Source organism: Prosthecodimorpha hirschii, assembly GCF_001305515.1.
Lineage (GTDB): Bacteria > Pseudomonadota > Alphaproteobacteria > Rhizobiales > Ancalomicrobiaceae > Prosthecodimorpha > Prosthecodimorpha hirschii.
This window is the reverse complement of record NZ_LJYW01000001.1, coordinates 3,050,750-3,136,667: the sequence shown is the minus strand read 5'-3', so window position 1 is coordinate 3,136,667 and position 85,918 is coordinate 3,050,750. Positions and strand designations below refer to the sequence as shown.

At 69.4% G+C, this 85,918-nt stretch carries 77 protein-coding genes and 1 pseudogene; 36 read left to right on the top strand and 42 right to left on the bottom strand.

All coding sequences use genetic code 11. The annotated features are described in order from the left end of the window. Positions 1–222: 222 nt before the first annotated feature. The 7 genes and pseudogenes from ABB55_RS28925 to ABB55_RS30355 form a co-directional block, all read left to right on the top strand. A pseudogene (locus ABB55_RS28925) lies at positions 223–489 on the top strand (DNA translocase FtsK); the annotation flags it as partial. 251 nt (positions 490–740) lie between these two features. Beyond that, positions 741–1,433 (top strand): outer-membrane lipoprotein carrier protein LolA, encoded by a 693-nt coding sequence (locus ABB55_RS13665; RefSeq protein ID WP_054359299.1) that lies wholly within the window; start codon positions 741–743, stop codon positions 1,431–1,433. A 171-nt stretch (positions 1,434–1,604) separates the two neighbouring features. After that, entirely contained in the window at positions 1,605–2,561 is a 957-nt protein-coding gene (locus ABB55_RS13660; protein WP_054359298.1) for a helix-turn-helix transcriptional regulator, read from the top strand. Positions 2,562–2,638: 77 nt separating this feature from the next. Next, positions 2,639–3,154: a hypothetical protein gene (locus ABB55_RS13655; RefSeq protein WP_152982042.1), complete on the top strand. Its 516-nt coding sequence runs from the start codon at positions 2,639–2,641 to the stop codon at positions 3,152–3,154. A gap of 209 nt (positions 3,155–3,363) precedes the next feature. Continuing rightward, positions 3,364–3,903: a hypothetical protein gene (locus ABB55_RS30365; RefSeq protein ID WP_160321233.1), complete on the top strand. Its 540-nt coding sequence runs from the start codon at positions 3,364–3,366 to the stop codon at positions 3,901–3,903. A gap of 19 nt (positions 3,904–3,922) precedes the next feature. Next, complete coding sequence (locus ABB55_RS30360; protein ID WP_054359295.1) at positions 3,923–4,186, top strand: hypothetical protein; 264 nt, start codon at positions 3,923–3,925, stop codon at positions 4,184–4,186. Between the two features lie 88 nt (positions 4,187–4,274). Continuing rightward, positions 4,275–5,723: a vWA domain-containing protein gene (locus ABB55_RS30355; RefSeq protein WP_054359294.1), complete on the top strand. Its 1,449-nt coding sequence runs from the start codon at positions 4,275–4,277 to the stop codon at positions 5,721–5,723. A 23-nt stretch (positions 5,724–5,746) separates the two neighbouring features. Here the strand turns inward: ABB55_RS30355 and ABB55_RS13635 are convergent, their stop codons facing one another. The 6 genes from ABB55_RS13635 to leuS form a co-directional block, all read right to left on the bottom strand. Then, positions 5,747–9,223, bottom strand: coding sequence for an error-prone DNA polymerase (locus ABB55_RS13635; RefSeq protein ID WP_054359293.1), 3,477 nt, complete (start codon positions 9,221–9,223; stop codon positions 5,747–5,749). After that, on the bottom strand, positions 9,220–11,700 hold the full coding sequence (locus tag ABB55_RS31280) for a Y-family DNA polymerase (protein ID WP_054359292.1): 2,481 nt from the start codon (positions 11,698–11,700) through the stop codon (positions 9,220–9,222). Before ABB55_RS31280 ends, ABB55_RS13635 begins: the two co-directional genes overlap by 4 nt. Further along, entirely contained in the window at positions 11,582–12,316 is a 735-nt protein-coding gene (locus tag ABB55_RS29765) for an ImuA family protein (protein WP_152982041.1), read from the bottom strand. The genes ABB55_RS31280 and ABB55_RS29765 overlap by 119 nt, the downstream gene beginning before the upstream one ends. A gap of 845 nt (positions 12,317–13,161) precedes the next feature. Then, the gene (gene holA, locus ABB55_RS13625) at positions 13,162–14,202 is read right to left on the bottom strand and encodes a DNA polymerase III subunit delta (RefSeq protein WP_054359291.1); all 1,041 of its coding nucleotides are present in this window, start codon (positions 14,200–14,202) and stop codon (positions 13,162–13,164) included. Between the two features lie 14 nt (positions 14,203–14,216). After that, positions 14,217–14,765, bottom strand: coding sequence for an LPS assembly lipoprotein LptE (lptE, locus tag ABB55_RS13620; protein ID WP_054359290.1), 549 nt, complete (start codon positions 14,763–14,765; stop codon positions 14,217–14,219). Continuing rightward, complete coding sequence (gene leuS, locus ABB55_RS13615; protein WP_054359289.1) at positions 14,752–17,385, bottom strand: leucine--tRNA ligase; 2,634 nt, start codon at positions 17,383–17,385, stop codon at positions 14,752–14,754. The genes lptE and leuS overlap by 14 nt, the downstream gene beginning before the upstream one ends. 204 nt (positions 17,386–17,589) lie before the next feature. Between leuS and ABB55_RS13610 the strand changes: the two genes are divergently transcribed. Next, positions 17,590–18,282, top strand: a complete 693-nt coding sequence (locus tag ABB55_RS13610; RefSeq protein ID WP_054359288.1) for a YggS family pyridoxal phosphate-dependent enzyme — start codon at positions 17,590–17,592, stop codon at positions 18,280–18,282. Positions 18,283–18,597: 315 nt separating this feature from the next. Here ABB55_RS13610 and ABB55_RS13605 read toward each other — a convergent pair whose 3' ends face one another. From ABB55_RS13605 to hemE, 11 genes are all read right to left on the bottom strand, one after another. Continuing rightward, complete coding sequence (locus tag ABB55_RS13605) at positions 18,598–19,014, bottom strand: metallopeptidase family protein (protein ID WP_054359287.1); 417 nt, start codon at positions 19,012–19,014, stop codon at positions 18,598–18,600. Further along, entirely contained in the window at positions 19,011–19,601 is a 591-nt protein-coding gene (locus tag ABB55_RS13600) for a DUF4893 domain-containing protein (protein WP_054359286.1), read from the bottom strand. Before ABB55_RS13600 ends, ABB55_RS13605 begins: the two co-directional genes overlap by 4 nt. 20 nt (positions 19,602–19,621) lie before the next feature. Then, the gene (locus ABB55_RS13595) at positions 19,622–19,882 is read right to left on the bottom strand and encodes a hypothetical protein (RefSeq protein ID WP_054359285.1); all 261 of its coding nucleotides are present in this window, start codon (positions 19,880–19,882) and stop codon (positions 19,622–19,624) included. A gap of 165 nt (positions 19,883–20,047) precedes the next feature. Further along, positions 20,048–20,920 carry a ParB/RepB/Spo0J family partition protein gene (locus ABB55_RS13590; RefSeq protein WP_054359284.1) on the bottom strand — a complete coding sequence of 291 codons (873 nt, stop codon included), beginning with the start codon at positions 20,918–20,920 and terminating at the stop codon, positions 20,048–20,050. A 34-nt stretch (positions 20,921–20,954) separates the two neighbouring features. Next, positions 20,955–21,776, bottom strand: coding sequence for a ParA family protein (locus ABB55_RS13585; RefSeq protein ID WP_054359283.1), 822 nt, complete (start codon positions 21,774–21,776; stop codon positions 20,955–20,957). Beyond that, positions 21,773–22,435 (bottom strand): 16S rRNA (guanine(527)-N(7))-methyltransferase RsmG, encoded by a 663-nt coding sequence (locus tag ABB55_RS13580; protein WP_083463601.1) that lies wholly within the window; start codon positions 22,433–22,435, stop codon positions 21,773–21,775. The genes ABB55_RS13585 and ABB55_RS13580 overlap by 4 nt, the downstream gene beginning before the upstream one ends. A gap of 34 nt (positions 22,436–22,469) precedes the next feature. Continuing rightward, complete coding sequence (mnmG, locus tag ABB55_RS13575; RefSeq protein WP_054359282.1) at positions 22,470–24,419, bottom strand: tRNA uridine-5-carboxymethylaminomethyl(34) synthesis enzyme MnmG; 1,950 nt, start codon at positions 24,417–24,419, stop codon at positions 22,470–22,472. Between the two features lie 243 nt (positions 24,420–24,662). Beyond that, positions 24,663–26,084 carry a tRNA uridine-5-carboxymethylaminomethyl(34) synthesis GTPase MnmE gene (gene mnmE, locus ABB55_RS13565; RefSeq protein ID WP_054362046.1) on the bottom strand — a complete coding sequence of 474 codons (1,422 nt, stop codon included), beginning with the start codon at positions 26,082–26,084 and terminating at the stop codon, positions 24,663–24,665. A 720-nt stretch (positions 26,085–26,804) separates the two neighbouring features. After that, entirely contained in the window at positions 26,805–28,070 is a 1,266-nt protein-coding gene (rho, locus tag ABB55_RS13555) for a transcription termination factor Rho (RefSeq protein WP_054362045.1), read from the bottom strand. A 347-nt stretch (positions 28,071–28,417) separates the two neighbouring features. Beyond that, positions 28,418–28,951 (bottom strand): protoporphyrinogen oxidase HemJ, encoded by a 534-nt coding sequence (hemJ, locus tag ABB55_RS13550; protein WP_054359279.1) that lies wholly within the window; start codon positions 28,949–28,951, stop codon positions 28,418–28,420. 4 nt (positions 28,952–28,955) lie between these two features. Further along, entirely contained in the window at positions 28,956–30,005 is a 1,050-nt protein-coding gene (hemE, locus tag ABB55_RS13545) for a uroporphyrinogen decarboxylase (RefSeq protein ID WP_054359278.1), read from the bottom strand. Between the two features lie 403 nt (positions 30,006–30,408). On the opposite strand from hemE, the gene ABB55_RS13540 reads away from it, so the two are divergent. Genes ABB55_RS13540 through dnaQ form a run of 5 tightly spaced genes read left to right on the top strand, consistent with a single transcriptional unit; the run spans position 30,409 to position 34,107 of the window. After that, positions 30,409–31,242: a pyruvate, water dikinase regulatory protein gene (locus ABB55_RS13540; protein ID WP_054359277.1), complete on the top strand. Its 834-nt coding sequence runs from the start codon at positions 30,409–30,411 to the stop codon at positions 31,240–31,242. 5 nt (positions 31,243–31,247) lie between these two features. Beyond that, a complete protein-coding gene (locus ABB55_RS13535; protein ID WP_054362044.1) occupies positions 31,248–31,841 on the top strand; it encodes a Maf family protein in 594 nt (197 codons plus the stop codon). 23 nt (positions 31,842–31,864) lie between these two features. After that, positions 31,865–32,716 carry a shikimate dehydrogenase gene (locus ABB55_RS13530; RefSeq protein WP_054359276.1) on the top strand — a complete coding sequence of 284 codons (852 nt, stop codon included), beginning with the start codon at positions 31,865–31,867 and terminating at the stop codon, positions 32,714–32,716. Beyond that, positions 32,713–33,345, top strand: coding sequence for a dephospho-CoA kinase (coaE, locus tag ABB55_RS13525; RefSeq protein WP_054359275.1), 633 nt, complete (start codon positions 32,713–32,715; stop codon positions 33,343–33,345). Before ABB55_RS13530 ends, coaE begins: the two co-directional genes overlap by 4 nt. A 36-nt stretch (positions 33,346–33,381) precedes the next feature. Next, entirely contained in the window at positions 33,382–34,107 is a 726-nt protein-coding gene (gene dnaQ / locus ABB55_RS13520; protein ID WP_054359274.1) for a DNA polymerase III subunit epsilon, read from the top strand. A gap of 84 nt (positions 34,108–34,191) precedes the next feature. On the opposite strand, the gene secB is transcribed toward dnaQ, so the two are convergent. Both secB and ABB55_RS13510 read right to left on the bottom strand, forming a co-directional pair. Next, positions 34,192–34,671: a protein-export chaperone SecB gene (gene secB / locus ABB55_RS13515; RefSeq protein ID WP_054359273.1), complete on the bottom strand. Its 480-nt coding sequence runs from the start codon at positions 34,669–34,671 to the stop codon at positions 34,192–34,194. Positions 34,672–34,814: 143 nt separating this feature from the next. Next, positions 34,815–35,330 (bottom strand): FxsA family protein, encoded by a 516-nt coding sequence (locus ABB55_RS13510; protein ID WP_054359272.1) that lies wholly within the window; start codon positions 35,328–35,330, stop codon positions 34,815–34,817. A 198-nt stretch (positions 35,331–35,528) separates the two neighbouring features. Here ABB55_RS13510 and ABB55_RS13505 point away from each other — a divergent pair, with 198 nt between their 5' ends. From ABB55_RS13505 to ABB55_RS13490, 4 genes are all read left to right on the top strand, one after another. Next, positions 35,529–36,260 (top strand): Tim44/TimA family putative adaptor protein, encoded by a 732-nt coding sequence (locus ABB55_RS13505; RefSeq protein WP_244472034.1) that lies wholly within the window; start codon positions 35,529–35,531, stop codon positions 36,258–36,260. Positions 36,261–36,359: 99 nt separating this feature from the next. Beyond that, positions 36,360–37,451 carry a murein transglycosylase A gene (gene mltA / locus ABB55_RS13500; protein ID WP_152982039.1) on the top strand — a complete coding sequence of 364 codons (1,092 nt, stop codon included), beginning with the start codon at positions 36,360–36,362 and terminating at the stop codon, positions 37,449–37,451. Positions 37,452–37,484: 33 nt separating this feature from the next. Further along, positions 37,485–38,096, top strand: coding sequence for a Smr/MutS family protein (locus ABB55_RS13495; RefSeq protein WP_420848230.1), 612 nt, complete (start codon positions 37,485–37,487; stop codon positions 38,094–38,096). After that, positions 38,093–38,464: a helix-turn-helix domain-containing protein gene (locus ABB55_RS13490; protein ID WP_054359269.1), complete on the top strand. Its 372-nt coding sequence runs from the start codon at positions 38,093–38,095 to the stop codon at positions 38,462–38,464. The genes ABB55_RS13495 and ABB55_RS13490 overlap by 4 nt, the downstream gene beginning before the upstream one ends. Before the next feature lie 253 nt (positions 38,465–38,717). Here ABB55_RS13490 and hslU read toward each other — a convergent pair whose 3' ends face one another. The 3 genes from hslU to hrcA form a co-directional block, all read right to left on the bottom strand. Further along, the gene (hslU, locus tag ABB55_RS13485; RefSeq protein WP_054359268.1) at positions 38,718–40,034 is read right to left on the bottom strand and encodes an ATP-dependent protease ATPase subunit HslU; all 1,317 of its coding nucleotides are present in this window, start codon (positions 40,032–40,034) and stop codon (positions 38,718–38,720) included. Positions 40,035–40,194: 160 nt separating this feature from the next. Beyond that, positions 40,195–40,758 (bottom strand): ATP-dependent protease subunit HslV, encoded by a 564-nt coding sequence (hslV, locus tag ABB55_RS13480; protein ID WP_054359267.1) that lies wholly within the window; start codon positions 40,756–40,758, stop codon positions 40,195–40,197. 165 nt (positions 40,759–40,923) lie between these two features. Then, a complete protein-coding gene (hrcA, locus tag ABB55_RS13475; protein ID WP_054359266.1) occupies positions 40,924–42,003 on the bottom strand; it encodes a heat-inducible transcriptional repressor HrcA in 1,080 nt (359 codons plus the stop codon). Between the two features lie 169 nt (positions 42,004–42,172). On the opposite strand from hrcA, the gene rph reads away from it, so the two are divergent. From rph to hemW, 3 genes are read left to right on the top strand one after another with little or no spacing between them, the layout of a single operon-like run. Continuing rightward, complete coding sequence (rph, locus tag ABB55_RS13470; protein WP_054359265.1) at positions 42,173–42,886, top strand: ribonuclease PH; 714 nt, start codon at positions 42,173–42,175, stop codon at positions 42,884–42,886. Continuing rightward, complete coding sequence (gene rdgB / locus ABB55_RS13465; protein WP_054359264.1) at positions 42,886–43,521, top strand: RdgB/HAM1 family non-canonical purine NTP pyrophosphatase; 636 nt, start codon at positions 42,886–42,888, stop codon at positions 43,519–43,521. Before rph ends, rdgB begins: the two co-directional genes overlap by 1 nt. Before the next feature lie 9 nt (positions 43,522–43,530). After that, a complete protein-coding gene (gene hemW / locus ABB55_RS13460; protein ID WP_054359263.1) occupies positions 43,531–44,685 on the top strand; it encodes a radical SAM family heme chaperone HemW in 1,155 nt (384 codons plus the stop codon). An 83-nt stretch (positions 44,686–44,768) separates the two neighbouring features. On the opposite strand, the gene ABB55_RS29760 is transcribed toward hemW, so the two are convergent. Both ABB55_RS29760 and ABB55_RS13450 read right to left on the bottom strand, forming a co-directional pair. Then, on the bottom strand, positions 44,769–45,464 hold the full coding sequence (locus ABB55_RS29760) for a hypothetical protein (protein WP_152982037.1): 696 nt from the start codon (positions 45,462–45,464) through the stop codon (positions 44,769–44,771). Positions 45,465–45,525: 61 nt separating this feature from the next. Then, a complete protein-coding gene (locus tag ABB55_RS13450) occupies positions 45,526–46,734 on the bottom strand; it encodes a penicillin-binding protein activator (RefSeq protein WP_054359261.1) in 1,209 nt (402 codons plus the stop codon). A 164-nt stretch (positions 46,735–46,898) separates the two neighbouring features. Between ABB55_RS13450 and rsmI the strand changes: the two genes are divergently transcribed. The 5 genes from rsmI to ABB55_RS13425 all read left to right on the top strand — a co-directional run bounded on the left by rsmI (position 46,899) and on the right by ABB55_RS13425 (position 51,911). Beyond that, positions 46,899–47,816, top strand: coding sequence for a 16S rRNA (cytidine(1402)-2'-O)-methyltransferase (gene rsmI, locus ABB55_RS13445; RefSeq protein WP_054359260.1), 918 nt, complete (start codon positions 46,899–46,901; stop codon positions 47,814–47,816). Then, complete coding sequence (locus ABB55_RS13440) at positions 47,813–48,193, top strand: YraN family protein (RefSeq protein WP_054359259.1); 381 nt, start codon at positions 47,813–47,815, stop codon at positions 48,191–48,193. The genes rsmI and ABB55_RS13440 overlap by 4 nt, the downstream gene beginning before the upstream one ends. Before the next feature lie 81 nt (positions 48,194–48,274). Continuing rightward, positions 48,275–49,225 (top strand): glutathione synthase, encoded by a 951-nt coding sequence (gene gshB / locus ABB55_RS13435; RefSeq protein WP_054359258.1) that lies wholly within the window; start codon positions 48,275–48,277, stop codon positions 49,223–49,225. A gap of 13 nt (positions 49,226–49,238) precedes the next feature. Next, complete coding sequence (locus ABB55_RS13430) at positions 49,239–50,180, top strand: substrate-binding domain-containing protein (protein ID WP_054359257.1); 942 nt, start codon at positions 49,239–49,241, stop codon at positions 50,178–50,180. 201 nt (positions 50,181–50,381) lie between these two features. Continuing rightward, positions 50,382–51,911, top strand: a complete 1,530-nt coding sequence (locus tag ABB55_RS13425) for a YifB family Mg chelatase-like AAA ATPase (protein ID WP_054359256.1) — start codon at positions 50,382–50,384, stop codon at positions 51,909–51,911. A 625-nt stretch (positions 51,912–52,536) separates the two neighbouring features. Here the strand turns inward: ABB55_RS13425 and ABB55_RS13420 are convergent. The 6 genes from ABB55_RS13420 to ABB55_RS13395 all read right to left on the bottom strand — a co-directional run bounded on the left by ABB55_RS13420 (position 52,537) and on the right by ABB55_RS13395 (position 58,674). Next, positions 52,537–53,241 (bottom strand): DUF1013 domain-containing protein, encoded by a 705-nt coding sequence (locus ABB55_RS13420; protein ID WP_054359255.1) that lies wholly within the window; start codon positions 53,239–53,241, stop codon positions 52,537–52,539. Between the two features lie 240 nt (positions 53,242–53,481). After that, positions 53,482–54,477, bottom strand: coding sequence for an NAD(P)H-quinone oxidoreductase (locus ABB55_RS13415; protein ID WP_054359254.1), 996 nt, complete (start codon positions 54,475–54,477; stop codon positions 53,482–53,484). Between the two features lie 305 nt (positions 54,478–54,782). Further along, the gene (locus ABB55_RS13410) at positions 54,783–55,313 is read right to left on the bottom strand and encodes a dihydrofolate reductase family protein (RefSeq protein WP_054359253.1); all 531 of its coding nucleotides are present in this window, start codon (positions 55,311–55,313) and stop codon (positions 54,783–54,785) included. A 164-nt stretch (positions 55,314–55,477) separates the two neighbouring features. Continuing rightward, complete coding sequence (locus tag ABB55_RS13405; RefSeq protein WP_054362042.1) at positions 55,478–57,037, bottom strand: ammonium transporter; 1,560 nt, start codon at positions 57,035–57,037, stop codon at positions 55,478–55,480. 34 nt (positions 57,038–57,071) lie between these two features. Continuing rightward, entirely contained in the window at positions 57,072–57,410 is a 339-nt protein-coding gene (locus ABB55_RS13400) for a P-II family nitrogen regulator (RefSeq protein WP_054359252.1), read from the bottom strand. A gap of 400 nt (positions 57,411–57,810) precedes the next feature. Further along, positions 57,811–58,674 (bottom strand): acyl-CoA thioesterase, encoded by an 864-nt coding sequence (locus ABB55_RS13395; RefSeq protein ID WP_054359251.1) that lies wholly within the window; start codon positions 58,672–58,674, stop codon positions 57,811–57,813. Between the two features lie 109 nt (positions 58,675–58,783). On the opposite strand from ABB55_RS13395, the gene ABB55_RS13390 reads away from it, so the two are divergent. After that, positions 58,784–60,058 (top strand): ubiquinone biosynthesis hydroxylase, encoded by a 1,275-nt coding sequence (locus ABB55_RS13390; RefSeq protein WP_276326422.1) that lies wholly within the window; start codon positions 58,784–58,786, stop codon positions 60,056–60,058. A 98-nt stretch (positions 60,059–60,156) separates the two neighbouring features. Next, on the top strand, positions 60,157–60,675 hold the full coding sequence (locus ABB55_RS13385; RefSeq protein WP_160321232.1) for an HPP family protein: 519 nt from the start codon (positions 60,157–60,159) through the stop codon (positions 60,673–60,675). Here ABB55_RS13385 and ABB55_RS13380 read toward each other — a convergent pair. Together ABB55_RS13380 and ABB55_RS13375 are read right to left on the bottom strand one after the other, a co-directional pair. Beyond that, a complete protein-coding gene (locus tag ABB55_RS13380) occupies positions 60,656–60,982 on the bottom strand; it encodes a c-type cytochrome (RefSeq protein ID WP_054359248.1) in 327 nt (108 codons plus the stop codon). The genes ABB55_RS13385 and ABB55_RS13380 overlap by 20 nt on opposite strands. A gap of 131 nt (positions 60,983–61,113) precedes the next feature. Next, positions 61,114–61,626, bottom strand: coding sequence for a L,D-transpeptidase (locus ABB55_RS13375; RefSeq protein ID WP_054359247.1), 513 nt, complete (start codon positions 61,624–61,626; stop codon positions 61,114–61,116). A gap of 310 nt (positions 61,627–61,936) precedes the next feature. Here ABB55_RS13375 and leuC point away from each other — a divergent pair, with 310 nt between their 5' ends. After that, entirely contained in the window at positions 61,937–63,343 is a 1,407-nt protein-coding gene (leuC, locus tag ABB55_RS13370) for a 3-isopropylmalate dehydratase large subunit (RefSeq protein ID WP_054359246.1), read from the top strand. 179 nt (positions 63,344–63,522) lie between these two features. Here leuC and ABB55_RS13365 read toward each other — a convergent pair whose 3' ends face one another. Then, the gene (locus tag ABB55_RS13365; RefSeq protein ID WP_200912097.1) at positions 63,523–63,909 is read right to left on the bottom strand and encodes a RidA family protein; all 387 of its coding nucleotides are present in this window, start codon (positions 63,907–63,909) and stop codon (positions 63,523–63,525) included. A gap of 339 nt (positions 63,910–64,248) precedes the next feature. Between ABB55_RS13365 and ABB55_RS30350 the strand changes: the two genes are divergently transcribed. The 3 genes from ABB55_RS30350 (at position 64,249) to ABB55_RS13350 (ending at position 66,775) form a co-directional block, all read left to right on the top strand. Continuing rightward, complete coding sequence (locus tag ABB55_RS30350; RefSeq protein WP_054359244.1) at positions 64,249–65,400, top strand: methyl-accepting chemotaxis protein; 1,152 nt, start codon at positions 64,249–64,251, stop codon at positions 65,398–65,400. A 132-nt stretch (positions 65,401–65,532) separates the two neighbouring features. Further along, entirely contained in the window at positions 65,533–66,423 is an 891-nt protein-coding gene (locus tag ABB55_RS13355) for an HpcH/HpaI aldolase/citrate lyase family protein (RefSeq protein WP_054362041.1), read from the top strand. Positions 66,424–66,568: 145 nt separating this feature from the next. After that, the gene (locus tag ABB55_RS13350; protein WP_054359243.1) at positions 66,569–66,775 is read left to right on the top strand and encodes a DUF1737 domain-containing protein; all 207 of its coding nucleotides are present in this window, start codon (positions 66,569–66,571) and stop codon (positions 66,773–66,775) included. A 79-nt stretch (positions 66,776–66,854) separates the two neighbouring features. Here the strand turns inward: ABB55_RS13350 and ABB55_RS13345 are convergent, their stop codons facing one another. Further along, positions 66,855–69,284, bottom strand: coding sequence for a transketolase (locus ABB55_RS13345; protein WP_054362040.1), 2,430 nt, complete (start codon positions 69,282–69,284; stop codon positions 66,855–66,857). A 123-nt stretch (positions 69,285–69,407) separates the two neighbouring features. Between ABB55_RS13345 and ABB55_RS13340 the strand changes: the two genes are divergently transcribed. Next, positions 69,408–69,899 carry an Lrp/AsnC family transcriptional regulator gene (locus ABB55_RS13340; protein ID WP_054359242.1) on the top strand — a complete coding sequence of 164 codons (492 nt, stop codon included), beginning with the start codon at positions 69,408–69,410 and terminating at the stop codon, positions 69,897–69,899. A gap of 222 nt (positions 69,900–70,121) precedes the next feature. Continuing rightward, positions 70,122–72,182: a sensor histidine kinase gene (locus ABB55_RS13335; RefSeq protein WP_054359241.1), complete on the top strand. Its 2,061-nt coding sequence runs from the start codon at positions 70,122–70,124 to the stop codon at positions 72,180–72,182. Positions 72,183–72,458: 276 nt separating this feature from the next. Here the strand turns inward: ABB55_RS13335 and ABB55_RS13330 are convergent, their stop codons facing one another. From ABB55_RS13330 to ABB55_RS13320, 4 genes are all read right to left on the bottom strand, one after another. Continuing rightward, positions 72,459–74,342 carry an ABC transporter ATP-binding protein gene (locus ABB55_RS13330; RefSeq protein ID WP_054359240.1) on the bottom strand — a complete coding sequence of 628 codons (1,884 nt, stop codon included), beginning with the start codon at positions 74,340–74,342 and terminating at the stop codon, positions 72,459–72,461. A 162-nt stretch (positions 74,343–74,504) separates the two neighbouring features. Next, positions 74,505–75,542, bottom strand: a complete 1,038-nt coding sequence (locus tag ABB55_RS13325) for an aspartate-semialdehyde dehydrogenase (RefSeq protein ID WP_054359239.1) — start codon at positions 75,540–75,542, stop codon at positions 74,505–74,507. A gap of 114 nt (positions 75,543–75,656) precedes the next feature. Further along, positions 75,657–75,785: a hypothetical protein gene (locus tag ABB55_RS31135; protein WP_276326402.1), complete on the bottom strand. Its 129-nt coding sequence runs from the start codon at positions 75,783–75,785 to the stop codon at positions 75,657–75,659. A gap of 71 nt (positions 75,786–75,856) precedes the next feature. After that, the gene (locus ABB55_RS13320) at positions 75,857–76,954 is read right to left on the bottom strand and encodes an acyltransferase family protein (RefSeq protein WP_276326401.1); all 1,098 of its coding nucleotides are present in this window, start codon (positions 76,952–76,954) and stop codon (positions 75,857–75,859) included. Positions 76,955–77,132: 178 nt separating this feature from the next. Between ABB55_RS13320 and ABB55_RS13315 the strand changes: the two genes are divergently transcribed. Continuing rightward, on the top strand, positions 77,133–79,415 hold the full coding sequence (locus ABB55_RS13315) for a heavy metal translocating P-type ATPase (protein ID WP_054362039.1): 2,283 nt from the start codon (positions 77,133–77,135) through the stop codon (positions 79,413–79,415). 1 nt (position 79,416) lies between these two features. On the opposite strand, the gene ABB55_RS31230 is transcribed toward ABB55_RS13315, so the two are convergent. Together ABB55_RS31230 and ABB55_RS28915 are read right to left on the bottom strand one after the other, a co-directional pair. Then, positions 79,417–80,589: an ImmA/IrrE family metallo-endopeptidase gene (locus tag ABB55_RS31230; protein WP_054359237.1), complete on the bottom strand. Its 1,173-nt coding sequence runs from the start codon at positions 80,587–80,589 to the stop codon at positions 79,417–79,419. Beyond that, positions 80,579–80,902: a type II toxin-antitoxin system HigB family toxin gene (locus tag ABB55_RS28915; RefSeq protein WP_083463595.1), complete on the bottom strand. Its 324-nt coding sequence runs from the start codon at positions 80,900–80,902 to the stop codon at positions 80,579–80,581. The genes ABB55_RS31230 and ABB55_RS28915 overlap by 11 nt, the downstream gene beginning before the upstream one ends. Positions 80,903–81,133: 231 nt before the next feature. On the opposite strand from ABB55_RS28915, the gene tam reads away from it, so the two are divergent. Both tam and ABB55_RS13300 read left to right on the top strand, forming a co-directional pair. Continuing rightward, a complete protein-coding gene (gene tam, locus ABB55_RS13305; protein WP_054359236.1) occupies positions 81,134–81,904 on the top strand; it encodes a trans-aconitate 2-methyltransferase in 771 nt (256 codons plus the stop codon). 158 nt (positions 81,905–82,062) lie between these two features. Continuing rightward, positions 82,063–82,485, top strand: coding sequence for a DUF6455 family protein (locus ABB55_RS13300; RefSeq protein WP_054359235.1), 423 nt, complete (start codon positions 82,063–82,065; stop codon positions 82,483–82,485). Here the strand turns inward: ABB55_RS13300 and ABB55_RS13295 are convergent. Beyond that, a complete protein-coding gene (locus ABB55_RS13295) occupies positions 82,475–84,679 on the bottom strand; it encodes a glycoside hydrolase family 3 N-terminal domain-containing protein (protein WP_054359234.1) in 2,205 nt (734 codons plus the stop codon). The two genes, ABB55_RS13300 and ABB55_RS13295, sit on opposite strands and share 11 nt — an antisense overlap. A 1,014-nt stretch (positions 84,680–85,693) precedes the next feature. Beyond that, positions 85,694–85,918 (bottom strand): transposase (locus tag ABB55_RS13290; protein WP_152982258.1); only part of this gene is annotated, 225 nt, incomplete at its 5' end.

Sequence of the window (85,918 nt, the reverse complement as noted above, 5' to 3'; positions counted from 1 at the left end):
CCGGGCAGCTATCTCGCCGCACCGGGCCGGGACGGAACCAATCCCGGCGCCGATTTCCTGCGCGTCGCTCTGGTGGACGACCTGCCGGCCACCGAGGACGGGCTCAGCCGTATTGCCGACATTCTGCATCCGGCCCTGAGGGGCCGAACGAGGGCTTGAGACCATGCGGTCATCGCGTACCGAAGCCTCCCTGCCGATGGATACCGACCTGCGCCAGATCGTGACGCGATCACGGCCGGCGACGACGATGCCGAGGACGAGGACGGCGGCGACGCCAGCGGGCTGGAGGAATCGGCCGATCTCTACGACCGCGCAGTGGCGGTGGTGATGAAGGACAAGAAGGCCTCCACCTCCTACGTGCAGCGCCGCCTCCAGATCGGCTACAATCGCGCCGCCTCGCTGATCGAACGGATGGAGAAGGAGGGCATCGTCGGCCCCGCCAACCATGCCGGCAAGCGTGAGATCCTGATCGGCAGCCACGACGACTGAGGCTTTCGGGGGCGATCCTCTTCGCCCCCGCCACCGCCCGCGCGCCCCGGCGCCGGGACGGCGCGCAACGGCCGCAGTCTTGCCATGCCGTCCGGTTAGTCGAGTAGCAGTGCCGTCCTGATCAGTGCCATTGTGATCAGTGCCATCATGATCAGCGTCTTCGTGACCCGCGTCTTCGTGAACTGACCGCCTCGGGCGAGGCGCACGGCCTTCCGTGCGACCACCCGGCGCCTATCGAGGGAACCCGATCCATGCGGAACATCCGCCCGTTTCTCGCCGCCGCAGCCGCCGGCCTCCTCCTCGGCGCCAGCACGCTCGCCGCCGTCGGCCAGCAGGCCAAGCCCGAGACGCCGTTCTCGATCTTCCCCTTCGGCAACTCGACGCCCGCCGTCCAGCCGGCCAAGCTCAATCAGGTGCAGAAGGACGCGGTCGGCCTGATCAACAAGTATTTCAACAACGTCAAGACCATGGCCGGCGCCTTCGTGCAGTTCGGGCCGGACGGCCAGCGCACCGAGGGCCAGTTCTTCCTGTCCAAGCCGGGCAAGATCAAGTTCCTCTACGCCAAGCCGTCGACGCTGGAGGTCACCGCGGACGGGACCGACGTGGTCGTGTTCGACCGGAAGAACCAGACCAAGGATCTCTACCCGCTCGGCAAGACGCCGCTGCGCTTCCTGCTCTCCGAACAGCTCGACCTGACCTCGGAAGCGACCGTCACCAAGGTGTCGGTCGAGCCGGACCTGGTCTCGGTGGTGCTGGAGCAGTCGACCGTGTTCGGCGACGGCCGCCTGACGCTGGTGTTCGACCGCAAGTCGAGCGAACTGAAGCAGTGGACCGTCACCGACGCGCAGGGCTACGACACCGCGGTGGCGATCTACAACACGGTCGCCAACCAGCCGGTCGACGAGAAGCTGTTCAAGATCGACCGGACCCGCATCCTGCAGTGATGCCGGGGCGGTCGGTCCCGGATCGCCCGCATGGGCGGGCGGTCCCGCCCGCCGCCGGGAGCGTTGCCCATACGATATGGTGCTGTAATCTGAGGAGACTTTGCGGAAGCGCGAGGCGCAGATTGCGGCGAGGTTTGCGTGTTTCGAGAGTTGCCACCGATTCGCGCCAGAATGGCGCATGCGACGGATTCCGGATGGCTGGTCGACTGGTGGCGGCGGTTCTGCCCAAGTTCCTGCCTGCGTCGGCCGAATGCGATCGCCGGGCTGCTCGCATCCGATACGATCAAGGCGGGCTGTACCGAAATCCTCGGCCCGGACGGCGTCTGGACACCGGTCGCCGCGGGGGTGTCGTGCTTTGCCGATCCGACGACGATCGACGCGTATCTGGCGGATCCGGTCCCCAATCTGGCGGCGCATCTGCTGGATCGGTTCCATGCCGGCGAACCCGGCATCCTGCTCGGTCCGCCTGAAATCGCCCGCGCCAATGCGGCGCGGCGGCTCAATCTCGTCACTCTGGTCTATCTCCAGTCGCCGACCGACCCGGCCGAGCGGCTTGCCGGGCTGATCGGCTCGAAATCGATGGAGCATTTCATCAGGACCCACCGCGGCTATGGCCTGGCGCGCATGCTGCGCGAGGACCCCGTCCTGTTCGAGGAGGGTCTTCGGCAATCCGGCATGCGCCGGCACGCGCATTTTCCCGCGGGCCACCCCTGCCGGCTGACCGGACAGGGTCTGCCGGTCGCCACCTCGGTGATGATCTACGAGCCGGAGCCCGAACAGGCCGTCCTGCAGGCCTCGGCCGCGTCCCTCCTGTTCGCCACCAAGCCGCCGCGCCTCGGGCTGACCCCGGCGCAGAGCCGCATGCTGGCCCTCGCGGCCGACGGGCTTGCCGACGAGGAGATCGCCGAGGTGCTCGGGATCGCCGTCGATACCGTGAAGAAGGGCTGGCGCGGCATCTTCGATCGCGCGGCAACGGCTCTGCCGGGCCTGTTCGGCAGCGCCGAGCTGCGCAGTGGCGTGCGCGGCGCCGGCAAGAGGCGGCGGATCATCGCCTATGTGCAGGATCAGCCTGAAGAGCTGCGACCCTACGCGTCCGGCGGCACGGAGGCGACGGCGGCACTCCCCTAATTGGGGAATTGCCGGTGTGCGCACGCCTGTCCGACACTGTCGGCAGCCTTCAGAGGGCAGCCTTCAGAGGATTGCCGATGCCGACGCCTTCGACATGCCGGTCGCGACGATACCTGTCGGCAGGCGCGACCCTGTTGCTGTCGGGCCTGCTTCTGTCACCCGCTGCCACCTCCGCGCAGACGGCCGGAAAGGCCCCGGCGGTGCTCGACCTGCCCGCACCGGCAGCCGTCAAGGGCCGCGCAGGGCGCTTCCAGATGGCGAACGGAACCAGCGCGGCCGCCCCGACCGTCTACCGGGTGCCGCGCGCCCAGATCCACGCCCCGGTCGCCGTCATCGTGGCGACCCGACGCCCCGAACGGCCGCTCGCGGTCGACATTCTGAAGTTCGAGAACGGCAAGGCCGACCAGACCGGCAGGACCGACGCCCGCGGCGTCGCGGTCTTCCGGTTTCGGACAGAGGGCGAGTTTCTGGTCCGCATCGCCGCGGCTGCACCGGGGGAACCGTTCGACCTGATGATCTGGCACGGCGAAGAGGCCGCGGTTCCGATCCCGCCGGCCTATCGGTTCGCGCCTCGGGAGGCGACCGCGAAATGAAGACCAATTCGTCTTCGTCGGTCCGACGCCTTAGCCGGGGGGCCGCTGTTCCGGCGCTCTTTTCGCTCGCCATGGCGGTGTCGGCCGCCGTCCCGGCCTTCGGTCAGAACCGTCTCGATACGATCGTCGAGAATTTTCTGAACACCAACGAGGCCGTACCCTGGGATCAGATCACCGGCAGCTTCGACACGGCGCGCGGATGGGGCGAGTTGCGCGACAGCATCCCGCCGCTGAACGCCGCCGACTCCGCTGCCGAACCGGACCTGTCGCCGGCCGGCATGCCGCAGGTGCCGCTCAGCTGTCCCATCGAGCCCGAGCCCGTCAACACGCCGCGGCAGCCGGACTCGGCGCGCGACGGCTGCGAGCCCTGCTTTCGCGAAGCCATCCGCAAGCTCGATTTCAATCGCCGCATTTTCGAACGGCTGCGCGCGATCGGCAGCTCGACCATCACCATGACCAAGAAGGCGATCGCTTTCGGCGATTCCTCCTCCGGCATCCACGCCGTCGTCGGTCTGGAATGGAGCACGGCCGTCAAGCCGAAGATCGAGCAGTCACAGCGGGAGTTCAAAAGCGCCTATTCGGCAAAGTACCGCGAATTGATGCACAGCCTCGAAGCGAACCTGCGCGATCTCGGGCGCTGCGAGGAACGCTATTTCAACAATCGGGACTGGTACGCGCGGCAGGGATACATGCTCTACAGCTTCATGGAGCATCGATACTCGCCGGATCTCGTCATCAACATCGACTAAGCAAGAGCGGAGACGGACCATGTCGTTTCGCCTGGGTGTCGCCGCCCTCCTGCTGGCCGCCGCCATCGCGGGTCCGGCCCGCGGGACGGAGGTTGAGGAAGAGGTCGCGCAGTGCCGCAAGACCTGCCTCCGGCAATGCGGCGTCCAGTTCCAGGGCTGTCTGCGCGCCGTCGCCGCGCCGGCGCCGGGGCAGCAGGCCGATCGCCCGGCCCGCCAGCAGGCGCAATGTGCCAAGGCGCGGGCGAGTTGCCAGAAGTCCTGCGACACGGACTGCAACACCTGAACCGGCGCCTCGCCCGGCGGTGCCCGAGCGCGCCGTCCGGCCTCCGCCCATCACCACCCTGTCCGTTTCCGCTTCGGAGAGCGATGCCATGTCCTGGTCGCCCTATTGCGTTGCCCTTTTCGCCGCCGTCCTGGCCGGAGCCGGTTGCGCCGTCGCACAAACCCCATCCGCCGCCCCGGCGGGCGGCAGCGCGGACACGGAGGCGGCCGTCATCCTGATCCTGGATGCGTCCGGGTCCATGAAGGGACGGGTACAAGGCCGAACCAAGTGGGACGTCGCCCGCGAGACGGTCGGCAAGGTCCTGAACGAGTTGCCGCCGGATCGCGAGATCGGCCTGATGGCCTACGGCCACAAGGGCGGCAAGTGCAACGACATCGAACTTCTGACGCCGCCCGCAAAGGGCGCCGGGCCGGCGATCATCCAACGGATCGGGTCGTTGCAGCCGCGCGGCGAAACGCCCCTGACGGAATCCGTGCGGCAGGCTGCCAAGGCTTTGAAGTATCAGGATAAGCCGGCCACCGTGGTGATCGTCACCGACGGCATCGAATCCTGCAAGGGCGACCCCTGTGCCCTGGCGCGGGACCTGGCGACGGACGGCATCGACTTCACCGCCCATGTGATCGGCTTCGGCCTGTCCGAGAAGGAGGGTGCGGCCGTCGCCTGCCTCGCGCAGAATACCGGAGGCCTCTATATCGCGGCGAACGATGCCGATCAGTTGAAGGACGCCTTGCAGAAGACCGTGGTCGAAGCGCCGGTGGACGTGCCGGATCCGCAACCGAAGCCGGCACCGCCTCCGGTCCCTGCTCCGGCCCCGGCTCCGGTGGTTGCTCCGCCGCCTTCGCCGCCGGCCGCCAAGCCGAGCCTGTTTTCGGCCGAGTTCAAGAATGGCGTCGACCTTTCGAAATGGGAGATCGTGAACGAAAACAAGAGCCGCTATGGGGTGATGGACGGTCGCTGGGTGGTCGCCGGGACCCGCAACGGCATGCTCGACAATCCGAAGAAGGAGAATCTGCTGCTCGCCAAGACGGAGGTGCCGCAAGGGGATTTCGATCTCGTCGCCGAGTTCACCGCCACGATGGGCGAGGGTACCTCGCATGTCTCGATCGGCATCTATCGGGACGAGAAGAATTTCGTCGAGGCCGGCTTCTGGCGCGATGCGACCTACAACACTCTCGATCTCGGCGTGCGGCGGCTGGCCGACGGTCAGGCGACCGAGCAGCGCAGCTCGGTCGGCGCGATCGGTCCCTGGCACCGCAAGGCGGATGCCGGCTCGCCGACCATGAAGCATATCGACGCTCAGGGCGTGCGCCTGACGCTGTCCAGACGCGGCATCAAGGTCTTCGCGGCGCTCGAATATCTCGGCAACCCGCCGCGCGACGGCGAGTACAAGGGGCCGGTCGTCTCCAAGGAGGTCTCGATCTTCGGTCTCGAGGGCCGTCTCGCCTTCAAGGCCGGCGTCTGGGGCTGCACCTTCGACTTCCAGCCCTGCGGCGAGAACATCGTCCGCCTCGACAAGGTCGAACTGCGCACACCGTGACGGCCCGGGCCCGGAAGCCCCCGTCACTGGAAGTTTCGCCCCTTGGGCATCACCTTGCGGGTGGCATCGGCCAGGGCGGCGAAATCCTCCTTCAGGGCCGGCACCTCGGCGACCAGGCGCTGCAGGCGGCTGGCCGGCTTGATCTTCTCGCGCATGTCGGCCTGCGGCCGCTTGACCTCGTCGGCATTGGCGAGCGCCTCCAGGTCGCCGGCATCGGCGGACAGCAGACCGAGCAGCGGCGTCAGGTCGAGGAGCCGTTCGGCGACGATGTGGATGACGCCGGATTGGCTCTGCAGCCGGCCGTCGACGGCGATGAGCCGGGCGCCGAGCACGGTCGGACGGTCGGTCTCGAAGACCTTCGGCCAGACGATCACATTGGCGACGCCGGCCTCGTCCTCGAGCGTCATGAAGATCACCCCCTTGGCCGAGCCGGGCCGCTGGCGCACCAGGACCAGCCCGGCGACGCGCAGCCGTGTGCCGTTGTGCGCGGCGTCTAGCCGGTCGGCGCGAGTGACGCGCAGCGCGTCGAGCCGCTGGCGCAGGAAGCTGAGCGGATGGGCCTTCAGGGAGAGCGACAGGAAGCGGTAGTCGTTGACCACCTGCTCGCCGGGCGGCATCGGCGGCAGGGCGACATCGGGCTCGCGCTCGCGCGCCGGGGTCGCGACGGCATCGAACAGCGGCAGGCGCGCCGCCTCGCCGCCGGCCTGCAGGCCGCGGGCGGCCCAGAGCGCGATGCGCCGGTCGAGCCCGAGCGAGCGGAACGCGTCGGCATCGGCCAGCCGCTCCAGGGCCGCGCGATCGAGCCCGGTGCGCAGCCAGAGATCGCGCACCGAATCGTAGCCCCGGCCGCGCCGCTCGACCAGCCGGCGCATGTCGGCCTCGGCGAGACCCTTCACCTGCCGGAAGCCGAGCCGGAGCGCATGGGTCGACCAGATGTGATCGACCATGGCGGCGTGGCGCGCATGCAGCCGCTCGGCGGCATGCGGCCCACGTTCCAGCTTGTTGTCCCAGTCGGACAGGTTGACGTCGACCGGCCGCACCTCGACGCCGTGCTCGCGGGCGTCGCGCACGATCTGGGCCGGGGCGTAGAAGCCCATCGGCTGGGCGTTGAGCAGCGCCGCCGCGAAGGCATCCGGATAGTGGCATTTGAGCCAGGCCGAGGCATAGACCAAGAGCGCGAAGCTGGCCGCATGGCTCTCCGGGAAGCCATATTCGCCGAAGCCCTCGATCTGGCGGAAGCAGCGTTCGGCGAAAGCCCGATCGTAGCCGCGGGCGGCCATGCCCTCGATCATCTTCTGCTGGAACGACCCGATCGTGCCGACCCGCCGGAAGGTCGCCATGGCGCGGCGCAGCTTGTCGGCCTCGGCAGGCGTGAAGCCGGCCGCCACGATGGCGATCTGCATCGCCTGCTCCTGGAACAGGGGCACGCCGAGCGTCTTGCCGAGCACCTTTTCGAGATCCTTAGACGGATAACGAACGGGCTCCAACTTCTGACGCCGGCGCAGATACGGATGCACCATGTCGCCCTGGATCGGCCCGGGCCGCACGATGGCGACCTCGATGACCAGGTCGTAGAAGGTCGCGGGCTTCAGCCGCGGCAGCATGGTCATCTGCGCGCGGCTCTCGATCTGGAACACGCCGATCGTGTCGGCGCGCTGGATCATCGCATAGGTCTCCGGATCCTCGGCCGGGATGCCGGCGATCGTGAGCGGGCGGCCGTAATGGCGGCGGACCAGCTCGAAGGCCTTGCCGATGCAGGTCAGCATGCCGAGCGCCAGGATGTCGATCTTGAGGATGCCGAGGGCGTCGAGATCGTCCTTGTCCCATTCGATGACGGTGCGATCCTCCATGGCGGCATTCTGGATCGGCACGACCTCGTCGAGCCGGCCGCGGGTGATGACGAAGCCGCCGACATGCTGCGACAGATGGCGCGGGAAGCCCGAGATCTCGGCCGTGATCGCGCGGATGTTGGCGATGGTGGTGTCGGCCGGATCGAGCCCGACGCGGGCGACCTCGCCGGCCTCGACCGGTTTCGACGACCAGCCCCAGATGGTGCCGGCGAGCTTGTCGACGGCATCCTCGGACAGCCCGAAGGCCTTGCCGACCTCGCGCACGGCCGAGCGCGCCCGGTAGGAGATCACCGTGGCGGCCAGCCCGGCGCGCTCGCGACCGTATTTGGCATAGATATACTGGATCACCTCCTCGCGCCGCTCGTGCTCGAAATCCACGTCGATGTCGGGCGGTTCGCGCCGCTCCGGGCTGACGAAGCGCTCGAACAGCAGGTCGGCGCGGTCGGGATCGACCTCGGTGATGCCGAGGCAGAAGCAGACCGCCGAATTGGCCGCCGAGCCGCGCCCCTGGGCGAGGATGCCGCGGCTGCGGGCGAAGCGGACGATGTCGTGGACGGTGAGGAAATAGGGCGCATAGCCGAGCGTGGCGATGATGCCGAATTCATGCTCGATGGCGCGGGCGACCTTCTCGGGAATGCCCTGCGGATAGCGCTGGGCGGCGCCCTCGCGGGTCAGGCGGACCAGCGCCTCCTGCGGGCTGGCATCGCCGCCGGTCGGCTCCTCCGGATATTCGTAGCGCAGTTCGCTCAACGAGAATCTCAACTGCTCGAACACCGCGGCGGTCTCGGCCACGGCCTGCGGGCAGTCGCGGAACAGCCGCGCCATGGCGGCCGCATCCTTCAGGTGGCGCTCGGCATTGACGGCGAGGCGGCGGCCGGCCGTGGCCAGATCGACATGCTCGCGGATGCAGGTGAGCACGTCGGCAAGCGGCCGGCGCTCCGGGACATGCTGGGTCACGTCGCCGATCGCCAGCAGCCGGATGCCGGCCTCCCGGCCGATCGCCATGGCGGCGGCGAGGCGGCGGCGATCGCCGGCGCCATACTGGAGCGCGACGGCGAGGCGGACGCGCTCGCGGCCGAACGCCGCCCGCAGCGCATCGAGCGTGGCGGCCAGGGCGCGGCCCTCCGGCCCGGCCAGCCGGCGGCCGGCGACGGGAGCGAGGATCAGGCCCTCGCCCCAGGCGAGCAGATCGTCGAGGGTCAGATGGCACTGTCCCTTCGGCGCGCGCCGGTTGCCGAGGGTGAGCAGGCGGCAGAGCCGGCCATAGGCGGCCCGGTCGGTCGGCCAGGCCAGGATGTCGGGCGTCCCGGCCGACCGGTCGGAAGCGGCCAGGATCGCGCTCCCACGCCCGCCCCGCCCCGGCCGGTCGCCGCCGCCCGCCTGTTCGCCATCGATCAAGCCCTCCCCGAAGACCAGGCGACAGCCGACGCGGAACGGCGTGCCGGTCTCCTGGGCGGCCATATGGGCGCGCACCACGCCGGCGAGCGAATTGCGGTCGGCGACCGCGAAGCCGGCGAGCCCGAGCGTCGCCGCCGCGACCGCCATCTCCTCCGGATGGCTCGCCCCGCGCAGGAAGGAGAAGTTGGTCGCGACCGCCAGCTCGGCATAGGCCGGCCCTGCCGGTCCGGTCGGACTCGACCGCGTCGTCATGCGAACAGACCCTGCAGATACCAGCGCGGCCGCGCCGTCTCGCGTTCGTAGAGACCCTCCCGGAAGACCCAGAAGCGCCGGCCGGACCGGTCCTCGACGCGGAAATAGTCGCGCGTCAGCCCGGGTGTGCCGGGCGGCAGGGCCTCAGGTATGTTCATGGATTGTTCTTGGTTTCGGCCGTTCGGACCGGCCCCCGCGGCGGCGGCCGCCACCCCATAACCCCGCGGCGGCTCCGGTGATCGCCCCCCAGCCGCGGCATGCCCTTCGGGCGACGACGCGGGGCGATCGCGCGGAGGCCCATCCGCGCGCGTGACCGCACGATCTACCGGACCCGTATCGCCACGCAGCACGGGTCGATCCACCGCGCCCGCATCGCCACGGGGCACGGGGCGATCGGTCGAGCGGGGGTCGCCGCGGGGGACGAGGCGCTCGGCGGCATGGAGTTCGCCCGAGGTGCGCGACGGCACCCGCTGGCGCGGCCCGACACCCGGTTGGCCCGCACCCGGTTGGCCCGCACCCGGCGGGGCGGCGGCCGGATGGGCGACACCGGCCGGGGGCGCGGCAGTGGCCTGTCCGGAGGCGCCGAGCCAAGGCCTGGCGCCGCCCGACGGAGCACCGGAATTGGCCTCTGCCGACGCGCCGGCCGAGGCGGCGGCCTCCGGGGCGGCAACGCCCTCCGGACCGGCCGGCGCCTCGTCCGGGCCGGCAGCCGCTTGCGCCAGCGGCAGGCGCCACCATTCGGCGGCGATGCGCTCGGGGCCCTCGTAGCGGGTGATGTCGTAGGTGGCCCGGCGCCAACGGAAGCGGATCGGCGGACCCTCCGGTACGGCGGCGACCGCCTCGATCGGCTCCGGCCGCTCGAACAGGCGCAGCGGCCGGTCGACCGCCTCCTCGGCCTCCGGGCGCGCTTCCGCCGTCCAGGCCGCATCGGCCTCCGCGCCGATCGCAGCCGCCGGGACCAGCGCGGCGGCGGCCTCCGGAATATGGGTCTCCTCCGGCACGGCCCGGCGCACCCGGCCGAGCCCGAGCCGGGCGCCGAGCCGGTCGACCAGATGGGCGAGATCGGCCGAGGCCTCGGCGCTGCCGGCGAGGTCGATCTGGGCCGGATCGTCCCGGTCGGAGGCCGTCACGGCGAGCCGCACCGTCTCGATGCCGAAGCCGAAATCGATCGTCTCGCCCATCCGCTTCAGCTTCTCGGCGAACAGGCCGAGCACCAGCGCGGGATCGCGCAACGGCCGGCTCGCCCCGACGCCCAGCCGGGTGACCTGGCCGTCGACCCGGAACAGCGCCAGTTCCAAAGCCCGCGCCCCCTCCTGGCGCGCCTCCAGCGGAGCGGCCAGATGGCCGGCGAGCGAACGGATCACCCGCGCCACGTCGTCGACGGCCAGGATCGGTTCGGCGAAACGGCGCTCGGCGGTCAGCGCCGGCACCGGCCGGCGCGGCACGATCGGCTCGTCGGCGCGGCCGAAGGCCTGGTCGAAGCGGCGCACCAGATCGATCCCGAAGCGGCGGGCGAGCGGCGCGCGCGGCAGGTCGGCGACCGCCCCGACGGTCTTCAGACCGAGCCGGTCGAGCGCCGCCACGGTCGCGGGCGGCAGGCGCAGGGCGGCGAGCGGCAGGGGTGCCAGCGCCGCGACTTCCGTGCCGGGCGCCAGGATGCGGATGGGCGCCCCGCCGAAGCGCGCCACCGCCCAGGCCGCCCCCGCCTGGGCCGCAATGCCGATGCGGACGGCGAAGCCCTGCGCGGCGAGCCTTGCAGCCAGATCGGCCGCGAGCGCCGCCTCGCCGCCGAAGAGATGCGCCGAGCCGCCGATCTCCAGGAAGAGCCCGTCCGGGCCGGCCATGCCGAAGGCGGCCGGATCGAGCGCGACGAGCGGGGTGTAGCGGTCGCACCAGTCGGCGATCCGCTCCAGGAGCGCCTGGTCGCCCGGCGGGTCGGCCTCGGCGACCATCAGATCCGGCACCATCGCGCGGGCATCGGCCAGCCCGAGCCCGGCGGCGAGCCCGCGCGCCTCGGCGACCTCGTCGACGGCGACGAGCCGCAGCGCGCTGCCCTGCCGGCCGACCACCGCCACCGGCGGACGGGCCGGATCGGGCCGCGCCGCGCGCCCGGCGGGAGCCGGCGGCATCCAGGTCGCCTGGCCGATCCGGCGGGCAAGCCGCGTCGCCCCGGAGGCGACCGCATCGGCGGTCTCGATCAGATGCCCATCCTCCTGACGGGGCGGCGCGCCCGCCATCTTGGCGGCTGTGCCGCTCTTGGCGGCGGCGCCGCAACCGGCGGCGGAGCCGCTCCCGCCGGCTGTGCCGCAATCGGCGGCCAGATCCGAAGCCGGGGGCGGGACCGGCGCGGCGGCCGGCTCACGAGGCGCGGCCGAACGCCACGACCTGCCCCGTTCGGCGCGAATCAGCCGGTCGGTCGGCAGCCGGGTCAGGACGAGCGACAGGATGCGGCGCGGGACGGGCGAAGCGGCGGTCATGATGGTCCCATTCCAGTTCGAAGCGGCCGAGATGGCCTTCGCGATTCTTGGTCAGGTCGAGGCGCCAGACCGGCCGGCCGACGCCCTCCGTGAAGCCGCCGAGCGTGCCGGCCGGACCGCTCGCGACCGACCAGCGGGTCGCGGCCGCGCTCGCTTCCGCGGCCGCGTCGACGCGCAGGATCAGGCCGAGCACCGGCCGGTCGCGCGCCCTGAGCGCCAGACGGCGCGTCGCGGTCAGGTCGAGCGCGCGCGGATTGCCGCGGATCTCGCCGAGAACGGCCGCGACCCCGCGCGCCGCCAGCGCCTCCTCCAGCACCCAGAGCACATCGGCCGGATCGGCCGCATCGACGAACAGCCCCCGCCCCGGATCGAGCCCGAGCGCATGCAGCCCGGGCGCATGCAGCCGGCCACCCTCGCGCGGGCTCTGCCGATCGGCCGCCCAGACCACCATGCCGGCCCGGAACGCCGCCTGACGGGCCGCCAGCGCCGCCGCGAAGCCGGCCAGCGCGCCGGTCTCGCGCGTCTCTTGCGCCGTCAGTTCGTGCAAGGCCCCGAGCGGCAGCCCGCCGGCCCGGAACAGCCGGTCGAGCCCCGGCACCTCGAAGGGCAGCGCCAACCGCGCGGCCGCGCTCCCGGCCGGCGATGCCGGTCGCGGCCCGGACGGCGACGGCCGCGCCTCTGCAGGCCGCCTCGTCCCTTCGGCCTCAGCGCCGCCCGGGTCGGCATCTCCCGCCCCGCGCCCGGCCCGATCCGGCCCGGTCCCCGATCCCACAGCCGGCCCGATCTGCAGCGCCGCCGCCTGCACAGGCCCTCCCCCTCCGGCCCCATCCCCGGCCTGAGCGGACCCGGATGCCGACCCGAACGCCAACCCGGCCTGCGGCGCCCCCGCCCGTACGCGTTCCTCCGGCCCGAACTGCGCCTGCGGCGACCCAGCCTGCGCAGGATCAAGCCGCATCCCCGCCTCCGGCCGCCCCTCCAGGGCGGCGATCCGGCGGCGCAGATCGGCAATGTCGGGCCGGGCCGGGAACGCGGGTTCCATGGCGGGGAGATCCTGTTCAGCTGATATGTTCTCTATATGTTCCTATGGATTCCAGAGCCGGACCGGAGAGTCAAGGCCGCTTGGACGCGGTCGTAGCGCCCGCGTCCGAACCCCCGCCTTGTCCTCTCGATCCCACCACCGGCCCGGCCTGCCGGCCCCTTCCCCTTCGCCCCTCCGGGGAGAAGGTGCCCGAAGGGCGGATGAGGGGTGGATTTGGAAACGATTGAAAGATCAGCGGTTTGAGGTCTGTCCGGGACCGGAAATTCAGGCGTCGACCGCGGCATCGACCCCCTCATCCGCCCTTCGGGCACCTTCTCCCCCCCTTGGGGGGCGAAGGGGAAGGGACCGCGGGATTGGGGGACAGGGGACAGGGATCGGGGGACGGGGCTTGCGGGATCGGGACCGGCTTGGGGCTGGCGGCGTCAGCGGCGCGCGGCGCGGGCGGCGCGGGCGATTTGGAGGAAGGTGTCGGACAGGGCGGCGCTGCCGAGGCCTGGGGGTTTCAGGCGGGATTGCAGCATGGCCTGGTCGAGCAGGCCGAGCGCGCGGTCGATGCGCGACTGGGTCCAGATGCCGAGCTGCCGGATGGTCGCGGGGCGGCGCTTGAAGAAGATCGGCGGGCGCTGGCCTTCCACGACGCTCTCGGTCCGCTGACCGGCATCGACCTCGGCGCGCATGCGGCTGAGCGCATGGAAATGGCGGATCACCATCAGGCCGGCGACATGGGCGGGCGTGCCGGATTTCTCCAGCTTCCACTGCACCATGTCGGCCGTGTCGAGATCACCGCCGGCGACCGCGTCGACCAGTTCGTCGACCGCGAAGGCCGAGGCGTCGCCGACGATCGCCGCCACGTCGTCGAGCGTGACCCGGCCGCGGCCATGGGCGTAGAGACAGAGCTTGGCGACCTCGCCGCGCGAGGCCATCCGGTCGGCGCCGAGCTGGGCTTCGAGCGCGTCGCGGGCGTCCGGGTCGATGGTCAGCCCGGCGCGCTTCAGCTCCTCCTCGATCAGCCGTTCCAGGGCCTGGGCATCGTCGGCGCGGCACTCGATCGCCACCGCGCGCGGATGCTCCTCGAACAGCTTGCGCAGCCCGGTGCCCTTCTTGATGTCGCCCGCCTCGACCACCACCAGCGACGGCAGGTCGGCCGCCTCGAACAGCGGCTCCAGCGCGCCGGCGACGTTGGCGCGGCCGGGCTCGCGCAGCCAGACGACGCGCCGGCCGCCGAACATGGGCATCGTGAAGGCTTCGTCGGCCAGCCGCGCCGCATCACCGACGAGATCCGACCCGGAAAGCTTGACCAGCAGGAAGGGATCGTCGACCCCGCCGGTGGCGGCCTTGACCAGCGCCCGGCCGCGCTCGGCGACGAGCCCGTCATCGGTGCCGAAGATCAGCACCAGGGCGGCGCCGGCCGGCGCCTTGCGCAGGAAGAGATCGATCTCGGAGGCGGATTTGAGGGCGACCATGCCGGGCCGCCCGGTCAGCCGTGGGTCGCGAAATAGGCCGCGATCTTGGTGCGGATGTCGACCGCGATCTGGTTGGCGGCGCGGTTCTCGGCATCGCGCTGGGCGCGCACGTTGGCGAAGCGCTGCTGCGAGAAGTCGTAGGAGACGTTGGCGAAGCTGGTGCCGGTCAGGATGGTCTTGTCGCTCGCCATGTCGACCAGCACGAAGCTGGCATTGAGCTGGACCAGATAGGCCGAGGGCGTCGTCTCCAGCCGCTCGATGCCGAGCGGCAGGGACGAATCGGTGATGCGCAGGTTCAGCCGGTAGGCCGGCTTCTCCGGCTCGCCGCCGCCATAGAAGGCGAAGATCAGCTCGTTGCGCACGCGCTGGCTGACCCGGCTGTCGGCCAGCGCCAGATCGATATGGGTCATCTTGGCCGCCGGCCCGCCGGTGCCGTCGAGCGAGCCGTAGAGCGGCCGCACATTGGAACAGGCGGCCAGCAGCGGCGCGGCGGCGCCGAGCCCGAGAAGGCCCAGCGCCCGCGTCAGCACGCGGCGGCGGTCGATCGGATCACGCGACGACATTCACGATCCTTTGCGGCACGACGATCACCTTGCGCGGCGCCTTGCCGTCGAGCGCCTTGACGACCGCCTCGTGCGCAAGCGTCGCCGCGGTCACCTCAGCCTCGCTCGCATCACGGCCGATCGTCAACTCCGCACGCTTCTTACCATTGATCTGGATCGGCAGCACGATGGTGTCGTCCACAATCAGCGCGCGGTCGGCAACCGGCCAGTCGGAGGTCGCGAGCAGGCCGTCGCGCTCCATGACCTGCCAGCACTCTTCGGCCAGATGCGGCATCATCGGCGCGATGATGCGCACCAGAATGTCGAAGGCCTCGTGCAGCGCCGCCGCGAGGCCCGCATCCGCCGCCGCGCCCTCGGCCGCCCTGGCGTCCAGCACGGCCTTCTGCAGCGTGTTGGCCAGTTCGTAGATGCGCGCCACGGCGCGGTTGAAGGCGAGCTTCTCGATGTCGTCCTCGACCGCCGCCAGCACCTTGTGGGCCGCCTTGCGCAAAGCCGTGGCGGCCGCCGAAAACTCCGCCGGGCGCGCCGGCGCCGGGCCGGAGACGAAGGGCAGCGCGTCGCCGACCATGCGCCAGATGCGCTGGACGAAGCGATGCGCGCCCTCCGCGCCGGCCTCCGTCCAGATCACGTCGCGCTCCGGCGGACTGTCGGAGAGCATGAACCAGCGCGCCGTATCGGCGCCCCAGCCGCCGATGATCTCGGTCGGGTCGACGGTGTTCTTCTTCGACTTCGACATCTTTTCGATGCCGCCGATCTCGACCGTCGCGCCGCCATCCTTCATCCGGGCGGTCCGCTTGCCGTCGATCTCGGTGATCTCGATCTCGGCCGGCGAGACCCAGCCCTCCGGCCCCTTGTAGGTCTCGTGCACCACCATGCCCTGCGTGAACAGGCCCGCGAAGGGCTCGTCCAGGCCGGCATGGCCGGTCGCCTTCATGGCGCGGGTGAAGAAGCGCGAGTAGAGCAGGTGCAGGATCGCATGCTCGATGCCGCCGATATACTGGTCGACCGGCAGCCAGGCATCGACCGCCGAGCGGGTGGTCGGCGCGGTCTCGTTCCACGGATCGGTGAAGCGGGCGAAGTACCAGGACGAATCCACGAAGGTGTCCATGGTGTCGGTCTCACGCCGCGCCGACCGGCCGCAGGACGGACAGGCGACGTGTTTCCAGGTCGGATGATGGTCGAGCGGGTTGCCGGGCCGATCGAAGGTGGCGTCGTCGGGCAGTTTCACGGGCAACTCGGCCGCCGGCACCGGCACCACCCCGCAGGCCTCGCAATGGACCATCGGGATCGGGCAGCCCCAATAGCGCTGACGCGAGATCAGCCAGTCGCGAAGGCGGAAATTCACCTGCCGGGTGCCCTGCGGGGCGCCGTCGACCTCCGTCGTCTCCAGCCGGCCGGCGACCGCATCCTTGGCGGCCTCGATCGACAGACCGTCCAGGAAGCCGGAATTGTAGAGCGTCCCCTCCCCGTCATAGGCGATGTCGCCGACCGTGAAGACGGCCGGATCGGCGCCCGGCGGCAGCACCACGGGCGTGACCGACAGGCCGTATTTGCGGGCGAAGTCGAGGTCGCGCTGGTCGTGCGCCGGGCAGCCGAAGATGGCGCCGGTGCCGTAGTCCATCAGGATGAAGTTGGCGACGAAGACCTTCAGCTCGACGCCGGGCAGGAAGGGATGCTTGACCCGCAGGCCGGTGTCGTAGCCTTCCTTCTCGGCCGTCTCCAAAACCGCCACGGAGGTGCCCATCTGGCGGCACTTCTCCTGGAAGGCGGCCAGATCCGGATCGGCCGCCCCGCAGGCCCGCGCGACCGGATGATCCGGCGCGATCGCCATGAAGGAGGCGCCGAACAGGGTGTCGGGTCGGGTGGTGAAGATCTCCAGCGTGCGGTCGCCGTTCGGCGCCGGCGCGGCGAATTCGAAGCGGACGCGCGCGCCCTCCGACTTGCCGATCCAGTTGCGCTGCATCAGGCGCACCTTGTCGGGCCAGCGGTCGAGCCCGTCCAGGGCCGCCAGCAGCTCCTCCGAATAGGCGGTGATGCGGAAGTTCCACTGCTCCAGCTCGCGCTGTTCGACCAGCGCGCCCGAACGCCAGCCGCGCCCGTCGACGACCTGCTCGTTGGCCAGCACGGTCATGTCGACCGGGTCCCAATTGACCTTCGACTTGCGCCGATAGACCAGCCCGGCCTTGAAGAAGTCGATGAACATCTTCTGCTGGTGCCGGTAGTATTCCGGCGAGCAGGTCGCGATCTCGCGCGCCCAATCGAGCGACAGGCCCATCGACTTCAGCTGCGCCCGCATGGTGGCGATATTCTCGTAGGTCCACTTGGCCGGGTGGACCTTGTTCTGCATGGCGGCATTCTCGGCCGGCAAGCCGAAGGCATCCCAGCCCATCGGGTGCAGCACGTTGAAGCCGCGGGCGCGCTTGTAGCGCGCGACCACGTCGCCCATCGTGTAGTTGCGCACATGACCCATGTGGATGCGCCCCGACGGATAGGGGAACATCTCAAGCACGTAGTAGCGCGGCCGCGGGTCTTCGTTGCGGGTGCGGAACACTTCGGCGGCGTCCCACGCCGCCTGCCATTTCGGTTCCGCTTCGCGGGGATTGTAGCGCTCGCTGGCCATGGGTTTTTTCGAAGTCCTGGACGCCTGGGACCCGCGCGGGCACGGCGCGGGATCAAGTCGAGAGACCCCGCGCGACGCGCGCGCGAGGGGGGAGGCGCGACCTTCACCAGAAACACCCGGTGAGGTCAACACCGAGAACGTCGCGTCGCGCCCGCGCTTCTGCTATGTCGGGCCGAATTCCTGCCATCGACCGCCGAGGACTGGATGAGCGCCGCCGACCGTCTCACCGAAATCCGCCACCGCATCCGCCGAGCCGAGCGGGCCACCGGCCGGCCGGAGGGCGCGGTGACGCTGGTCGCCGTCTCCAAGACCTTCCCGGCCGAGGAGATCGCCCCGGTGATCGCCGCCGGCCAGCGCGTCTTCGGCGAGAACCGCGTCCAGGAGGCCAAGGCGAAATGGCCCGGGCTCAAGGCGGCGACGCCGGAGATCGAACTGCACCTGATCGGCCCGCTGCAATCCAACAAGGCGCGCGAGGCGGTCGAACTGTTCGACGTGATCCACACCGTCGACCGCGACCGCATCGCCGAGGCGCTGGCCGCCGAGATGCGCCGGCAGGGCCGCACGCCGAAGCTGCTCGTCCAGGTCAATACCGGCCTCGAGCCGCAGAAGGCCGGCATCGACCCGCGCGAGACCGCTGCCTTCGTCGAGCGCTGCCGCAGCCAGCACGGCCTGACGATCGCCGGCCTGATGTGCATCCCCCCGGCGGAGGATGCGCCCGGCCCGCATTTCGCCCTGCTCGCCAAGCTCGGTCGGGAGTTGGCGCTGCCGCTCCTGTCGATGGGCATGTCGTCCGATTTCGAAACCGCCATCGGCCTCGGCGCGACCCATGTCCGCGTCGGCAGCGCCATCTTCGGTCACCGCGACTATGGCGCGCCCGCCGAGACATCTGCGGCCTGAACGGGAAATTCTTTCGTTTCGCCTCCGCAACGATCGACCGCCTGGGAAGGCTCAGGACGGCCCTTCGAGGGTCGATCCGACCCGAAATACCGGCCACCCGAAACGCCCGCCCAGGACTCCCGCAAGGGCCTTGCCGCGCCGGCGGGTCTCGACGCCCGTCCGCACCATCCCGATCGCGTCTCTATACACCCGGAACGCGGTGAAAGAGAGAATACCGCACCGAAACGGGTATCCGCTCCCGGAGCCGACCGGCCGTTCCAAAACCTGCCGGCCCGGAGGGCGTGATCGCCGCGGCGCCCCGAACGCCGGTCCGGCCTAACCGGCCACGCTGTCCTCGATCGCCGCCATGTCGTCGTCGGAGAGACCGAAGTGATGGCCGATCTCGTGGATCAGCACATGCGCGACGATATGGCCGAGCGTCTCCTCGTGCTCGGCCCAATAGTCGAGGATTGGGCGGCGGTAGAGCCAGACCTGGTTCGGCAGCTGGCCGGTGAAGGGGGTCGAGGACCCCTGCGCGAGGCCGACGCCCTGGAACAGGCCGAGCAGGTCGAAGGGCGATTCCAGATCGAGCGCGTCGAGCGCCTCGTCGTCGGGGAAATCGGCGATGCGGATCAGGATGTCGCCGGTCAGGCCGCGGAACTCTGCCGGCAGGCCGTCATAGGCCTGGCGTGCGAGCGCCTCGAAATCCTCCAGCGACGGCGCCGTCCGCTGCAGCCAGTCTGAAAGGCTCATCGGCGCCTCAACTCGATGATGTCGAACATCGATTCGTACTTCGGCGACGGCAGTTCCAGCCGCAGCCGGGTCGACGAGACCCGCACCAGCACGCCGACCTCGTCGCGATCGGGGTCGGTGCCGTAGGGCTTCGGCCCCTTCTCGTAGCCGTACCAGGACGCGCCGGCATAGCCGAGCCGGTCGCGGTCATACGGATAGAGCATGCCGGAGGTCCGCTGCGACCCGGTGATCTTCTCGAACTTCAATCCGCCGCCCGGCAGGGCCGTGATGCGGCATTCGAAATCCGGATAGACGACGAGCGGCAGGAGATCGCCCTGCGCGCCGATCTTGGCGGTCCGGCAGCGCCAGCGGCCGGGCAGGGTCTCGATCCCGATCGGGCCGGCATCGCCCTCCAGCACCTTGGCGAGTACCTCGCGATCGGCCGCCGCACCCCGCTCGGCATCCTGGATCGCCTCGGCACGCACCGCGTCGAAGCGGTCGAGCCTCGCGCGGTCGGCCTCGGTCAACTGCGCCGGGAAGCCGTCATAGGCCTGCGCCGCGGTCAAAGGCAGGAAGGCGAACAGGCCGGCAAGGACAAGACGGCGCATGGCTCTCCCCGTCAATATAATCACGACATCACATAGGTACGGACGAGGTGAATGAGAAGCACCACGAAGGCCACGACCGCCAGGCCGCGCCCGATCCGCCGGCCCCAGACCTCGACGCGGTCTTCTGCGGGTGCGTCGGTTCCGGCGAAATGACCCTTCAGCCGATCCGCCGCCGCCCCGATGGCGCTCTCGCCGACGGTCTCCGTTTCACGTGAGACACGCTTCAGCGTCGCCTCGGCCTCGCGCCGGCGTCTGGCTTCCTCCTGCTGGCGATGATCCATCGGCCTCCCCTTCGCGCGCCGGCCCGTCGGCGATCCCGCCCCACCCTGCCCGATCGTCCGGTGCGATCAAAGGGGTCATCGAACCGATGCCCAGCGCCGCCCGACGCGCGCGCTCGCGGCAATGGCGGCCGGCACCGCCCTGCCGACGGCAGGACGCGAACCCGATCAGCCGTTCTTCAGCCGCCGGCAGACTTCGTCCAGCTGCTCGACCGAGCGATACTTGATCTTCAGCGAGCCCGTGCCGTTGTCCTTGTGGTCGATCGCCACCGGCACGCCGAGCAGGTCGGTCAGGGTCTTCTCCAGCATCAGGGTATCGGCATCCTTGCCCGGCTTCAGCCCCTTCTGCTCGGGCGCCTCCGGCAGCTTGGGCGACTGCGCCAGGGCTTCCGCGTCACGGACCGTCAGACCCTTCTCGACGATCCGATCCGCCAGCCCGGCCGGGTCCTCGGCGCTGACCAGCGCGCGCGCATGGCCGGCCGTGAGACGCCCCTCGCGCAGATGGTCTTTGACCGATTCCGGCAGCTTCAGGAGCCGCAGCGTGTTGGCGACATGGCTGCGGCTCTTGCCGATCACCTGGCCGAGATCCTGCTGGGTATAGCCGAACTCGGCGATCAGCTGCTCGTAGCCGAAGGCCTCCTCGATCGCGTTCAGGTCGGCGCGCTGGACATTCTCGATGATGGCGAGTTCGAGCGCCTCCTTGTCGGAGACGTCCTGCACGATCACCGGGACCTCGTGCAGGCCGGCCTTCTGCGCCGCCCGCCAGCGCCGCTCGCCGGCGATGATCTCGAACGCGTTGGCCTGCGCCTTGACCGGACGCACCAGGATCGGCTGGACGATGCCCTTCTCCCGGACCGAGACCGCAAGATCGGCGAGTTCGGCCTCGGCGAAGGAGCGGCGCGGGTTGCGCGGATTGGGGCGCACGAACTCGATCGGCACCCGCCGCGAACCGCTGCGCTCGACCGGCGCCGCATCCGGCTCCGCGATATCGCCCAACAGGGCCGCGAGGCCGCGCCCGAGCCGCCGCTTCTCTTCCGCCATGATCCGTCTCCGCAGCCCGGTTCGAATTCCGCCGTCAGGCCGCTTCGGCGCGCAGGCGCCGTTCGCGCTGAATGATCTCGGAGGCCAGCCGCAGATAGGCCTGGCTGCCGGTGCATTTGAGGTCGTAGAGCAGCGCCGGCTTGCCGTAGGACGGCGCCTCGGAGACGCGCACATTGCGCGGGATCACCGTCTCGTAGACCGTCTCGCCCATATGCTGGCGCACGTCGGCGACGACCTGGCCGGAGAGATTGTTGCGCGCATCGAACATGGTCAGCACGATGCCGTGGATGGTCAGTTCCGGATTGAGCGAGGTCTTGACCTGCTCGACCGTGCTCAGGAGCTGCGACAGACCTTCGAGCGCGAAGAACTCGCACTGCAGCGGCACCAGCACCGAATGCGAGGCCGACATGGCGTTGATGGTCAGAAGGTTCAGCGACGGCGGACAATCGACCAGCACGTAGCTGAACTGCGGCAGGGCCTCGGTCGAGGCCGCATAGCGGGCAATGGCCTCGCGCAGGCGAAAAGCCCGGTTGGACGAGGCGGCGATTTCCAGCTCGACGCCGAGCAGGTCGAGCGTCGAGGGCGCCACCCAGAGCCGCGGCACGGCCGTCTCGACGACCACGTCGCCGAGCCCGGCCTCCCCGACCAGAACATCGTAGGTCGAGCGCTTGCGGCTGCGCCGGTCGATGCCGAGACCGGTCGAGGCGTTGCCCTGCGGATCGAGATCGACGATCAGCACATTCTCGCCGATCGCCGCCAGGGCGGTACCGAGATTGATCGCGGTCGTCGTCTTGCCGACGCCGCCCTTCTGGTTGGCGAGCGCGAGGACGCGGGGAGATTTCGTCAACATGGTCATCGGCCAGCTCCCGAGAGAGGCTTCGGCGACATCCCGCTGATCAGGATGAGTCGTCCCGCCGGATCGATCCGACTGGGCCGTTCTACCACGTCCAGATCCCAAGATTGAGTAGCGTCGGCCAGCTCGGACGCAAAATCTTGTCCCTTGTGGAAAAGCGCGCGCACTCCGGGCCGCATCAGCGGGTGCACCATGCGGCAGAGCTCGACGAGCGGGGCGAGCGCCCGGGCGGAGAGCCCCTCGACGGCCCCGGCGAGGCCCGGCAGGACCGTTTCGATGCGGTCGGCATGGACTTCAGCCGGCGCACCCGTCTCCCGCGCCACGGTGCGCAGGAAGGCCGCCTTGCCCTTGTTGCTCTCGACCAGATGTACGATCGCCCCCGGCCGCCCGGCCAAGCAGATCGCCGTGACCAAGCCCGGAAAGCCCGCGCCCGAGCCGATATCGGCCCAGCGCAACACGTCCGGCAGCGCGGCATGGACCTGCAGCGAATCCGCCACGTGGCGCGACCAGACCTTCGGCAGGGTCGCCGGGGCGACCAGATTCTGGCTCTTCTGCCACTTCGCCAACAGGGCGACATAGACCGCCAGCCGCTCGCATGTTTCACGTGGAACCGGCATCACGGCGTCCAGCGCCGCGTCCGTCTCCGGCAAGGTCGGGCTCATTTCGCTTCCGAATCGGTTGGTTCGCAGGATCAGTCTACGCCGCCGATCCCGCCGCCGCAGCCTTGCGGACATGCGCCAGAATGAGGGTCAGGGCTGCCGGCGTGACACCCTCGATACGAGCCGCCTGGGCGAGCGTCGTCGGACGGGCTTCGATCAGCCGCTGCCGGCACTCGTTGGAGAGCCCGGCGAGCCCCTCATAGGCGAAGCCGTCCGGGATGGCGACCGCCTCGTCGCGGCGCAGGGCCTCGATATCGGTGCGCTGGCGATCGAGATAGACCGCATAGGCGGCATCGATTTCGAGCTGTTCGGCGATCGACGGCGCGATTGAGCCGAATTCCGGCCAGACCACGGCGAGCCGCTCGACGGTCACATCCGGATAGGCGAGCAGGTCGAAGGCGCTACGCCGGACGCCGTCCTGGTTGACGGCGATGCCGTGACGGGCCGCTTCCGACGGGGTCAGCGTCAGGGCACGCGCCAGGCCGCGCGCCGCGTCGAGCGCCGCGAGCCGATCCCGGAACCGCGCCGCGCGCTCCGGGCCGACCAGCCCCCAGGCGAGACCGGCGGGCGTCAGCCGCTGGTCGGCATTGTCGGCCCGGAGCGTCAGCCGGTATTCGGCGCGCGAGGTGAACATCCGATAGGGCTCGGTGATGCCGCGCGTGACCAGATCGTCGATCATCACGCCGAGATAGCCCTCGTCGCGGCCGATGGTCTGCCCCTGCCCGCCCCCGGCGACCAGCGCCGCATTGAGGCCGGCCAGCAGGCCCTGCGCGCCGGCCTCCTCGTAGCCGGTCGTGCCGTTGATCTGGCCGGCCAGGAACAGGCCGAGCATGCGCTTGGTCTCCAGCGTCGGCCGCAACTCGCGCGGATCGACATGGTCATATTCGATCGCATAGCCCGGCCGTACCATCACGACCCGCTCCAGGCCCGGGATGGTCTTCAGGAGGGCCGCCTGGGCATCCTCGGGCAGGGAGGTCGAGATGCCGTTCGGATAGACGGTCGGGTCGTCGAGCCCCTCCGGCTCCAGGAAGATCTGATGGCCCTCGCGGTCGCCGAAGCGCACGATCTTGTCCTCGATCGAGGGACAGTAGCGCGGGCCGCGCCCCTGGATCTGGCCGCCGTAGAGCGCCGAGCGGGTCAGATTGGCCCGGATCACCGCATGGGTTTCCGGCGTGGTCCGGGTGATGCCGCACTCGACCTGCGCATTGGGCAGGCGATCGGTCAGCATCGAGAAGGGCTCGGGCGTCGCGTCGCCGGGCTGCATCTCGACCGCCGACCAGTCGATGGTGCGCCCATCGAGCCGCGCCGGGGTGCCTGTCTTCAGACGGCCGAGCGTGAAGCCGATCCGCTCGAAGGCCGCCGACAGGCCGAGCGCCGGCGCCTCGTCGACCCGGCCGGCCGGGACGCGCCGGTCGCCGATATGGATCATCCCGCGCAGGAAGGTTCCGGTGGTGACCACCGCCGCACCGCAGCCGATCAGGCGGCCGTCGGCCAGACGGACACCGGCCAGGCGGGCACCGGTCAGGCGGCCACCGGTCAGGCGAGGACTGGCCGGATCGTCACCGGCCAGATGGGCACCGGCGAGCCCGCCGGAGGCGATCGCTAGGTCGTCGGCCTCGCCCTCGACCACGGTCAGATTCGGCGTCGCCCGCACGGCCTCCTGGACCGCGGCGGCATAGAGCTTGCGGTCGGCCTGCGCCCGCGGCCCGCGCACGGCCGGGCCCTTGCGCCGGTTGAGGACCCGAAACTGGATGCCGCCGAGATCGGCCGCACGGCCCATGACGCCGTCGAGCGCATCGATCTCGCGCACCAGATGGCCCTTGCCGAGACCGCCGATGGCCGGATTGCACGACATGGCGCCGATCGTGGCGAAGCGATGCGTGACCAGGATGGTAGCGGCGCCCATGCGCGCGGCCGCGGTCGCCGCCTCGACGCCGGCATGGCCGCCGCCGATCACCACCACATCGCAGGTCAGGTCGCTGGTCATCGGTACATCCATCGGAGACAGTCGGCGGACAGGGTCAGGCCCCGGGGCGGTAGAAGCCCGCGAGATCCGGGCGCCGCGACGCGACGCCGCCGCACCGGTGCCGAAGCCCGGAGGTTCGGTGCGCCCGCCCGGCCATGCCATAGCGGATCCGGGGCGCGGGTTGAAGCGTCACGATCATCACGGAACCGATTCGGATCCGAATCGAGTGTTTCACGTGGAACATTCGTTTCGGATCGGGAACGATCACTTGCCAATGCAGAACTGGCCGAAGATCACGTCGAGCAGATCCTCGACGCCGACCCGCCCCGTGATGCGACCGATTGCATCGCCGGCCGCCCGCAGGTCCTCGGCACGCAGTTCCAGCGGCAGGGTATCGAAGCTCAAGGCCCGGCGAAGCCCGTCCGCCGCCGCCGTCAGCGCCTCGCGATGCCGGGCCCGCGTGATCAGGGGGTCCTCGCCGCGCCCGAGCGCGACGCCGGCGCGGGCAACGATCTCGGCGCGCAGCCGGTCGAGCCCCTCCCCCGTCGCCGCCGAGACGGGCAGGCCCATCCCGGCGCCGGCTCTGTCGCCGCCCCTGTCGCCGCCACCGGCCGGGCCCCAGCCAAGCGCGCCGCTGCCGTCGCCCTCCGCCGGCGGCACGCCGGCGGACCTGTCGTCAGGCCGACCGGCAGTCAGATCGCATTTGGTCCGCAGCACCAGGAGCGGCACGCCGGAGGCCGGGCGCTCCGGCTCGACCGGCGCATCGGCGGGCGACAGCCACAGCACCAGATCGGCCGCGGCCGCCCGCTCGCGGGCGCGCCGGATGCCCTCCTGCTCGACCCGACCCGCCGCATCGCGCAGGCCGGCGGAATCGACCAGGATCACCGGCAGGCCGTCGAGATCGAGCCGCACCTCGATCAGGTCGCGGGTCGTGCCGGGTTCCTCGGTGACGATCGCCGCATCGCGGCGGGCGAGCGCGTTGAGCAGGCTCGACTTGCCGGCATTGGGCGGACCGGTCAGCACCACCTCGTAGCCGCGTCGCAGCCGCTCGCCGCGACCGGCATCCGCCAGGGCGGTCTCGATCTCGGCCAGCAGCGCCGCCGCCTCCGACCAGACCGCATCGCTGACCGAGCCGGGCACATCGTCCTCGTCGGGAAAATCGAGCTCGGCCTCGATCAGCGCCCGCATCGTCACGATGCGGGTGCGCCAGGCCTCCGCCTGCCGCGACAGCGCCCCACCCGACTGCCGGATCGCCTGCCGCCGCTGGGCCTCTGTTTCCGCCGCGACCAGATCGGCAAGACCCTCCGCCTCGGCCAGATCGATCCGTCCGGCCAGAAAGGCCCGCCGGGTGAACTCGCCCGGTTCCGCAGCGCGCAACCGCGGCAGATCGGCCAGACGGGCCAAGAGCGCGGCGACCACGGCCGGGCCGCCATGGACCTGGAACTCGGCCATGTCCTCGCCGGTGAAACTCGCCGGGCCGGGCAGCCAGAGGACCAGACCGCGGTCGATCACCGACCCGTCCCCGGCGCGCAACGTCCTCAACGCCGCGCGGCGCGGCTCGGGCCATTGGCCGACCAGCGCCGTCACGGCCGCTCCACTCTCCGGTCCGCTTAGGCGCACGACCGCCACCCCGCTCGGCAGGGCACCGCTCGACAGCGCAAAGATGGTCTCGTCACGGCGGCTCACGGATGCCTGCTCCTTCCACGCGCGCACGCCCCGCCGGATCGGGCCATCGGCCAGGCCTGCCGCGACCGGCGATCCGCAGGACTGCACCCAAGCCTCCCCTGCCCTCCGCCATGCTGCAGACCCTACCCGGCGGTGATCCCGAAGCGCCGATATCCGACGACGCCTGCCACCGTGTCGGGTCGATCCCGCTTTCGATCGGCCGTGCCGGTTGCCACGATTGCCATACGGGGCACATGAGGCTCTTGGATGGCCCGGAGAGCACCACCGTGATGGCCCGTCCCTTCCCCGCCATCAAGACCGATCGCGACGGATGATCCGCCGTCGACATGCCCGCGGCCGCAACCGGCGCCGAGCGATCGGTCGAACCGCCGCCGACGGAACCTCCGGTACCGGCCTCGGCAGCCGATCCGTCCGGCAAGTGTCCCACCCTCTCGCAGTGTTGGCCCACCCGGCGACCTCTCGGCAGCAAGCCTCGAGGGCGCCTTCGTTGTCGAGGCAGATCGCCGACGCGACCGACCGGCGATCCGGGACCCCGGCCAGCAGAGGCCCCATCCGTTCCGGACCCGAAGACCTCGCGGGCGGCCAAGCAACGGGCTTCACCGCTCATGAAAACGCCGCCTCGGGAGACCCGGGCGGCATTCTCGTCCGTTGCGGCGCGGCGCTCGGGAGGCGCTGTGCCATGTGGTTCGGTCGACCTTGAACCCGGAGACGGCGAGACCGTCAGGTGTTCATCGAGTCGAAGAAGTCCGCATTGGTCTTGGTCTGGCGCAGCTTATCGAGCAGGAACTCGATCGCGTCGACGGTGCCCATCGGGGTCAGGATGCGCCGGAGCACGTAGGTCTTCTTGAGCACGTCGGCGGGAACCAGCAGTTCCTCCTTGCGGGTACCGGAGCGCGTGATGTCCATCGACGGGAAGGTGCGCTTGTCGGCAACCTTGCGGTCGAGGATCAGTTCCGAGTTGCCGGTGCCCTTGAACTCTTCGAAGATGACTTCGTCCATGCGGCTGCCGGTATCGATCAGGGCCGTCGCGATGATGGTCAGCGAGCCGCCCTCTTCGATGTTGCGCGCCGCACCGAAGAAGCGCTTCGGGCGCTGCAGCGCGTTGGCGTCGACGCCGCCGGTCAGCACCTTGCCGGAGGACGGCACCACGGTGTTGTAGGCGCGGCCGAGGCGGGTGATCGAATCCAGCAGGATGACCACGTCGCGGCCATGCTCGACCAGGCGCTTGGCCTTCTCGATGACCATCTCGGCGACCTGGACATGGCGCACGGCCGGCTCGTCGAAGGTCGAGGACACCACCTCGCCCTTCACGGTGCGCTGCATGTCGGTGACTTCCTCGGGCCGCTCGTCGATCAGCAGCACGATGAGGTAGCAGTCCGGATGATTGGTGGTGATCGACCGGGCGATGTTCTGCAGCAGCACCGTCTTGCCGGTGCGCGGCGGCGCGACGATCAGCGCGCGCTGGCCCTTGCCGAGCGGGGCGACGATGTCGATCACGCGGGACGACATGTCCTTGCCGACCGGCTCGTCCATCTCCATCCGGAAGCGCTCGTCGGGATAGAGCGGCGTCAGATTGTCGAAATGGACCTTGTGGCGCGCCTTGTCCGGATCCTCGAAATTGATCGAGTTGACCTTCAGCAGGGCGAAGTAGCGTTCGCCTTCCTTCGGGCTGCGGATGTGGCCCTCGACCGTGTCGCCGGTGCGCAGCGAGAAGCGGCGGATCTGCGACGGCGAGACATAGATGTCATCGGGACCCGGCAGATAGTTCGCATCGGGCGATCGCAGAAAGCCGAAGCCGTCCAGCAGGACTTCGACGACGCCTTCGCCGATGATTTCGACTTCCTGGGCGGCCAGTTGCTTCAGGATTGCGAACATCAGCTCCTGCTTGCGCATGGTGCTGGCGTTTTCGACTTCGAGCTCCTCGGCAAAGGCAAGAAGCTCGGTCGGCGACTTCGATTTAAGATCCTGAAGCTTCAACTGCTGCATCGGCGGGAGTCTTTCGGGGGCGGTGAGCATTGCGACCGATCGTTTCGGAAAGCAGGTCCGCTCGTCTGACGTTCCGGTCGGTGATGGGCGGACGCGGAAGCGGGACGAGTACGCGGATGCGGACGGGAAAAGGCGGGCGGGGCGATATCCGGTCGATGGACGACCCCGATCGGATGATGATCCTGAGGGGTCCGCCGGGGCGGCGCAAGGCGCGCCACGCTCCGTCCGCGTGGGCTGGGCGGAAGGAATTTAGTCCGGCGCGAGGATTCGAACAAGCCCCCTGCGCCGAGGAAAAGCATCCGGCCGGATCCGGACTCCGCGCCAGCGCTCCCGACGAACGGGCGGGCTCAGAACGGCTTGACGATGACCAGCACGACGATGCCGATCATCAGGAGCGCCGGCACCTCGTTGAGGACGCGCCAGGTCCTTTCGCTGTAGCGGTTGCGGTCCTCCGCGAAAGCCCGGACCGAGGCCGACAGATGGCCGTGCACGCCCGAAAGCAGCAGCACGAGGGCGAGCTTGCCGTGCAGCCAGCCGCCGCGAAAGCCGAACACCGACCAGGCCATCCACAATCCGGTCACCCAGGCGATGATCATCGCCGGATTGAGGATGATGCGCAGCAGGCGCTGCTCCATCCCCTTCAGCAGGACCGATTCCGGCGAGCCGACCGCGACGCTGCAATGGTTCACGAACAGGCGCGGCAGATAGAGCATGCCGGCCATCCAGGAGATGATCGCGACGACATGCAGCGACTTGATCCAAAGATAGCCCTGCGCCGGCGTCACCGCGATGATCACGGCCAGGATCGAGACGGTCACCCCGATGGCGATGGCGGCACGGACGGCCGGGGAGGCCCCACGCTGCCGATAGACAGAATTCATCGATTCACCTCCGCGCCGCCCGGACGCGCTCGACCAGCCGGCCGACCATGGCCGGATCGGCGTCCGGCGTGATGCCATGGCCGAGATTGAAGATCAGCCGCCCGCCACCCAGCGTTTCTAGGATCCGGTCGACGCCTTCGTCGAGTGTCTTGCCGCCCATGATGACCCTGAGCGGGTCGAGATTGCCCTGCACGGCGATGCGCGGCTGCAGCACGTCGCGGGCGTAGCCGAGCGGCACGGTCCAATCCAGCCCGACCGCGTTGACGCCGGTCCGCGCCGCGAAATCGGGCAGCGAGGCCGCTGCCCCCTTCGGGAAGCCGATCACCCTGGCACCCGGCACCAGCGCACGCAGCCCGGCGACGATGCGCCGGGTCGGCTCGATCACCCAGCGATCGAATTCCGCCTCGTCGAGCACCCCCGCCCAGGTGTCGAAGATCTGGACCGCATCGGCGCCGCTCGCCATCTGGCGCGCCAGATAGGCGATCGAGGCCTCGACCAGGATGTCGATCAGCCGGGCGAAGCCGTCCGGATCGCTCAGCGCGGCCCGGCGGGCGGGCGCCTGGTCGGGCGTGCCCCGCCCGGCGATCATGTAGGTGGCGACCGTCCAGGGGGCCCCGCAGAAGCCGAGCAACGTCGTCTCGCCCGGCAGGCCGGCCCGGATGCGCTCGACCGCCTCGAAGACCGGGGCCAGATGGTCGAGAACCCGGCTCGGATCGAGCCGACCGACCTCGCCGAGATCGAGCGGATCGAGCCGTGGCCCCTCGCCTTCCGCGAAGCGCACGGGCTGGCCGAGCGCATCCGGAATGACCAGGATGTCGGAGAACAGGATCGCCGCATCGAAGCCGTAGCGCCGGATCGGCTGCAGGGTCACCTCGGTCGCCATCTTCGGCGAATAGCAAAGGTCCAGGAAGCCGCCGGCCTCGGCTCGGGTCGCCCGGTACTCGGGCAGATACCGGCCTGCCTGCCGCATCACCCAGATCGGCGGGGGGAAGACGGTCTCGCCGTCGAGCACCCGTATCAGCTTGCGCTCTTTCCGGCTCGCGTCCTGATCCACAGCCTTCCCCTTCTACCCTTTGATTCACGAAGTGATTGTTTTGACTCTATGAAGGTGGATTACCGGGATCGGCCGTCCTCCACAATGACTCACGTGAAACGCCACAGGCCGTTGCCGCGGGGTGTTGCGGTGCGGTAGAATTATCCACGGCCTGCGCGTTAACCATTCGTTTACCGCGGTAAACAAGGGATTAACGATCGTTAGCGGAGGTCTCCCGCTGTGGATAGAGAGTCCATCATCGCAGCGGATCGGATCCCTTGCCCACCGATCGGCAAAAGCCGGCTTGGAAACACCTGCGGCCAAGGTCCCTGTTGATCGTTTCCGCCTGAGGGGTATGACTGGCCGGTCGAGACGCGATCCGGCGGGGTTTTCCACGGATCGGCCGCGGGCTGGGGAAAACTCCGTGCAGAAGGTCACCAACTACTTCCATCTCCACCTGGTTTCGGATTCCACGGGCGAGACTTTGATCACCGTCGCCCGGGCTGCGGCCGCCCAGTACGATTCCATCGAGGCGATCGAGCACGTCCATCCGTTGGTGCGCAACGACCGGCAGCTGGACCGTGCCCTGATCGAGATCGAGGCTTCGCCGGGCATCGTCCTCTACACGCTGGTCAATGCCGACCTCGCCCAACGCCTGGAGCGCTTCTGCCGCGATCAGGGCGCGCCCTGCGTGTCGGTGCTGTCGCCCGTCCATGACGTGTTCCGCACCTATCTGAACGTCGCCCAGACCTACAAGGCCGGTGCCCAGCATGAGCTCGACGCCTCCTATTTCCGGCGCATCGACGCGCTCAACTTCACCCTCGTCCATGACGACGGCCAGCTGGCCGAGGATGCCGACGATGCCGACGTGGTCGTGATCGGCGTCTCGCGCACCTCCAAGACGCCGACCTCGATCTATCTGGCCAATCGCGGCGTCAAGGTGGCCAACATCCCCTTCGTCCCCGGCGTTCCGATCCCGGAATCGGTCTTCGCCGCGACACGGCCGCTGATCGTCGGCCTGGTGGCGAGCCCCGAGCGGATCGCCCAGATCCGCGAGAACCGGGTCCTGTCGCTCGGCAGCCGGGCCTTCGACACCAGCTATGTCGACCGGCAGGCGATCGCCCAGGAAATCGCCCAGATGCGCCGGCTCTGCGCCGACAACGGCTGGCCGCTGATCGACGTGACCCGTCGCTCTATTGAAGAGACCGCGGCCGGCATCATCGCGCTGCAGCGCGACCGCAAGGGGCCGCTCGCGTGACCGGCATGCGTCTCGTCCTCGCCTCCAAGAGCGCAACCCGCATCGAGTTGCTGACCCGCGCCGGCGTCGCCTTCGATGTCGAAGGCGCCGGGATCGACGAACGGGATGTCGAAGCCCCACTTCGCAGCGGCGGGGCCAATCCGGCGACGATCGCCAGCCATCTTGCGGACGCCAAGGCGCTGGCCGTGTCGCGCCGCCGTCCGGCCGACCTGGTGCTCGGGGCCGACCAGACGCTCGGGCTCGGGCAGGAGCTCTTCGTCAAGGCCGACGACCGGGTTGCTGCCGAAGCCCAGATCGCGCGTCTCGCCGGGCGGACCCACCAGCTCCATGCCGCGCTGTCGCTCGCCGTCGGCGGCCATGTGGTCTGGCGGCACCTGTCCTCCGCCAGTCTGACCGTCCGGCCGCTGTCGCCGGCAGCGATCGGTCGCTATCTCGATACCGTCGGCGATGCCGTGCTGGGCAGCGTCGGCTGCTATCAGCTTGAGGGGCTCGGCATCCGGCTTTTCGACCGGATCGAAGGCGACTATTTCACCATCCTGGGGCTGCCGCTGCTGCCGCTCCTCGCCGAACTCAGAGCCCGGGGCCTGATCGATCCATGACCTCGTCTCCTGCGTCTCCGTCGATGTCTGACGGCAAGCCCGGCACCCGTGCCTGCGTCATCGGCTGGCCCGTCGATCACGCCCGCTCGCCGCTGATCCACGGCTATTGGCTCGACCGTTACGGTCTCGACGGCACCTACGAGCGGGTCGCGGTCGCGCCGGAGGAGATCGACGCCTTCTTCCGGCGCTTTCCCGACAGCGGCTATGCCGGCTGCAACGTGACCGTCCCGCACAAGGAGGCCGCCCTGGCCGCCTGTGCCGAGGTCGAACCCGTCGCGCGCGCCATCGGGGCTGTGAACACGCTGTGGATGGACGGTGGAAAGCTCTGCGGCACCAACACGGATGCCCTGGGCTTTCTGGCCAATCTCGACGAGACGGCCCCCGGCTGGGACAACGAGCCCGGTCCGGCCCTGGTGCTCGGCGCCGGCGGTGCCGCGCGGGCGGTCGTCTGGGCGCTGATCCAGCGCGGCTTCCAGCCGAAGATCGCCAACCGCAATGTCGCCCGCGCCGAGGATCTCGCCCATGCCTTCGGCGGCGGTACCGAGGCCTATCCCTGGGAGGCGCGCCAGGCCCTGCTCTGGGACGCCCGTCTGCTGGTCAACACCACGTCGCTCGGCATGAAGGGCGTCGGCGATATCGGCCTCGATCTGCGCGGCGCGCGCGGCGATGCGTTGGTCACCGATATCGTCTACGTGCCGCTGGTGACCGATCTCTTGGACCTGGCGACCTCCTACGGGCTCCGCACCGTCGACGGGCTCGGCATGCTGCTGCACCAGGCCGTGCCCGGCTTCGAGCGTTGGTTCGGGCTCCGGCCGACCGTCGATGCCGGCTTGAGGGCGCGGATCGTCGCCGATATCGAGGGGCGCGCACCATGATCATTCTCGGCCTGACCGGCTCCATCGGCATGGGCAAGTCGACGACGGCGGCCATGTTCATGGCCCGCGGGGTGCCGGTGCACGAGGCCGACGCGACGGTGCACCGGCTTTATCGCGGCGCGGCGGTCGCCCCGATCGAGGCCGCCTTCCCGGGCACGACCCGGGACGGCGTGGTCGATCGCGATCGGTTGTCCGCCTGCGTGCTCGGCCGTCCCGACGAGATCCGGCGGCTGGAGGCGATCGTGCATCCGCTGGTCCGGGCCGAGGAGACGGCCTTCCTGGACGCGGCGCGCCGGTCCGGTCGACCGGTCGTGGTGCTCGACGTGCCGCTCCTGTTCGAGACCGGCGGCGAGGCGCGGGTCCACGCCGTCGCGGTCGTCTCGGCGGACGCCGCCGTGCAACGCACCCGCGTGCTGGCTCGGCCGGGCATGACGGAGGCCAAGCTCGACGCCATCCTGGCCCGCCAGGTGCCGGATGCGGAAAAGCGGCGGCGGGCGCATTTCCTCATCGATACCGGCCGGGGTCTGGCCGCGGCGGAGGCGCAGGTCGACGGCATCCTGAAGGTCGTCGCGCAGATGTCGTCGGGGACAACCGCCCGGCGGCCCCTTGTCTCCCGGCGCCCCGGATGATTCGATTCGATCCGGTCTCGACCCGGGTGGCACAGCATGCGTGAAATCGTTCTCGATACGGAAACCACGGGGCTGGACCCGCGCACCGGCGACCGCGTCGTCGAGATCGGCGGCATCGAGCTGGTCAACCATATTCCGACCGGCCAGAGCTACCATGTCTATATCAACCCCGAGCGGTCGATGCCCAAGGCGGCCTTCGACGTGCACGGGCTGTCCGACGATTTCCTGAAGGACAAGCCGGTCTTCGCGGCCATCGCCGAGGATTTTGCGACCTTCATCCGCGATGCGCGGCTGGTCATCCACAATGCGTCCTTCGACGTGGGCTTCCTCAACGCCGAGTTCGCCCGGCTGCGCATGCCGCCGGTTCCGCCGGATCTGGTCGTCGATACGCTGGCGCTCGCCAAGCGCCGCCATCCGGCCGGGCCGAACTCGCTCGACGCGCTCTGCTCGCGCCACGGCATCGACAACAGCCGCCGCACCAAGCACGGCGCGCTGCTCGATTCCGAGCTGCTCGCCGAGGTCTATATCGAGCTGATCGGCGGCAAGCAGGCTGCCTTGGGGCTGGCGGCCTCCGACGGCAACAACAGTCGCGGCGGGCGCGTGTCCCGCCGACAGGTCGGGCCCCGCCCCGAACCGCTGCCGCCGCGCCTGACGGCCGAGGAACAGGCCGCCCACGAGGCCTTCGTCGCCAAGCTCGGCGAGAATTCGGTCTGGCGGAAATACCAGTCCGAAGACCCGGCCGCCGAAGCCGCCTCCCGGTGACGACGGCCCTGCCGTCTCGCCGGCACCAAACGAAAGGGCCGCCCCGAAGGACGGCCCTGTGCGATCCGGCCTGTCGGCGCGGGATCAGTTCGGCTGGCCGGCCTGGGCCTGCGCCAGATTCTGCTGGTAGAGCGCGACGAAATCGATCGGATCGATCATCAGCGGCGGGAAGCCGCCGTTGCGGGTCGCGTCCGCGACGATCTGGCGCGCGAACGGGAACAAGAGCCGCGGGCACTCGATCAGCACGAAGGGGTGCAGATGCTCCTCCGGCACGTTGGTGATGCGGAACAGGCCGGAATAGACCAGCTCGACCGCGAAGATCACTTCCGCGCCCTGGCCCGCGCGGGCCTGCAGCGACAGGTCGACTTCGAACTCGGTCGCCGAGAGCGGGCGGGCGCCGACATTCACGTTGATGTTGAGCTGCGGACCGGCTTCGCGCGGCTGCAGCGACTGGGGCGCGTTCGGATTCTCGAACGAGAAATCCTTCACATACTGGGCCAGCACGTTGACCGAGGGGGCGGCGCCTTCGCCGGGGCCCATGCTGGTGCCGTTGCCGTCGTCCATGCTCATGATGATCCGTGGTCCTCGATTGGTGGGCCGGACCGGCTGTCGACGGTCGCACGCTCCGAAAGGCGCAATTCCGCTAGCACGTTGCACCCGCCGTCACAAGGACGGGCCTTTGCGGGCCGGGCAGGAGGCCCATGCCGTTACGGCCGGCGCGCATCGTCGTCCGGCCCGGTGATGCGCGGCCGCGCGGTCGGGTCGGACCGCGACGGTGGCGGCGGGGTCGTCTCGTGCCATTCCTCCGGGTCGAGATCGACCACCGTGCGGCCGACGCCGGATCGGCGCCCGCGCACGACCACGATGGTGGCATTGCGGGCGAGCGCGGCCAGGATCAGGGAGCGGACCGGCGGCAGAAACAGGAGGATGCCGAAGATGTCGCTGACGAAGCCGGGCAGCAGCAGCAGGAGGCCGCCCAGCCCGATCAGCGCGGCATGACCGATCGCCTGCGGCGGCAGTTCGCCATGCCGCATTTCGCGCCGGATCGCCATCAGCGCGGCCATGCCCTGTTGCTTCAGGAGAACGGCGCCGAGAACCGAAGTGCCGACGACGGTCGCCAAAGTCGGCAGGATGCCGATCTCGCGCCCGATGACGATGAAGGCGGCGATCTCCAGAAACGGCCAGGCCAGGAAGGCCAGAAGCAGGATGAGCCCGGCGGGCATTGCGGCGGATCCTCTGTCATGTCCCGATGTCCGATACGGCATCCGTCGACGGCGGGCGCAGATCCACATGGGGATTGCGGCGCCATCAGGGAAGAGCCGTCGTCGGATGTGTTCGCCGGCGCGTCGATCCTGTTGCGCTTCCGTCTGGATCCCGCTTCGGGATAGACTACATAACAGACGACGCGACGCGACCGCTCCATGGTCGCCGCCGCGAGCGAGGTCCGGGAGACGATGGGTCAAATACTCGACTTCTACAACATCATTTTCCTCGTGCTCGCGGTGGTCGTATTTCTGCGGCTGAGGAGCGTGCTCGGCCGCAAGACAGGCAGCGAGCGCCCGCCGGTCGATCCCTATCAGGGCCGCGATCGGCCCGAAGCCGGCGACCGCGACAACGTCATCCCGATGCCCCCGCGCGGTGCCCCGGGTTCCGGGCCGGAGCCCGTCGGAGCGCCCGGCGAACCGGTGCCGGAAGGCAGTGCGATCGACCGCGCCCTGCGCGCCGTCATGGCCGCCGACCGCACCTTCGAGCCGAACCACTTCCTGGCCGGCGCCCGCGCCGCCTACGAGATGATCGTGACCGGATTTGCCGTCGGCGATCGCAAGGCCCTGCGCCCGCTCCTTTCCAAGGAGGTCTTCGACGGCTTCGTCGCCGCGATCCAGGATCGCGAATCCCGTGGCGAGAAGGTCGAGACCACCTTTGTCGGCATCGACAAGGCCGAGATCGTCGAGGCCGGCATGCGCGCCGGTTTCGTCCAGATCACCGTGCGCTTCGTCAGCCAGTTGATCACCGTCACCCGCAACGCCCAGGGCGACGTCATCGACGGCGATCCGTCCAAGGTCTCGGAACTGGTCGACATCTGGACCTTCGAACGCAATGCCGGGTCGTCCGATCCGAACTGGTACCTGGTCGCAACCAAGACGCCGGACTGACACGCCCGCCGAACGCCGCCGCGCCGATCGCGACCCGGCCCGGCGCCGGCGCTTCCGGTTCCTGGGCTCACCCCGACCCCGCCGAGCCCGATGCCCGACATGCCGACCGGTTTCCGCTTTCGCGATCTGCCCTTCGCCGCCCTCCCCGGCTGGCCCGAGGATCGCCACGGCGAAGCCATGGCGGCCTTCCTGCTTTCCGCCGCCCGGATGGCCGACGACCCGCCGCGCACCCGGACCCTCGGCGTCGACGGCGCGGCGCTCGCCCGCATCGCCGGGGCGGCCCTGGCGGCGGCGCCGTTCGACGACCGGTCCGCGCGCGCCTTCTTCGAAACCCGGTTCCGCCCGGTCGCGGTCGAGCCCGCCGAGGGCGCGCCCTTCCTGACCGGCTATTTCGAGCCGGAGGTCGAGGGCTCGCTCGTCCCCACGACGCGCTTCACGGTGCCGCTTCTGCGGCGCCCCGACGATCTCGTCGACATTCGCGACCACAACCGGCCGCCCGGCCTCGATCCGGCCTTCGCCTTCGCGCGGGCGAGTGCCGACGGGATCGTGCCCTATCACGACCGGGCGGCGATCGAGGACGGCGCGCTGGCCGGTCGCGGGCTGGAACTGGTCTATCTGGAAGACCCGGTCGAGGCCTATTTCATCCATGTCCAGGGCTCGGCCCGCATCCGCCTCGCCGGCGGCGGCACCCTGCGGGTGACCTATGACGGCAAGGCCGGCTGGCCCTACACCTCGATCGGCCGGCTCCTGGTCGAGCGCGGCGTCGCGCCGGCGGCCGAGATGACCGCCGACCGGCTGATCGCCTGGCTGAAGGCCGATCCGGTGCGCGGCCGGGCGCTGATGCGCGAGAACCGGTCCTACATCTTCTTCCGCGAGACGCCGGATCTCGATCCGACCCTCGGCGCGGTCGCGGCGGCCGGGGTGCAGATCACGCCCGGCCGGTCGCTGGCGGTGGACCGCCTGCTGCACACCTTCGGCACGCCGATCTTCCTCGATGCCGACCTGCCGCTCGGGCCGGACGGCGCGCGGATGCCGTTCCGCCGGCTGATGGTGGCGCAGGATACCGGATCGGCCATCGTCGGGCCGGCACGCGGCGATGTCTTCGTCGGCTGCGATGCGGAGGCGGGACGTCGCGCCGGCTTGATCCGGGACGTTCCCCGTGCCTTCGTGCTGCTCGTGCCGAAGGAGTAAGCGATGGGCGGCGGGCGGCGACGCAATCGTGGCTTGAGCGACGAGGAAAAGGCGCTCTGGGACAAGGTGGCCGAATCGGTCTCCCCGCTCCTCGCCCGCCGCCGGCGCCGCAAGGCCGCCGCTCCTGCGCCGGCCGAACCGCTGACCGAGCCGGTCCACGACGACGCGCCCGTCTCGGCCGCCTCCCCGACCGCCCATCCGCCGCCGCCGCGCCACCCGGCGCCCGAGGCGCCCGGCAAACCGAAGGCCAAGCCCTCGCCGACCCCGCTGGCCCCGATCGACACCCGCACCCGGCGCAAGCTGGTGCGCGGCACGATGGCGATCGAGGAGCGGCTCGACCTGCACGGCATGACGCAGCACGACGCCTATCGCGAACTGCGCCGCTTCCTGGCCGGCGCGCAGGCCCGTGGCACCCGCATGGTGATCGTGATCACCGGCAAGGGGCGCAGTTCGTCGGGACCCTATGCGCTCGGCGGCGAGGAGCGCGGCATCCTGCGCCGGGTGGTGCCGCAATGGCTTGCGATGCCGGACCTGCGCGACGTGGTGATCGGCTTCGACGAGGCCCATACCGCCCATGGCGGCGCCGGCGCGCTCTATGTCCGCCTGCGCCGGCCGCGCCACCTGACGATCGAGATCGATCCATGACCCCGTTCGGCGCCAAGCTGCGCGAATTGCGCCGCCAGCGCGGCGTCACGCTGCGCCAGATGGCCGAGGGGCTCGGCGTCTCGGCCGCCTATCTGTCGGCGCTCGAACACGGCAAGCGCGGCGTGCCGACCTGGTTCATGGTCCAGCGCATCATCGCCTATTTCAACGTCATCTGGGACGAGGCCGAGGAATTGCAGCGCCTCGCCGAGGCCTCCGATCCGCGCATCGTGATCGACACCTCCGGCCTCGAGCCGGAGGCGACCGAACTCGCCAACCTTCTCGCCGCCCGCATCCGCGGCCTGTCCAAGACCTCGCTGCGCGACCTGACCTTCCGCCTGCGCGCCGCCGCCGCGAAGGACGGGGTGTGAGGCCGTAAATGGATGGCTCAGCGATCAGTTACGGGCTCACGCTCGTTCCGTCGAGGGCCAAAAGCCGGCTCGACGAACAGCAGGACGCATTCTTCCGATACTTCGAAACGTAAAGGGCAGGCCCCCGGCTCGTGATCCACACCGCGAAGGGTGCTGCCGCCCGAAGGCAACTCCGAGACAATCCGGCGCGTGCCTGCCCTTCCACTATCTAAGCGTGTTTCCGCCGATTTTCAAGAATCGGAGTGACGCGCCGTCACAAAATGAACCGGCTCAGGTCGGCGTTCTTGGCCAGGTCGCCGATATGGGCACGGACATAGGCGCGGTCGACGGTGACGGTCTGGCCGAACTGGTCGGGCGCGGTGAAGGAGATGTCGTCCAGGATCCGCTCCATCACGGTCTGCAGTCGGCGGGCGCCGATATTCTCGACCGTCGCGTTGATGTCGACGGCGACCGAGGCGATCTCGTCGATGCAGTCGTCGGTGAAGATTAGTTCGACGCCCTCCGTCCGCATCAGCGCGACATACTGCTTGATCAGGCTGGCCTCGGTCTCGGTCAGGATGCGGCGGAAATCCTCGCGGTCGAGCGGCTTCAACTCGACCCGGATCGGCAGGCGGCCCTGCAGTTCCGGCAGGAGGTCGGCCGGGGTCGCGACATGGAACGCGCCGGAGGCGATGAACAGGATGTGGTCGGTCTTCACCGGCCCGTATTTGGTCGCCACCGTGGTGCCCTCGATCAGCGGCAGCAGGTCGCGCTGCACGCCCTCGCGGCTGACATCGGCACCGCCGCGCATGCCGTCGGACCGGGCGCAGATCTTGTCGATCTCGTCCAGGAACACGATGCCGTCCTCTTCGACCGCCCGGATCGCCTCCTGGACGACCTGATCCTGATCGAGCAGCTTGTCGGATTCCTCGGCGATCAGGAGCTTGTGGCTGTCCTTGACGAAGACGCGGCGCGGCTTCCGGTTGCCGCCGAGGGCCTTGCCGATCATCTCGCCGATATTGATGACGCCGACGCCGCCCGGCAGGTTGGGCATCTCGAAATTCGGCATGCCGGCGCCCGGGCCGCCCGGCGCAACCTCGATCTCGATCTCCTTGTCGTCGAGTTCGCCGGCGCGCAGCTTCGCCCGGAACGCCTCCCGGGTGGCCGGGCTCGCGCCCTTGCCGACCAGCGCGTCGAGCACGCGCTCCTCCGCGGAGAGATGCGCCTTGGCCTGCACCTGCTCGCGCTTGGCCGTCTTGACGAGGCCGATGCCGACCTCGACCAGGTCGCGCACGATGCTCTCCACGTCGCGGCCGACATAGCCGACCTCGGTGAACTTGGTCGCCTCGATCTTCAGGAACGGCGCGTTGGCGAGCTTGGCCAGCCGGCGCGAGATCTCGGTCTTGCCGACGCCGGTCGGGCCGATCATCAGGATGTTCTTCGGCAGCACCTCGTCGCGCATGGCGCCTTCGAGCTGCTGGCGGCGCCAGCGGTTCCGGAGCGCGACGGCGACGGCGCGCTTGGCGTCCTTCTGGCCGACGATGTAGCGGTCGAGTTCGGAGACGATTTCGCGCGGGGAGAAACTGGTCATCGGGGCGTGTCCGGGCGGCGGGGCCGCAAAGGGGTGTGGCGTCGGGGGGCGGCAGGCGAGGGGGCCGAGGCCCGTCATGCGGCAGGGCCACCGCGGGCGGCAGAACCGCCATGCGGCAAAGCCGCCGGGGCGGCGAGGCCGCCGAGCGGCTTGGCCGCCGTCAGAGGTCGCTCGCCAGCGATTCGATCGTCAGATTGGTGTTGGTGTAGACGCAGATCTCGGCGGCGATCGCCATCGCCTTACGGGCGATCGTTTCGGCGTCGTGCTCGGTGTCCATCAGCGCCTTGGCGGCGGCGAGCGCATAGTTGCCGCCGGAGCCGATGCCCATGACATGGCCCTCGGGCTCCAGCACGTCGCCGGTGCCGGTCAGCACCAGGGTGACGCCCTTGTCGGCGACCAGCATCATCGCCTCCAGACGGCGGAGGTAGCGGTCCTGGCGCCAGTCCTTGGCGAGCTCGACGCAGGCGCGGGTCAGCTGGCGCGGATATTGTTCGAGCTTGGCTTCCAGCCGTTCGAACAGCGTGAAGGCATCGGCGGTCGCGCCGGCAAAGCCGGTGATGACCTCGCCCTTGGCGATCGAGCGGACCTTGCGGGCGGTCGATTTCATCACCGTCTGGCCGACGCTGACCTGGCCGTCGCCGGCCAGCACGACGCGCCCGTTCTTGCGCACCGCCAGGATGGTGGTGCCGTGCCAGACGGGGGCGGAGGAACGGGTATCGTCCATGAAGGGTACTCCGGGCGCGGTTCCGGAACGGCGGGACGGTCGGACGGCAGCAGGAAGATCGCCGGTCCGCCGGGACGGAAACGCTGGGGCAGGGGTGGTCGGACCGGCATGTAGGCATGGCCTTGCGGAATTGCCAGCACCCGCCGTCCGCCACGGCCGTCCGGGTCAGCCCAGCAGGTGGCCGACGACCTTGGCGGTGAAATCGACCATCGGGATGATCCGGCCGTAGTTGAGGCGGGTCGGCCCGATCACCCCGAGGGCGCCGACGATGCGGTTCTCCTTGTCGCGATAGGGCGAGACCACCAGCGACGAGCCGGACAGCGAGAACAGCTTGTTTTCCGAACCGATGAAGATGCGCACGCCGTCGCCGCGCTCGGCCGAACCGAGCAGCTGGATCAGGTCGCGGTTGCGTTCGAGATCGTCGAACAAGAGCCGCAGCCGCTCCAGATCCTCGGCCGCCTTCACGTCCTCGAGCAGGTTCGAGCGGCCGCGCACGATCAATTGCTGCGGCCGGCCCTCCGCGGCGCCGGCCCAGCTGACCAGCCCGGCCTCGACCACGCGCGCGGTCAGTTCGTCGAGCTGCGCCTGGCGCTCGATCTGCAGGCGCTCGATCTCGGCGCGCGCCTCGTTGAGCGTCCGGCCGCGGATATTGGCATTGATGAAATTGGCGGCTTCGACCAGGGCGGAGGAGGGCAGGCCGGCCGGCAGTTCGACGATGCGGTTCTCGACATTGCCGTCCTCGCCGACCAGCACGACGAGGCCCTTGCCGGGTTCCAGCCGGACGAACTCGATATGCTTCAGGCGCAGGTCGGACTTGTTGGTCAGCACGATGCCGGCGCCGCGCGACAGGCCGGAGAGCAATTGGCTCGCCTCGGTCAGCACCTGTTCGGACGAGCGCGGCGCCCCGCCGGCCTTGACCTCGGCCTCGATGCGCGTGCGCTCTTCGAGGCTGAGATCGCCGACCTCCATCAGCGCGTCGACGAAGAAGCGCAGCCCGACCTCGGTCGGCAGCCGCCCGGCGGAGGTGTGCGGGGCGTAGATCAGGCCGAGATGTTCCAGATCCTGCATCACGTTGCGCACCGAGGCCGGCGACAGCGCGATCGGCAGCACCTTCGAGACATTGCGCGAACCGACCGGTTCGCCGGTCTCCAGATAGGATTCGACGATGCGGCGGAAGATCTCCCGCGAGCGCTCGTCGATCTGGGCGAGCGAGCCGGCTTGCGGGACCTTCGGGGGCTGGATCATCGGACTTTCTGACAGGTTGGAGGGGGGGGATGATGGAACCACGGCGGCGCCGTCCGTGCAATTCTCGTTCCCGGGATCGGGCCATTTTGCTTGCATGCGTCCGGCCGCCTCGGCTACGGAACCGTCCCGACCCACCCGACATCGCTCCTTCGAACCGACCGAGGCTCCCATGCGTCCGTCCAAACGCGCTCACGACGAATTGCGCCCCGTCACGCTTGAGCGCGGCGTGTCCAAGCATGCGGAAGGCTCCTGCCTGGTCAAGTTCGGCGATACCCACGTGTTCTGCACGGCGAGCCTCGAGGACGGCGTGCCGTCCTGGCTGCGCGGCCAGCGGCGCGGCTGGGTCACGGCCGAATACGGCATGCTGCCGCGCGCGACCCATGACCGGACCCGGCGCGAGGTCAATTCCGGCAAGCCGTCCGGCCGCACCCAGGAGATCCAGCGTCTGATCGGCCGGTCGCTCCGCGCCGTGGTCGATCTGGAAGCGCTCGGCGAGCGGCAGATCTCGATCGACTGCGACGTGATCCAGGCCGATGGCGGCACCCGCACGGCGGCGATCACCGGCGCCTGGCTGGCGCTGCGCGACTGCCTGGAATGGATGCGCGTGCGCAAGATGGTCGACGGCAAGGTGCTGAAGGACCATGTCGCGGCCATCTCGTGCGGCATCTATCGCGGCACGCCGGTGCTCGATCTCGACTATGCGGAGGATTCCGCGGCCGAGACCGACGCCAATTTCGTCATGACCGGCTCGGGCGGCATCGTCGAAATCCAGGGCACCGCCGAGGGCAAGCCGTTCACGCCCGAAGAGCTCAACGCCCTGCTGGATCTCGCCCGCGGCGGCATCGCCCGCCTGGTCGATCTCCAGCGCATGGCGATCCTGTGATGGCGCGCCGGCTCGCCGGCGGCCGGCTGGTCGTCGCCACCCACAACAAGGGCAAGCTGGTCGAGATCGAGGATCTGGTCCGGCCCTACGGCTTCGAGGCCGTCTCGGCCGGCAGCCTCGGCCTGCCGGAGCCCGAGGAGACCGGCACGACCTTCGAGGCCAATGCCGAGCTGAAGGCGCGGGCGGCGGCCGAAGCCTCCGGCCTGCCGGCGCTCGCCGACGATTCCGGCCTTGCCGTCACCGCGCTCGGCGGCGATCCGGGCATCTATTCGGCGCGCTGGGCGGGTCCGGACAAGGATTTCGGTCGCGCCATGCGCAATGTCGAGGAACTGCTGCAGCAGAAGGGCGCGGTCGCGCCCGAGGCCCGGCATGCCTATTTCGTCGCCGCGCTCTGCCTCGCCTGGCCGGACGGCCATATCGAGACCTTCCGCGGCGAGGTTCACGGCACGCTGGTCTGGCCGCCGCGCGGCGAGCTCGGCTTCGGCTACGATCCGATGTTCCTGCCCGAGGGCGAGACGCGCACCTTCGGCGAGATGACGCGCGAGGAGAAGCACGGCCGCGGTCCGGGTCGCGACGGCCTCTCGCATCGGGCGCGCGCCTTCTCGCTGTTCGCCCGCGCCTGCCTGGAGCCTTGAGCGGAGCCGATGAGCGCCACCGAGCCCGGTTTCGGCATCTACCTGCACTGGCCCTTCTGCGCGGCCAAGTGCCCCTATTGCGACTTCAACAGCCATGTCCGCCACGATCCGCCCGACCAGGCGCGCTGGGCGCGGGCCCTCACGGCGGCGATCGCCCATGACGCCGCGCTGGTGCCCGGGCGCACCGTCACCTCGGTCTTTCTCGGCGGCGGCACGCCGTCCCTGATGGCGCCGGCGACCGTCGGCGCGGTGATCGACGCCATCGCCGGGCATTGGCGGCTGGCGAGCGATGTCGAGATCACCCTGGAGGCCAACCCGTCCAGCGTCGAGGCCGAGCGCTTCCGCGGCTACCGGGCGGCCGGCGTCAACCGCGTCTCGCTCGGCGTGCAGGCGCTGAACGATGCCGACCTGAAGAGCCTCGGCCGGCTGCACAATGTGGAAGAGGCCCTGAAGGCGATCGGGCTCGCGCGCGAGACCTTCCCGCGGCTCTCCTTCGACCTGATCTATGCCCGGCCGAAACAGACCGTCGAGGCCTGGACGGCGGAACTGCGCCGGGCGCTCGATTTCGCCGCCGACCACCTGTCGGTCTACCAGCTGACCATCGAGGAGGGCACCCGCTTCGCCGACCTGCACCGGCTCGGCAAGCTGGTCACCCCCGACGAGGACACCGCCGCCGATCTCTACGAGGCGACGCGCGGCCTGCTCGAAGCCGCCGGCATGCCGGCCTATGAGGTCTCCAACCATGCCGTGCCGGGCGCGGAATGCCGGCACAATCTGGTCTACTGGCGCTATGGCGAATATGTCGGCATCGGCCCGGGTGCCCACGGCCGGCTCGTGCTCGGCGACGGCCGCCATGCCACCGCCGACGAGAAGGTGCCGGAGCGCTGGCTGCAGCGCGTCGAGACGCAAGGCCACGGCCGCACGGTCGACGATCTCCTGACGCTCGACGAGCAGGGCGACGAGTATCTGCTGATGGGCCTGCGCCTCGCCGAGGGCCTCGATCTCGCCCGCTTCGAGACCATTTCCGGCCGCGCGCTGGATCCGAGCCGGCTCGCCGATCTGACCGGCCACGGCCTGGTCGAGATCACCCCCGACGGTCGCCTCAGGGCCACCCCGGCCGGCTTCGCCATCCTGGACGCTATCGTCGCCGACCTGGCGGCGTGAGCGAGGCTCGCGTGTCTCGAATATCAGGAAGTTCGCCCGAGATTCGTGCCGTTCTCATATGGAATATTGGAGACGGATGACATTTATTGGCGGAGGGAATTCAAAATCCAAGATCGATTGCTATCCAGTTTTATAGTAAAAGAAATGGCACTCTTAGTATTGTTTTGCCGATCCAATTTTTCGGATTGCACTGAGAGCTCACGGCTGTTGAGCCAGATTGGATGTTTGTATTCAGAGCTCCCCATGTCGTCGAAATAAGGGTGACCACTATATTCTTCCGTTAAAACATTCTGATCGAATCCATATATCTTTATGAAGACATCGGTCGACAGATCGTTACTGATCTCGGCAATATGACGGTTATCCGGCGAGAAGATGGGGACATCCTTGAAATCAAACGTGGCTGCTTCCTTCAGATCGATCAGGGCAAAAGAATAATTCTCATAATGCTGGCGAAAAATGAGGACTGCGTTCACGCTGGAAAGAACCATGGCGAGGCGATGCCGGATGCATTCCGCTGCCTCCGGGCCATCGCAATCCGGTCGATCGACGAAGGAGACGGCTTTGCCATTCGCGGCTGTAACGGTCAGTCGGTCTTCGTCTCGGTAGGCCATGCCGGACAGTTGACGCAGCTGAACGGCTTCGCGTTCCAAACTGAGGACATTCCGGTCGTCAAATAGATTTTCCCAATATGCAAGGACCTGAGAAGAATCGCTTTGATTGAGCGCCAAAGCAGAATTGCTGCAGATCATAAAAAATAATAATATCAATGCACGCATAAGCATTGCCTCGATATAATTATGCAAAGATAAAATTTGAGCAAATATTATATGTTAGCGCTCAGGTCCCGTTGAACGCCTTCTCGGCCGGGCCGACCATCTTCGAGCCGCCCTGCGTGATCTCGAACACGGCGAGGCCGCGCTCGCTGATGCCGTCGGGGCGGAAGCGGAACACGCCGGTGGCGCCGAGGAAGCCGTTGCGCGACAGGAGCACATCCTCGCGGAACGGGTTCGGGCCGGCATTGCGGACGAGGCCGGCGGCGAGGAACACGGCCTCGTAGCCGAGCACGGCGAGCGGGCTGGCTTCGCCGCCATAGGTCTGCCGGTAGCGCGACTTGAAGCCGTCGACCTTGGCCGGGTCGACCGCCGGATACCAGGCCCCGACGAGCGCCGGGGAGGCGAGGGCGGCCGGATCGTTCCAGCGGCCGGTGCCGAGGAACTTGACCTTGCGCGGGTCGAGCCCGGCCCCCGTCATGGCCTGCACCGCCATGGCGGCATTCTGCGCCACGTCGGGCACGAAGACGGCGTCGATCTGGCCGCCGAGCTTGGCGATGACCTGCGCCTTGGCGGTCATCTCGGTGGCGTCGCGATAGCGCTCGATGCCGAGGATGCGCACATTGGCCTGGGCGGCGGCCTGCCGGAAGGCGGCCTCGGTGACCGAGCCGTAGGCGTCGTCGGGCACCAGCGCCGCGAAGCTGCGCCGGTTCTGCGTCGCCGCGAAGGCGACGATGCGCTCCACGTCGGTCGAGGGCAGGAAGCCGATCAGATAGACGCCGCGGCTGGCCACGCTGGTGTCGGTGGTGAAGGTGACGACCGGCACGCCCGCCTGCCGGGCCGGGCCGGCGACGCCGCGTGCGGCGACCGCATTGAGCGGGCCGATGATCAGCTGCGCACCCTCGCCGACCGCCTGGCTGGCGGCGGCCTGGCCGCCCTCGGTCGTGCCGCCGTCGTCCTTGACCACGATCTGGATGTTCGCGCCGGGAAATTCCTGGACGGCGAGATCGGCGGCATTCTTGAGCTGCTGGGCCAGCTGGCCGGACTGGCCGCCCGCCGTGGTCGGCAGGATCATGGCGATCTTCACGCCGCCGCCGCCGATCACCGGCGGATTGTTCGGCGGCGGTGCCGCGGTGGTCTGCTTCTCGCCGCCGAACAGGCCGGCGGTCGGACCGCCGCCGTTCATGTTGCAGGCGCCGAGCGCCAGGACCGACGCGATCACGACGGCCTGCGCCAGACGTGACGATCCGGTGGGGCGGCGGGCAGCGAACGGCACGGGCGTATCTCCGGAAAGCTGACGGTTCGAACAGGAAGCAGGCCGAACAGGGTGCTGGATTGTGGCCTCAGGATGACTGCAGGTCAAAACACGGCTACCGATCGATCGGCTGTGGCCCGGCCGACACGGGTCGGATAGAGCTTGTCCGATCCGGAGAGCCGACGATGCAGCAGGACGACGCCAGACCCCCGACCCGAACAGCCTACCACATCGGGCCGGCACGTTTCGAGGCGGCGCGTCCCGAGCCGGCTCTGTACATCGTCTCCACCCCGATCGGCAATCTGGGCGATGTGACCATCCGGGCGCTGGAGACGCTGGCCGGCGCCGACCTGATCGCCTGCGAGGATACCCGCGTCACCCGCGTCCTGCTCGACCGCTACGGCATTCGCACGCGGATGACCGCCTATCATGAGCACAATGCCGCCGCCGAGCGCCCGCGCCTGCTGGCGCTGCTGGCGGAAGGCCGGTCGGTGGCGCTGGTCTCGGATGCCGGCACGCCGCTCCTGTCCGACCCCGGCTACAAGCTGGTCGAGGCGGCGATCGGGGAGGGGCGCAAGGTCATTCCGATCCCGGGCGCCTCGGCGCTGCTGGCCGCCATGGTCGCCTCCGGGCTGCCGAGCGACACGATCCTGTTCGCGGGTTTCCTGCCGAGCCGCACCGAGGCGCGCCGGCGCCGCATCGAGGAGCTCGCCCCCGTCAAGGCGACGCTGGTCTTCTACGAATCGCCGCACCGCCTCGCCGAGACGCTCGTCGAACTGGCCGCCGTGCTCGGCCCGGCCCGGCCCGGCGCGGTCGGCCGGGAGCTGACCAAGGCCTTCGAGGAGGTCGTGCGCGGCGACCTCGCCACGCTCTCGACACGCTGGACCGAGCGCGACCCGCGCGGCGAGATCGTCATCGTGATCGGCCCTCCGGCCGACGAGGAGGCGAGTGCGGCCGACATCGACGGCATGCTGACCGCCGCGCTCGGCCGCCTGCCGCCCGGCAAGGCGGCCGCCGAGGTGGCGCGCCTGCTCGGGGCCGACCGCAAGGCGCTCTACGAACGCGCGTTGCAGCTGAAATCCACGGCGGACGCCGAGGAATGACGCGCCCGACAGCCGATCCGTCGCGCGTCTCGGCCTATCGCTGGGGCCTGTCGGCGGAGACGCGCGCGGCTTGGCTTCTGCGCCTGAAGGGCTATGCGATCCTCGATCGTCGCTTCCGGGCGGCGGGCGGCGAGATCGACCTGGTCGCCCGGCGCGGCCGCACCGTCGTCTTCGTCGAGGTCAAGGCGCGCGCGACGCTGGACGCGGCCCTGGAGGCGCTCGACGACCGCACCGCCCGGCGCATCGCCGCGGCGGCCGAGATATGGATCGCACGCCGACCTGCCCTGCAGGATTTCGACCAGCGATTCGACCTCGTCGCGGTGGTACCGCGGCGCTGGCCGCACCACATGCCGGATGCCTTCCGACCCCGCGCGTGACATCCTGCCGGGCGTCGCGCCGGATTGTCGGCCGCCCCGGGGGGCGGTACACGAAACAGGATCGCAGGACCGGAGTTGCCGATGCCGCTCGACGTTGCCGTACAGATGGACCACATCGCGGGCATCCGCATCCGTGGCGATTCCACCTTCGCTCTGATGCTCGAGGCTCAGGCCCGCGGCCATCGGCTCTGGCACTACACCGCCGACCGTCTGGCGATGCGCGACGGCAAGGTCTTTGCGGTGGTCGAGCCGGTCGCGGTGCGCGACCAGGAGGGCGATCACTTCACCCTCGGCGACAAGGAGCGGGTCGACCTGTCGAAATTCGACGTGGTCCACATGCGCCAGGACCCGCCCTTCGACATGCACTACGTTACGGCAACGCATCTGCTCGAACGCATCCATCCGAAGACGCTGGTGGTCAACGACCCGGCCCATGTCCGCAACGCGCCCGAAAAGGTCTTCGTGACCGAGTTCCCGGACCTGATGCCGCCGACACTGATCTCGCGCGATGCCGAGGAGATCCGCGCCTTCCGGGCCGAATATCGCGACGTCGTGATGAAGCCGCTCTACGGCAACGGCGGCGCGGCGGTGTTCCGGGTCAAGGCCGAGGACGAGAATTTCGGCTCGCTGATGGACATGTTCTCGACCACCTTCCGCGAGCCCTGGGTGACCCAGCAGTATCGTGCCGAGGTGCGCGACGGCGACAAGCGCATCATCCTGGTCGACGGGGAATTCGCCGGCGCCATCAATCGCGTACCGGCGGCCGACGACCTGCGCTCCAACATGGTTCGCGGCGGCCAGGCGGTGGCGACCGAGCTGACCCCGCGCGAGCGCGAGATCTGTGCCCGACTCGGGCCGGCCTTGCGCGAACGCGGCCTGATCTTCGTCGGCATCGACGTGATCGGCGGCTTCCTGACCGAAATCAACGTCACCTCGCCGACCGGCATCCGGGCGGTGAAGCGGCTGGGCGGCCCGGACATCGCGGCGATGATCTGGGACCGGATCGAAGCGCGGCGGGCCGGTCGGGCCTGAACGGGAGGGCGGCATGGCGCGGATGACGAGGTCGGTTGCGGCGGCATTCCTGCTCCTGGCGGCCTGGAGCGGGACGTCCGCGGCGCAACCCTACCAGTTCGCCATCGTGCCGCCGACCGGCGAGAGCCCCTTCTTCCAGGCCATCCGCGACGGCTGCGGCGAGCGGGCGCGCGAGCTGAAATCGGTCACCTGCGTCTATGCCGCGCCCGGCGGGGCCGAGGCGCGCAGCCAGGCGCAGCTGATCCGCGATCTGGTCAAGGAGGGCATCGATGGCATTGCGGTCTCGCCGGAGACGATGCCGGACGTGACGACCGCGATCGACGAGGCGGTGGCGGCCGGCGTCCCGGTGGTGACCTTCGACGGCGACCAGCCGCGCAGCCACAGACAGGCCTTCATCGGCACCAACGCCAAGGATTTCGGCCGCACGCTCGGTGCCTCCGCGCGGCGCTGGAAGCCCAAGGGCGGCCGCTTCCTGATCGTCACCGCCGATCCGACCCTGCCCAATCTGGCCGAGCGCATCGCCGGCGTGCGCGACGCGCTTTCGACCGGATGGACGGAGGCGAAGACCTCGCCGCTGGTCACCGACGGCACCTTCACCGACGCGGTGCGCATGGTCGACCGCGCGCTTGCCGGCGGCAACGACATCGACCTGATCATTTCGGTCGGTGCCTGGCCGATGCTGGCCGCCGAGGAGTGGCGGGCGCTGGTCGCCAAGTACAAGCAGCGCATCGATCAGGCGCAGACCGTTCTGGTCGTCGCCGATGCCCTGCCGGCCCAGAAGGCGCTGGTCCGGGAAGGGCTGGGTCATGTCCTGGTCGGGCAAAGACCCGGCGACATGGGCGTCAAGGCGGTCGATCTGCTGGTGGACCTGAAGCAGGGCCGCAAGGTGCCGGAGGTGGTCTATGTCGGCTTCGACACCTTCACCCGGCTGGACCTGATCAAGGCACCGAACTGATCACGATGCGTTCGCATCGTACAACCGACCACAACCCAGAGGGTGGCTTTTCCACCGGTTGTTCGGATTTCGTTCGCCCCTGTCGCTGATTGCAGCACGACGCCGGAATGCTCGCATCTCTTGCATTGCGGCGAATCACGGTTGCATTAGTTCCTGGAACGTTCTAAGAATGGGACGGTTTCGCAGAGGGGCTCGGTGCCGATGGTTGCACATGTCGCGACGGTCTCGTTTCAGGGCATCGAGGCGGTTCCGGTCGATGTCCAGGTGCAGCTGACCAGCGGCAAACCGACCTTCGCGATCGTCGGCCTGCCCGACAAGACCGTTGCGGAAAGCCGCGAGCGCATCCGCGCCGCCCTCTACGCGACCGGGCTCGGCCTGCCCCTGAAGCATATCACGGTCAATCTGGCGCCCGCCGACCTGCCCAAGGAAGGCAGCCACTACGACCTGCCGATCGCGCTCGGCATCATGGCGGCGATCGGGGCCTTGCCGGGCGACCAGCTGGCCGATTTCGTGGCGGTCGGCGAACTGGCGCTCGACGGCACCATCGCGCCGGTCGCGGGCGTTCTGCCGGCGGCGATCGGCGCCAATGCCATGGGGCGCGGACTGATCTGCCCGGCCGACTGCGGCTCGGAGGCGGCCTGGGCCAGCCCCGATATCGACATCGTCGCCGGCCGCAGCCTGGTGCAGCTGGCCAACCACTTCAAGGGCACCCAGGTGATCGCCCGGCCGGAGCCGCGCATGCGCGAGAACCCGGCCGTGATGCCCGACCTGAAGGACGTGAAGGGCCAGGAGACCGCCAAGCGGGCGCTCGAGATCGCGGCGGCCGGCTCGCACAACCTCCTGATGATCGGCCCGCCCGGATCCGGCAAGTCGATGCTCGCCGCGCGGCTGCCCTCGATCCTGCCGCCGCTCGATCCGAAGGAACTGCTCGAGGTCTCGATGATCGCCTCGATCGCCGGCGAACTGGCCGAGGGCCGGCTGTCGAACCGGCGGCCGTTCCGGGCGCCGCATCATTCGGCCTCGATGGCGGCCCTGGTCGGCGGCGGCTTCCGTGCCCGGCCGGGCGAGGTCTCGCTCGCCCATCACGGCGTCCTGTTCCTGGACGAACTGCCAGAGTTCCACCCGCAGGTGCTCGACAGCCTGCGCCAGCCGCTGGAGACCGGCAGCGTGATGATCGCGCGCGCCAACCACCGGATCTCCTATCCGGCCCGGATGCAGCTGGTCGCGGCGATGAATCCGTGCCGTTGCGGCCGGGCCGGCGAACCCGGCTTCGTCTGCCGCCGCGGCGAGCGCTGCGCGGCGGAGTATCAGGAACGGCTGTCCGGCCCGCTGCTCGACCGGGTCGATCTCCGGGTCGAGGTCGCGGCGGTCACCGCCGCCGATCTGGTCATGCCGGCACCGTCGGAGGATTCCGCGACCGTCGCCCGGCGCGTCGCCGCGGCCCGGTCCGTACAGGCCGCACGCTTCTCCGCGCTTGGACTTTCCGCCGGCACCACCAATGCCACCTGCGGCGCCTCGGTGATCGACGAGATCGCCCGGCCCGATGCGACCGGCGCGCGGCTTCTCGCCCAGGCGGCCGAGGCGCTCAAACTGTCGGCGCGCGGCTATCACCGCGTCCTGCGCGTGGCACGGACGCTCGCCGATCTGGAGGGCGAGGAACGGGTCGGCCGCATCCATATCGCCGAGGCGATCGGCTATCGCGGCGCCGGGGAACGCTTGCTGGCGGCGTGACGGCACGCGGCCCTGTGCGCTGGCCAGCCCCTGCGCACCGGCTCGCCTGCGCGGGCAGCGCAGGTTTGAGTTGGCCGTCATCCGGCCGCCCTCACCGGCGATGGTCCGGGGAGCCCGGATTCGGGCTGGGCCTGGGCGGGTTCGGGATGGGACCGAACCGGGCGGGAGGCCCGGGCCGGACCGACGACGCGAATGGCGGCCAGAGGGGCCCGGCCCGATCTCCCGGTGACGACGATCGGTGTGCAAGGCCATGGCGCAGATACGCGGTGGCGGCGGTGCCGGCAGTGGCGGTGGCGAGGGCGGGCGGAACCGCCCTTGAGTGGATGGCGAGCGGTCCGCGACCGCGCCCATGCGATCCTGCCGACACGGCTCGGACGACGCTGCACAAACGAAACCGGCGGCCCGAAGGCCGCCGGCTCGAATGTCCAGGTTTCTGGATAATACCAGCGGCCCAGGATGCCGACGCCGCGGGCCGTTGAAGGAGCGCGAATTTCTCATAGGCGTCAGAGGCATGAGAAACTCGCGTATCGAATGCCGACGAGCATTCCGTGACCGTCGGTATAAGGGCTTCTTGGCCCCCTCGCGTTGGCTCCCCGCGCGCTGGCTCCCTGGGAGCGGCGCGCGATCAGAGCTCTTCGTCGGGCTCGACCGGACCCTTGAGGCTCTTGAGCTTGGCGAAGATCTTCTCCGCGTCGAGCTCCTTCTCTTCGTCCTGCTCGGCCAGCGCCGCGGCGGACGTGGTCTGTTCGACCGAGAGCAGCACCTGCGCGTTCGGATCGCCTTCCTCGCGCTTCGGTGCGCCCTTGGAGCCGCGCTCGACTTCGAGGTCGAGTTCGAGCTGCGAGCAGAGGCCGAGCGTGACCGGGTCCATCGGCTGCAGGTTGGCGGCGTTCCAGTGGGTCCGCTCGCGGATCTGCTGGATCGTCGTCTTGGTCGTGCCGACGAGGCGCATGATCGCCGCGTCCTTGAGTTCGGCGTGGTTGCGCAGCAGCCACAGGATGGCGTTGGGCCGATCCTGGCGGCGCGAGACCGGGGTATAGCGCGGGCCGCGGCGCTTGGCCTCCGGCACCCGCACCTTGCGCTCGGCCAGCTTCAGCCGATAGCGGATGTCGCGCTGGGCACGCTCGATCTCGTCGCGGGTCAGCTGACCGGACATGATCGGGTCGAGGCCCTTGATCCCCTGGGCGGCCTCGCCGTCGGCGATCGCCTTCACCTCGAGCGGGTGCAGCCGGCAGAAGGACGCGATCTGCTCGAAGCTGAGCGCGGTGTTCTCGACCAGCCAAACGGCGGTCGCCTTCGGCATCAGCGGCGTATTCGGCGCGTTGGACATCGGGGCGGACCCTCCTCGTGGCCTCTCCCGGTGGCCTTCGGGGGGAGGCTTGAAATCTGTCGTCGATTGACGGGATTGCCGACTATATACGCGGTGCCCGGCCATTGTGCAATAAATTGTCCCGCGGTGCGGTGCCGGCCTGCCGGGACCTTCGGACGATGGCCCGGCCGTCCGCGCCGGCTGCCGGCCGGCTCCCGCTCGGCGCCAACCCGATGCGGTGGCGCCGATCCGGCGGCGGCTTCAGACCGTCAGCACGATCTTGCCGATATGGGCGTTGGTCTCCATGCGCGCATGGGCGGCGGCGGCCTCGGCGAGCGGGAAGGTCGAATCCATCACCACCCGCACCGTGCCGGCCTCGATCAGCGGCCAGACCTTGGCCTCCAGGGCACCGGCGATCGCGGCCTTGAAGGGGACTTCACGCGCCCGCAGCGTCGATCCGGTATGGACCAACCGCTTGAGCATCAGCCGGGTGAAGTTCACCGTGGCCTTCGGCCCCTTCAGGAAGGCGATCTGTACGATCCGGCCCTCCACGGCGGCGGCCTCGTGGTTCTTGTCGATATAGTCGCCGCCGACCATGTCGAGGATCACGTCGACCCCGCGTCCTCCGGTGAAGTCCTTGGCGGCGGTCACGAAATCCTGTTCGCGATAGTCGACCGCCAGATCCGCGCCGAGGTCCCGACAGACCTGGCATTTGGCCGCCGATCCGGCGGTCGCGATCACGGTCGCGCCGAAGGCCTTGGCGAGCTGGATGGCGGTCGTGCCGATGCCCGACGTGCCGCCATGGACCATGAAGGTCTCGCCCGGCTTCAGGCCGGCGCGGTCGAACACGTTCGACCAGACCGTGAAGAAGGTCTCCGGAATGCCGGCTGCGGCGACGAGATCAAGCCCGGCCGGCACCGGCAATGCGTTGGATTCGTGCACCACCGCATATTCGGCATAGCCGCCGCCGGCAACCAGGCCGACCACGGTCGCGCCGAGCGCGAAGCGTCCGGCGCCCGGACCCTGCGCCACCACCGTGCCGGCGATCTCCAGGCCCGGAATGTCGGACGCCCCCTTCGGCGGCGGATAGCCGCCTTGGCGCTGCAGCACGTCCGGCCGGTTGACGCCGGCCGCCGCCAGCCTGACCAGGATTTCGCCCGGTCCCGGCGCAGGCACCGGCCGCGTCACCGGCACCAGCACGTCCGGCCCGCCGGGCGCCTCATAGCCGATTGCGGTCATGGTTTCGGGCAGGGACATCGAACATCTCCGAGAGGACGCGCGGGCGCTGCGCCCGCCAAGCGTCGGGACACTAGCCCAACTTCCCTCGAATCGGAATTCCTGCATCGGCCCTCGAAATCCGCTGCCCCGGCCCGGACATCGCGGTCTCTCCGGCCTCCGATCGAATTGTCTGTGTCATCAATAGGTTGGTGGGGCCCTTCCGAGACATGGGCCGGAACCGGCCATTTCGATCGAGCCGGCAGCCATGATGCCCGCTTATGACGACGGAATCGTCGGCGCCGCCTGTGCGCCATCGGTACCGTCGGTTCATCGGCACCGGCTGCTCAGACGAAGGTCCGGCCGATCTCGTATTCCGTTTCGACCACGCCGATCTCGTGCGCGGTGGTCCGGCGCAGCGTGGCCGTATAGCTCTTGCGGCCGGGCGGCCAGAGCGGCGTGCCGGCACCGAGCAGCACCGGCATCTGGAACAGGATCAGGCGCTTGAGGAGGCCCGCATCCAGGAAGGCGCGGATCGGTCCGCCGCCGCCGACGATCCAGGCGGTCTTGCGGCCGGCATGTTCGAGATCGATCAGGATCTCCTGCGGGCTGCGGCCGTCGAACACCGCCAGGCCGTCGCCGTCGACCGGCGGCCCCTTGGTCATCACCACGGTCGACTTGCCCGGATAGGGCCAGGTCCCGAAGCCGCGGCAGTCCTGGTAGGTCTTGCGGCCCATCACCACCGCGTCGACCCGCCGGATGAAGCCGTCATAGCCGAAATCGGTGCCGTCATAGGGCTTCAGCCAGCCGATCCCGCCATGGCGGTCGGCGATGAAGCCGTCGATCGAATGCGCGATGTAGAGAATCACTTCGGTCATGGCACGAGCCTACCGAGCCGGACGCGTCGCCGGAAAGGGCCCGGACCGGCGGCGCGCGACGGTCTGCGGGCAAAGAAAAGCCCCGGACGGAAGCCGTCCGGGGCGAAGTGGCCGTCGCGTGCGGGTCGTCGGGAGGAGACCGACCCGCCCGGGTGGAAGACGGCTTAGTTGTAGGCGCGCTCGCCGTGGCTCGTGATGTCGAGACCCTCACGCTCGGCCGGCTCGGAGACGCGCAGGCCGATCGTGACCTTGATCAGGAGCAGGGCGACGATGGAGACCACCGCGGTCCAGACCACTGAGACGCCGACGCCCCAGAGCTGGGAGGTGATCTGCGCGGCGCGGTCGTAGCCGACCACGGCAGTGGCTTCGGTCGCCAGGTAGTTGGTGACGCCGGCGCCGCCGAGGGCCGGGTCGACGAAGATGCCGGTCAGGATGGCGCCGACGATGCCGCCGATGCCGTGCACGCCGAACACGTCCAGGCTGTCGTCATACTTGAAGATCGACTTCAGCGAGGTCACCGCCCAGAAGCAGACGATGCCGGCGACGAGGCCGATCACGATGGCGCCCATCGGGCCGGCGAAGCCGGCGGCCGGGGTCACGGCGACGAGGCCGGCAACTGCGCCGGAGGCGCCGCCGAGCATCGAGGCATGGCCGCGGGTGATGCCTTCCGCGAGGCTCCAGGCGAGCGCGGCGGCGGCAGTGGCGACGATGGTGTTCAGGACCGCCAGAGCCGTCAGGCCATTGGCCTCGAGGTTGGAGCCGGCGTTGAAGCCGAACCAGCCGACCCAGAGCAGCGAGGCGCCGATCATGGTCAGGACGAGGTTGTGCGGCGCCATGTTCTCCTTGCCGAAGCCGACGCGGCGGCCGGCCATGATGGCGCAGACGAGACCCGCGACACCGGCGTTGATGTGCACCACGGTGCCGCCGGCGAAGTCGATCGCGCCCTTCTGGAACAGGAAGCCGGCGGTCGCGCCGAGCGCATCGCCATAGGCGGTGAGCACTTCGGCGACCTTGGCCTTGTCGTCGCCGGCCGCGGCCAGCATGTCGAGGAACTTCTTGGCGGATTCCTCACCCAGCGCGGTCTTGATGGCGTCCGCGTTGGAGGCGGCGAGCGTGTAGGCGTCCGGGCCGGCCCAGAACCAGACCATGTGGGCCATCGGCAGATAGGCGAAGGTGAACCACAGGACCAGGAAGACCATCACGGCCGAGAACTTGATGCGCTCGGCGAAGGCGCCGATGATCAGGGCAGGGGTGATGGCCGCGAAGGTCAGCTGGAAGATGACGAACACGATCTCCGGCAGCACGACGCCCTTCGAGAAGGTGCCCGTGTTGGCGAAGGTCAGGCCGGCGGTCGGATCGGCGGTCAGCACGCCCGCCAGGAACATCTTCGACAGGCCGCCGAAATAGGGGTTCATCGCGTCGTTCGGGTTGCTCGAGAAGGCAACCGAATAGCCGTAGACGACCCACAGGATCGCGATCAGCGAGAAGCCGCACAGGACCTGCATCAGGACCGACAGGATGTTCTTCGAGCGGACCAGGCCGCCGTAGAACAGGGCCAGGCCCGGCAGCGTCATCAGGATGACCAGGATGGTCGAGATCAGCATCCAGGTCGTGTCGCCCTTGTTCGGTTCGGGACCGGCCGCCGCAGCGGAGAGCGTCGTGAGAGCCAGGATGCCGAGCGCCGCGGACGCCGTCTTGGCGATCCGGGAGCGCTCGGGGAGCATCGTTGAGATCGACATTTTACAGGAACTCCTGAGTTCAGAGCGCTTCGACGTCGGTCTCGCCCGTACGGATACGGACAGCCTGATCGATTCCATAGACGAAGATCTTGCCGTCGCCGATCTGACCGGTTTTCGCCGCAGACGAGATCGCCGAGACGACCTTTTCGACCTGGTCGGTGGCGACCGCGACTTCGATCTTGATCTTGGGCAGGAAGCTGACCGCGTATTCCGTGCCGCGATAGATCTCGGTGTGACCCTTCTGGCGGCCGTAGCCCTTGACCTCGGTCACGGTGAGACCCTGCACGCCGATCGCCGTGAGGGCATCGCGCACCTCGTCCAGCTTGAACGGCTTGATGATGGCCATCACGATTTTCATGAACGCTTTCCCGTTTCTCCTGTACCCGCTCGCGGGCCTATTCGGCCCGGACGGGCCGTCGAACGAATTCGGTGACGAGTGGCGGATTGGCGCGGCTCGGCTCCCGGTGCTCAGAAGGGAATCAATCTCCGTGCCAACTCCGGCCGGCGCCGCAAGCCGTTGGCATCGCGACAGGAATCGCGGTCGCTGGGGAGTCGGCCATCCTGGGGGGCAGAGTGATGACTACAAAATAGGCAAGCGATCGTAGCCCGACGGGGGTGCCGGTGCGGAGTCGGGATCGGCGTTGCCTAATAATCGATCAGACTTCGCCGGCGCGGTCCGGCCGACTCGTTTCGGACCCGTGCTGCAGCGCGGCAAAAGCCGAAAATCCGCCGCAAATCCTGCCTGATTCTAAGGCAGGTCAGCTCTGCCTCACCTGACGGATGACGCCCTCCTGGACCGCAGAGGCGACCAGGCGGCCGGTGCGGTCGAACAGGGTGCCGCGGTTGAAGCCGCGGCCGGCGCCGGTCGCCGGGCTGTCCTGGGCGTAGAGCAGCCAGTCGTCGACGCGAAACGGCGCGTGGAACCACATGGCGTGGTCGAGGCTGGCCAGCCGCAGGTCGTGGTCGAAGACCGACCGGCCGTGGGCGAAGAGCGACGTGTCGAGCAGGGTCGTGTCCGACGCATAGGCGAGCACGGCGGCATGCACCGACGGATCGTCCGGGAGGGGACCGGTGGCGCGCAACCAGACGAATTGCGTCGGTTCGAGCGGCTCGCGACTGACATAGTGGCGGAAATCGACCGGGCGCAGCTCGATCGGCCGCGGCCGCATCCAGTAGCGGCGGACATTCTCGGGCGCTTCGGCCAGATAGCGTTCGCGCAGTTCCGCCTCGCTCGGCAGGTCGTCCGGGCCGGGCACGTCCGGCATGGCGATCTGGTGGGTGAGGCCCGTCTCGGCCTTGTGGTAGGAGGCCGCCATCGAGAAGATCGGCTCGCCCTTCTGGATGGCGAGCACCCGGCGGGTGGTGAAGCTGCCGCCGTCGCGGATGCGGTCGACCTCGTAGACGATCGGGTACGACGGATCGCCCGGGCGCAGGAAATAGGCGTGCAGGGAGTGGATTGCCCGGTCGGCCACGGTTCGCGCCGCGGCGGCGACCGCCTGGCCGATCACCTGGCCGCCGAAGATGCGCTGCCAGCCGACCTGCAGGGAGCGGCCGCGGAACAGGTTCACCTCCAGGGGCTCCAGGTCGAGCGACTCCAGAAGCTGTTCCACGGCGCTTTTCATGCGGGACTCCGGTCGGCGGTTGCGACAGAGTTACAGGGGGGCGAACCCGGATGTCGACCCGCCGGTCTGGCGAAATCGTGCCGCGGTGCTATTTCGGTGTGCAGGATCGCTGGCCGTCCGGCGGCAGAGCAGCAGGAGTTCGAAGGACATGTCCGAGCGTCAGGATGTGGTGGTCGCCGGCGGCGGCTATGTCGGGCTCTCGCTCGCCCTCGCGCTGAAGGCTGCCGATCCCGGTCTCTCGGTTGCGGTCGTCGAGCCGAAGCCGCCGGCGGCGCTGCGCCGGGACGGCCGGGCTTCCGCCGTGGCGTCGGCTGCCCGCGCCATGCTCGACCGGCTCGGCGTGTGGTCGTCGATCGCGCCGGCCGCCCAGCCGATCACCGAGATGGTGGTGACCGACAGCCGCGTCGGCGATGCGGTCCGGCCGGTCTTCCTGACCTTCGGCGGCGCCCTGGAGGACGGCACGCCGTTCGCCCATATGGTGCCCAACGCCGCCATGGTCGGGGCGCTGCTCGATGCCGCGATGGCGACCGGCATCGGCCTGATCGCGCCGGACAGCGTCTCCAGCTTCGAGACCGGCCCGGGCGCGACCCGGCTGACGCTGGCTTCGGGCCGCCGGATCGAGGCCGGCCTGCTGGTTGCCTGCGACGGTGCCCGCTCCCGGCTGCGCGATCTCGCCGGCATCCGGACGGTGCGCTGGGACTACGGCCAGTCCGGCATCGTCACCACCATCGCGCACGAACGGCCGCATGAAGGCCGGGCCGAGGAGCACTTCCTGCCGTCCGGCCCGTTCGCGATCCTGCCGCTCGCCGACGATGCCGAGGGCCGGCACCGGTCGTCCCTGGTCTGGTCCGAGCGTTCCGACGAGGCCCGACGGCTGGTCGAGGGCGACGATTTCACCTTCGCGCTGGAACTCGAACGTCGCTTCGGGCGCCATCTCGGTGCGGTCCGCCAGGCCGGTCCGCGCCACGCCTATCCGCTCGGCCTGACGCTGGCGCGCGACTGGGTCCGCCCGCGCTTCGCGCTGTGCGGCGATGCCGCCCACGGCATCCATCCGATCGCCGGCCAGGGCCTGAATATCGGCTTCCGCGACGCGGCCGCGCTGGCCGAGGTTCTGATCGAGGCGCGCCGGCTCGGCCAGGATGTCGGGGCGTTCGACGTGTTGGAGCGCTACCAGCTCTGGCGGCGCTACGACGCCTTCGAGATGGGCATGGTCACCGACGTGCTGAACCGCCTGTTCTCCAACGACCTGACGCCGATCCGCCTGATCCGCGACATCGGGCTCGGGCTGGTCGACCGGCTGCCCGGCCTGAAGCGCCGCTTCATCCGCGAGGCGGCGGGCATCGGCGGCGACATGCCGCGGCTGTTGCGTGGCGAGGCCATCTGACCAGCGCCTTTGTGGGCGTCGCCCGACAGGGCGGCCATGCGTCGATCGGGCATCCGGGCCGGTGACGATCGTGGCCGGGATCGTGCATGATCGGCGCCATGACCGACACCCATGGGCCGTCCCGGACGGCGAGAACGCTCTTCCGCCTGCGTGATCTTGTTGCCGTTCCGACCGGGGTCGGCGCGGCGGCCCGGGCTGCGGTCCTGGCCGGATTGTGCCTGACGGCGATCGTCGCGTTGCAGAGCGCGACCGGCATCGGCCACCTCGCGTCCTCGCTCGGCTCGACCGTGATCGTCGCCTTCCTGCTGCCCGACAGCGCTTTCGCCCGCCCGCGCGTCATCCTGGCCGGTCACGCCGTCTCGAGCCTGACCGGATGGGCCGTCGCCGCCCTGCTCGGTCCTTCGCCCTGGGCCGCGGCCGTCGCGGTCGGCCTTTCGATCGTGGTCATGCAGGCGCTGCATTGCATGCAGCCACCCGCCGGCGGCGATCCGATCCTGATCGTCGGCGCGGATCCGGCGACGGCGGTCGCCTCGGTGGCGATCGGCGCGGTCGTGGTTGCGGCTGCGGCCTGGCTCTATCGCTTCGGCCGCGGATCCGTCAGGGCTTCTGGGTCTTGATGTAGGCGATCAGGTCGGCGATCTCGACGCGCGACAGATTCAGGTTCTGCATGCGGGTATGCGCCTTTTCGGGCACCGTCAGCACGGTCGTCAGCAGCTCGACCGTCTTGGCCGGGTCGGCCGCGATGGCCGAGAAGGCCGGCACATCGGCACTGGCCTGGGCCTGCCCGGGCGCGACGACATGGCATTCCGCGCACCAGCGCTTGGCCAGCCGCGCGCCGTTGGCAGCGTCCGGCCCGGCGGCGCCGGCCGGGACGGTCGCCAGTGCGAGAGCGGCCGTCAGACCCGCAAGACACCATCGACGCATGCGCTTCCTCCTCGAAACAGAACCGCCCGCCGCTGGGCGCACCGCCCGCTGCCGGGGCTTGGCTCACCAGCCTAGCCACCGACCCGCGGGCGGTCATCTGAATTAATACGGGGGTCGCGCGGTTGGGACCGTCAGCGCAGGACGACGACCGGCGTTCCGACCGAGACGCGGTCGAACAACTCGACGACATGCTCGTTGTACATGCGGATGCAGCCGTAGGAGGCGCGGGTGCCGATCGAGCTGCGCTTGTTCGTGCCGTGGATGGCGTATTCGCCCCAGGCCAGCACCATCGCGCGCGGTCCGAGCGGGTTCGACGGCCCCGGCGGGATCAGGCTCGGCAGGCCGGGCTTGTCGGCCCGGACGGCGGCCGGGGGCTGCCAGGTCGGGTTGACCTCCTTGCGCGCCACCGTGTTGGTGCCGGTCCATTCGCGGCCCGGCATGCCGACCGCGATCGGGTAGCGGATCGCCTGGCCCTGACCGGTGACATAATAGAGCTTCCGCTCGCCCGTCTTGATGACGATGGTGCCGGCGGCATAGCTCGAATCGAATGCGACCGTGTCGCCCGCGACGGCCGCCGGTGCGAAGGCGAAAGCGGCCAGCAGCACGGCACCGGCCAAGACCTTGCGAAGATGTGAAATACGCATGACTCCCTCCGAAAGCGTCCCGGTCAAAAGACCTTCCGGCACATTCAGTAAACGACAGAACTTGAATATTGCCTAGGAGACGTGGTTCACGAACGGTTCATGCGGGATTTTGCGGGGGCCCGGGCGGGGCCAGGGCAGCGCGGGCCGATCGGCGGACCGGTGCGCCGGCATCGGATGCAGGCTCGTCATGCGCATGGAAGGCGCGACTTTGACTTCCGTCCGCGGTCGGTTTCAGGTATTCACGCCCGACCCTATGACGCCCGAGCGACATCAGAGCCGGCCGGGCGAGCGACCGTACGGAGACGAAGGCATGGCCCCGCGCACCCTCTACGACAAGATCTGGGACGATCACGTCGTCGACACCCAGCCGGATGGAACCTGCCTTCTCTATATCGACCGTCATCTGGTGCACGAGGTCACCAGCCCGCAGGCCTTCGAGGGCCTGCGCGTCGCCCATCGCAAGGTCCACGCGCCGCAGAAGACGCTGGCGGTCGTCGACCACAACGTGCCGACCACCGACCGCAGCCACGGCATCGACGATCCGGAGAGCGCCCTGCAGGTGGCGACCCTGGCGCGCAATGCCGAGGAGTTCGGCGTCGAGTACTACAACGAGCTCGACAGCCGGCAGGGCATCGTCCATGTCGTCGGCCCCGAACAGGGCTTCACCCTGCCGGGCATGACCATCGTGTGCGGCGACAGCCACACCTCGACCCACGGCGCCTTCGGGGCGCTCGCCCACGGCATCGGCACGTCCGAGGTCGAGCATGTGCTCGCCACCCAGACGCTGGTGCAGAACAAGGCGAAGAACATGCGCGTCATCGTCGATGGGCAGCTGCCCGAAGGCGTCGGCGCCAAGGACATCATCCTGGCCATCATCGGCGAGATCGGCACCGCCGGCGGCACCGGCCACGTCATCGAATATGCCGGCGAGGCGATCCGCTCGCTGTCGATGGAAGGCCGCATGACGGTCTGCAACATGTCGATCGAGGGCGGCGCGCGGGCGGGCCTGATCGCGCCGGACGAGAAGACCTTCGCGTATATCCTCGGCAAGCCGAAGGCGCCCACGGGCGAGCAGCTCGAGCAGGCGCTCGCCTATTGGAAGACGCTGTTCTCCGACGAGGGCGCGCATTTCGACAAGGAAATCCGCCTCGACGCCGCCAACCTGCCGCCGATCGTCTCCTGGGGCACCAGCCCCGAGGACGTGGTCGCGGTGACCGGTACGGTGCCGGACCCCGAAGCGATCGCCGACGAGAACAAGCGCAGCTCCAAGCGCCGCGCACTCGACTATATGGGCCTGAAGCCCGGCACCCCGATCACCGATATCCCGCTCGACAAGATCTTCATCGGCTCCTGCACCAACGGCCGCATCGAGGATCTGCGCACCGTCGCCACCATGGTCGCCGGCAAGACCGTCGCCCCGTCGATCAAGCTCGCCATGATCGTGCCGGGCTCCGGCCTGGTGAAGGCGCAGGCCGAGGCCGAGGGCCTGGACGCGATCTTCAAGGCGGCCGGCTTCGAATGGCGCGAGCCGGGCTGTTCCATGTGTCTGGCCATGAATGCCGACCGGCTCGATCCGGGCGAGCGCTGTGCCTCGACCTCGAACCGCAATTTCGAAGGCCGCCAGGGCTTCAAGGGCCGCACCCACCTGGTCTCGCCCGCGATGGCCGCCGCCGCCGCGATCGCCGGCCGCTTCGTGGACATCCGCACGCTCGGCTGATCGAAGCCAGTTGCCGACCGTTCGAGAGCGCCCGGATCCGTCCGGGCGCTCTTTTCATGTGTGGCCCGGGGGAGGGGCCGAGCATCCGCGGCGCGCGCATCCGCGCCGCCGGCCGGGGGTATGCGGGCCTTGCCGCCGCGCGCCGCGCCATGCCGCCGGGCCGGCGAGGACCTCGCCCGTCACCCCCGCCGGGCGATCAGATCGACCTCGACCAGCGCACCCTTGGCCAGCCCGGAGACGCCGACGCAGGTGCGGGCCGGCAGCTTTCCTTCTGCAAAGAAGCCCTTGTAGACCGCATTGAAGGCCGCGTAGTCGCGATCGAAATGCAGGAGGTAGGCGCGCGCCATGGTGACGTCGGCGAGCGTCAGGCCGAGCCCGCCCAAGACTGTCTTCAGGTTTTCCATGACCTGCACGGTCTGCGCCGCAATTCCCTCGGCGAGCGGGTCGTCGGGTCGGCCGGGTATGGTCGGCATCTGGCCGGTGACGAAGACCCAGCCGTCGATCTCGGTCGCATGGCTGAAGGTCGCGACCGGTTCCGGCGCTCCGGCGATCATGTGGAAGGCGATGGGCATGCGGGTGTTCCTCTGAAGATATCCGGAGTGCCGGCCGGTCGCTCGTCTTCCGGGCCGGTGATGTCTTTCAAGATCGATCGGCTGCGTCGATCGAAAAAGTGCAATTTTTTGAAATTTTACGACACCTTAAACAATATCGACAACGATCTGAAACGTAACGGATCTCTCCCCAACCCGAATGGCGGTGCGCCGCACGGGCAGCGGTCTGCGCCTCGGCGCAGCGCGCCGGTGATCGACGCATCGCGCGGGTTTCGGAGCCGAGGGAGACTTGGACGCGATCCGAACGTCGGACCGACAACAGGCGGGATGCAAGAGCCGCCCCCCGGAGGAAACATGGCACTGCTCTTTTTTGCGAAGAAGGACCAGTCGGTCGACAACGACTATCAGGAACTCTGGTCGCTTCTGAGCCGCCATGCGGGCATCGGCCTTTGGGATGTGGTCCTGGTCAATGGCGACCCGATGAGCCGCGACAGCAAGTGGCGCTGGTCGGAGGAGTTCCGCCGGCTGTGCGGCTTCGCGCCGGACGACACCTACGGCTTCCCGGATCTGGTCGGCTCCTGGGCGGACCGCCTGCATCCCGACGATTCCGCGGCCACCTTCAATGCCTTCATGGCCTGCATGGACGATCGCAGCGGCCGCACCGGCTACGACGTGTCCTACCGGCTGAAGGTCAAGGACGGCAGCTATCGCTGGTTCCGCGCCGTCGGCGGCGTCACGCGCGATTCCAGCGGCATCCCGCTTCGGGCCTGCGGGTCGCTGATCGACATTCACGATCAGAAAGTCGGCGAATTGCGGGCCCGCGAGCAGGTCGCACTGCAGAGCAAGGTGTCCGATCTGGCCGGCACGATGAGCCAGGCGATCGGCGGCGCGGCGGCGGAGGCGGCCGGCAACGTGCAGACGATCGCTTCGGCGACCGAGCAACTGGCCGCGTCGATCGGCGAGATCTCGGGCAAGGTCAACGATTCCGCCATCGCCTCCACCAAGGCGTCGGAGCATGCCGGCGTCACCGCCCAGATCGTCGAGACCCTGGTGGCTTCGGTCGCGCGGATCACCGACGTGCTGAAGCTGATCGAAGGCATCGCCGGCCAGACCAATCTGCTCGCGCTGAACGCCACGATCGAAGCGGCGCGCGCCGGCGAGTTCGGCCGCGGCTTCGCGGTCGTCGCCAACGAGGTCAAGGCGCTCGCCACCCAGTCGGGACGCGCCACGCAGGAAATCGCCACCCAGCTGGCCGGCTTCGAGCAGGAGGCGCAGCGCGCGGCCGCGGCGATCAAGGAGATCACCACCGTCACCGGTCACGCCCGCGAGATCGCGGCCGGCATCGCCGCCGCCATCGCCCAGCAGAACGGCGCCACGCAGGAGATCGCCAGCCGGGTCAACAGCGTGTCCCAGCAGACCCATGTCATGGCCCGGACCATCGACGACTATACGGCCCAGATCCGCGACAACGTCGCCGCTCTCAACAACCAGCGGCGTGCCGGGTGACGCCTGTCGGCCCCGCCGCCCGCCCGGGCTGCGGGGCCCGTCACGTCCGATGGCCGGCATCCCAATGGTGCATTGCGGGAACGAGCGGTCGGCTCTACTTTCGGCCGGATGATCGTGTCCGGAGCGCCGACGATGACCTTCCGCCCGCGCCGCAGCGTGCTCTACATGCCGGGTTCCAATGCCCGTGCGCTTGAAAAGGCCAAGACGCTCGAGGCCGATGCGCTGATCCTCGATCTCGAGGACGCCGTCGCGCCCGACGCCAAGGAGATCGCCCGCGAGCAGGTCTGCCGCGCCGTCCAGGACGGCGGCTACGGCGACCGCGAACTCGTGATCCGGATCAACGGTCTCGATACGCCCTGGGGCAAGGCCGACCTGAAGGCCGCCGCGGCGGCAGGCCCGCACGCCATCCTGGTGCCGAAGGTCTCCTTCGCCGACGACATCTACCAGATCGGCGATTTTCTCGACATGAACGGGGCCGCGGCCGAGACGCGCATCTGGGCCATGATGGAAACCCCGATGGGCATCCTGAATGCGGCGGCGATCGCGGCTTCGGTCGGCTTCCCGGCCGGCCGGCGCTTCGCCGCCATGGTGCTCGGCACCAACGATCTGGCCAAGGAGACGCGGGCGCGCATCGTGCGTGGCCGGCTGCCGATGATCACCTGGCTGTCGCAGACCGTTCAGGCCGCCCGCGCCCATGGCCTCGACGTGATCGACGGCGTCTTCAACGACTTCGAGGATATGGCCGCCTTCCGCGAGGAATGCGCGCAGGGCCGCGATCTCGGCATGGACGGCAAGACGCTGATCCATCCCAAGCAGATCGCCGTCGCCAACGAGGTCTTCTCGCCGACCGCGACCGAGGTCGAATGGGCCGAGAAGATCATCGCCGCCTTCGCCCTGCCGGAGAATGCCGGCAAGGGCGTGATCACCGTCGAGGGCCGGATGGTCGAACTGCTGCATGCCGAAATGGCGCAGCGCACCGTCGCCATGGTGCGCGGTCTGACCGCCACGCCTGCGGCGGCCTGAGGCCGGGCGGCTGGAGCAAGGTCCGATCAGAGCGGCCCGCTCTGATCGGAAAAAGCTTGCGCAAACAAAAATATGCAGCGGATCGTCCGATCCCTTCAGGTCGGATGGTCCGCTGGACCACGAACGCCGTTAACCAAGGTTTCACATGAAACTCTACCGCTACCTGACCGGCCCCGACGATGCAGCCTTCTGCAAGCGCGTCACCGCCGCGCTCAACAGGGGCTGGCAGCTCGCCGGCGATCCGACTCTGACCTATGATTCCGTCAAGGGCCGGGTCATCTGCGGTCAGGCGATCGTCAAGGACGTGCCGGACGTCGACTACAGCGACGACATCGTGCTGTCGGACTACTGAACCGACGCCGCGACGGTCGAGGCCGGCCGCCGTGTCATACCGGCGGTCATGGCATGATCGGCCGTTGGTATCAGCCGCGTCAGCCGATCGCGCGCAGGTGGCGCATCGGGCGGCCGGGGGCGAGCCCGTGCGCGGCGGCCATGATCGCGTTGGCGTCGATGCCGTGATGGCGATAGAGGTCGGCGAGCGTGCCGGTCTGACCGAAATGCTCGACCCCGAGCGGCCGCGTCCGGTGGCCATGGACCGCGCCGAGCCAGCCGAGCGTGGCCGGATGGCCGTCGAGCACGGTGACGATGCCGGCCTCGCGCGGCAGGTCGGCGAGCAGGGTCTCGACATGCGAGCGGGCGTGGACGAGGCCGCGCTCGCGCGCCCGGCTCGCCGCCGTCCAGCCGGCATTGAGCCGGTCGGCCGAGGTCACCGCGAGCAGGCCGACATCGCGACGATCCTCCGCCATCAGCCCGACCGCCTCGATCGCCTCCGGGGCGATCGCGCCCTGATAGGCGACCACCACCTGGCAGTTCGGCCCCGGCTTGCGCAGCCAATAGGCACCGTCGACCACGCCGCGCCGGAAATCCGCATCGGCCGCGCGCACCGGCTGTTCGAGCGGGCGGGTGGAGAGGCGCAGATAGACCGAGCCGCCGGTCCGGTCGCGCAGCCAGGTGGCCGGATCCGGCTCGTTGTCGCCGTCGGCGCCGTCGCGCTGCAGATAGTCGAGGCTCCAGGCCATGATGGCGGCGAGTTCGTCGGCGAAGGCCGGCTCGAAGGCCGCCAGCCCGTCCTGCGCCATGCCGATCAGCGGGGTGCCGATCGACTGGTGCGCGCCGCCCTCGGGCGCCAGCGTGATGCCGGACGGCGTCGCGACCAGCAGGAAGCGGGCATCCTGATAGCAGGCATAGTTGAGTGCGTCGGCGCCGCGATAGATGAACGGATCGTAGAGCGTCCCGATCGGGATCAGCCGCTCGCCGTGGATCGAATGGGCGAGCCCGAGCGCGGCCAGCATGATGAACAGGTTCATCTCGGCGATGCCGAGTTCCATATGCTGGCCGTCGGGTGAGAAATCCCACGCGAAGGTCGACGGGATGCGCTCCTTGCGGAACACGTCGGCCATGCTCTCGCGGGCGAACAGGCCGCGCCGGTTGACCCAGGCGCCGAGATTGGTCGAGACCGTCACGTCAGGCGAGGTGGTGACGATGCGCCGGGCGATCGGCAGGTCGGAGCGGGCGAGATCGTGCATGATCAACCCGAAGGCCTGCTGGGTCGCCATCACCGGCTGGGCCGTGAAGCTGAGCGTTTCCGGAGCGGCGTAGACCGGCGCCTTGCGGCGACGCGGTCCGGAGGCGAAGAAGGGCACGCCGGCCATGAACCGCTCCATGGCGGCCGGCGCGATGTCCAGCCCCTCGAAGCGGTCCCATTCGTGGCCGGGGCGGACCTTCTGGGCGGCGCGGAACACATCCATCTGCGCCGGCGTCATCAGGCCGGCATGGTTGTCCTTGTGGCCCTGCAGGGGCAGGTGCATGCCCTTCACGGTGTAGCAGATGAAGCAGGTCGGCCGATCGTGGCTGCGGGCCGCCTCGAAGGCCTCGACCAGGCTGTCGAGGTCGTGGCCGCCGAGATTGGTCATCAGGGCGGCGAGCTCGGCGTCGCTGCGCCGGTCGATCAGCGCGGAAACCTCGCCCTGGTCGCCGAGATCGTCGGTCAGCCGCTTGCGCCAGGCCGGGCCGCCCTGGAAGCACAGCGCCGAATAGTCCTGGTTCGGGCAGGCGTCGATCCAGGCCCTCAGGGCCGCGCCGCCCGGCTCGGCGAAGGCGGCCTCCTGCAGGCGGCCATATTTCACGATCACCACGTCCCAGCCGAAATTGCGGAACATGGCGTCGAGCTTCTCCCAGAGCCCTTCGCGCACGACCGCGTCGAGGCTCTGGCGGTTGTAGTCGACCACCCACCAGGTGTTGCGCAGGCCGTGCTTCCAGCCCTCGATCAGGGCCTCGTAGATGTTGCCCTCGTCCATCTCGGCATCGCCGATCAGGGCGACCATCTTGCCTTCCGGCTCCCGGCCCGACGGACTCTGGCCGCCCCAGCCCTTGGCGCGGATGTAGTCCTGCACCAGCGACGAGAACAGCGTCTGCGCCACGCCGAGGCCGACCGAGCCGGTCGAGAAATCGACGTCGTCGGTGTCCTTGGTCCGCGACGGATACGACTGCGCGCCCTTGAAGCCACGGAAATTCTTCATCTTCTCGACCGACTGGCGGCCGAACAGATAGTGCAGCGCGTGATAGGCAGGCGAGGCATGCGGCTTCACCGCAACGCGGTCCTCCGGGCGCAGGACCGCGCCATAGAGTGCCGTCATGATGGTGGTCAGCGAGGCCGAGGAGGCCTGGTGGCCGCCGACCTTGAGCCCGTCCGCGTGATCCCGCAGGTGATTGGCGTGGTGGATCATCCAAGTCGCCAGCCACAGGGTCTTGGTCTCCAGGGCGGCGAGAAAGGGCAGGCGCGGGTCGGCGGCGGCAGGCATGACGGGGTCCTCGATGATCCGCGCAGGATAGCCGGAATCGACCCGCATGGATTGCCGAATGTGGCTGGCTCATCGTCCCCCGACAGCATAGTCTGCGGCCGAATGAGAAAAGGACCACAGCTCATGCCGCGCGGACGCATCGATGCGGTCGACGTGAAGATCCTGCGCGAATTGCAGGCCGATGCCCGTCTGACCAATGCGGAACTGGCCGCCCGGGTGCATCTGTCGGCCTCGCCCTGTCTGGTGCGCGTCCGCAACCTGGAGCGGGACGGCCTGATCAGCCGCTATGTCACCCTGCTGGATCCCCGGCGGATCGGCCTCGGCGTCAGCGTCTTCGTGCAGATCACGCTCGAACGGCAGGTCGAGGAGGCCTTGGAGCGCTTCGAGCGCGCCATATCGGCCTATGAGGAGGTCATGGAATGCTACCTGATGACAGGTGACGCGGACTATCTGATCCGTATCGTCGTGCCCGACATCGAAGCACTGGAACGATTTATCGTCAATCAACTGTCCAAGCTGCCCGGTGTTGCCAACATAAGATCGAGTTTTGCGCTGAAGCAGGTCAAGTACAAGACCGCCCTGCCACTGGACGGCCTGACGGTCGACCTACCGTAGGGATAGGCCGGCAGGGTCGGGGCGCAGGGCGTGGCGCTGGATTTTCTTTCGGTTTGGCCTGATTGTGACCGGGAGCGCCACGCCGAGGACAGCCGCCGCCATGCATGATCTGCCGTTCCGTTCCGGACCGAATATCCCTGAGGTGCCCGGCGGCGCCGCGGACGATGCGGCGGTCGATCGTCGGGTGGGGACGGCCGGCGGCCTCCGCGGTGGCCGTCCGGAATGACGCAGGTCCGTCGCACGGGGCTGAGCCTGACGACCCGGCTGGTGCTGTTGGGCCTGGCGGCGTGGCTGCCGGCTCTGGCGGTGATCGGCTATCTGGAAAGCGAGCTGCGTACGGCGCGCGAAGCCGAGGTGCTCGAGGCGGCCCGACGCCAGACCCAGCGGGCGACATCGGAACTCGACCGCTTCCTCGAAGGCACCCGGATGATGCTGACCGCCGTCTCGACCGCGCGCGGCGTGCGCCGGTTCGACGAAGGCAACTGCAGCACCTTTCTGGCCGAGGTCAGCGAGAATCTGGTCAGCATCCGGTCCATGATGGTGATCGGCGCGGACCGCAGCCTGCATTGCCAGACCCGCCGGACCGGCGAGATCGAGGCGATCGATCCCCAATTCCTGTCCGAAGTGGTCGCCGGGCCGGGCTTCAGGATCGGTCGCTTCACCCGCTTCGGTCCGGAACCCTACGACGCCGGCCTGCCGGTCGCCCTGTCGGTGAGCCTTCAGTCGGGTGAGACGGTCGGCGTGGTGGCGACGGTGGAGATCCGCCATCTGGTCGAACTGGCGAGCCGCTGGACGCTGGCGCAGGAAGGCGCATTGACGCTGGCGGATGCCGACGGGGTGATTCTCGCCCGGTCGCCCTATCCGGAGCGCTTCATCGGCACACGGGTGCCGGAGGCGTTTCAGCATTGGGTGCGTGCCACCGAGATCGGGGTCGAGCGCGCCCGCAGCCAGGACGGAACGGTCCGCATCATCGCCTACAAGCCGGCCGCCCTCGCCCCGGCCGGGCTCTATCTGAGCACCGGCATCGCGGAAGCATCAGCCTTTGCGGCGATCGATGCCGCACGCCGGCAGGGTATCGCGATCATTCTGGCCAGCGCGGTGCTGACCCTTCTCGGCGGCCTGTGGGCCGGCCGCAGCTTCGTGCGCCAACCGGTCGCCAGCCTGCTGGCCCTGGCCGAAGCCTGGCGCCTGGGCCGCCGCGGCGAGGTTTCGGACATGCCCGGCGGCGACGAGTTCGGTGCGATCGCCGAGTCGCTCGATCGCATGGGCGCGGAACTCGGCCGGCGCGAGGAACACGCCGTGCAGAGCGAGGCGCGCCTGCGCCGGACCATCCTGGCGGCGCCGCATCCCTTCATGCTGCATGCCGAGGACGGCACCGTGCTGGCGGTCAGCGACAGCTGGATCGCCCAGTCCGGGCTGCCGCGGTCCGCGCTGACCTCCAGCCTCGAATGGCTTCGCGATCATGTCCGTCGCGACGGCCCGGACGATCCGGTCCAGAGCCCGTTCGGGCAGACGGCCGTCGTCGGCGGCATGGAGCGGGAGGTCGTCACCGTCGGCGGCGAGACGCGCATCTGGGACTTTTCGATCGTCCCCCTGGAGCCGCTGGCCGACGGGCGCAGCTTATGCCTGACCACCGCGGTCGACGTGACGGATCGCTATCGTGCGGCCGAGCAGCAGTCCCTGCTGCTGCGCGAACTCGACCATCGGGTCAAGAACACACTCGCCAATGTCCAGGCGATCGCGTCGCAGACCTTCCGTTCGACCCCCGACCCGGAGGCCTTCCGGCAGAAGTTCTCCGAACGCCTCGGCGCCTTGGCCCGCACCCACGACATGCTGACGCGCGGCCAGTGGCGCGGCGTCTCGCTCGCCGGCATGGTCGCCTCGGAGCTCGCCCATGTGCCCAATCCGGAGCGGATTGCGGTCCGCGGCGAGGATTGCACGCTCCCGGCCGGCATGGCGGTTCCGCTCGGGCTGATCCTGCACGAGCTGACCACCAACGCGGTCAAATACGGCGCGCTGTCGCAGAGCGACGGCCGCCTCTTCGTCGGATGGTCGGCGCCGGTCCACGCCGGCGAGGGCCGGTCGATGCAACTCGATTGGGTGGAATCGGGTGGCCCGGTCGTCGAACCGCCGGTCCGTTCCGGCTTCGGTTCGCGTCTGATCGCGCAACTGTCGCGGTCGCTCGGCGCCGGCGAGTCCCGGTTCGAGCCGGGCGGCGTGGTCTTCCGGCTGCGCATCGACCTGCCCGACGGCCCGGATGCGGCGGAGTCCGTACCGCTCTGATACCGACGGCCCAGGATGTGACGCCTCGGGCCGTTGAAGGAACGCGGATTTCTCATAGGCGTCAGAGGCATGAGAAATTCGCGTATCGAATGCCGACGATCATTCCATGACCGTCGGTATGACATGAAAATGGCTGCGGACGCGAAAACGCCCGCAGCCAAGGAGGGGTAGAGTCACTTCCACGATGAACCAACGCGCCGGCGTCCGAAACGTTCCCGGCGCAGGCCGATTTTCTGCGCCGCCCGAAGGCCGCGCGGCCGGATGCGGCCCGGCCGGTCAGGCGACCGCGGCCGGGGGCCGGACTTCGGCCGCGCCGGCGGCCTCGTCGCCATCCTCTTCCTGCAGGAAGCCGCCCGATTGCCGCTCCCACAGCCGGGCATAGTGCCCGCCGAGCGCGATCAGTTCGGCATGCGAGCCCTGCTCGACGATCTGCCCCTTCTCCAGGATGACCAGCCGGTCCATGCGCGCGATGGTCGACAGCCGGTGCGCGATGGCGATCACGGTCTTGCCGCGCATCAGGTCCTCCAGGCTCGACTGGATCGCCGCCTCGACCTCCGAGTCGAGCGCCGAGGTCGCCTCGTCGAGGATCAGGATCGGCGCGTTCTTGAGGATGACGCGCGCGATGGCGATGCGCTGACGCTGGCCGCCGGAGAGCTTCACGCCGCGCTCGCCGACATGGGCGTCGTAGCCCCTGCGTCCCCGCCAGTCCTCCAGGCCGAGGATGAACTCATGCGCATGGGCGAGCCGGGCGGCCGCCATCACCTCGTCGACGGTCGCATCCGGGCGGCCGTAGCGGATGTTGTCGAGGATCGAGCGGTGCAGCAGCGAGGTGTCCTGGGTGACCACCGAAATCTGCTCGCGCAGCGAATCCTGCGTCGCGAGCGCGATGTCCTGGCCGTCGATCAGGATGCGGCCGGCTTCGACGTCGTAGAAGCGCAAGAGCAGGTTGACGAGGGTCGACTTGCCGGCGCCCGAACGGCCGACCAGGCCGATCTTCTCGCCGGGCTTCACCGAGAGGCTCAGTTCCTCGATCACGCCGCCTGTGCGGCCGTAGTGGAACGCGATGCGGTCGAACCGGATCGCTCCGGCCGGCACCGTGATCGGGCGGGCATCGGGCCGGTCGGTCAGACCGTGCGGCACCGCGATGGTCTCCATGCCCTCGTGGACCGTGCCGAACTGCTCGAAGATCTGCGTGACCTCGTAGGCGACGCGGCCGGAAATGCCGGAGATCTGCAGGGTCAGCGGCAGCACGGTGGCGATCGTCTCGACCCCGACGGTGCCCTTCGACCACAGCCACAGCGCCAGCGCGCCGGTGGCGACGATCAGGAAGCCGGACAGCACGGCGAGCGAGCCCGACAGCACCGTGAACCAGCGCATCTGGATCAGCATGCGCTCGGTGTGCCAGTCGACCGATTCGCGCACATAGGCGTCCTCGTGGGCGGCGCGCGCGAACAGCTTGACGGTGGCGATGTTGGTGTAGCTGTCGACGATGCGGCCGACCAGGCCGGAGCGCGCGAAGGCGATCGCCTTGGAGGCCTCGCGCACGCGCGGCACCAGATAGGCGAGCATGCCGACATAGCCGGCCGTCCACAGCCCGATCGGGATCAAGAGCCAGGGATCGGCCGCGCCCATGATCACGCCGGCGGCGAGCCCGAGCGCGACCAGATACCAGACCACCGAGATCATCGAGACCGCGCTGGCGCGGAGCGCGTAGCCGGTCTCCATCACGCGGCTGCCGATGCGGCCGGCGAAATCGTTCTGGAAGAAGCTCAGATTCTGCCGGACCACGTGCCAGTGGCTCTGCCAGCGGACCAGGTTGGTCAGGCCCGGGAAGATCGCCTGGTGCTGGATCAGACCCTGGAGCAGCAGCACCAGCGGTCGGACGACCAGGATCACGGCCGCCATGCCGATGAGCGTCGGCAGCATGGCGCTGAACAGCTGGTCGCGCTCGAGGGTCGAGATCATGTGGACGGTACGGCCGATGAACACCGGCACGGCCGCATCGACGGCGGCCTGGGCGAGACCGGTGACGATCAGCGCCGCGAACAGTCCGCGCACCTGGCGGATGAAGAACCAGTAGAAGGGCAGCAGCCCGCGCGGCGGCGCCCCGGCGGCGCCGGCCCCGGTGGGCCGGACGAGCGATTCGAACAGACGGAACATGGCCGGATCCCGGACGGGCGCGCCGAGCGGATCCTCGGCGCTGGATTGGACGGGGCTGGATTGGACGGTTCTGAAGAGAACCGTCCAGCTAGACGCCGACCATGACCGTCCTGTGGCGGGAGCTTCCCGGCGGGGGCGCAGCCCGTCTGCAGTTCCGGAGGATCAGGCGGCCTTGCGCGCCTTCGGCTTGATCAGCTTGCGGTTGATCAGCACTTCGGCGATCTGGACGGCGTTGAGTGCGGCGCCCTTGCGCAGGTTGTCGGAGACGATCCACATCGACAGGCCGTTCTCGACGGTCGCGTCCTCGCGGATGCGGCTGATATAGGTCGCGTCCTCGCCGGCCGCCTCGTAGGGCGTGATGTAGCCACCCGGCTCGCGCTTGTCGATGACCAGGCACCCCGGCGCCTCGCGCAGGATGTCGGTCGCCTCCTCGGCCGAGATCGGCTGGTCGAACTCGATGTTGACCGCCTCGGCGTGAGAGATGAACACCGGCACGCGCACGCAGGTCGCGGTCAGCTTGATGCGCGGGTCGAGGATCTTCTTGGTCTCGACCATCATCTTCCACTCTTCCTTCGTGTACCCGTCCTCCATGAACACGTCGATATGGGGGATCAGGTTGAAGGCGATCCGCTTCGGGAACTTCTGCGGCTCGATCGGGTCGGTGACGAAGACGGCGCGGGTCTGGGTGAACAGCTCGTCCATCGCGTCCTTGCCGGCGCCGGAGACGGACTGGTAGGTGGCGACCACCACGCGCTTGATCCGGGCCACGTCATGCAGCGGCTTCAGCGCGACGACCAGCTGGGCGGTCGAGCAGTTCGGGTTGGCGATGATGTTCTTCTTGGTGAAGCCGACGATGGCGTCCGCATTCACCTCCGGCACGATCAGCGGCACCTCGGCGTCGTAACGCCAGGCCGAGGAATTGTCGATCACGACGCAGCCCTGCTGGCCGATCTTCGGCGACCATTCCTTGGAGACCGAGCCGCCGGCCGACATCAGGCAGATGTCGGTGTCGGAAAAGTCGTAGTTGTCGAGCACCTTGGTCTTGAGCGTCTTGTCGCCGAAGGAGACCTCGGTGCCGAGCGAACGCGCGGAGGCGAGCGCCACGACCTCGTCGGCCGGGAAGCCGCGCTCGGCGAGGATGTCCAGCATTTCCCGACCCACATTGCCCGTGGCGCCGACGACAGCGACCTTGTAGCCCATGACTTGAACCTCGGATTTCGGTTTGGCTCCCCCGGTCCTCCCGGTCCGACGGCGCGGACCTCTTGAGGGGCCCTGTCACCCCGCCGGGGAAGGGCATCGGGGGAAAGGACGCGTCTAGCCGCCGGCTTTCGCCGTGGTCATCGTGCCGGTCGTGGTTTTGGGCATGCCCGTGACGCGCGCCGATGCCGCGCCGGAACGGGCCGGGCGGACGGTCATGGCGAGGATCGGGTCGACGGACGGCATGGCGAAATGAAATCCCACGACGCGGAACAGTCTACCGCGCGCGGCCGAAAAGCCCGAATTCCCGGCAAAAGTCAAGACCGGCCGACCGGATCGACCCCCCGACTTGCGGCCAGGGCGGGCTCGATCCCGCCTCCGGCCGCGGCGAGGCGCCGGTTGAAACCGGAAGCCAGAATGGTGACCAGCGTCAGCGTCGCCATGAAGGCGAGGCACAGCATCGCGTCGGGTGCGATGGCAAGGCTGCGGCCGATCGTGATCCTGATGACGAAGACGACCAGGAACAGGATCGGCACATGCAGGGCGTAGAGCGCATAGGACATGCGCCCGGCCCACAGAACCGGGCTGCGCAACGCGCCGTCGAGGTCGGTTTCAGCCGCCGCTGCGACCAATATCGGGAAGATCAGCGCAACCGCGATCAGGTCGTAGACCGGCCGCAGGGCCGGCGCCACCGGACTGGCGAAGACGGCCAGCGCCGACAGGGCGATCAGCGCACCGCCGGTTTCGAGGCGCGGCAGGCGGCCGGCCTGAAACAGCCGGTAGAGCAGCATGCCGGCGGCATAGCCGAAGGCGATCCGATAGGCGGCGAGCGCGAAGGTCTCGCGGTTGGCTCCGAGATCGAGCGATCCCATCCCGAAGGCGATGCCGACGAGACCGGCGAGGCCGATCCCGACCCCGATCCGGAGCCGTGCCGCCGGGATCGACCAGAGCACGTGGCCGTGCAGCCAATAGGCCAGGGCTTCGAGGATCAGCGACCAGAAGACCGGATTGAGCGGGACCACCATCGTCTCGCGGAAGTCCGGGACCGCCAGCATCGACACGGCCAGTTCCGAGATGGCCTTGGTCGCCGCCCGGCCGGGCTCCGCTGCGGCGAGCGCCTTGGCGAGTTCGATCGAGAAGCCGAGCGCAAGGCCGAGCGCGAACAGCGGATAGAGCCGCCGCAGACGGGCGCGCAGAAAGCCCGGCGTCGAACCGGTGGCCTCGACCATGCGGCTCAGCGCATGGGAATTGACGAAGCCCGATATGATGAAGAAGAGATCGACCGCCAGATAGCCGCTTTCCATCAGCGGCCCGCCGACCAGATAGTTGTTCATGTGAAGCAAGACGACCGAGATCGCAGCAACACCGCGAAGCGCGTCCAGGACTTCAAAACGCGTACACTTGCGGGCTGACATACGTTGAATTCCAGATGCAATCTCGTACCGGATCATCCTAGGCGCGGAATCCTGTCCGTCGTGCTAATAGGTCTGGTAAATCCTGGTCCGAACATTCCCGGAAATATTGATGAAACTCAATGCTCCGGTCCAGGCCTTGCGGATCTTCCGGGGGCTCAAGTCGGACAACGGGGTCGCCATGCCGATCGATCGTCTCCTCAAGCGCGCCTTGCTGGCCGTCGCCCTGCTCGGTCTCGTCTCCGGCTCGATCGCGGCCCTCGCCGGGGCGTCCGGCTGGGCGCGCATCCTGTGGGGCGCCGGCACGGTGCCGGTCATTGCCGGGCTCGCCTATTCGATCCTACGCGACTTCCTGGACGGCCGCGTCGGCGTCGACGCGGTCGCGCTCCTGTCCATGACCACCGCGGTCGCGATGGGCGAGACCCTGGCCGGCGCCGTCGTGGCGCTGATGTATGCCGGCGGCAATCTCCTGGAGGACTTCGCCATCGGGCGGGCCGAGCGGGAACTGTCCGCGCTGGCCGACCGCGCCCCGCGCCTGGCCCATCGCCGGCAGGGTGAGGAGGTGGTCGACATTCCGGTCGGCGACGTGGCGGTCGGGGATCGCCTGATGGTCCGGGCCGGCGAGGTCCTGCCGGTCGACGGGATCGCGCCGGACGGTGCCGTGATCGTCGACGAGGCCGCGCTGACCGGCGAGCCGATCCCGAACCGGCGCGAGCCGGGCGAGAAGCTACACAGCGGCACCGTCAATGCCGGCGACAGCTTCGAGATGGTGGCGGGCGCGACCGCCGGCAGCTCGACCTATGCCGGCATCCTGCGCATGGTCTCGGCGGCGCAATCCGCCAAGGCCCCCTTCGTCCGGATGGCGGACCGCTACGCCCTGGCCTTCCTGCCCTTCACGGTCCTGCTCGCCGGCGGCGCCTGGCTGCTGTCCGGCGATCCGGTCCGGGCGCTCGCCGTGCTCGTCGCCGCCACGCCCTGTCCGTTGATCCTCGCCGCGCCGGTCGCCTTCGTCTCCGGCGTCAGCCGGGCCGCCGGGCGCGGCATCCTGGTCAAGGGCGGCGGCCCGCTGGAGCGGCTGGCGCGGACCCGCACGGTGATGTTCGACAAGACCGGAACGCTGACCGTCGGCGGCGCCCGGCTGATCGGCATCGAGACCGCGTCCGGCGCGGATGCCGATACCGTTCTGCGCGCTGCCGCCTCGCTCGAGCAGGCCTCCCATCACGTCGTCGCCAGCGCCATCGTCGATGCCGCGCGGATGCGCGGGCTCGCCCTCGACATGCCGACCGATGTGCGCGAGACGCAAGGCGCCGGCCTCGAAGGGCTCGTCGGCGACCGGCGCGTGCGGGCCGGGGCGGCCAGCCTGGTCTTCGCCGGCCGTGCGGCGCCCGACTGGGCGGCGCGGGCCCAGCGGCGCGCCTCGTGGCGGTCGGCCCTGTCGGTCTTCGTCGCCGTCGACGATCACCCGATCGGCGCGATCCTGCTCGCCGACGAGCTGAAATCCGATGCTCCGCATGCCATCCGCGCCCTGCGCGAGGCCGGCGTCGCCCGCATCGTGATGGTCACCGGCGACCGGGCCGATGCCGCCGAGACCATCGGCGCCGCGCTCGACATCGATGCCGTGCTGGCCGACCGGGTGCCGGCCGACAAGGTCGACGCGGTCAAGACCGAGCAGCGCATCGCACCGACCCTGATGGTCGGCGACGGCATCAACGATGCGCCCGCGCTCGCCGCCGCCGATGTCGGCATCGCCATGGGGGCCCGCGGTGCCTCGGCCTCCTCCGAGGCGGCCGACGTGGTGGTGCTGGTCGACCGGCTCGATCGGGTCGCCGAGGCGGTGGCGATCGCGCGCCGCACGCGCCGCATCGCGCTCGAAAGCATCCTGGTCGGCATGGGCCTGTCCGTCGTCGCCATGCTGGCCGCGGCCGTCGGCTGGCTGACCCCGGTCGCCGGCGCGCTGGTGCAGGAGGCGATCGACCTCGCCGTGATCCTGAACGCGCTGCGCGCGCTCGGCGCGCCCTTCGGCAGCGGCCGGCGCCGGCTCGCCGAGGCGGCGCGCGAGACGCTGCATCGCGACCATGCCGCGCTCGCCGGCGCCCTCGACCGGCTGCGCGACATCGCCGATGCGCTCGACGCGGCGAGCCCGGCCGACGGCGCGATCCTGGTGCGCGAGGCCAACGCGCTGGTCGCCGCCAAGGTCGTCGCCCACGAGCGCGACGACGAGGCCCGGGTCTACCCGATGCTGCGCGGGGTGCTCCCCGACGGCCCCGGCCTCGCCGCCATGAGCCGCGCCCATCGCGAGATCCTGCATCTCGCCCGCCTGCTCGAGCGCCTTGCCGGCAGCCTGGACCCGGACACCACCGACCACTGGGTCCTGCGCGACGCCCAGCGCGCCATCGAAGCCATCGAGGCCCTGGTCCGCATCCACTCCGCCCAGGAAGAGGACATCTACGACCACGCGGCGTAGATTATTGCCGCTCCGCGAAGCCTTCGAAGTGACGGCGGACGCCGCCGTGCCCGACCAGTTTCGAGAAGGTCCGATAGTCGCCGTGCTGGCGCTGCCACCGTCCCGCCGCGATCGCCGGATGAACGCCGGCCGCGATTGCAACCGCGATCATGTCCCGGGCCTTGGCGGTGGGGCCGATTTTGCCGGCAGTCCATATGTGAGGAGGGATCAAGCTGTTGGTGGCGAGCTCGTCGGCCTCCCGCTCGATCGCATCAGCATCGGGCAGCGAAAGATCGTCCAGGATCATCCGGCGATCCGGCGAGAGATGCAGGCGGATATGGGCGAGCTCGTGCATCAGGGTGAACCAGAAATTGTCGATCCGGTCATATCGGAGCGTCAGACCGACGATGGGGGCTTCGGCCGGCCCGAGCAGTGCTGCGCCATCCAGGCGGGTTCCCGGCAGATGAGGCAGAACGACCAGTGCGATGCCAAGTCCTGCCAGTGCCCCTCCGACGCGGGCCGGGCCATCGTGCTGGCAGCTCAGCCGGGCGATCTCGCGCAGGTCCCGCTCGGTCGGGCGGGGGGCTGAGAGCGGTGCGCAACCGGTCCGTCCGGCCTGATGGATCACGGCCGCACACCAAGCCTGTAGGGCGAGTGGATCGCTCTGCGGATTGGTCCGGGATGCCGCGCCGCGTCGGAACAGGACAGGACTTGCGCTGCCGCCGAAGGCGCTCGCGACAAACTGATCCAGCGCGTCGCCATCCCGCATCAGCCCGCGCTCGACCAGCCAGCGCACCGTCTTCCCGGGGCGCCGGCCCGACCCGGTCCGGGATGGCGACGCTGACGGAGCGACCAGACTTTCGAGGGGAATGCCGAGATGCCGGTTGAGACTGCGGACCATGTCAACGGTCAGCGGTCGCAGTCCGCGCAAGATCTCCGAGACGCGGGAGCGACTGCCGAGGATCGGTTCGAGATCCTTGGGCTTCAAACCGCCCTGCTCCATCCGGAAGCGGATGGCCTCGGTGGGGGAAGGCGCGTCGATGCGGTGATGATCCGCTTCGTAGCGCTCGATCAAAGTTGTCAGCACGTCGAGCTCGTCGGCATCGGGGCTTTCCGGAGCTGCATCCATCAGGGCAGCCACCCGATCGAGCGCCGTATCGTAGTCGATCTCGCTGCGGATCGGCCTAATGTTCATTCCTGCCTCCTCCGCCTACGGTCCGAACGTCGATATCGTCATACTCTGCATGAGTTCCAACGAATTTCACGAGAACGATCTGCAGGCCGTAATTGATGTGAACGACGAGGCGATACTTGTTGCCGGCGATATTGAATACAACGCGGTTGTCGGCAACGATGCTGGCCGATGCGAATGTTCGCTTGATCTCGGCCGGACCGTGCCAAGTGGCCTTTGCGGCTTCATGGAACCATGCCTTGAGCGGCTGTTCCGCATCTGACCGGCCGGGCCGCTCCCAGAATTCCTGCAACGTGCGCTTGGCAATGACACGCATGAAATGGTCGGTCCGAATCGATCTGTCAAGTGAATGTTCCCATTATGGGAGCAATCATACCTCCTGTCGACCAACGACAGGCCCGTCACACCCTGGCGCGTCGCGTTCGGCGACCGTCATCTCAAGGGAGCGGGGGCGATCCTGCAACGGTCATGTGCAGGCGGATGTCTGGCGCGGGTGCGGCGGAGGCGGGATAGTCACCGTGCCCAACATTCAATCGGAGACGAGGTCATGGCGGACTGGCAGCCGGAACTCTATGCGCGCTATGGCGACGAGCGGCTGCAGCCGGTGCTCGATCTGCTCGCGCGCGTGCCGCTCGACCGGCCGGCCCGGATCGTCGATCTCGGCTGCGGGGCGGCCGCTTCGACCGAGCCGCTGGTGCGGCGTTGGCCGGAGGCCGAGGTGGTCGGTCTCGATACCTCGCCGGCCATGCTGGCGACGGCACGGCGGAAACTGCCCGGGGTCGCCTTCGTCGAGGCCGATCTCGTCACCTGGCAGCCGGACGCGCCGGTCGACCTGATCTTCGCCAATGCGGTGCTGCAATGGGTGCCGGATCTCGAGCGGGTGCTGCCGCGGCTGATGGGCTTCCTGGCGCCGGGCGGGGTGCTCGCCGTGCAGATGCCGCGCAATCTGGACGAGCCGAGCCACGCCCTGATGTGCAAGATCGCCGCGCTGCCGGCCTTCGCGGACCGGCTTTCGGAGGCCGTGGCGAGCCGCCCCGGCCTGCCGCCGGCCGACACCTTCTACGACTGGCTCAGCGCCGAGGCGGCGGATGTCCAGGTCTGGCTGACGACCTATCACCATCCGCTCGCCGATGCCGCCGCGATCGTCGAGATGGTCTCCTCGACCGGCCTCAAGCCCTATCTCGATGCCCTGCCGGCACCGCTCGCGGCCGAATTTCGCGCGCTCTACACGGCCGCGGTCGCCGAGGCCTACCCGCCGCGCGCCGACGGCCGCGTCCTGTTCCGCTTCCCGCGCCTGTTCCTGGTCGCCCGGCGCTGACGCCCCGGACCGGTGCCCGCCGCCACGGCTCTGTTGATCTCCATCAAATCCTTCGCGCTTCGGCTCCGGCACAGTGGCGCAACGGCCGGTCGTCGCGACCGATCCGAACGGTCGCGTGCGGCCTTCGGATCCGGCCGGTCCCGCGGGGAGGAGTGGAAATGCCCAGTGTCAACGATGCCGTGCGCCGAAACGCCTTCCTGGCCACGGTGATCGGCTGGTGGCGCCAGCGGCGCCTGGACGGCCGCCCGGGCGCACTCGGCGAGGATGACGAGGTCGAATTGATGCGGCTCGCGGCGGAAACGGGGCTGAGCCGCGACGACATCGAGATCCTGGCCGCGCAGGGCGAATTCGCCGGCGGCCTGATGCAGCGCATGCTCGCCTCGCATCACATCTCGGCGCTCGATCTGGCGACGGCACGCCCGCAGCTCTACGACCGCATGGCCCTGCACTGCGCCGAATGCCGCGAGAAGGACCGCTGCCGGCACGAACTCGATGCCGGCACGGCCGCCGCCCATGCCCCGGATTTCTGCCCGAACGCGGACATGATCCGCAATCTGGCCGTCCAGGGGCTCAATTCCTGACTTCGAACCCGGTCCCGATCGTGTCGGTGGCCGACCCGCCGACATGGATCTCGAAGCGGCCCGGTTCGACCACGTAGCGCCCGTCGTCGAGATGGAAGCCGAAAGCCTCGACCGGGACCCGGAAGGTGACCCGTTCGGTCGCGCCCGGCGCGATCGAAACCTTGCGGAAGGCCTTCAGCTCGCGCACCGGCCGGCTCTTCGAGGCGACCGGATCGCGCATGTAGAGCTGCACCGTCTCGCGGCCGGCGCGGGGTCCGGTATTGGTCACCGAGACCGAGGCCTCGACGGAATCGCCGGGCTTCAGGACATGTTCGGCGAGCCTCAGATCCGCATAGGCGAAGCGCGTGTAGGTCAGGCCGTAGCCGAAGGGGAACAGCGGCGTGACCTCCTCGTCGATATATTTCGACGAATAGTGGTCGCCGGTCGGCGGCCGGCCGGTCGGCAGGTGGTTGTAGTAGAGCGGGATCTGGCCGACCGCGCGCGGCATGGTCATCGGCAGGCGCCCGGTCGGGGCCGCCTCGCCGAGCAGAACCTCCGCCAGCGCCGCGCCGCCCATCGTGCCCGGCGACCAGGCATAGAGGATCGCCGGCACATGCTCGGCCGCCCAGCCGATGGTCATCGGCCGGCCGCCGAACACCACCAGCACGACCGGCTTGCCGGTCGCCGCGACCGCCTCCAGCAGCGCCTGCTGGCGGTTGGGCAGGCCGAGCTGCGTGCGCGACGTGCCCTCGGCCGTCATCCACCACGGCTCGCCGAGCGCGACCACGACCATGTCGGCCGACCGGGCCGCCGCGACCGCCTCGGCAAAGCCCTCCTCGGACCGGCAGGCCGGATCGCAGCCGGCCGCAGTGGTCACCGTGAAGCCGCCGGCCGCCGCCTTGGCGGTCAGGGCGGTGGCCAGCGTGACCGCATCGTCCTGGCGGCCGTTGGCGCCCCAGGAGCCCATATGGTCGGCCGGCGAGGCGGCGATGCCGCCGATCAGCGCGATGCGCTTGCCGCGCGGGGCGAGCGGCAGCAGGTCCCGGTCATTCTTGAGGAGCACGAAGGAGGCGATCGCGGCCGCCTTGGCGGCTTCGCGCGCGGCGGGCGTCAGCATCTGCGCCTCGGCCGCCGCCGGGTCCGGATCGGGCCGGTCGAACAGGCCCATGCGGAACTTCACCCGCAGCACGCGGCGGACCGCGTCGTCGATCCGCGCCGGCGGGATGCGGCCGGCGGCGACTTCGTCGGCGAGGTTCTCCTTGAACATGTCGCCGGCCATCTCGACGTCGAGCCCGGCCAGCATGGCGCGCCGCGCGGCCTCGGCGGGCGACCCGGCATGGCCGTGGTTCATCAGCTCCCAGACCGAATCCCAGTCGGAGATGACGAAGCCGTCGAAGCCCCATTCGCCCTTGAGGATGGTCTGCAGCGTCCACGGATTGGCGGTCGCCGGCGTGCCGTTGAGCGCGTTGAAGGCGGCCATGACGCTCTGGCTGCCGGCCTCGACCCCGGCCCGGAAGGCCGGCAGGTAGATGTCGCGCATCGTGCCGGGCGAGATCTCGGTCGTGTTGTAGTCGCGCCCGGCCTCGGCGGCGCCGTAGCCCGCATAATGCTTGAGCGAGGCCATGATGCCGCCTTTCAGGAAGCCGCGCACCTGCGCGGCCGCCATGGCGGCGCCGAGCACCGGGTCCTCCCCCGGTCCCTCGACCACCCGGCCCCAGCGCGGATCGCGCGTAAGATCGACCATCGGGGCGAGCGTCCAGTGCAGGCCGGCCGCATGGGCCTCCCGGCCGGCCCAGGCGGAGGCCTCCTCGACCAGGTCGGGCTCGAAGCTGGCGGCCAGCGCGATCGGCACCGGGAACAGCGTGCGGAAGCCGTGGATGACGTTGTCGGCGAGCAGGATCGGGATGCCGAGCCGCGACGAGCGGGCGGCCTTCTGGATGCGCGCGGTCTCGTGCGGGTCCTCGGCATTGGTCAGCGAGCCGATCTCGCCCCGGCTGGCCTGGCCGAGGTCGAAATCCGGCGACCAGCCGCCCTGGCGCAGCTGGCCGATCTTCTCGGCGAGCGTCATCCGCGCCAGAAGATCGTCGATGCGCCGCTCCACGGCCGGATCGAGCCCGAACGGGCGCGCCACGTCCGCCGCCCCGGCCGTGAGGCTCCCCGCCAACACGCCGAGCGCCACGCAACACGCCGTTCCGATCCGCCGCCAGGCCGCCATGCACCGATCCTCCGTCCGTCCCTCGCGGTCGGACGAAGACCCCATGGCGGCCCGAAAATCAAGCGCCGGATGCGGCTTGGGACCGGTCGCGGAGATCCGCATCGATCTCTCGGTGTATCCCCGGCCGGAGCGCAGCGGAGAGCCGGGGCCTACTCGCGTCTCAACCTGCCGCACCACATCCATGGGCGATCGCGGTGCCGCTGCGGCGCGAGGTGGTCCCGGATCGGCGGCCCTTCGGGCTTTGTCCGGGATTGCGGTTTCGGGGCGGGCCGGGCGGTCGGCCTGTGCTGCGATGCCATCCTGGCCGCCGTCACCCGGCGGCCAGGTCTCCGATCAGGCCGGCGGCGACGGCGGTCGACGGATCCGGTTGCCGCGACCGGAATCGATCTCTCGACGGATCCCCGGCCGGAGCGGAGCGAAGCGCCGGGGCCCACTCGCGTCTCAACGTGCCGCACCGCGTCCCATCCATGGGCGATCTTGATGCCGCTGCGGCGCGAGTGGGTCCCGGATCGGCGGCCCTTCGGGCCTTGTCCGGGATTGCGGTTTCGGGGGGTGGCCGCGGGGTCGGCCGGTGCTGCGATGCCGTCGGGGCCGCCGTCACCCGGCGGCCAGGTCTCCGATCAGGCCGGCGGCGACGGCGTGCGACGGATCCGGTTGCCGCGACCGGAATCGATCTCTCGACGGATCCCCGGCCGGAGCGGAGCGAAGCGCCGGGGCCTACTCGCGTCTCAACCTGCCGCACCACATCCATGGGCGATCACGGTGCCGCTGCGGCGCGAGTGGGTCCCGGATCGGCGGCCCTTCGGGCCTTGTCCGGGATTGCGGCTTCGGCGGTCTTCGAGCCGTCCGGCCGGTGCTGCGATGCCATCCTGGCCGCCGTCACCCGGCGGCCAGGTCTCCGATCAAGCCGGCGGCGACGGCGTGCGACGGATCCGGTTGCCGTGATCGGCATCGATCTCTCGGTGTATCCCCGGCCGGAGCGCAGCGGAGAGCCGGCAACTGTGTCGAGACCTTTCATGCGTGGAAAGGAATCTGGTCTCGGATGACGGCGTTGGCGGTGACGAGGAGTTTACGGCTGACGGCGACGAGGGCGAGCTTGAAGGGCTTGCCGGCATCCCGGAGGGTCTGGAAGAAGGTCTTGAAACGGGGGCAATGTCGGATGGCCGCGAGAGCGCCCATGTAGAGCGCGTCGCGGACGCGTTTGCGTCCGCCGAGGATGGATCGCTGGCCGCGGAATCG

What these genes read in the sequence shown, in the direction of transcription:
- ABB55_RS13405 (WP_054362042.1), bottom strand. Translation starts at nt 57,037, where the DNA reads ATGCTCCCCGAGCGCTCCCGGATCGCCAAGACGGCGTCCGCGGCGCTC.
- ABB55_RS13355 (WP_054362041.1), top strand. Translation starts at nt 65,533, where the DNA reads ATGACCTTCCGCCCGCGCCGCAGCGTGCTCTACATGCCGGGTTCCAAT.
- ABB55_RS13590 (WP_054359284.1), bottom strand. Translation starts at nt 20,920, where the DNA reads ATGGCGGAAGAGAAGCGGCGGCTCGGGCGCGGCCTCGCGGCCCTGTTG.
- ABB55_RS13320 (WP_276326401.1), bottom strand. Translation starts at nt 76,954, where the DNA reads ATGTCAGCCCGCAAGTGTACGCGTTTTGAAGTCCTGGACGCGCTTCGC.
- hemJ (WP_054359279.1), bottom strand. Translation starts at nt 28,951, where the DNA reads ATGAATTCTGTCTATCGGCAGCGTGGGGCCTCCCCGGCCGTCCGTGCC.
- ABB55_RS13335 (WP_054359241.1), top strand. Translation starts at nt 70,122, where the DNA reads ATGACGCAGGTCCGTCGCACGGGGCTGAGCCTGACGACCCGGCTGGTG.
- ABB55_RS13530 (WP_054359276.1), top strand. Translation starts at nt 31,865, where the DNA reads ATGTCTGACGGCAAGCCCGGCACCCGTGCCTGCGTCATCGGCTGGCCC.
- ABB55_RS13430 (WP_054359257.1), top strand. Translation starts at nt 49,239, where the DNA reads ATGGCGCGGATGACGAGGTCGGTTGCGGCGGCATTCCTGCTCCTGGCG.
- ABB55_RS31280 (WP_054359292.1), bottom strand. Translation starts at nt 11,700, where the DNA reads ATGACCGCCGCTTCGCCCGTCCCGCGCCGCATCCTGTCGCTCGTCCTG.
- leuC (WP_054359246.1), top strand. Translation starts at nt 61,937, where the DNA reads ATGGCCCCGCGCACCCTCTACGACAAGATCTGGGACGATCACGTCGTC.
- ABB55_RS13580 (WP_083463601.1), bottom strand. Translation starts at nt 22,435, where the DNA reads ATGAGCCCGACCTTGCCGGAGACGGACGCGGCGCTGGACGCCGTGATG.
- gshB (WP_054359258.1), top strand. Translation starts at nt 48,275, where the DNA reads ATGCCGCTCGACGTTGCCGTACAGATGGACCACATCGCGGGCATCCGC.
- mltA (WP_152982039.1), top strand. Translation starts at nt 36,360, where the DNA reads ATGCCGACCGGTTTCCGCTTTCGCGATCTGCCCTTCGCCGCCCTCCCC.
- ABB55_RS13585 (WP_054359283.1), bottom strand. Translation starts at nt 21,776, where the DNA reads ATGACCATGTTGACGAAATCTCCCCGCGTCCTCGCGCTCGCCAACCAG.
- ABB55_RS13610 (WP_054359288.1), top strand. Translation starts at nt 17,590, where the DNA reads ATGAGCGCCGCCGACCGTCTCACCGAAATCCGCCACCGCATCCGCCGA.
- rsmI (WP_054359260.1), top strand. Translation starts at nt 46,899, where the DNA reads ATGCAGCAGGACGACGCCAGACCCCCGACCCGAACAGCCTACCACATC.
- ABB55_RS13425 (WP_054359256.1), top strand. Translation starts at nt 50,382, where the DNA reads ATGGTTGCACATGTCGCGACGGTCTCGTTTCAGGGCATCGAGGCGGTT.
- leuS (WP_054359289.1), bottom strand. Translation starts at nt 17,385, where the DNA reads ATGGCCAGCGAGCGCTACAATCCCCGCGAAGCGGAACCGAAATGGCAG.
- ABB55_RS13385 (WP_160321232.1), top strand. Translation starts at nt 60,157, where the DNA reads ATGACCGACACCCATGGGCCGTCCCGGACGGCGAGAACGCTCTTCCGC.
- ABB55_RS13400 (WP_054359252.1), bottom strand. Translation starts at nt 57,410, where the DNA reads ATGAAAATCGTGATGGCCATCATCAAGCCGTTCAAGCTGGACGAGGTG.
- ABB55_RS13665 (WP_054359299.1), top strand. Translation starts at nt 741, where the DNA reads ATGCGGAACATCCGCCCGTTTCTCGCCGCCGCAGCCGCCGGCCTCCTC.
- tam (WP_054359236.1), top strand. Translation starts at nt 81,134, where the DNA reads ATGGCGGACTGGCAGCCGGAACTCTATGCGCGCTATGGCGACGAGCGG.
- ABB55_RS13410 (WP_054359253.1), bottom strand. Translation starts at nt 55,313, where the DNA reads ATGACCGAAGTGATTCTCTACATCGCGCATTCGATCGACGGCTTCATC.
- ABB55_RS30360 (WP_054359295.1), top strand. Translation starts at nt 3,923, where the DNA reads ATGTCGTTTCGCCTGGGTGTCGCCGCCCTCCTGCTGGCCGCCGCCATC.
- mnmG (WP_054359282.1), bottom strand. Translation starts at nt 24,419, where the DNA reads ATGACCAGCGACCTGACCTGCGATGTGGTGGTGATCGGCGGCGGCCAT.
- ABB55_RS13490 (WP_054359269.1), top strand. Translation starts at nt 38,093, where the DNA reads ATGACCCCGTTCGGCGCCAAGCTGCGCGAATTGCGCCGCCAGCGCGGC.
- ABB55_RS13505 (WP_244472034.1), top strand. Translation starts at nt 35,529, where the DNA reads ATGGTCGCCGCCGCGAGCGAGGTCCGGGAGACGATGGGTCAAATACTC.
- ABB55_RS13415 (WP_054359254.1), bottom strand. Translation starts at nt 54,477, where the DNA reads ATGTCCCTGCCCGAAACCATGACCGCAATCGGCTATGAGGCGCCCGGC.
- hslU (WP_054359268.1), bottom strand. Translation starts at nt 40,034, where the DNA reads ATGACCAGTTTCTCCCCGCGCGAAATCGTCTCCGAACTCGACCGCTAC.
- ABB55_RS13375 (WP_054359247.1), bottom strand. Translation starts at nt 61,626, where the DNA reads ATGCGTATTTCACATCTTCGCAAGGTCTTGGCCGGTGCCGTGCTGCTG.
- hslV (WP_054359267.1), bottom strand. Translation starts at nt 40,758, where the DNA reads ATGGACGATACCCGTTCCTCCGCCCCCGTCTGGCACGGCACCACCATC.
- ABB55_RS13440 (WP_054359259.1), top strand. Translation starts at nt 47,813, where the DNA reads ATGACGCGCCCGACAGCCGATCCGTCGCGCGTCTCGGCCTATCGCTGG.
- holA (WP_054359291.1), bottom strand. Translation starts at nt 14,202, where the DNA reads ATGGTCGCCCTCAAATCCGCCTCCGAGATCGATCTCTTCCTGCGCAAG.
- ABB55_RS13655 (WP_152982042.1), top strand. Translation starts at nt 2,639, where the DNA reads ATGCCGACGCCTTCGACATGCCGGTCGCGACGATACCTGTCGGCAGGC.
- ABB55_RS13510 (WP_054359272.1), bottom strand. Translation starts at nt 35,330, where the DNA reads ATGCCCGCCGGGCTCATCCTGCTTCTGGCCTTCCTGGCCTGGCCGTTT.
- ABB55_RS13325 (WP_054359239.1), bottom strand. Translation starts at nt 75,542, where the DNA reads ATGGGCTACAAGGTCGCTGTCGTCGGCGCCACGGGCAATGTGGGTCGG.
- hrcA (WP_054359266.1), bottom strand. Translation starts at nt 42,003, where the DNA reads ATGATCCAGCCCCCGAAGGTCCCGCAAGCCGGCTCGCTCGCCCAGATC.
- ABB55_RS13350 (WP_054359243.1), top strand. Translation starts at nt 66,569, where the DNA reads ATGAAACTCTACCGCTACCTGACCGGCCCCGACGATGCAGCCTTCTGC.
- ABB55_RS13595 (WP_054359285.1), bottom strand. Translation starts at nt 19,882, where the DNA reads ATGGATCATCGCCAGCAGGAGGAAGCCAGACGCCGGCGCGAGGCCGAG.
- ABB55_RS13295 (WP_054359234.1), bottom strand. Translation starts at nt 84,679, where the DNA reads ATGGCGGCCTGGCGGCGGATCGGAACGGCGTGTTGCGTGGCGCTCGGC.
- rdgB (WP_054359264.1), top strand. Translation starts at nt 42,886, where the DNA reads ATGGCGCGCCGGCTCGCCGGCGGCCGGCTGGTCGTCGCCACCCACAAC.
- hemW (WP_054359263.1), top strand. Translation starts at nt 43,531, where the DNA reads ATGAGCGCCACCGAGCCCGGTTTCGGCATCTACCTGCACTGGCCCTTC.
- ABB55_RS13600 (WP_054359286.1), bottom strand. Translation starts at nt 19,601, where the DNA reads ATGCGCCGTCTTGTCCTTGCCGGCCTGTTCGCCTTCCTGCCTTTGACC.
- ABB55_RS13380 (WP_054359248.1), bottom strand. Translation starts at nt 60,982, where the DNA reads ATGCGTCGATGGTGTCTTGCGGGTCTGACGGCCGCTCTCGCACTGGCG.
- dnaQ (WP_054359274.1), top strand. Translation starts at nt 33,382, where the DNA reads ATGCGTGAAATCGTTCTCGATACGGAAACCACGGGGCTGGACCCGCGC.
- ABB55_RS13345 (WP_054362040.1), bottom strand. Translation starts at nt 69,284, where the DNA reads ATGCCTGCCGCCGCCGACCCGCGCCTGCCCTTTCTCGCCGCCCTGGAG.
- ABB55_RS30355 (WP_054359294.1), top strand. Translation starts at nt 4,275, where the DNA reads ATGTCCTGGTCGCCCTATTGCGTTGCCCTTTTCGCCGCCGTCCTGGCC.
- ABB55_RS13395 (WP_054359251.1), bottom strand. Translation starts at nt 58,674, where the DNA reads ATGAAAAGCGCCGTGGAACAGCTTCTGGAGTCGCTCGACCTGGAGCCC.
- rph (WP_054359265.1), top strand. Translation starts at nt 42,173, where the DNA reads ATGCGTCCGTCCAAACGCGCTCACGACGAATTGCGCCCCGTCACGCTT.
- coaE (WP_054359275.1), top strand. Translation starts at nt 32,713, where the DNA reads ATGATCATTCTCGGCCTGACCGGCTCCATCGGCATGGGCAAGTCGACG.
- ABB55_RS13635 (WP_054359293.1), bottom strand. Translation starts at nt 9,223, where the DNA reads ATGACGACGCGGTCGAGTCCGACCGGACCGGCAGGGCCGGCCTATGCC.
- ABB55_RS13660 (WP_054359298.1), top strand. Translation starts at nt 1,605, where the DNA reads ATGGCGCATGCGACGGATTCCGGATGGCTGGTCGACTGGTGGCGGCGG.
- ABB55_RS13420 (WP_054359255.1), bottom strand. Translation starts at nt 53,241, where the DNA reads ATGTCCAACGCGCCGAATACGCCGCTGATGCCGAAGGCGACCGCCGTT.
- ABB55_RS13535 (WP_054362044.1), top strand. Translation starts at nt 31,248, where the DNA reads ATGCGTCTCGTCCTCGCCTCCAAGAGCGCAACCCGCATCGAGTTGCTG.
- ABB55_RS28915 (WP_083463595.1), bottom strand. Translation starts at nt 80,902, where the DNA reads ATGCGTGTCATTGCCAAGCGCACGTTGCAGGAATTCTGGGAGCGGCCC.
- ABB55_RS31135 (WP_276326402.1), bottom strand. Translation starts at nt 75,785, where the DNA reads ATGCCGTCCGTCGACCCGATCCTCGCCATGACCGTCCGCCCGGCCCGT.
- ABB55_RS31230 (WP_054359237.1), bottom strand. Translation starts at nt 80,589, where the DNA reads ATGAACATTAGGCCGATCCGCAGCGAGATCGACTACGATACGGCGCTC.
- ABB55_RS13300 (WP_054359235.1), top strand. Translation starts at nt 82,063, where the DNA reads ATGCCCAGTGTCAACGATGCCGTGCGCCGAAACGCCTTCCTGGCCACG.
- ABB55_RS13340 (WP_054359242.1), top strand. Translation starts at nt 69,408, where the DNA reads ATGCCGCGCGGACGCATCGATGCGGTCGACGTGAAGATCCTGCGCGAA.
- rho (WP_054362045.1), bottom strand. Translation starts at nt 28,070, where the DNA reads ATGCAGCAGTTGAAGCTTCAGGATCTTAAATCGAAGTCGCCGACCGAG.
- secB (WP_054359273.1), bottom strand. Translation starts at nt 34,671, where the DNA reads ATGGACGACGGCAACGGCACCAGCATGGGCCCCGGCGAAGGCGCCGCC.
- ABB55_RS29760 (WP_152982037.1), bottom strand. Translation starts at nt 45,464, where the DNA reads ATGCGTGCATTGATATTATTATTTTTTATGATCTGCAGCAATTCTGCT.
- ABB55_RS13315 (WP_054362039.1), top strand. Translation starts at nt 77,133, where the DNA reads ATGCCGATCGATCGTCTCCTCAAGCGCGCCTTGCTGGCCGTCGCCCTG.
- lptE (WP_054359290.1), bottom strand. Translation starts at nt 14,765, where the DNA reads ATGTCGTCGCGTGATCCGATCGACCGCCGCCGCGTGCTGACGCGGGCG.
- ABB55_RS30350 (WP_054359244.1), top strand. Translation starts at nt 64,249, where the DNA reads ATGGCACTGCTCTTTTTTGCGAAGAAGGACCAGTCGGTCGACAACGAC.
- ABB55_RS13605 (WP_054359287.1), bottom strand. Translation starts at nt 19,014, where the DNA reads ATGAGCCTTTCAGACTGGCTGCAGCGGACGGCGCCGTCGCTGGAGGAT.
- ABB55_RS13330 (WP_054359240.1), bottom strand. Translation starts at nt 74,342, where the DNA reads ATGTTCCGTCTGTTCGAATCGCTCGTCCGGCCCACCGGGGCCGGCGCC.